This window comes from Priestia sp. GS2 (genome assembly GCF_036409025.1).
Classification (GTDB): domain Bacteria; phylum Bacillota; class Bacilli; order Bacillales; family Bacillaceae_H; genus Priestia; species Priestia aryabhattai_A.
In genome coordinates this window covers 2,318,752-2,434,094 of sequence record NZ_JAZGJX010000001.1, presented here as the reverse complement: position 1 = coordinate 2,434,094, position 115,343 = coordinate 2,318,752, and the positions used below count along the sequence as shown (strand labels likewise).

Here is a 115,343-nt window from a genome sequence, read left to right as displayed (position 1 = left end):
TTTCAGAATTAACACAAGCAGGGATTCCAGTTATTGCTCATCTTGGTTTAACACCACAGTCTGTCGGTGTTCTGGGGGGGTACAAGGTACAAGGTAAAGAAGCAAGTGAAGCGAAAAAGCTAATTGAAGATGCCGTGAAATGTGAGCAAGCGGGTGCAATAGCAGTAGTTTTAGAATGTGTACCGAAACAAGTAGCAGAAGATATTTCGAAGAAGCTAAGCATTCCAACCATTGGTATTGGAGCAGGAAAAGAAACGGATGGTCAGGTGCTTGTCTATCATGATGTGTTGACGTATGGGGTTGAGCGCTTTCCAAAATTCGTTAAGCCATTTGGTAACATTGGAGAGGTTGCAAAAAAAGGACTTTCTCAGTATGTACACGATGTTAAAGTTGGAAAATTTCCGGAAGAGAGCCATACATTTAGCATGAACGATGAACAGCTAACGGCTCTATATGGAGGGAAGTAAGATGAAAGTTATCTCTACTGCCAAGGATATGCAAGAGCTTTCGATTCAGCTTCAGCGTCAAGGGAAAACAATCGGATTTGTACCGACAATGGGATTTCTACATGAAGGTCACCTTGCGCTACTTAAACAGGCGCGTGCAGAGAACGATGTGGTCGTTTTAAGCATTTTTGTTAATCCAACTCAGTTCGGACCAAACGAGGACTTTGATACGTACCCACGAGACTTTAAACGTGATGAACGCTTAGCTAAAGCGGAAGAGGCTGATTATTTATTTTACCCAAGCGTGGATGAAATGTATCCTGGTCAAGATTCCATTTCTATATCGGTCACTAACCGTGTAGATGTGCTTTGTGGAGCCAAGCGTCCAGGTCATTTTGACGGTGTTGCAACAGTCCTAACAAAACTGTTTCATCTTGTACAGCCTAAGCGAGCATACTTTGGGAAAAAGGATGCTCAGCAAGTAGCCGTGGTGCATGGATTGATTACTGATTTTAAGTTCCCAATTGAGCTCGTAGCGGTTGATACGGTGCGAGAAGACGATGGCCTTGCTAAAAGTTCAAGAAATGTGAACTTGCTAGATGCTGAGCGTAACGAAGCGCCTGCTTTGTATCGAAGTCTACAAGAAGCGAAGCAATTAGTTGAAAGCGGTGAGCGTGACGTTGCGACAATTAAAGCGCAGATTGAAAGAACGATTAAAAATAATATGAGCGGTACAATAGATTACGTAGCGATTTATTCTTACCCTGAGCTAAAGCCTCTAAATAAGCTAGATGGACAGGTTATTATTGCGCTCGCTATACAATTCTCTAAAGCTCGATTAATTGATAATATTATTATGGCAATCTGACCATAGAAAGAGGGTTTCCTGATGTTTCGAACAATGATGAACGCAAAAATTCATAGAGCACATGTGACAGAAGCAAATTTAAACTATGTGGGAAGTATTACGATTGATGAAGATTTAATTGATGCTGTAGGTATCCAGCCAAATGAAAAAGTACAAATTGTGAACAATAACAATGGTGCTCGCCTAGAGACGTATGTTATACCGGGAGAGAGAGGCAGCGGAGTGGTTTGTTTAAACGGTGCGGCAGCACGTCTCGTACAGCCCGGAGATGTTGTTATTATTATCTCTTATGTACTAGTAGCAGAAGAAAAAGTAGCTGATCATCATCCAACAGTAGCCATCATGGATGAACAGAACAAAATTAAACAATTGCTTAAACAAGAGCCAGCTGGTACAATTTTATAATATTATCCCCCTTAATCGAGGGGGATTTTTTTGAGCGAATAGAAGCTCTACATAAGTAGTTTCGTATAGAAGCAGGTATTTTCTTTTATACTATAAGAACAGGCAGGTGAGGTCATGATGATGGATAAGCGCTTTGTTGTTGTTGATTTAGAGACGACAGGACATTCTCCAAAACAAGGAGATCAAATTATTCAATTTGCAGCCGTGGTTGTTGAAAACGGCCGAATAGTTGAGCGTTTCTCAACGTTTTTGAACCCCAATGTACCAATTCCTCCTTTTATTTCACAACTGACAAATATTCATCAAAACATGGTTGAAGGTGCCCCGACGTTTGAGGATATTTCCGAGAAAATTATTGAGCTGTTAGAAGATGCTTATTTTGTAGCACATAACGTTGCTTTTGACCTTAATTTCCTCCAGGAGTCATTAGCTCAAAATGGATACGATAAGCTGTATCCGTCCACGGTGGATACGGTGGAATTAGCGCGTATGCTTCTCCCTACAGTAGAGGGGTATAAGCTCAACCAGCTTGCTGAGTATTTAAATTTAAATCATGATCAGCCTCATCAAGCAGACAGTGATGCTGAAGTGACGGCGAAAATCTTACTATTATTAATGGAAAAGTTAAATGGTCTTCCACTTGCAACATTAAAGCAGCTATATACGCTGTCTTTGCATTTAAAAAGTGAGATTGGTGAGTTAATTCAAGGTATAATGAATCAAAAGAAAGATGATTATCATGAAGGATATGATTTTGTTCATGGCTTAGCGCTAAAAAAGCAAAAGCCTGTTGTGAAGCCATCGGAAGTTCTTGTTACATATGAGGAATTTCAAGAGCAAAAAGAAAATTTAGCGTCAGTGTTTAGCACATTTGAAAAGAGAACGGGTCAAGAGCAAATGATGAATGCTGTCCATGAAAGCTTAACGGATAACGAGCATGCGCTTATTGAAGCGGGAACTGGTATTGGAAAAACGATTGCTTATTTAATTCCGGCTGCTTTTTATGCTCAGCAGCATAAAAGGCCTATCGTTGTTTCAACGCATACCGTAACGTTACAGCAACAGCTAATGGAAAGAGATATACCTATGTTAAAAAAGCTTATGCCGTTTGAATTAAACGCAGCAGTTTTAAAGGGGCGTGAGCATTATCTTAGCATTCGAAAATTCAATCAGTTTTTAAAAGAGCGCAATCATAACTATGACGTTATTTTAACAAAAGCCAAACTATTGATTTGGCTTACGGAGACGGAGACAGGAGATGTTGATGAAATCAACTTGCCGTCCGGTGGAAAGCTATTTTGGGAACAGCTGAACGAAAGCAATCCTTCCCATTTAGACTTTAAGCATCCTTGGAATCAACATTCTTTTTATAATCGTGCACAGGCTCGTGCAGCACAAGCTCAGATTATCATTACAAATCACAGGCTTCTTTTATTAGATGTGGTTAGCAAGCGAAATTTACTTCCAAGCTATGAGCAAGTTGTAATTGATGAAGCTCATCACTTTGACACCATTGCAAGTGAAGAGCTTGGTGGAAGGCTTGATTATTTTTCTATTCATGCTCTATTAAGCAGAATAGGCTTGTTAGAAGATAAGGGGTTATTAAACAAAGTACATAAGCTTTGTCAGAAACATGATATAGGGCTAAATGCAAAAAAACTAGAAGAGCTGCTAGAGAAGCTTCGTATTGAATGTGATGACTTATTTCGTCTTGTCCATGCATATGTAATGAAAAAAAATAAGCAAACGGATAGTGAAATTGGACGAGTAAGCTATCGTTATAATGTTCAAGAAGAGAACAATCTTCATTGGCATACCATCCAGGAACAGGCATCTCGAGTGCGTTTTTTAATGAATGATATTTTATCTCTTTTACATGCTGATTTTCAGGTGGTGGATTCCTATCACGAGCAGCTTACAAAAAGAGAACAGTCTCATATTCACGAGTTGACAAGCGCAATTGAACAATTTCATCATCTGTCAAGCGAGCTTGCAGACTTTTTCTTTCAAACACATCTTGAAGAGGTGACATGGATTGAAATAGAGCCAAAAGGAGCAGCAAACGCTACTTTTTTATATCGTCAACCGCTTTCGGTGGCGGACACGTTAGCAGATACGTTTTTTGCGAAAAAGCAAAGCGTTATACTAACTTCTGCTACGCTAACAGTGAATCATTCTTTTTCTTATATTATTGAACAGCTTGGGTTGTATGATTTTCAACCACTGCAAATGACGATACCATCTCCTTTTGACTATCGAAAACAGGCAAAGGTATATATTCCAAAAGATATGCCAGCTGTAAATGATGTGACGCTTGAAGAGTATAGTGCGATTATGGCAGAAAGTATCTTAGATATTGCATCTGTCACAAAAGGGCGCATGCTTGTACTATTTACCTCTTATGAAATGTTAAAGATGACCTATCAGTATATGAAAGAATTAAATGATTTAGAGGAATTTGTTATCCTTGGTCAAGGAGTGACAACGCGTAATCGAAATCGATTACTAAAAGATTTTGCGCAGTTTTCACAATCTATTTTACTAGGAACGAACAGCTTGTGGGAAGGTATTGACCTCCCTGGTGAACTGGTATCTAGTCTCATCATTGTTCGCTTACCTTTTGCGTCACCACGACACCCATTTCTAAAAGCAAAATTTGAGCAGCTGCGAAAAGAAGGGAAAAATCCATTTATGGATTATTCGCTCCCTCAAGCTGTCATTCGTTTTAAGCAGGGATTCGGAAGACTAATTCGAACTAAGCAAGATAAAGGATCTATCTTTATTTTAGATAACCGCATGATTACAACGATGTATGGCTCTCATTTTCTTCATTCTTTGCCAGATGTAGATATCGTAAGTGAATCATTCTCAGTAGCGCTCCACGATTTTGAAACATGGTGGATGTCAAAGAGGCTTTAGCACGGAATGTGCTAAAGCTTTTTTTGCATAGCTTTTCTTGTAGATGTACACCCTAATAGTGGAAAACAAAGGAAGTGAGTGTGTTTAACATGATTAAACGAAATATGTTAATATGGGCAGTTTGCCTGTGCTTCTTCAGCAATGCTTGCATTGTTCAGGGAGCTAGTCAAGTAGACTTTAGCCTCAAAGAGGACGAAGCAGCAATTTCCTTTTTTCCTTTATTCGATGGAGAAGCCACACTTGTACAAGACGGGACGAATCGCGTTATTCTAATTAATACAGGCAGTAAACGATCGCGAAAAGAGCTAGCTTATTGGCTGGATTTTTACCATATTAAGCAAATTAACCAAGTGATTATTACAAAGCAAAGCGAGAAATACAACGGAAATGTTGATTGGGTTACAAAGCAATATCAGGTAGAAGAATTAATTGTGCCTAAAGGCTCAAAAGAATTACAAACTCAGCATACCACTATGTGGAAAACTAAGGATATGTATCAGCTATCAAAACATATTCATGTATCCGTTCTTTATCATGAAGAAGAAAATTTCCCTTCCATGGATTTTATAGTAGCATTTGGAGAACATCAAATGCTTTATATGAGTAGCCCTGCATCTACTATTGAGCAGCATTTGCTTATGAAGCCAGTAAGAAAAATAGACTTGATTAAACTCGCAAATTTTGGTGAAGGTGAGCCGTTATCAGAGCCGTTTTTAAAACAGCTAAACCCACAAATTGGTGTCTTATTCTCAAAAGAAAATCGCACCATTCATCCTGACCTTGCATCAAGGTTAACGGATGGCTGGATCGAGTTATACGATACAAATAAAAGGGAATCGCTTTCTATTAAAATGTCACCTACGATTTATGATGTTATGAAATTTAAGAAGACGACCTAAATTTCTTTTGCAAAAGAAAGAGAGATAATTATAATAAAAATAGAGAGGTTTTAGCTATAGCAGAGCGAGTTTTCCTAGCTTGATTTTATGTTTAGATAGGGAATACAATAGCCCAAAAGCTAAGCCGTGTGTTATGATAAACAGATAATCATTTATTTAGAGGTGTTTGGTAAGAGGAGGAACAACATGGAAAGCAAAATTGAAGTTTTATCAACCGTTCGCATTGAGCATTCTTCTGATTTATATAAAATAGTGGACAGCTTAAATCGAACGTTAAAAAAGAAAGATTTAATGTTTGGACTAGCATTAGACCAAGAAGATCAAAGTAAAGCAATTTTTACGATTTATCGTACATAAGTAGGGATAAGATGAAAAAGTGGTTTATTGGAATTGTTGTTATGGTATGTTTAGTAGCAGGGTGGCAAACCCATTCAATTTATAAAGCGGCTGTAAACGATGTACAAGTTGACGAGAAAAAGGCATCAGCCAAGGCAAAAGAAGATTTTAATCTAAAATCTGTGACGAGTACACAAGCATATTTTGGAGACCATACATTTTATGTAGTAGAAGGTATTAACGATAAAAATGAAGATGTTATCGCTTGGGTACCAAAAAGTCAAAAACAAAAAGCGGTGTTAAAAAAAGTAGCCGATGGAATTTCAAAAGAACAAGCTATAGAAATTGTTCAAAGAGATCGAAATCCGAAAGAAATTAAATCAGTCCGACTAGGAATTGAAAATGAAAAGCCGCTATGGGAAGTTACCTATATTGATCAAGAGGAAAAACATTTAACTTATTATTATATTGATTTTACAAGCGGGGAGTTTATGAAGCGATATAGCTTAACAAAACCTGAATGAGTTTATTTATAACGTATGTTTATGCATACGTGTTATAAAACGCTTTGCATCTTAGAGTAAAGCAAAATTGTTGCTATGATCAGCTTTACATAGCTGGTTATAGCCGTAGTTCATAGGGGGAGATTTTAGTGAAATTAGCAAAACGTGTATCAGCTTTAACACCATCATCGACATTGGCTATTACAGCCAAAGCAAAAGAGCTTAAAGCCGCAGGACATGATGTCATTGGCTTAGGTGCAGGTGAACCAGATTTTAATACGCCGCAGCATATACTAGAAGCATCTGTAAAAGCAATGAATGAGGGCCAAACAAAGTATACACCTGCAGGCGGACTTATGCCTTTAAAAGACGCAATTATTGAAAAGTTTAAGCGTGACCAGAACTTAACATACAAGTCATCTGAAGTTATCGTATGTTCAGGCGCAAAGCATGCTTTGTATACATTATTTCAAGTGATTTTAGATGAGGGAGATGAAGTTATCATTCCAACTCCTTACTGGGTAAGTTATCCTGAGCAAGTCAAGCTAGCAGAAGGTACACCGGTTTATGTCGAAGGTTCTGAAAATAATGAATTTAAAATTACGCCCGCACAGCTAGAGTCAGTTATTACTAGTAAAACAAAAGCCGTAATCTTAAACTCACCAAGTAATCCAACAGGTATGATTTATACGCGTGAAGAGCTAGAAGCACTCGGTGAGGTTTGCTTAAAGCATGATGTGCTAATCGTATCAGATGAAATCTATGAAAAATTAGTATATGGTGGTGCAGAGCACGTTTCGATTGCAGAATTATCACCAGCGCTCAAAGAGCAAACCGTTATTATCAATGGGGTATCTAAATCGCACTCAATGACAGGATGGCGTATTGGTTATGCAGCTGGTAACGAGACAATCATAAAGGCAATGACGAACCTAGCGAGTCACAGCACATCTAACCCAACTTCAATTGCTCAATATGCAACAATTGCAGCTTATAACGGAACGCAAGAGCCCGTGGAAATGATGCGCAAAGCCTTTGAAGAGCGTTTAAACGTAATTCATAAACAACTTAATGACATTCCTGGTTTCTCTTGTTTAAAGCCTCAAGGTGCATTCTATTTGTTCCCTAACGCTATTGAAGCTGCTAGACTAACAGGGTTTGAAACGGTAGATGCTTGGGTAGAAGCGATTTTAGAAGAAGAAAAAGTAGCACTTGTTCCAGGTTCAGGATTCGGTTCTCCTGAAAATGTTCGTTTATCCTACGCTACTTCGCTTGAACTATTGGAAAAAGCAGTGGCGCGAATTGCGTCATTTATGGCAAGACACATGAAATAAAGTAATGGAGAGCGGCTTCTGTAGAAGCCGCTCTTTTATTGACAATGTCATAAGTTTCCCGTGATTGTTACTTGTTATTGTGAGTGTCGAAATGTATAATAGGGTGGCATACATAATTAAAGGATGTAAGTTTTTTGGAGGGATTTTAATCGTGAAAATTACGATTTCTGAAGCAAGTAAGCACGTTGGAAAAGAAGTAACAATTGGTGCTTGGTTAGCAAATAAACGTTCAAGTGGTAAAATCGCATTCCTACAGCTTCGAGACGGCTCTGGATTTATTCAAGGGGTTGTTGTAAAGGCAGAAGTAGGGGAAGATGTTTTCAAAAAGGCAAAAGCATTAACGCAAGAATCTTCTTTATACGTAACAGGAACTGTTCAAGAAGATGAGCGTTCACCTTTTGGATATGAATTAACAGTAACGGATGTAGAAGTTATTCATGAAGCAGTTGACTATCCAATTACGCCAAAAGAACACGGAACAGAGTTTTTAATGGACAACCGTCACTTATGGTTACGCTCAAAGCGTCAACACGCTGTAATGAAAGTTCGTAACGAAATTATTCGTGCAACGTACGAATTCTTTAATGATAATGGGTTTACAAAAGTAGATCCTCCAATCTTAACGGGAAGTGCGCCAGAAGGTACAACAGAACTTTTCCATACGAAGTACTTCGATGAAGATGCATTCCTTTCACAAAGTGGCCAACTTTATATGGAAGCAGCTGCAATGGCACTTGGAAAAGTATTTTCATTTGGTCCAACATTCCGTGCAGAAAAGTCAAAAACGCGTCGTCATTTAATTGAATTCTGGATGATTGAGCCTGAAATGGCATTCTACCAGTTTGAAGATAGCTTAAAGGTACAAGAAGAATATGTATCACACGTGGTTCAATCAGTACTAGAAAATTGTAAGCTAGAATTAAATGTTCTAGGTCGAGATACGTCTAAATTAGAACAAATTAAAGCTCCGTTCCCACGTATTACGTATGATGATGCGTTGAAATTTTTACATGAAAAAGGATTCGATGATATTCAGTGGGGAGATGACTTTGGTTCACCACACGAAACGGCTATCGCAGAAAGCTATGATAAGCCAGTGTTTATCACGCATTATCCAACATCATTAAAACCATTCTACATGCAGCCAGACCCAACAAATGGAGATGTAGTATTATGTGCAGATTTAATTGCTCCTGAAGGTTATGGTGAAATTATTGGTGGATCAGAGCGTATCCACGATCAAGAATTACTAGCTCAGCGCGTAGCAGAACATGAGCTAGATACAGAAACGTATAAATGGTATTTAGAGCTTCGTAAGTACGGATCAGTTCCACACTCTGGGTTCGGGTTAGGACTTGAGCGTACGGTAGCATGGATTAGTGGCGTTGAGCACGTTCGTGAAACCATTCCATTCCCACGTCTATTAAACCGTCTGTATCCTTAATAGAAGCGAAGTGACTTTGTATACAAAATTGTTACACTAGAAAAAGGTGGCATGACGCCATCTTTTTCTAATCAATGTTGTTACGCATTAAATAAACGTCCACCCTTTCTAAAAAACGGTGGATTTTTATTTGTTTTATGGTGAAAGTTTTCCTAAACAGTTTTTCGTTTTCACCTATCCTTCGTGATATACTAACTTTAGAGGTGTTCCAAAATGAAAAAAGATGATATGATTGCATGGTTTGAGCAAGGCTCTATTTCTATTCCAAAGCTATTGTTTAATCACTATAGCGATCTAGGCTTAGATGAAACAGAATTTATGATGCTAATGCATCTTAATGTATTTATTGATAGTGGTGAATACTTTCCCACTCCACATGATCTCTCTGCAAAAATGAGTGTCTCCACGACAAAGTGTATGGAAGTACTTCGAAATCTTATTCAAAAAGGTGTTCTAACGATTGAACAGCTCGATGATTCCTCTTCGGTTATTTCCGAGCAATATTCTCTTAAACCACTTTGGGGAAAGCTAATTAATTTATTGATGAAGGAAAATCAAAATGAAGTGCAGCAAGTGCAGGAGCAGGAAGAGATAAATTTATATTCGATTTTTGAAAAAGAGTTTGGTCGTCCGCTTTCGCCGTTTGAATGCGAAACGTTAGCTATGTGGGTAGACCAAGATCATCATGATCCAATCATTATTAAAACAGCTCTTCGTGAATCAGTTATGTCCGGAAAATTAAATTTTCGATACATTGACCGCATCTTGTTTGAGTGGAAGAAGAATGGTATTAAAACCATCGACCAGGCACGAGCGCATAGTCAAAAATTTAGGCAACATCAACAACCTAAAAGTCAGAAGCCTTCCCAATCTCAAAATTCCTCAGCTGTTCCATTTTTCAACTGGCTTGAACAGTAATAAACTCCATTACTAAGAGTGGTTAACGGAAGAGGAAAGCTGATTTAATTTCAGGCGTGTCCTGATGTTAAATCAGCTTTTTTAGCATGATAATACATACTAAGATAAAGAGGGGTGAAAAGCTAAAACAAATTAAGGTTGTTTTAGCAAGCTATGTTAAATCTAACACAAATTCGTCACTGTTTAGACGTAATGGCAGAAATGTTTCCTGATGCACACTGTGAATTAAATCATAAAAATCCATTTGAGCTAGTGATTGCAGTTGCTCTATCCGCTCAGTGTACGGATGCGCTTGTAAATAGAGTGACAAAAGAACTGTTTCAAAAATATCAAACACCAGAAGATTATCTAGCTGTTTCATTAGAAGAGCTTCAGCAAGACATTCGTTCAATAGGACTTTATCGGAACAAAGCAAAAAATATTCGAAAGCTGTGTGAGCTTTTAATTCATGAGTACAACGGTGAAGTACCACAAGACAGAGATGAGCTTACTAAGCTTCCTGGAGTGGGCCGAAAGACAGCTAATGTCGTCGTTTCCGTTGCTTTTGGTATTCCTGCTATTGCCGTTGATACGCACGTGGAACGAGTTAGTAAAAGACTTGGTATTTGTCGCTGGAAGGATTCAGTATTAGAAGTAGAAAAAACGTTGATGCGAAAGGTGCCAAAAGAAGAGTGGGGAGTTACTCATCACCGCTTAATTTTCTTTGGCCGCTATCACTGTAAAGCGCAGGCTCCTCAATGTCCCACTTGTCCATTGCTGGAGCTGTGTCGAGAAGGAAAAAAACGAATGAAGGCGAGAGGTGAGCATGCTATCAAAGGTTAAAGTGCCACCTGAATTTAAGCGTGATCCATTTTTTTTCGCACAAGATGTTATTGTGTTTCAGTCGCCGTTGCTGAGGGGGGAGACACATCAGCAACCAGCCTTTATCTATGACATAGTAGCGAAAGAAGAAGAGCTTTTAGAAGCTCCATGGAATTCATTAGAAGATTGTATCCCATCGTTATTTATAGAATGGAAGAACCAAGAGAAAATACTACACGAACAATTTTCTATACGTAAAGTGACAAATGCAAAAGAGGTAATTACGGAATGGAGTGGGAGATTTTTAAGTGCGCTGTTTTGGATTAATGGGAGGTCTATTCAAGGTCTTACAGCACTGGAAGCTGATATTCAAAAGCTTACATACAAGCCAGTGAACACGTCTGAGCGTCTACTATTTCTGTTGAAAAAGCCTGGAATGTATCACTCATTCGTTCAGCTTAGTGAACTATATAAGGAATTACAAAAGCAGTATGCCATTAAGCGTATACGCTTAAAAAAATAAACCGCTCACGATGAGCGGTTTATTTTTATTCATTTTCAGTTTGTTGATCTGGAGTAGCAGGAGGCTGTTGGTTGTTTCCTTGGCCGTTACCGTTGCCGTTATTTCCATTATTGTCATTATTGCCGTTCCCATTACCATTCCCGTTGTTTCCATTATTAGCGTTTCCAGGTTGGCTAGGTGGTTGACTTGGATTTTCAGTTTCTGGCTGCTCACCTTGATCAGGGTTTTGTGAATTGTCATTGTCTGGCTGATCGGTGTCTTCACCATCATTTTCATCTTCAGGACGCGTTCCCTCATCAGGGTTTTGCCCTTCATCACCAGGCTGAGATTCGTCATTCTCTTCAGGCTCTTCTTCAGCAGATTGTGGTACCTTTACGGAAGCACTTGCACTGCCTGCATTATTTGTACTTAAACTGAAGCTATAGGTCGCACCTGGAGTAGGTGATGGGATAGATGTACTGCCAGCACTTCCTTTATCAGCTAATGTTTGGCTTGCACCATCAGAAGAAGTCATATTGACGGTAAACTCTGTTTCATCATCTCCACCTGACCAGTTAACGTTAATTGCATTAGAACCTTCGCTGAAGGAAGCCGAAAGTTTTGCTTTTTCTTCTTTCGCTTCTTTTTCTTTCTTTTCTTTCTCTTTTTCTACAAAGATTTGAGAAACTTTCGTTGGCTCTGTGCCTCGTACAAAGTATTCATACGTAATTGAATCTTTTGGAGTTGCACCACTTGGTTTCTTCACATCTTTACTTGAGACTTTTTCAACAGCACGTTTTACAACACTATCAGGCTGTTTAAAGCTACCTTTTTCTTCACCTTGAGATACGTGTGTAATAACCTGCTTGAAAATATTTTTTGCCATAGCTTTTTCATTTTCACTATAAATATAGCCGTCGGAATTCTTTTCGTATCCTGTCCAAACTGAAACCGTGTACTTTGGAGTAAAGCCTGAGAACCAAACGTCTTTTACGCCGCCTTCAGGAATATTAAAGCTTGCTTTTTCCTTTGCATCAAAGTTAGATGTTCCAGTTTTACCTGCGATTTCTAAGCCAGGTACACGAGCTGCGCGTGCCGTTCCGTACGGTGCTTCAACAACAGATTTCATCATGTCTGTTACCATAAACGCCGTGTAGTCTTGCATTGCACGTTTAGGCTTTGGTGATAGATCTAATTCTGTACCATCAGAGAACTTCACTTTTGTTACCGTATAAGGTTTTGTGAACATTCCTTCGTTAGCAAACGCACTGTAAGCACCTGCTAGTTCCATTGGCGTAACACCTTCAGTAAATCCACCGATAGAAAACGCTTCGGCAAACTTCTCACCGCTAGATTCGCCAAGCTCAAGTCCTAGGCCTTCTCCAAATTCTTGTGCTTTATCAGCTCCCACGGCTTGGAAGGCTTTTAAAGCAGGGATATTTAAAGAACGTCCTAGCGCTTCACGAGCAGATACCCAGCCCTTATAGTTGCGGCTGAAGTTTCGGATTTGTGTACCGTTTGAGTATTGATGAGGTTCATCTTTGATTGGTTCTGCGGTAGACCATTTTAAATACTCAACGGCAGGTCCGTAGTCAAGAACCGGTTTAATTGTTGAACCTGGTTGACGCTCGATGTCAGTAGCAAAGTTTAAACCTCCAGCTACACGATTACGACCTCCACCGATTGCTTCAACTGCACCTGTCTCATTGTCTAACACGACAAGACCGGCTTGGAACTTATCGTTAGGGAAGGTGACAATTTGATTATTCATTAATTGATCAACATAATCTTGTGCGTCCACGTCAAGCGTTGTGTAGATTTCTAATCCAGAAGAAGAGACGTTAGCATCTGTTTTTTCTTGTACTTCTTCAATGACCTGGTCGATGAACACATCATATTTTGACGTTTTTTCGTTTTGTTCAACTAAATTTGCCTGCACATCAACTTGCTTTGCTTGATCTGCTTCAGCTTGCGTAATAAATCCGTTTTTAGCCATTAAATTTAATACTGTGTTACGGCGTTTTGTAGCATTCTCTGGGTTTTTATACGGATTATATGTTGACGGTGCTTTTGGCAATCCAGCGAGCATAGCGGCTTGATCAACTGTTAAATCGTTTAAATCAGTCACGCCGTAGAACGTTTCTGCTGCTTTTGCGATACCGTATACTTCTCCAGTCGAGAAGTAAATTTTGTTTAAATACATTTCAAGAATTTGCTGTTTTGAATATTTGCGCTCTAGCTGATAAGAAAGCCACATTTCTTGCACTTTACGCTTTACAGTTTTTTCAGGTGATAAGAATGAATTTTTAACAACCTGCTGCGTAATGGTACTTGCGCCTTCTGAACCAAAGCCTTCTTTAAAGTTGGCTACTACAGCGCCACCAATTCGATAAAAGTCAATTCCATGGTGTTTATAAAAGCGAACATCTTCGGTTGCAATGAACGCATTTTTAACAGTCTGAGGAATTTCATCATATTGTACGTATGTACGCTTTTCGCCTCCGACTTCTTTAATGACTGTTTTTCCATCGTTTGCGTAAATTTTAGATGAAAACGAGTCTTTTAAAACAGAGTCGTCAACTTTAGGTGCATCGCTTATTAAAGCGAAAAATGTTCCAACACCAGCTATCAGTCCAATAATACCTAAAATGAAGACTGCAGCAACAATCTTGCGGAAAATGCCGCCTTTTTTCTTTTCCTTTTTCTTGTTTCCTTGTGGTTTGTTCGTTTGTTTGTTGTCATTCATTGCTCGTCTTCGTTCTTCACGCGAGCGATAATTATCTGACATAAAAGCTCCTACCTTTCAAACAATTGTAAGAGAATGATTTCCGTAAACATATATATCATACTCTTAAAAATACAATTTATCTATAGTTTTTATGTAATCGATTCTGGGATGGTAACCAAGTTCGATTAAATGTCCTTTTTTTTCAATATCGGCTTTTGGAATGGATTTTCGTCCATCTTTTTTCATATCTTGCCAATAGGGAAAAAGGGACGGTGCTTCAAAAAGGTATATTTCTTCCAAAGAAGTAAACATTAATATAACGAAAGAGATTCCATTTTGTTTCACGATTTGGTGCATATGTTGAATTTGATGTTCGTGAAAATTTCGTAAGGGAAAAGACGTTTTATTTTTTGTTTCCTTTGCTTCGAAATCAATATATTTCCCGTTATATACCCCGTTGTAATCCGTTGTAGAAGCTTGTTTAAAATAAGCCTCTTTAATAACGGCAGCACTTCGCTTAGGATAGTCAACGTTCACAATCTGAATCGGTGTGGGTTTCTTGTGAATCACTGCTATTCCTTGTGTCAAATAATACTCATTTGTTTCATTTAAATCCTCTTCCAAAGTCATACCTCGATTACTGTATACCGGCTCAACTTTGGCCCGGGAAGGACTGTTGGGATGTTTAGCAGGGTTATATGCTTTTCCGTTAGGATAACGAATCACACACCATCACTCCTTTGCTTAATTTCACACACGCACACTCTATTATACCAAATTTCACTTGAGATAGAATGAAAACATACTTAGTGTTCATACCAAATGTAAAGGAAGAAAGCAGCATGTTGACAAGCTTTGAACAGCAAGTAGTTGATATAATTAAGCGTAAAACAAAACAGCTGAACATTGATAATATATCAAGAACAGAAGCTTACGCAACTTTTTACAATAATCACCCTGAAATAAAGTGGTCGTTTCTAGCTAGCATGGTCTCACGAAACGCAGGCTGGAATATGTGTGATTTGCAGGGAAAGTGGTTTCCTGAGCTTCTATCTACGGAAACGCGAGATTTATTATTCTTAACGTACGAGCGAGCAAATTGGCTCATCTTTCAAGACGCTTTTCCGCAGCTTTTGTTATACGAAGTGTCAAAACAGCACGAGAAGCCTTATTTTCATCTTCTCCAATATTTTTATGTATCTCCATTCATGTACGAAAAATGGACTGCCTTTTGGGGAGAGAAAAGAGAAATTGAGCTCATGCATGCTCTCATTATTAATGAACAGCATATTATCGAGCCGGCAGTAGTAGAACATCCTTTCTATCAAAAGAAAGTGTTTCACCGCTTACTATTTCATTTTCAGGATTCTCTACATTTCAGCTCTGTTTTATTTCCTACAATAGAAGGTGAAATCTATGGGTGTTCTGTACATAGTTTCACCAAAGTAGATGAGCGAATTAAGCTTGGTAAAAAGCTTGGTGAACTGCTGTTTTCACAAGCTTTGTATCCAAAATTTCTTCAGTTTTCAATGTCCACTGTTCATACGGGATCACGTGTTGACTATGAACAGTACATATTTCATTCAAAAAAAAGAGATACACCTTATTTACGAACAACGTTTCCAATTGTTTCACATCATGAGAAAAAAAGAGCACAGTGGGAAATTTCAAAGCGTAAAGAGAAGAAACTGATGAAGGAGCTTAATTTATCTTTACCTACACCGATTACGGAGTGGTACCAAAATAAACAGAAGCAGCTGCATGTCTTGGTAGGAATAAAGAAGTTTTTTAGGTAGAAAAAGCTGTTTTGTATAAACAGCTTTTTCTATCTAGGTGGACATATTACGTAGACGGACGGTTTGGTCCGTTTAATTTTTTAGGGTCACCAAATGTTTTTGTTTCAGGTTTGTTTTTTGGTTGTTTTTGTTCATGCTTATTTGCCACTTCTTACACCTCCAACTGAATGTTGTAACAAAGTTGACTGCACATACAATACGTATTTCTTGCACAATCTAGTCATAGTGTTTTCACTCATCTCTGTTTCAATTCGTGCAAATTAAAACATTTTCTGCGTAAAACATCTTTCTTTGCCGAATGGAAACTAGTTTTGTCATGTATGAAGGTAGATTAAAAATAAAAAGAGAATAGGTAGTTAAACAAAAAGTTGGAGGGATGGCTATGAAGCTGAAAATGGTAAATACGAACGAAGTGTTAAGTTTATTCGATAATGTATTAGAGCAAATAGATGTTGTAGAAGATACATTATCTTCACAAGTTAATGAAGCGTTTACTGCTTGTGAAGAAGCGTATAGCAATCACGTTCAGCGTATTGACCAGTCGTTACGAGAAATTGAAGCTGCAGCCTATGAAATCCCACCTCAATCAGAATGGCGGAGAAGAGAAGTACTACTACGTACAGTGTAACGATAATTTATGGTACAATGTCATCGTTGAGGTGACAAATATGAATTCAATGATTGAAGCAACAAAAGTACTACATCACTATAACGAGTTAGCTCTTACTCGTTTATCTAATATTAAAAGTAAGTCAGAGTATGAGGTGAATTTCTTTGGAGAAGTCAAACCATATGTTGATCAGTTTTTTAATGAGTTAGACATGTGGACGGATCTTGTTACCAAGTGGCTTAAAGAAACAAAGCCTAAATATATTCACATTAATCAAGTGGATACTCTTCGTGAAAACTTGCAAAACGTAGTGCTCCAGTCTTTTTATCAAGAGACGCGAGACAAGCGCTTTAAGCAAATGTATCAGTCAAATAAGTACGTATTAGAGTCCATTCTAATGAATGATTAAACAGTAAAAGCCTAAAAGTGTATTTACACTTTTAGGCTTTTACTGTTTTGTAATTAAATTAATCGTTGTCTTTTTGCACGTGGATGCTAACGGCAGGATCGTCTTCCGTACCGACTGTATTAATTACATAATCGACTTTTTGAGTATGTTTTGGTGCAACGTGCTGTCCTGATTGCGAAACGGTTGGTTCATGGCCTTGCTTTTTATGATTAAAGTGTTTTCCTCGACTCATGGAAATTCCTCCTTGAAATGAAATGGACGATCTTTTTTAATATGCCTCACAGTAGAGAGGAGTATAAGTAGCTAAATATAGAAAAGCCCTCAGACAATCGGCTGAGGGCAATGTAGTACAGTTAATTCTCGTGTGCAAATTCGGGTTTTGAAGCTCCGATTTGTTCCAGCTCACGAACGGCGATTTTATAATCGGATAGTGTTAAACAACCTTTTAAATACTGCTGCTGCGCGAAGTCTAGCAGCTCATTACTTGAAGTTGGCTCATATTGTTTTTTAGCCATAAAAGCTTGTTGAAGCTCGTTCACATACATGTAAATTCACTCCTTATCCCCATTTTGTGTGCTTGTCTTGTTAGCATCACTTATAATTATCGTAACATAGATTGAAATTATCTCGTTTTTTTGAAAAATTTAAACTTTCGACAGAAACTAACATTTTTCACAACTTTCTTCTAAATATAAAGTGAAAAATAAAAGGCGTAGTGCGTCACCACAGATTGAGTACCCACATACCATATAATAAAATTTTTAAAAGGGGGCAGCGAGCCAGTATGTATAATCAACAGAATCCTTATCCATATTACATGCAGAATCAATGGGAAGAAGAACGGTTTGATTTAAGTCAGGTGTACCCATTTCCAGAATACCATCAGCAGCCATGGCATCATACACAGTTGCCGCAACAGCCTTATGCTCAAGTTCCACCTCAAATGCAATATGTAAACAATCAACAGCAATATCCTTTTTATCAAAATGGAATGCCTTTTCCAAATCCTTATCCAAAAGGTAATCAGCAAATGAAGCAGCAGCCTAACCAATTTCAGTCGTTAATGTCTCAATTTAAATCTTCAGACGGGAATTACGACGTCAATAAAATGATGAATACCGCGGGGCAAATGATGGGAGCAATGAATCAATTAACAACTTTAGTAAAAGGGTTTACTGGTATCTTTAAAATATAAAAAGTTGTACAGCATGTAAAAGGAATAAAAGAGCTCTACAAGAAGCGATAATGCCTTGTAGAGCATGTAATAGTTTATCTAAAGAAGCGGTTAAATGGGTGATTACAGAAGCAAGGAGAATGGTGACATTTTTTAACTGGTTTTTTGCCTGTGATTGGATGTTTCGTTAAGTTAGGTAAGTGTAAATGACCAGTTTTTTTCTTATGACCTGATTTTTTTGAAGAATGGTTCTCTTTTTTGTGAGAACGTTTAAATGTTTGAGTAGAACGGTGCTTTTTATGAGAGTGCTTTGTGGAGTGAGAATGTTTTTTGCAAGAACGGTGCTTTTTATGAGAGTGCTTTGTAGAGTGAGAATGCTTTTTACAAGAACGGTGCTTTTTATGAGAGTGCTTTGTGGAGTGAGAATGTTTTTTGCAAGAACGGTGCTTTTTATGAGAGTGCTTTGTGGAGTGAGAATGTTTTTTACAAGAACGGTGCTTTTTATGAGAGTGCTTTGTGGAGTGAGAATGTTTTTTACAAGAACGGTGCTTTTTATGAGAGTGCTTTGTGGAGTGAGAATGTTTTTTACAAGAACGGTGCTTTTTATGAGAGTGCTTTGTGGAGTGAGAATGTTTTTTGCAAGAACGCTTAGATGTGTGGGAGTGCTTTTCTTTACAGAAGCACGTTACTTTTCTGTAAGTACGTGATCTTTTTGTACAGTACTTGTTTTCCGTTCTTTTATTTGTTTTCTTTTCTGTTTTTTTCTCCGTCTTTTTATGAGAATGAGCTGTTTTTTCCTCCATCTTTTTATGAGAATGAGCTGTTTTTTTAGATGAACGTTTAGAGCAGTGACCTTTTGGTTCTTGATACATAAATTTGCCTAAATCTGATTTTTGTAAAGATTCAGCAGCTTTACGAATACGCTTAGATTGAATATACAATCTAAAAACCTCCTTATAGAAACCATTTTTTGCTTTCACCATAAGATACGCTTAAAGCACAGTACTTGCTATGAGGTAAACGTGGAATTTTAAGAAATAAGCAAGGAGTTTCTAGCATCTCATTAGGAGAGGAGCTCATATAATTTAAAATGTATCTAAAAGGAGGGAACGAGATGGGAATTGTCACCTATTCTGTTTTTGCTAATGTTCGGGATTTTAAAGAGTTAAAAGCTGATATTTGGTCTGAAGATGCAATACCTGCAGTGATGAAAGTCCATAAAAAAAGGTATGAAATTGGTTTAACCTTAAGGGGATCACACATTCGAGAAATGAGAAAGAAATCGTACTATGTGGAGTTTTATTCACCAAAGAAATTTGGGCAAACCAACGAAATTCATCTCAATGCAGAATACAAAGATCCCTCGTTAGTTCGAAATAAGCTATCGCTGGATTTCTTTTCAGATCTTGGCGTACTATCACCTAAATCACAGTTTGTTCATCTTACCATTAACGGGAAAAATGAAGGCGTGTATTTACAGTTAGAATCGGTAAATGAGTATTTCTTAACAAAGCGTAATTTGCCAAAAGGCTCTATTTTCTATGCTGTAGACGGAGATGCAAACTTCTCGTTAATGAGTGATTTGGATGAGAAGCCAAAAGAATCACTTCAATCAGGGTACGAAACAAAAGTAGCATATGGAGCAGATGAAGAAGCATTAGAATATTTTATTTACAATTTAAATACATGGACAAATCAAGAATTTGAAGATAACATTGAAAAGCACTTAGAAGTAGATCGCTATTTGGCTTGGTTAGTGGGAGTAATTTGCCTTCAAAATTTTGATGGTTTTGTTCATAACTATGCTTTGTACCGAAACAGTGATACGAAGTGCTTTGAACTTCTTCCTTGGGATTATGATGCTACATGGGGACGCGATGTTAATGGAGATGAAATGGAAAGTAACTATGTAAGAATGGAAGGGTTTAATACGTTAACAGCACGTTTATTGGCTATATCAAAATTTAAGAATCAGTATATTAAAAAAATGAATTCTGTGTTAGATCATCAGTTCACCGTTAATTATATGAAACCAAGAGTTGAAGACCTTCATCAATTAATTTTACCTTATGTAGAAAAAGATCCGTATCTACAGCACAAGTTAGCAACCTTTTATCAAGAGCCTGCGTTTATTTGTAATTTTATTAAAGAAAGAGAAGCCTATTTAAGAAAATCCATGAAGTCTTTTTGAATAAATAAGATAATTGAAATTGTTTTGAAAATTCTATTGACATTCTTTGTTATTTTTATTAAAGTATACACAATGAATAATTAACTTAATAAAACTCTTATCCAGAGTGGCGGAGGGACTGGCCCTGCGAAGCCCAGCAACCATCAAATCATACGTTATTCAGTAAGTTTGAACGGTGCTAATTCCTGTGGAATACGATTGTATTTTAACAGATGAGAGAAGTCGTGATTAAGCGAACGCTCTTCCATCTGTGAAGAGTTTTTTTTATTTACTGCAAAGAGGAGAGGACATTATGCATATTGAAACACTACTTGTTCGTTCAGGTGTCAATCGAGACCCTGCTACAGGCTCTATTACTACACCGATTTATCAAGCATCCACGTTTGCACATCCCCGTTTAGGAGAAAGCACAGGATATGACTATGCTCGAACGGCTAATCCAACAAGGACAGCGTTAGAAGAAGCGATTACAGCGTTAGAAGCAGGAGAAGTTGGAGCGGCATTTGCTTCAGGAATGGCAGGAGTTATGGCTGTACTTGCTTTGTTTAAAAACGGTGATCATTTAATCGTCTCTGAAGATTTATATGGTGGTACATACAGAGTTTTAAATGATATTTTTGCTGAGCAAGGTATAGAAGTAACGTATGTGAATACTGCTCATTTAGATCAAGTTAAGGCAGCAGTAAAGCAGAATACGAAAGCATTGTTCATTGAAACACCAACCAACCCAATGATGCACGTAACGGATTTAAAAGGAATTATTGAACTTGCTAAAGAAAGTGATTTGTTAACAATTGTTGATAATACGTTTATGTCACCATACTACCAAAGGCCACTTACTCTCGGAGCTGATATTGTAATTCATAGCGCTAGTAAATACATTGGTGGTCACAATGACGTAGTGGCTGGCTTAGTCGTTACGCGATGTTGCGAGTTAGGTGAAAAAATTCGCTTTTATCAAAATGCAGCTGGTGCAATCTTAGGTCCGCAAGATAGCTGGTTATTGTTACGAGGTATTAAAACGCTTGCTTTACGCATGGAGAAACATAACGAAAATGCACTGAAAATTTCGAATTGGCTGACTAAACATAAGTTAGTTGAGAAAGTTTATTACCCAGGTCTTGAATCACACCCAGGCTATCATGTAATGAAGCAACAAGCAGGAGGCTTTGGGGGGATGATTTCCTTTGCTGTAACGGACCCGAAAATTGTGCCAGTTTTACTTGAGAACATAAAAGTTATTACCTTTGCTGAAAGTCTAGGTGGTGTAGAGAGCTTAATGACGTTTCCAGCACGTCAAACTCATGCAGACATCCCAGAAGAAATTCGAAACCGAGTCGGCGTAACGAATTGTTTATTGCGCTTATCTGTTGGAATCGAACACGCAGATGATTTAATTCAAGACTTAAAGGAGGCATTTGATGCATACAAACAATAAACATTCATTCGGCACAAAGTTAATTCACGCAAAAACAGGTATTGATGGACATTTCGGAGCGGTAAATGTTCCAATTTATCAAGTGTCTACTTTTAATCTCGAAGACGAAACCAACGGTGGGCGTTATGATTATTCACGTTCAGGTAATCCAACACGAGAAGCTTTAGAAAATACGATTGCGCAGCTTGAAAACGGAGCTGCAGGATTTGCATTTTCATCAGGTATGGCCGCTGTATCATCTGTTCTTTGTTTATTTAAAGCAGGAGATGAAATTATCGTTTCAAATGATATTTATGGTGGCACTTATCGTGTGTTAACAAGATTGTTTTCCAAGTTTGGCATTAAAACCACTTTTGTTAACATGGCAAATGTAGACGAAGTAGAGAAAGTCATTTCAGGCCAAACAAAAGCAATTTACATTGAAAGTCCATCAAATCCTTTCCTACAGGTAACGGATATTAAAAGTGTTGCAGCACTAGCTAAACGTTATGGCCTGCTAACAATTGTTGATAATACGTTTATGACACCTTACTTGCAGCAGCCAATTAATTTAGGAGCAAATATTGTGATTCATAGTGCAACAAAGTATATTAGTGGTCATAGTGATGTGATTGGTGGATTAGTTGTTGTAAGTGATGAAAGACTTGCTGACGAAGTGAAGTTTGTTCAAAATGCATTTGGAGCTATTTTGGGGCCACAGGATTGCTTTTTATTTCTACGAGGTATTAAAACATTAAAAGTGAGATTAGATCAACAGCAACAAACAGCTTTAGAGTTAGCTAAATGGCTTGAAAAACAAGATGACATTGAAGCGGTTTATTATCCAGGGCTGAAGACACATCCTGATTATGAATTGATTACTGAACAAGCAAACGGATACGGAGCAATTATTTCATTTAAATTGAAAAGTAATGAACTCGCTCAGCATATATTAAAAAACGTGCGTTTATCTTCAATTGGTGTAAGCCTGGGCGCAGTTGAATCGATCTTAACACACCCAGCGACAATGTCTCACGCTAGCATTCCACAGGAAGTGAGAGAGCAAAAAGGCATCACAGAATCACTTTTACGCTTATCAGTTGGACTTGAAGAGTATGAAGATTTAAGGGAAGACTTTAACAATGCGCTAATTTCTTTTCAAGAAAAAGTCGTAACTAAATAATAATAGAAGAAAAGAGGTTGTTTCTATTTCTGAATAGAAACAACCTCTTTTTTAGCAATTCTTGAGTAGTTTTGTATAGAGATCAATTAAAGCCAGCTGTTCACTATGAATAAGATTACTATTTTGAATACGCTGAACGGCAAGTTCATATTTTACTTCAGGTGATTTTCGAACTCGAGGGTGCGTCATTTCATCTTGTAAATCTTTTTGAATGGCCTGGGTTAGCTTTTCTTTAATAGAAAGATGATCTTGATTGGAAAAAGAACGATTTATCCAAAGCTTTTGATAGGCGCTAAACAATTGTTCATCTGATAGCATGATGTATAAACTCCTTTGGTTAATATACGTATTAGTTTAGCACACATCTTCTAATATCTGTATGTCACTTCCACAGCTGATACAACTGTCAAAGACTGCGTTTGAATCGGAGGAGCAGACCCAAGTGTCTTAGCTGCCACTATGTAGCCACCAGGAGGCTGTTGCGTCCGCTCATTGACTTCCAGCGGAATAGGATTTAGGGGAACACCTAGTGTATCTGCAATAGCTGTTGCTTTTTCTCCAGCGTGCTGAACGGCTTGAGAGAGAGCTTGCTTTTCATAGGGTGTTGGATCTTTCACAAAAAAGCGAATATCTTCTGCTACGTTTCCACCGCTTGCAACAGAGATAGCGTACACTTCACCAGCTTGTTTAATATCTTCAACATGGACTTCAAATAAATGCTGTACCTCGTATCCAACTAATGTCGTTTTGCCATCAGTGTAGTCATATTTCGGATTAATAGTAAACGATGCTGTTTCAATATCACTTTGTTCAATTCCAGCATTTTGAAAGCCATCAATCATTGTATTTGAAACGGTAGTATTTTCTTTTAACGCTTGCTGTACGCTTAAGTTTTCTGTACGAACACCAATAATAATTGAAATTCCATCAGGAACAGCAGTAATTCGGCCTTCTCCTATTACTTTTAACTCACGCTCGTTTTCTTCACGTGATGGTGGGGGCTGGTGATTATATGGAAACATGGATGGATGCATATTATTAACCTCCTTATAGGCTCTTATCTATATACGTATGAAGAAAAAGCTTGGGCTACGTATAGAAAATAAAAAGCTCGCAAATATCTTTTTGCGAGCTTTCCTTTGAAATTATTTCGTTTCTTCTTCTAACGTTTCTTCCATTTCAACAAAAGTCCCTTGGACTCTTTTCGAAGGGTCTTTCGTTAATAAGCTAACAACAATGACTGCTAAAAAGCTTAGTACGAACCCAGGAATCATTTCATAAAGCGCATCGCTTAATCCAGGTACGTTTACCCAAATTAAGACCGTAGCAGCACCAACAATCATACCGGCAAGAGCACCCCAACGAGTCATCTTCTTCCAGTATAGGCTTAGTAAAACTGCAGGGCCAAACGCTGAACCGAATCCGGCCCATGCATAACCTACAAGACCTAAAATTGTATCATTTGGATTTAACGATAGGAGAATACCGATAATCGCAACACCGAGTACAGCTAGACGTCCTACTAGTACAAGTTCTTTGTCTGTCGCTTCACGGCGGAAAAATGCTTTATAAAAGTCTTCCGTAATAGCACTTGATGTTACAAGTAGCTGAGACGAAATTGTACTCATAATTGCAGCAAGAATCGCTGCAAGTAAAAATCCAGTAATAAATGGATGGAACAATACTTGTGCAAATTTAATAAAGATTGTTTCTGGATCTGCCAATGTTGTGGCAGTTTGGTCAACATAAGCAATACCAACTAATCCAGTAAACATTGCGCCAATGATGGAAATAATCATCCATCCCATCCCAATGCGTCGAGCTGGTTTTAACTCTTTAATGGACGAAATAGCCATGAATCGAACAATAATGTGAGGTTGCCCAAAATAACCAAGACCCCAAGCTAAGAATGAGATAATTCCAACAACGGTTGTGCCTCTAAAAAAGTCTAAATAGGCTGGGTTAATGTCACGAACGACATCAATTGTTGTACCAACGCCACCTAGTTCAGTAAACGCTACAATTGGCACAAGAACAAGAGCCACAAACATAATAATACCCTGTACAAAGTCAGTTAAGCTTACCGCTAAGAATCCGCCGAATAGTGTATAAGCAATAACAACACTTGCTGTTACAAATAGACCAATTCGATAGTCTAATCCAAATGCAGACTCGAATAATGTACCACCGGATACCATACCAGCTGAAGTATAAAGAGTGAAGAAGACAAAAATAACGATGGCTGATACTGTTCTAAGAATTTTAGATGTATCATTGAAGCGGTTTTCAAAATAATCTGGGATTGTAATGGAGTCGTTTGCTACTTCTGTATACGTGCGAAGACGTGGAGCAACAATTAAGTAATTTAGATATGCTCCGATTGTTAAACCAACAGCAATCCATAAACTAGATACTCCTGTAGCATACATAGCACCTGGTAAACCCATTAACATCCAACCACTCATGTCAGATGCACCAGCTGATAGGGCTGTTACAGCAGGACCAAGTCCACGACCGCCTAGCATGTAGCCTGAAATGTCATCAGTAGATTTTTTATAAGCATACCAACCGATAGCTAGCATCCCTATAAAATAAATGGCTAGTGAAATAAATAAACTAATATCCACAATATCTCTCCTTTTTCTGTTTCTCTATATGACGTGTGGAAAATCGTGTCATATAAACAGCTTACGGTTTTTTAAGCTAACAAACTTTTCCCAGAGTATCAAGTTGTTAAACATGAAATTTTTGTAATGAAACCCGCTTCATTGCATAAACAAAGCTAAAGAAAGCGCTTACCTAATAAAAATAAAGTAAAACTATTCGGAATATTTAAACATGAAAATAATCTTTGTTTATTGGAATAAATCACCTTATAAATTAATGCTTTCTATTATTTAATATGGAGTCTTTTAATTGAAAATATGTACGCGTTCTAAAACAAAAAAAGGCCGTTTGAGAACGACCTTTTTCAATTTAACGATTGTTTGGAAATACTCGGCGCACTACTTCATTAAATTCATCAATAATTCCTGTAATTGGGCGTCCATCTTCCAACTTATTTACATAACCATTCATGCGATCAACAAAATCTGGGTTTGTTGAAACATATACTTCTTGCACATTGTTGTTTGCTTTCTTAACTTCATCAGCAATTTTTGCTTCCATTTCTTTTGTAAGTTTGCCTTCTTTTTTATCTTCTAAAATTGCTGCAACATATGCATTACGATTCATCACAATAACGTTTGCATTTTTCACTTCGCTTAACGCATTTACGCGATCAGCTGCACCGTTTGCTACTTCCATGCGTGATTCAGCATATTGATCACGCTTCTTCTCTTGCGTTACGTCATTCATGTTGTTATCCATTTCGTTTTCATATGAAACGTTGCGAACCGTATCATCATTAATAAGACCATCTTTTCCTTGGTCTGTAGTGTTACATCCAAATAATGATAGGGTTGTGGCAAAGCTAGCTGCTACAAAAAGTGATTTTTTTATCATGTTCCATTCCTCCTTGTAAAAATAACTTTCGTTGGTTAGGCTTTGTTAAAAGAAGTAAAAACATACATAGAAATTTAGAATAGGTTTATACTAAGACAAAAAGGAGTGGTACGAATGAATCATGGAATTGAAGAAAGCTTGCTAATTATAAGAAGCGAAACAGGAGATAATCATAAGAAAACAACATTTGCTTTAACAGAAACAGAAGCACGATTGTTATTCGAAACGCTACAAAATCAACGTAAAGAAGTTATTGATGAAAATTTAGATAATATGCTTACATAATAGATAGATGACAGCCGAACCTGTTGCTTCGGCTTTTCATTCTTTACTGGAGCGCTTATAGAAAGAATGTAAAAAACTACCGTTAGCGCTTGCATTTTAAAGGAACTTATTGTAGAATGAAAACGTAAACATTTTTAATTTTTAAATAAAAGTTTAAGTGCTCTCACTCATTTTAGAATGAGAGGATTTATTACGAACTAGATGGTTGATACACAATTCACGTGTTATAAAGGAAGTCTACTTCGTAGTAGAAAGTCTTTATAATATGTGAATTTTTTATTTACGGTGTAAATATAGAGTAACATATTAAAATTTTTACATTTTTTTGGAGGTTTTTATGGCTACTAAAGGTACAGTAAAATGGTTTAATAGTGAAAAAGGATTTGGATTCATCGAAGTTCCAGGCGAAAATGACGTATTCGTTCATTTCTCAGCTATCCAAACAGACGGATTTAAAACATTAGAAGAAGGCCAAAGCGTAGAGTTTGAAATCGTTGAAGGTCAACGTGGTCCTCAAGCTGAAAACGTTGTAAAACTTTAATTTTAATTGTTAAAAGCTACCTTATTTCAGGTAGCTTTTTCTATTTTACAAAAATGTATTGACAGCTTCCCGATAAACAAGTACCTTATTTAAGCATGTGTATTTTAGGAGGTAAAAAATGAGTCAAGTTAAAGCACAAGAAGTAAAGATTACAACTGCTGATCCATCAGCTATTGGATTATTCGGTTTAGCAATGGTGACGCTAGTAGCATCATCACAAAAGTTAGGCTTAACAGATGGACTAGCTTTTATTTTGCCGTGGGCTATTTTTTTAGGTGGTCTTGCGCAACTTTTCGCAGCTGTTCAAGACGGCAAGCATAACAATACGTTTGGTATGACTGCATTTGGGGCTTTCGGATTATTTTGGTTCGGTGTAGCTGCTTCATGGTTAATGCAGCTAGGTGTTTTTGGGGAAGAACTCGCAGTAGTTGATGGGCGACAATTAGGTATGGCTTTTATCGGTTATTTAATTTTTAGCTTGTTTATGACAGTGGGGGCAATGGAAACGAATAAAGTTCTTTTCATTATTTTTGTTCTTATTGATTTCTTATTTATTGGATTATCATTGAGCTCATTTAATGTTATGTACCATTTCACACACTTATTAGCTGCTTTTTCAGAGCTTTTAATTGCAATTATGTCATTCTACGGGTCAGCTGCAGCGGTATTAAATACGCATTTTGGAAGAGAAGTGCTTCCAATTGGAAAACCGTTTGGGATTTTTAAAAAATGATTAAAAAGAGGAACTGTTATAACAGTTCCTCTTTTTGTTTAGACTACAACGCTCAATACAATCGGAAGAGTAATAAGACTCAAACAGGTGCTAATAAGCGTAGATGATGAAACAAACTCAGTGTCAGTGTTATACTCGAGCGCATACATTGTGGTATTAGCTGCCGTTGGCATGGCAGCCATAATAATGAGTATTTGCTTTGTCATTTGATCGATGGGTAAAAATTGAACAATGATAAAAGCAAGGATTGGTGAGACTAATAGTTTCAATGATAATGAAAAAGACAGCTTTCGAAACGCAATGTTTTTTAATTTGATATTAGCAAGCTGCATTCCTAGAACAATCATAACTGTTGGAATTGTCGCGCTTGCTACTAAGCTAACCGCTTCTTCAACGGGTGGACTTAACGTAATATGTAAAAGTTGAAAAGTCAGCCCTAAGATGGCTCCGTATACAATCGGCATCGTTACAACAGCACGCAAAGCAGATTTGATTCCATTAGCTTCGGGGCTTCCTTTTGCAGCATAATACACACCAACGGTACACATAATGAGCTGTTGAAGAACCATTAGTACAATTGCTATATCTAATCCCATTGCTCCGAATACTAATAAGACTACAGGAGTACCGTAGTTACCATTATTCATAAATGCAGAAGCGAGAATCATGCCACATGTCTCCGTTGTTGAATAGCTTCGAATAAACCCAATTAGTCTGACAACTGCAATGATTGACAAACAAAGGATGAGTAAAAAGACGCCTAGATACAAATATGTAACGGATAGTTGATTCGTATAAAATGTTTGAAAGACAAGAATCGGAGACATTAAATACAAAGACATTTTGGAGATATTTTTTGTATCAAAACCAATGGTCTTTTGGCCGATAAATCCAAGAATAAAAATCCCAAAAATAGGAAGTAGTACTTGTAAAAATTCCATGAAATTCTCCTTTCTATAAGAGGTAATCTAAGTATAAAGTGAGAAATTTTTGCAATCATGCTCTTAGAATCATATGTTAAAGAAAAGTAAAGTGATAGTATAATATACTTATTATACAAGAAAATATAAAAAGAAGGGGGAAGAACCGTGCGGAATTTCCACTGTTGTGCAACCTGTCAGCACTTTAAAAGTATCAAACTTGAAAGTGGGATGAGCTACTTTTGTTCCAGACTGGGGTACGAAACGAAGCCTGCGTATCAGTTTAACTGCTGGAAGCCTACAGAGATAGTAAAAAAGCTAATGGAACATGAAGGAAAAAAGAAATAAAAAGAGGCTGGAACATACCAAAACCTTTTCTTACTTTTTTATATTGTCAGAATACGTTAGGGCTATTCCGCTACGCTCCACTTCACCATGTTTTCAAAATTATTTTCATAATCAAAATAACCTGAACGATTAAAAGTGAGAAACTCTCAATCGTTCAGGTTTATCATTGGCTGAAATACTTATGTCCGAGCTTCTTTCTCCTTACTCTTCTGTACTTTCAGCTTCTAGGTGCTTGCTACAAAATGTTTGAACTTCATCGGCTTCATCATCTTCTAGCTCAAAATCTAACACCTTATTAGTAGAAATTTCATAAAAATAAGGTTGAGAAATAGAAGATTCGCCATCTTTAATAATATAAAGTGTTCGAAGGCCTAAGTCACTGCCTGTATATAACTCATCCTCTTCATCTACATCGATATAAAGATGAAATTCATAGCGTTCACCTGATAACATTCCAAATGGATCTTGCAATTTTTCTACTGTGTATTCACGAATTGAAAACATATGTTTTATCCTTTCTGTTTGAAACAAAAATTGCTCCTGGCTTAATAATATGTAAGAGAAAAGCAACTAAAGAGCTTCTTTATTATAGCCTAAATAATAAAAGAGAACAAAGGATGATTGTTTACTTAAGGATTTACAAGTTTTAATAAATGAACTGTTCGATTTAAAATGAGAGCTTCTGTTTGCTTTCGGTAATCCTTGTAGTGGGAACTTGATAAATGTTCATCTAAAGCATGTTTATCCCGCCATTGTTCGTAGAAAACAAAAATGGAAGGGACTTCGATGGAGCGATGCAAATCATATTGAATACATCCACTTTCACTCTTTGACGGTGCCAATACGCTTAGCAAGGCATCTTATAGTTTTTCCTCAGAACCTGGCTTTGCCTCGAGGAGGACGGTTACTATTATAACGGACATAAAAATCTCCTTTGGCTAATGAAATTTTATTATTATTCTTTCGAAATAAATGGAGGAATATACATTTTGGTATATTGTACATGGACATATGGATGAAGGTGCGATAAACTGAAACAAAAGGAGTGCACGGAAGTATGAACAAGGAAAGCTATAAATTAGATGATTCGCTAGGATATCGATTGTTTCACGCCTCACGCTTAATGATGAACCGTTTAAATCATCATTTTAAAAATAATGATTATCCTCTTACATACGAACAGTGGCAGATTATGAGTAGGTTATATGAAAAAGATGGCCAAACTCAAAATCAGCTAGCCATTCAAAATGAACGCGATCAAGCAAGCGTATCACGTTTAATTGATAATATGATTAAGCGTGAGTTAGTAAAGAGAGTTCCACATATAACGGATCGTCGAATTAACTTAATTTATTTGACAGAATATGGAAAAAGTATTCAGGTAGAATTAGAAAAACTGGCACAGCAAACAATTAGCGATGCATCAGAAGGTTTAACAGAAGAAGAGTTAGCAATCTGTTTGTCAACACTAAATAAAATCCGCTATAATTTAAGATAACAGGTAATCTCCGTTTGTCAGGTAAGTACAAATGGAGGCTATTTTTGAACAAAAACTTGTTTAAACAAGTTTTTATGTGGAAATGAAGAAAAAAATAGGGGAATCCTATTGACATATGATAATGATTTTCATTATCATATAGTGAGTGGTAAGATAACAAGACAAGTGATGGAGACATCATTTTATTTTTTATCAATCATTGATAATGATTATCGTTATTGTTGTTTTAAATTATACATAGTAAGGAAGAATAGCAGCGTGAAAATTAGGTATCTTATTATTCTACTATTTTTATTATCGCTTATTTCGTTATTTATCGGCGTATCACCAGTAAACATTCACGGAATTTTATCCTTTGATCAAGAGCAAATTCAAGTGCTATTAATTAGTCGTTTTCCACGATTAATTAGCATCATTATTGCTGGAGTAAGCTTAAGTATATGCGGGTTGATTATGCAGCAGCTTACAAGAAATAAATTTGTTTCTCCAACGACTGCTGGAACCATGGATTCTGCACGCTTAGGTGTTTTAGTAGCGCTGATGTTATTCACATCGGCTAGTCCAATTCAAAAAATGTTGGTTGCATTTGTTTTCGCTTTAGTTGGAACTTTCATTTTTATGAAGATTTTAGATTCTATTAAAGTAAAAGACCGAATCTTTATTCCTCTTGTGGGTTTAATGTTTGGGAATGTTATCGGTTCAATTACCACCTTTTTTGCGTATAAAAATGATTTAATTCAAAGCATTGGTTCTTGGCTACAAGGTGATTTCTCTACCATTATTTCAGGGCAATATGAGTTGATCTACTTAAGTGTCCCACTGATGGTTATTGCCTACTTGTACGCAAATAAATTTACGATTGCAGGAATGGGAGAAGACTTTGCTACAAATTTGGGCTTACCATTTAAGCAAATTGTGAACATTGGGTTAGTCATTGTAGCGCTTGTGTCATCCATTGTATTGTTAACGGTTGGAATGATTCCTTTTTTAGGACTAATCATTCCGAATATTGTCTCAATGTATGCTGGAGATCATTTGAAAAACAGTCTTCCGCAAACAGCTTTGCTTGGAGCAGTTTTTGTGTTAATTTGTGATATTTTAGGGCGAGTTATCATTTATCCATACGAAATTTCAATTGGTATGATGGTAGGCGTCATTGGCAGTGGCATATTCTTGTACATGTTGATTAGGAGAAAGGCTTATGAGTAATCGATTGAAATTAATAGTTTTAGCAATCTTGACAGTTGGCGTAACTTTATTATTTTTATTTTATCAATCAAATGGTAATTGGGACTATATTCTGCCAAGGCGTTTAGGAAAATTAGCAGCAATTCTTCTAACAGGGTTTTCAATTGCGGTTTCGACCGTCGTGTTTCAAACAATCACGAACAATCGGATTTTAACACCGAGTATTATCGGCTTAGATTCTTTATATATGCTTATTCAAACCCTTCTTATTTTCTTGTTTGGCTCAATGAATATCTTAACGATGAATAAAAATATAAACTTTATGCTTTCAATTGTAGCAATGGTGTTGTTTGCTATGCTTCTCTATAAAATGTTGTTTAAGAAAGAAGGAAAAAGTAATATCTATTTTTTACTGTTAGTGGGATTAATTTTTGGGACGTTTTTCCAAAGTATTTCTTCCTTCATGCAAGTATTAATTGATCCGAATGAATTTTTAATTGTACAAGATCGAATGTTTGCAAGCTTTAATAATGTGCAAACTGAACTACTTTTTCTATCCTTCTTACTAATTATCATACTAAGCGTATATGGATTTCGGTATGTTAAGTATTTAGACGTTTTATCACTGGGAAGAGAAGAAGCGATTAACCTTGGAATTGACTATGATGCAGTGACAAAGAAGCTTCTGGTATTAATTTCCATCTTTATTTCTATCGCAACAGCATTGGTTGGACCCATTACGTTTTTAGGCTTACTAGTTGTTAACGTAGCGCATGAAGTGTTTAAAACATATCGTCACACGTATCTACTAGGTGGTTCTATTATCATTAGTATTTTCTCTTTAGTAGGGGGCTTACTAGTAGTTGAACGTGTCTTCACATTTTCAACGACGCTCAGCGTCATTATTAACTTTATTGGGGGCGCATATTTTCTTTATCTTTTATTAAAGGGGAGTAGAACATGATTGCTGTTAATGGCGTAACAAAAAGGTATGGAAACAAAAAAGTAATAGATGATGTATCTGTCCAAATTCATAAGGGGAAAATTACATCATTCATCGGACCGAATGGAGCAGGGAAAAGTACGCTCCTATCTATGATTAGTCGCATCTTAAAAAGAGATGAAGGCGAAATTTTACTAGAAGGTCACGATGTAATGAATTCCAAAAGCAATGAGTTAGCAAAGAAAATTTCAATCTTGAAACAAACAAATCACTTAACAATGCGGCTTACAATTCGAGAGCTCGTATCATTTGGTAGATTCCCATATTCACAGGGAAAGCTGAAAAAAGAAGATATAGCGTATATAGACGAAGCGATTGCATATATGGAGCTTGAAGAAATGCAGCATAAGTACATTGATGAACTAAGTGGTGGACAGCGTCAACGAGCATACATTGCAATGGTTTTAGCTCAAAATACGGATTATATCTTGCTTGATGAACCTTTAAATAACTTAGATATGAAGCACTCTGTTCAAATCATGAAGGTTTTAAGAAGACTTGTGGATGAGTTAGGCAAAACGATTATTATCGTTATTCACGACATTAACTTTGCCTCATGCTATTCAGATTACATTGTTGCTTTAAAGAATGGACAACTTATTAAGCATGGAGCAACTGCTGAAATTATTAAAGAAGATGTGCTCTTAGACGTCTATGATATGCATATTCCTATTCAAACCATTAATGGAAACAAGATAGGCGTTTACTTTTCAGCTTAAAGGTAAGGTGATTATTGCTTTAATTAAGAGGTTATTTAGCACTGGGCCCTTTACATGAAGTGCAAAAATAGCACCCGGTGATTAGAGTAATTCACATATATTTTAAATACAATGAAAAAGGTGGAAGTTAGATGAAGAAGCTATATATGGTATTTCTAGCAGCATTGCTTGCAGTTGTAGTTGCAGCTTGCGGATCAAATGAAGCGAGCACGACTGCTGATAGTGAAAAGAAAGAAGCAAAAAAGGAAGAAACAATTACAGTTCAGCATGAATTAGGAGAAACAAAAGTAGAAAAAAATCCAGAAAAGGTAGTAGTCTTTGATTTTGGTACGTTAGATTCCATGGATAAATTGGGAATTAACGTAACGGGTGTGCCCCAAGACAGCATGCCTTCTTATCTATCAAAATATGAAGATAAGAAATATGAAAATGTAGGGGGATTAAAAGAACCTGATTTTGAGAAAATCAGCGAAATTAACCCAGATCTAATCGTTATCTCAGGGCGTCAAGCTGAGCAATACGACGAGTTTACTAAAATTGCACCAACAATTTATATGGGCTTAGATACAGAAAACTATATGGATTCATTTAAGAAAAATGCACAAACGTTAGGCGAAATCTTTGATAAAGAAGCAGAGGTAGAAAAAGAGGTAGCAGCTGTTGAAAAAACAATGGCAACTGTGAAAGAAGAAGCTCAAGCTTCAAAGAAAAATGGTTTAATTGTTCTTGTTAACGAAGGAAAAGTAAGCGCATATGGACCAGGTTCACGTTTTGGTATTATTCATGATGAGCTAGGAGTTACGCCAGTTGATGCTGGTATTGAAGCTTCTACGCATGGTCAAGGAGTGTCGTTTGAATACATCGTAGAAAAGAATCCTGATTACTTGTTTGTAGTGGACCGTAGCGCAGTTGTAGGTGGGGAATCTTCTGCTAAGCAAGCACTGGAAAATGAATTAATTAAAAAAACAAAAGCATATAAAGAAGGAAACATTGTTTATTTAAATCCGAACTACTGGTACTTATCAGGTGGGGGACTACTTTCAGTAGCTGAGATGGCGAACGAAATTGAAAAAGCAGTACAATGACGAAAAAGCGATGCGGTTTAAGCCGCATCGCTTTTTTATTCTTGATCTTTTATTTTAGCCATTTTATGAAGAGCTTCATGCATTTTAAATACAACAATCAAGGTTTCGCAGTAAATGCGCGTAAATAGTGGCCCTACCACAATTAATGCTAGGCCTAAAAAGACAAGGGAACCACCACCATACATGCTATTAATTCCACTTACAATAAATCCAAACCCTAATAAAATTGTTAAGACAGAGACAATAATGAAGACAATTTTAATGATAGAAGGTGTTAACATCTTGTCGAAGTTGAAAAAGCTACTATTCATTTAATTTCTCCCCTTTGGTGTGTAGACTAGTTGTGTTGTCCTTTTATACATATAAGCAAACTTCACTATTTAGAACAGAATCAACATATTTTTAATGTTATCAATCAAGTATATAATGATAGAAAAGTAGAAAATGCGAATAGACGGAGGAACTAATGATTAAAGAAAATGATGTTCTAAATAATCAACAAGCGAAAATTATTTTAGCTTTACAAAAACGGTCATACGAAGTCGAAGCATCAATTATTCATAATCGCGAAATTCCACCTTTACAAGAAACGCTCCTGCAACTACAACAATCCAAAGAAATATTTTTAGGTTACTACATAGAAGAAACGTTAGCTGGCGTTATTTCGTTTAAAGTGTTAGGAAAAGAGTTGGATATTTACCGACTGTTTATTGATCCTGTACACTTTAAAAAAGGAATTGCTCAAAAATTACTAGCCTTTGTAGAAATGAATTATTCAGTTACTAAGCTAGTTGTGTCTACAGCATCAAAGAATATACCAGCTATTCGCCTTTATCAAAAGGAAGGTTTTGTTGAGGTAAGAACCACAAAAATAAATGATGAGCTAACTCTAGTTCATTTGGAGAAAGTAATAGAAGACGGTACACTACCATTATAGAAAGAAGGGATAAAGATGAAAAAACATACTAACGCACTGATTCATGAGAAATCTCCTTACCTGCTCCAGCACGCACATAACCCAGTCAATTGGTATCCATGGGGAGATGAAGCCTTTGAAAAAGCTAAGTGTGAAAATAAACCTGTATTTGTATCAATTGGATATAGTACTTGTCATTGGTGTCACGTGATGGAAAAAGAAAGCTTTGAAGATGAAGAAGTCGCAGATTTATTAAATAGACACTTTATTGCCATTAAGGTAGACCGAGAAGAGCGTCCAGATATTGATTCTATTTACATGCGCGTGTGCCAAATGATGACCAATCATGGAGGTTGGCCTTTAAACGTCTTTTTAACACCTGACCAAAAACCGTTTTATGCGGGTACCTATTTTCCAAAGAATAGCGCTTACAATAGACCAGGTATGATGGATGCGCTGCCGCAGCTCGCTGAAAAGTTTCTGCATGAGCGGCCTTTTGTTGAAAAGGTAGGAGAGCAGGTTGTAAAAGGTTTAAAAGCTTCTGTACATATTCCTTCAGACAGCACAATTGATGAAGGTACTCTTCATCAAGCATTTCAGCAGCTCGTTGGTCAATTTGATCCAGTGTACGGAGGATTTGGGCAATCACCGAAATTTCCGATGCCGCATACGCTGACATTTTTGCTTCGCTATCATCGATTAACAAATAATGATACAGCGTTATTAATGGTTGAAAAAACGCTCGATTCGTTAGCTTCAAGCGGTCTCTATGATCAAATTGGTGGTGGGTTTGCGAGGTACTCAACAGATCAGCAATGGATGATTCCACACTTTGAAAAAATGCTCTATGATCAAGGGCTTTTGCTACATGCTTATATTGAAGCTTACCAAATGACAAAAAAGAAGCGCTATCGTGAAATAATTGAAGAGAGTATTGCATTTTTAATTCGTGAAATGAGAGATAGTCAAACAGGTGCATTCTATTCCGCAATTGATGCGGACTCAGAAGGAGCAGAAGGGACCTATTATGTATGGTCAAAAGAAGAAATAACAAACCTTTTTACTGAAGAGGAAGCTGAGTTTGTTTGTAGTGCATATAGCATTACGGAAGAAGGGAATTTTGAAGGCAAGAACCACCTTCATTTAATACCAACGGAAATAGAGGAGCTAGCTAAGCTCAGTAAACAATCCATTAAAGAAACGGAAGCTAAGCTGAAAACATGCAATGAAAAGCTGTTAAAAGAGCGCCAGAAACGCATATACCCTCATGTTGATGATAAGATCTTAACATCTTGGAACGGCTTGATTATAAGCGCATTAGCAAAGGCTGGACGGGCATTGCAAAATGAAACATTTACAGAGCTAGCTGAGCAGGCTGCGCTTTTTATTCACGAAAATATGTACAAAACGGAGCGCTTAATGGTTCGCTATCGTGAAGGAGAAGTAAAAGAAAAAGGTTTAATTGATGATTATGCGTTTTTATTGTGGGCTTATAACGACCTTTATGATGCAACGCTCAAAGTAGAGTATCTGACAAAAGCAAAAGCAATTGCTGAGAATATGACTTCATTATTTTGGGATAAAGACAAAGGTGGTTTTTTCTTTACTGGGAGTGATGCAGAGCAACTGCTTGTGCGTGAAAAAGAAGTGTACGATGGTGCTCTTCCTTCCGGTAATAGCGTCGCTGTTTGTCAGCTTTTGCGTTTAGGTCATCGAACAGGAAACGAGAAGTTATTACAAATGGTTGAAAAGATGGAGCGAACGTTTTATTCACTTATTCGAATGCAAGCCAGTAGCCACACGCAGTTTTTGCAAGCGAGGCTTGAACAGGCAATCGGGATAAAAGAAGTCATTGTGTTAGCTAAAGAGACATTAGAAGAAATACAGCTTTTGAAGACTTCATTTATACCAGAAGTTGTATGGTTAATTGGAAATAAAAACGAACTGATGCCACATGCTCATTTCATAGAGAGCTATGACCAAAGAAATGAGTCAATCATTTATGTGTGTAAAGATTTTGCGTGCGAGCGCCCGTCTATGGAAATAAAAAAGGCTATCGAAGCAGTTTTATAAAAGCAATAAAATACCGCCATTCCTCTATGGCGGTATTTTTTATGATAGTTGCTTGCTTTCAGCGTGTTTTACAAATGTATATTCATCTTCAATTAAACCACATGCTGCGCACTGAATGCGACGTTCTGGACCACGGTATGGGGCATGGAAAGCATCTAGTGAATCATTGGTATATTCTGTTACAACATCACCAGAGCGAGGATCTAATTTGACCGCCGTCGCTTTTTGCTCAATGATATTAAAGCGCGTTCGATTTGTTTTACAGCTTGGACATAAATACGGATTTCCCATGTTGTCCACCTCCTAGTTGTTACGATGTCCTTTTTTTGAAAAAACATACAAAAACTAATGATTTGAAACAGGCCTTAGATTCGTTAAAATAAAGCTAGGTGATGAAGATGAAAATACGTAAAAATTTACAAGAAGTAATGAACGTGTTGCAAACGAATAAACAGTTTAAATCCAACATCGTTCATTGGCATACAATTGAAGAAAAAGAAGCCCAAACAAACCCATTTCCTTCACAAATTCATGAGAAAATACGTGAGGGATTAGAAAAGCGAGGAATTCTATCTCTTTATACGCATCAAGCTACTGCTTTTACATATGCGTATGAGAAGAAAAATATAGTTGCCGTTACGCCTACTGCTTCCGGAAAGACGCTTTGTTACAACCTTCCTGTCCTTCAAAGTATTATGGAAAATGAGCAGTCGCGTGCGCTATATTTGTTCCCAACAAAAGCTCTTGCACAAGATCAAAAGACGGAGTTAAATGAGTTGATTGAAGAGATGGACGCTTCAATTAATAGCTACACATATGATGGAGACACGCCTGCTAATATTCGTCAAAAAGTGCGAAAAGCAGGTCATGTTGTTATTACAAACCCTGATATGCTTCACTCTGCTATTTTACCTCATCATACAAAATGGGTATCATTGTTCGAGAATTTAAAGTATATCGTTATTGATGAGCTTCATACGTATCGAGGCGTATTCGGAAGTCATGTAGCAAACGTTATTCGGCGTTTGAAACGAATTTGTCACTACTATGGAAGTAAGCCGGTATTTATATGTACTTCAGCTACCATTGCCAATCCGAAAGAGCTTGCTGAGCATCTTTTAGGAGAGCAGGTGGAGCTTGTCGATAATAACGGAGCACCGAGTGGAAAGAAACACTTTATCTTTTACAATCCACCTGTTGTAAATAAGCCGTTAAATATTAGAAGAAGCGCTACTCTTGAGGTGCGTAACATTGCAGGAGAGTTTCTGAAGAATAAAATTCAAACAATTGTTTTTGCTCGAAGTCGTGTTCGGGTTGAGATTATCCTTACGTACTTACAAGAGCTTGTGAAAAATCAGCTGAAAGGTAAAGCGATTCAAGGATACAGAGGAGGCTATTTACCTAAGCAGAGACGTGAAATTGAAAAGGGGCTGCGCAGTGGGGAGATTTATGGGGTAGTTAGCACAAATGCACTGGAGCTAGGGGTAGATATTGGACAGCTGCAAGTATGTGTGATGACAGGTTATCCTGGAACGGTTGCAAGTGCTTGGCAACAAGCTGGACGCGCAGGACGCAGGCATGGAGAAGCTGTTATTGTAATGGTTGCTAGTTCGAGTCCGCTGGATCAGTATATGATTCAAAATCCGGAATATTTCTTTAGTCGCAACCCTGAAACAGCACGCATTAATCCTGATAATTTAGTTATCTTAGTAGATCATTTAAAGTGTGCTTCGTATGAGCTTCCTTTTAAGCAAGGAGAAACATTTGACGGTGTAGATATTGAAGACGTATTGGAGTTTTTAGGAGAAGAGCGCGTAATTCACCTAAGCGGTGATAAGTGGTATTGGATGAATGATTCGTTTCCAGCTCACAATATCAGTTTACGATCTGCTTCTCAAGAAAATGTCGTTATTATTGATCAGTCAGATATCGCTAACGTAAAGGTCATCGGAGAGATGGATCGTTTCAGTGCAATGACGCTTTTACATGATGAAGCCATTTATTTGCATCAGGGTATTCAATATCAAGTTGAGTATTTAGATTGGGATGAGAAAAAAGCGTATGTACGTGAGGTCACCGCTGATTATTTCACAGATGCTAATTTGGCTGTTAACTTAAAAGTGTTGGAAGCCGATAAAGAAACGAAAGCATCTTCTTATACGATGGGGTACGGCGATGTAATGGTAAGCGCGATGGCTACCATATTTAAAAAGATTAAATTTGAGACCCATGAAAATATTGGATCAGGTCCAATTCATTTACCTGAGGAAGAACTGCATACAAATGCTGTTTGGCTTAGTTTTTCAAAAGAAGTATTTCAAGAGTCAGAAGAAAGGTTAGAGCAAGCTCTATTATCGGTTGCTACCACCATTCAGTCAATTGCACCGTTAATGGTTATGTGTGACCCTTCTGATTTACATGTTGTTCCGCAAGTGAAAGCCGTTCATAATGAAGAACCAACCATCTTTTTATATGATCGCTACCCCGGAGGCATTGGACTTAGTGATAAAGTGTATGAACAAATGAAAGAAGTGTTGGAAGAAGCGCAGCAACTTATTGCTACTTGTCACTGTGAAAGTGGCTGCCCATCCTGTATCGGATTAGAAGGACAAGGTGAACATGCTAAACAGGACGCGCTCTCATTGCTTCAGCTATTACTAGCAAGGTAGGTGCAAGAAATGTCGTTAAAAAATAAGCTTAATCGAATGAAAAAGCATTTACATGTGGAAGAAAAAGTGCCCGTTTTAAAAAGTGAGCCGCGTGATCATCAGCAAATAGCCTATGAACAGCAGTGGAATGAAAGGTTTGCTAAACCTTATTTTAGCGAGAATAACTACTGTATGATTCGGGAAGTACGCTATCCGATTGACCACAAGCACGGACATTATGCATTTTCAGAACTAAAAAAAGTGGTAGAAGCATGGAATAAGTCTCCGCTGTCACATCCACTTTCTGCAAAAGGGCATACAATGTCGGATTTATTTTTCTTTGATACAGAAACGACCGGGCTGAGTACGGGAACAGGCACAACCATCTTTTTACTGGGCTATGCACAGGTGTTAGAAAATGAAGTGGTATTTAGGCAGCATGTGTTAACGGAGCCAAGCGGTGAAGTTGCGTTTTACGAAAGTTTTTTAAGAGCCGTGGATTATACAACTCTTGTCACCTACAACGGGAAGTCTTTTGATTGGCCTCATGTAAAAACAAGGCACACCTTGTTGAGAGACCATTTACCGAACCTTCCTAAGTTTGGGCATTTTGATTTACTACACGCTTCAAGAAGGCTATGGAAACATAAAATGGATTCCGTTAAGCTTGCAAATGTTGAAAAAGAAGTACTAGGCGTTGACCGCGTTAACGATGTTCCAGGTTTTTTAGCACCAATGATCTATTTTGATTTCATAGAAAGCAAAAATCCTCAAGGGTTATTTGAAGTAATGGATCATAATGAGTCAGATATTCTTTCTTTAATTACGCTCTATATTCACCTTTCAAAGCAGCTTCTCTCTGAACATCAAGCTACTTTGAAAGAAAAGTTCGAAGTCGCTCGTTGGTACGAGCAGCTCGGTGAGAAGAAAGAAGCTCTCTCTTTGTATGAAGACGTAGCTAGTGCAAAAAGTGATGAAGAATACCAAGCGATTCGAGCTATTGCTTTTGAGCATAAGCGTAACAAGCAATTTGAAAAGGCAGAAGAGTTGTTTTTATATGTTGTGTCAAATGCACCAGTACTTCTTCAAATAGAAGCAGCTGTTGAGCTTGCTAAATTATATGAACATAAGTTTAAAAACTATGAGCGTGGGGTATTTTATGCAGAAAAAGCCTTAAAGCTGACAGAAGAAAAAGCGTTCATTGAAAATGATAAAATACAAGCCCTGTATAAGCGAGTTAATCGGGTTAAAGATAAGTATACTAAATATATTTCTAACTTATAATGATTGTCAATTTATTACTGAAAATTCCAAATTATTAAATTTTCGTTTTCTCTATTTTAAATATTGTTCTATTTTTCAGACGTTGATAAAATAAGACGTTGTATTGTTTTTTTAGCAATTTATATCAGAAATATAGAACTTTGGTGAGATGGAGAGAAGTAATATGAAAAATGTCATTTTAGTATCATTTTTCGCAGTTGTTTGTTTGACGGTAATTATTTTTAGTAGCATGAAAAACACGTACTTTTCTTTGATGTAGTTTTCGAAAAATAGGTGTTTACATTAGTACATGTACACCCCTTATCACATACTGTAGTAATGTAATAACTAAACAGTGAAAGGGGAAAACAGCATGTATCCAAGACCAGTAAAGTGCATGCCACCAATCGTGCATCCAACAAAATGTTGTACACAGTTTAACAATCAGGAGGTAGTTGTACCTCATATTCATCCAAGCCATAATACGCTAGTGAATCAAACGAACTTTAAACATGTACACTATTTTCCACAAACACAATCTGTTGTAAATCAACAAACAAGCCAACAGTTCTTTGGTGGGGCGCAACAATTTCCTACACAAGTAGGTGGGGCAATGTCTCCGGGAATGCCGAATCAAGTAGCTGGTGCTCAAATGCCAGGCATGATGCCAGGTATGATGCCAGGTCAAGGCAATCAAGTAGCGGGAGCAATGGAAAACGGCATGATGCCAGGATATCCAGGTGCAAAAAGAAGATTTTAATAAGAAATAAATGAATTGATAGGAACTGAACATTTCAGTTCCTATTCTTATGTTTAAAGGAGTGCTTACACGATGAAAGTGCTAACGATTTCAGGTTATAAACCATTTGAATTAGGGATTTTTAATGATCAGCACCCTGGTATTTCATACATAAAAAAAGCAATCATGAAGCGCTTAGTACCTCTTATCGAAGAAGGACTTGAATGGGTGTTAATCAGCGGTCAGCTCGGTGTAGAATTGTGGGCTGCGGAAGTAGTATTTGATTTACAGCTCGAATACCCTCAGTTACAGCTTGGTGTATTAACCCCTTTTTTAGATCAGGAAGAAAAGTGGAACGAAGCGAATAAAGAACTTTATGAATTTATTCTGAGTCAGGCTGATTTTGTGGATAGTATCACAAAAAAGAAGTATGAAAGTCCTAATCAGTTCCGCTTGAAAAATCAATTTTTAATTGAAAAAAGTGATGGCATTTGCATTGTATATGATGAAGAGCATGAGGGTAGTCCGAAATTCATGTTAAAGGTAGCACAAGATAAGGCTGAAAAGAGCGATTATCCAATCATCACAATTACATCCTATGATTTACAAGATATAGTTGAAGAGGAGAAGTTTTCATCTTTTTAAACAATATTGAAAAACATTTTACAAGATAAATTGACAAGTTGAGCTATTTCTGAAAAAATGGTTTATAATAAACAAGAGGTTTATTGTATTCGAGGTGATTGAAATGTTAGCTGATAAGATTCGTTTAACAGCAAAAGAAATTTTGGAAAAAGAGTTTAAAACAGGAATGAGAGGCTATAATCAAGAGGAAGTCGATAAATATTTAGACTCCATTATTAAAGATTATGAAGCGTTTCATGAAGAAATTGAGTTATTACAAGCAGAAAATTTACGCTTGAAAAAGCAAGTGGAAGAGTTATCAAAACGTCCACAATCCACAACGGCATCTTCGTACACGCCGCCACCAGCACAGCAGCAAGCTGGTACGACAAACTTTGATATTTTAAAACGTTTGTCTAATCTTGAGAAGCACGTATTTGGTAGCAAGTTATACGAATGATGAATAATAAAAATAGGAGTTGCAATTAACTCCTATTTTTATTATAATTAGAAAGGTCGTAATCAATAGCGTTTGGGTAATTGCTGCATCTCTTTGAAGATGTAGAGGAAAGTCCATGCTCGCACAGGCTGAGATGCTTGTAGTGTTCGTGCCTAGTGAAGTCATAAGCTAGGGTAGCGTAACTGCTAACGGCGAGGAAAAAGCCTAAGTCTTTATAAGATATGGCTTGAATACTCTGAAAGTGCCACAGTGACGAAGTCTCATTAGAAATAATGAGAGTGGAACGAGGTAAACCCCACGAGCGAGAAACCCAAATAATGGTAGGGGAACTTTCCTGAAGGAATTGAACAGAGGGAAGGACAAAATGCATGCATTTTGTAGATAGATAATTACCACCGGAGTACGAGGTAGCTAGCCGCTTGTAGTACAAAGGAACAAAACATGGCTTACAGAACGCTATTGAACAGCAGTCGACACTAGTTGTTAACCAAATATATTCGCACCAGCTCTTCATATCATGAAGAGCTTTTTTGTGTTCTTTTTTCTGTTCTAAGCCTCAGGTCTTAGATGAAAATCCAGCTTAAGCTCGTTTTGGAAAGAAAGAATTGTAGGTAAGATGAGAATAGAAAAAGAAAGGAGGCAACACGGTGAAAAAATTTGGATTATTTATTTTGGGCCTAACAGCAGCGGTTGTATTGATTGCTAACTTAGGACCGATGATGCTAATGCTGCTAGGGCTTGTCATTTTATATGGTGTATGGAAGCAGGTAGTAAAGGCAACATCTTCATTTAAGAAAGCAGCTTTTGCAGTGCTTGGTGTGATTGTTATCTTGAGCATGATTGCTAACGTGCCAGCATTGTTTGGTATATTAGCAGCGATTGCGCTTTACTTTGTATACACCAAGTGGAACGACAGTGAAGTAACAATAACTAAAACAGAGGATCCATTTCAAAACTTTGAAAACCAATGGACAGAGTTAAATAAACAGTCTTATTAAGGAGTGAACACTATGAAAAATATTTTTACACGCATGAAAGAATCAATTTCATCAGACTTACACAATATGCTTGATCAAAAACAGCAAAAAAACCCGATTGCCGCTTTGAATTATTATTTGCGTCAGTCCGAAGAAGAAACAGAGCGAGTTAGAAAGCTAGTAGAGCGTCAGCATCTATTAAAAGAGCAGCTTGTGCGTGAATATAAACTAGCAGAGTCAATGAAAGAAAAGCGCCAACAGCAAGCGGAAGTAGCTCTGCAAGCTCAAGAAAATGACCTGTATGAATTTGTTCAAAAAGAGCATGCTCAATATGAAGAGCGTACAGAACGTTTAAACGTATCCATTCAGCATGTGACTAAGCAGCTTGATGAACTAGAGCGCAAATACGAAGAGATGAAGCATAAACTGAAGGATATGCATATTCGTAGAATGGAACTGATGGGGCGCGAAAACGTTGCGCGAGCAAATCATCGAATGAACACAATTTTAAACAACGATGAACTAGCATCGGATGAATATTCTAAGTTTTCGGATATCGAACGCTATATTGATCAATTAGAAAATCAAATTAATACTGATTATTATCGTCAAACAATTGATAGCAAAATTGCAGCTTTACAAAAAGAAGCAAAATAAGTGTAATTAGGATAAAAAAATTTAATCTCATAGACAAAACGTGATATTCTAAAAAGGGCGTAGTAGTAGCTGCGCCTTTTTCATCAAAAGGAAACGCACTGCGAAGCGAAAGGAGGAGAACGGCATGAAAAGAATTGTAGACAATGGATACTTCAATCTCATAATCATTACAGCGATCTTTATTTTATTTGTTGAAGTTGTCTTTTTTCATAGCGGGTTTATTTTTGCACTCCTTGTTGCTGGTGCTTTTATCTATATAGGCCGAAAGCGTCTACCAAGGCGGTCAGGTAAAATCTTATTTTGGATAGGAATTATTGGTGCTATTTTAAACTTAATTAATACAGTCGCATTTCAGTTCTTGGTTATTGCAATCTTTTTCTATTATTTATTTCATTTTGTTAAATCTAAAAAAGAACCAGTATATATTACGCCTTTAACAGAAAGTCGAGAATCACTGCGAACACAAAGGCAGCTGTTGAAGAATTCATTTGTATCACGACAGCGCACAGACGAAAACGTTTATGAATGGAGCGACATTAATATTCAAAACGTATGGAGCGATGTGATAATTGACCTTAGCTTTACTGTACTTCCAAAAGGAGAATCGGTTATTTTTATCCGACAGTTAGCTGGGAATGTAACCATCTTCGTGCCATATGAAACAGAAATTTCAGTTAATCACTCTTCTATGGCTGGAGCAGTTGCCATTTTTGATCATGTCCAACCCTTCGCTCCACTTCAAAACGTATATATGAAAACCCCAGAATTTGATAAGGCATCACAAAAAATCAAAGTGATGGTTTCAATGGGGGTTGGAAGTTTAGAGGTGAAGCGGATATGAGCATTATTCAGCGCCAGTTACTATGGGGAATCATAGTCGCTTTCACAACGTTTATTACAATAACGATTAGCGTATTTATGGCATTTCCAATCCAACAGTTTACAGAGCTATGGGAACGAGAAGTATTTGACGTTCCGTTTATTCTTTTTTCCATAACGAGTAGCCTAACAGTGGGAGCAGTTTTCGGTGGCGCTTCTGGCTTGTTTTGGAGACAGCAGCTTGAAGTGGTTGAGAATCGATTACGTGAGATGAAAAATCGGCAATATCAAGACCGGAATGATAAAACAACGGTTCAAGAGGTAGAAAGTATTTTATCTAATGCAAAAGAAATTCAGCGCTTAATGAGTGAACAGGTGGAACAGTCGCAAAAAATGGCTAATGAAAAAGTTGAAGATCAGCAAAAGCGAGTTCAAGAAGTCATTATTCAAGAACGAAATCGATTAGCTCGTGAGCTTCATGATTCTGTGAGTCAACAGCTTTTTGCCGCATCTATGCTCATGTCAGCTTTAACAGAATCAACGAATGAAGATTCTCCCCAGAGCAAGCAGTTGAAAATGGTAGAAGGAATGATCAATCAGTCTCAGCTAGAAATGAGGGCACTACTATTACATTTGCGTCCGGCTGCATTGAAAGGCAAGTCGTTACAAGAAGGAATTGCAGAGCTTTTATTAGAATTAGCCCAAAAAGTTCCGATGGAGCTGAAGTGGAATGTGGAAGAATTTTTGTTAGATAAAGGAGTAGAAGACCATCTATTTCGAATTGCTCAAGAATCTGTCTCCAATGCGTTGAGGCATTCTAAAGCATCAATGTTGAAGGTATTGCTCGTTCAGCGTGATAGCTTGGTTATTCTACGCATTGAAGACGATGGGATTGGCTTTGATGTGGAAATGGAAAAGGTAGGCTCTTATGGATTGCAAAATATGCATGAACGAGCCGTTGAAGTAGGGGCTACCTTGAAAATTGTTAGTTTACCAAATCAAGGAACGAAATTAGAAGTAAAGGTTCCGCTTATCCAAAACGAATAGACAAAAGAAAGGAGAGCTGTTTTTGATTAACGTATTGTTAGTTGATGATCATGAAATGGTACGAATAGGCGTCTCAGCGTATTTGTCTGCTCAGACAGATATTCACGTTGTCGACGAAGCTGCTAACGGTGAGCAAGCGGTAGAGAAAGCACTAAAGCATCGTCCAGATATCATTTTAATGGATTTGGTGATGGATGGTATGGATGGCATTGAAGCAACAAAGCTCATTGTTGATCAGTGGAGTGAAGCTAAAATCATCATTGTAACGAGCTTTTTAGATGATGAGAAAGTGTATCCAGCACTTGAAGCAGGGGCATCTAGTTACCTGTTAAAAACGTCTAAAGCGAGCAAAATTGCGGAAGCTATTCGCGCTACATATGCAGGAGAGACTGTGCTTGAGCCAGAGGTAACCGGAAAAATGATGACGAGAATGCGTCGTCCCTCTTCTCCGCACGAGTTGTTAACTGGACGTGAAATGGAAATCTTGTTGCTTATGGCACAGGGGAAAACAAATCAAGAAATTGCCGATGAGCTATTTATTGCTTTAAAAACGGTCAAAACTCATGTGAGCAATTTACTAAGTAAGCTCGATGTACAAGATCGTACGCAAGCGGTTATCTATGCCTTTCAACATAAGTTAATTAAATAAAAGCGAAGGTCTCCTTGAAACCTTCGCTTCTTTTTTTATAAAATAGCTGTTTTTTTATTGCATTTCAGTATAAAATGATGGTAGCGCTTTATATGCTAGCGCTTACTTGTATGGAATGTTGTGAGGAGTTGAACAAATGGAAAAGAAATGGTGGAAGGAAGCCGTAGCGTATCAAATCTATCCGCGTAGCTTTAAAGATTCAAACGGAGATGGAATTGGTGATATTCAGGGCGTCATTTCAAAGCTTGATTATTTAAAAGATCTCGGGATTGATGTTATTTGGATTTGTCCGATTTATCAATCACCAAATGACGATAATGGTTATGATATTAGTGACTATCAAGATATTATGAGTGATTTTGGTACCATGGCAGATTTTGATGAGCTGTTAGAGGAAGTTCATAAACGAGATATGAAATTAATTATGGACTTAGTTATTAATCATACATCTGATGAGCACCCTTGGTTTGTTGAAGCGCGTTCTTCAAAAGATAATCCTTATCGTGATTATTACATTTGGCATGAAGGTAATGATGGCAATGAACCAAACAACTGGGAGTCCATTTTCAATGGTTCTGCTTGGGAGTTTGATGACGAGACGAAAGAATATTATCTGCACGTATTTTCAAAGAAACAGCCCGACCTAAATTGGGAAAACAAAGCGGTTCGACAAGAGCTATATAATATGGTGAATTGGTGGCTGGATAAAGGAATTGATGGGTTCCGAGTAGATGCTATTTCGCATATTAAAAAAGTACCTGGTTTTCCAGACTTACCAAATCCAGAAGGTTTAGATTATGTACCTTCGTTTGAAGGCCACATGAATCGTCCTGGTATTCAAGAACATTTAACAGAATTAAAAGAAGAGACATTTGCTAAGTATGATATTATGACAGTTGGTGAAGCAAATGGCGTTACGTGGGACGATGCTGACGAATGGGTAGGCGCTGAGAGCGGTAAGTTTGATATGATTTTTCAATTTGAACACATGGGACTTTGGGATAAAGGAGAAAGTGAACCTCTAGATTTAATTGAGTTCAAAACAATCTTAACAAATTGGCAAAAAGGTTTAGCACAAATTGGTGGTTGGAATGCACTTTATCTTGAGAATCACGATCACATTCGTTCAATCAATAAGTTCGGTAGCATGAAATACCGTGAAGAAAGTGCAAAATGCTTAGCTGCACTCTATTTCTTAATGCAGGGTACACCTTTTATCTATCAAGGCCAAGAGTTAGGAATGACAAACGTAAAGTTTGATCGCATCGAAGATTATAATGATGTAGGTATGATAAATTACTATCGTATTCAACGTGCAAAAGGTCAGGATCATGAAGAAATCATGAAAGTGATTTGGGAAACAGGTCGTGATAATTCACGTACACCAATGCAGTGGGATCGTACGAAAAATGCTGGTTTTTCAACAGGAACACCTTGGATGAAAGTAAATCCAAACTATGTTGATATTAATGTAGAGAAGCAGATTTCAGACGAAGAATCGATTTTAAATTTCTATAAAAAGCTTGTGGCGTTACGTAAACAGCATGAAGTATTTGTCTACGGAACGTATGATTTATTGCTAGAAAATCATCCTGCAATTTATGCATATACGCGTACGCTAGATGACAAAAAAGCAATTGTTATATGTAACGTATCTTCTAAGCAGCAAGAATTTAAGTTGCCAAAAGAAGTGAAGGTTAAAGAAGAAGAACTGCTTATTCACAATTATCAAGTAGCAACCGATGAGATGGTTCAAGAGTTTACATTACAACCATACGAAACACGTGTTTATTTTGTATAATAATAAAGGTTAGTGCAAACGATTGCGCTTATTTTGAGGCTCACATATGTGGGCCTTTTCTAATTAGTTTAAGCGTTTTCTTTTTGAAAGCTTTTGACTACCGCAAGTGGATATGGTACTTTTACACGTAGTATTCATTATTAGAGAGTAAAATGAGGTTGAAAAATGACAAAGTATAAAATTATTGCAACCGCTGCAATGGGAATTGAATCACTTGTAGCAAAAGAAGTTCGTGCATTAGGCTACGAATGTGAAGTAGATAATGGAAAAGTCATCTTTGAAGGTGATGAATTAGCCATTGCGAGAGCAAATTTATGGCTGCGCACGGCAGATCGTGTGAAAATTGAAGTTGGTCAATTTAAAGCACGTACGTTTGATGAATTATTTGAAAAAACAAAAGCCCTTGATTGGGGCCGTTACTTACCGGTGGATGCGGAGTTTCCGGTGTCGGGTAAATCGGTAAAGTCAAAGCTTTTTAGCGTGTCTGATTGCCAAAGTATCGTAAAAAAAGCAATCGTTGATAAAATGAAAAAGCATTATAGTATCACAACAGGTTGGCTTGAAGAAAAAGGGGCTACGTTTAAAATTGAAGTAGCACTGCTAAAAGACATTGCAACAATCACAATTGATACAAGTGGAGCAGGTTTGCACAAGCGTGGCTATCGCGTTGGACAAGGTGATGCACCGTTAAAAGAGACGCTAGCTGCAGCATTGGTTATGCTGACGCCTTGGAATCCCGATCGTCCATTTGTTGACGCATTCTGTGGTTCGGGAACGATTGCGATAGAGGCAGCGTTAATTGGTCAAAACATTGCACCTGGCTTTAATCGTGACTTTATTTCAGAAGAGTGGCCTTGGATGTCTCAAGAAATTTGGGATAAAGCACGCGATGAGGCAGAAGAATTAGCAAACTATGATCAAGAGCTAGATATTGCTGGGCATGATATTGATCATCGTATGATAAAAGTAGCGCAGCAAAACGCATTTGAAGCTGGCCTAGGAGACTTAATTCAATTTAAGCAAATGCAGGTGCGTGACTTCACGACTCCAAAAGAATATGGAATTATTGTTGGAAACCCACCTTACGGGGAGCGTCTAAGCGATCGCCCTTCTGTCGAAACGATGTACGCAGAGATGGGTGATGCGTTTGCAAAACTTGATACATGGTCTGTTTTCATGCTGACGTCTCATGAGCAGTTTGAACAGTATTACGGCAAGCCCGCGACTAAAAAACGTAAACTTTTTAACGGATTTATTAAAACTGACTATTACCAGTATTGGGGACCTCGTCCACCTCGTAAAACAAATTAATCTAACTGGAATACACATGCTTACTTCTTAGCATGTGTATTTTTTATGGGAAATCTTCAATAATCCAAATTATTCTGTACATACTACTAAAAGAGGTGGGAGCAGTTGAAGATATTTAAAGAAGCAAAAATATTCTTTGGTAGTATGATTGTTTTATCTTGGTTAACAGTTCCTTTTTTAGGTGCAAAATACATTAAAAAATATAAATACGCAGTTGGATTCATTTCTGTATTTATTTTTATAGAAAGCTTCGTGGCTAAAAAATTTAAATGGTGGTCGTTTCCAAGGCCTCCTTTACGCTATCTTACGGGAGAAATGGCGCTAGTTTTGGGACCTTTCATTCCAGGATCTTTGTGGATTATGAGACTTACATATGGAAGATTTGGCCTATATATGCTGTTGAACTTAATCGCTGATTGGCTTTTTATTTATCCATTTCAGGCCATGACAAAGAAACTTAAGATGTTTCAATTTGGAACGGTTGAAAAGCCGCAACTTCTTGGCATTTTTCTTTTTAAAGCTGTATTGATGTATGGATTTCAGTATTTTATCGTTGAAAAGTCTAATAAAGAGGGTCCATCATGATGATGGACCCTCTTTACTTTACTGCACCAGCCGTCATGCCAGCGATGAACAAGCGCTGCAAGAATAAGTACGCAATAATTAAAGGAATAGATGATAGCACTACCGCTGTAAAGAGCATGGGATAGTTTGTCAAGAATTCCCCTTGGAAGTCTAGCAGTGCTATTGGTAAGGTTTTTACTTCTTTTGATTTCAATAATAGAAGAGGGAAGAGTAAATCGTTCCAAACAATAACAAAAGAAAAAATTCCTATCGTTGCGAGAGACGGAATAGAAAGCGGTATGGCAACCTTGCTATAAATTTTCCATTCCGAAGCTCCGTCTATACGAGCGGCTTCAAACAGTTCTTTCGGAAGAGTCTTCATAAAGCCCGTTATGATAAAAACACCAATTGGTAATAAAAAGCTAATCGATACTAGAATGACCCCTGTTAACGTATTTAACAAATTTAGCGTGTTCATTAGCAAAAAGACAGGGATCATAATTACTTGTGTTGGAACAATCATGCCAACAATAAAGAAACTATAAACAATCCATCCAGATTTTTTAGGAAGTTGCACAATAGCGTAAGCAATTAGACTCGCCAGTAGCAAGATGAAAAATGTACTAATTACAGTAACAATTGTACTGTTTTTCATATAGCCAAATAGAGGTTCTGAAATAAGCAGATGTTTATAGTTCTCAAGCCTCCAACTAGTTGGAAGACCGATGGGACTATTGTATAACTCTGGCGTCGTTTTAAAGGTTGTAAAAAGAACAAGCGTTAATGGAGTAATAATGATAACGCTATAAGCTAAGAGCGTGAGTTGTTTAAATACTTTAGAAAACATAAAAATCTCCTTTTATATTTTTGTCAGCTTCAAAATTTTAAACTGTAAAAACGTTAATAGCCCGATAATCAGCATGAAAATAACTGATACCGCTGAAGCATAGCCAAATCTGAAATTAATAAAGGCTTCGTGATATAAAAAGGTAGATAGAATTTCAGTTGCGTTTGAAGGTCCACCGTTGGTCATAGCCAAGATTAAATCAAACGCTTTAAAACTTTGAATAGTTGTATAAGCCACAACCATAATGGTCGCTGGTGCTAGAAGTGGCCACGTAATACGTATAAAAACCTGCCATTTTGAAGCACCATCAATACTCGCTGCTTCAAATAACTCTTTAGGAATAGCTTGAATCCCTGCCACAAAGATGATGAGCATTTGCCCGGTATGTGCCCAAAACTGCACAAATGCCAAGCTGAAAATGGCTATTTTTCCGTTACCTAACCATGACTGTGTTAAATTTTCTAAGCCAATTTTAGTCAAGAATAAATTAAGGCCACCTATGTTGGGATCGTACATAAAATTCCATGTGAATGCGATTGAAACAGACGAAATAATAGTAGGTACAAAAAATAGAGCACGATAGAATGTGTTTAAGCGTGACTTTTTATAAAGAAGTAAAGCTAGACATAGGCTTAAAACCGTTTGGAAAATAAGCACAGTAAGCGTGAATTTTAAGTTTGTTGAAATGGATTGTTTAAAAATAGCATCACGCGAAAATAGTTCAATGAAATGATCAATTCCTATAAATGAAAATGAAGTAGACAAGCCGTTCCAGTCCGTTGTACTTAAGAACAAAGCGGCTATTGTTGGAAAAACAAAAAATATGCTATAAAGAGCGGCACCTGGAAGAATAAATAACCAAATACCTAGTTTGGAAATACGAAAATAAGAAAGAACAGAAGCAGAGAAAGAGGGTGCTTTCTCTGTTTCTGTCGCCAATGATGTGTTATTGTGCAACGACACGATCAACCTCTCCTTGTGCTTTTTTAGCTGCTTCTGTAGGGCTAACTCCCGATAAAACATCCTGTACAGACGTTTCTACAGCCTTAGTAACTCGTTCATTTAAAATGGTAAAGCGAGGCTGGAATACAGTTTTCTTTTCAGTCCACTTTGCGCTTTCTTCTAGCTCAGGAGACTTATAGCTTACATCCTTTGTAGTTAAAAGCTGTCCAGTTGCGTTAGCGTATTCTGATGCAATCTCAGGTTCAGCTAGAAAAGCTAGAAATGTTTCTGCAGCTTCTTTGTGTTTTGATTTTTCAGCAATTCCAAGCAAAAATGTAGTGGTATGAACACCTTCATAAACTGCATCTTTTTCATCAACAGTAATTGGAGCGAGTAATCCTTGATTAATTTTAGGGTTTTGCTGTTTGACAGTGGCCATCATGTAAGATCCTTGTGCAAGCATCGCACCTTTTTCTTGAGCAAAAAGCGCCGCAGCACTTTCTTTTTTTGTACCTAGAGCATCTCTTTGGAAATACCCTTTATCGTTTAGTTCTTTAATCTGAGAAAGTGTTTTTACGTACCAATCATCCGTTAGCTTGCGCTTACCTAGTTCAACTTCATGAAGCGCATTTTCAGTCGGTTGGTTGTTCATAATCATCGGATTAATAAATTGAGATGGACTCACATCACCAGAGAATAAAATCGGCGTATAGCCATTTTTCTTTAGCGTTTCTGAAACCGTTAAAAATTCATCCCAGCTTTTAGGGACCTCTAAGTTTAATTTGTTGAAAATATCTTTATTGTACACAGGAATATTGTAAACAAGTTGATAAGGAAGGGCATATTGGTCGTTTGCTACTTTTCCAACTTGAATTAACTTTTCATCAAAAGATGACAATAGCTTTTCATCTGTTAGCTTTGAAAACCCTGAAGCTTTTTGGATGGTATTAAATTGGCTACCTGGAAAGCTTGCGAAAACATCAATTCCTTCTCCAGATAATAAAGAGCCCTGAATTTGTGACTGATAAGAGTCAGAAGGGAATATAGTCATATCTACTTTTATAGTTGGATTTTCCTTTTCAAACTTTGCAATAATTTCATCAAACGCTTTTGTATCTTCTCCACGCCAGTGAGTAAAGTTAATAGTAACTTGATCGGCTTTTCCTGATGATTCACTGCTTTTACTGCACCCTGCAATTAAGATAGAGAGTGTTAAAAATAGCATTAATAGTTTTTTCATAAAATAAGTCTCCTTTTTATAAGGTTAATTTTCAGTTATCTCAATTCGGACACTTGAGTCTGAATCAAAAAAGTGCGCGTGAGTAAGTAATAAGGTAATGTGAATACGTTGGCCTGTCTGCAGCGTATAATCTGCAGGAACTTTCACAGTTAATTGCTGCTCATTTACCTCGGTATATACAATGTAATCAGCTCCTAAAAGCTCAGCTACTGCAATCTGTGTATGGATAGAATGAGCTTCTGCTTTCATGCTGATTGTTACATGTTCAGGACGGATACCGAGGATTACTGTTTGATTGTTGTAGCCTTGCTTATGTAGCTGAGCAGCTTGATAAGGTAAAAGTGGGAGAACATATTCACCAAACACAAACTGTTTATTTTTTATAATTCCTTTAATAAAGTTCATGCCAGGAGTTCCAATGAAGCTTGCTACAAATAGGTTAGCTGGTTGTGTATAGACTTGCTTAGGCGTACCCACTTGCTGGATTTTTCCATCTTTCATTACGACTAGACGAGTTCCCATTGTCATGGCTTCTGTTTGGTCGTGAGTGACGTAAATAACGGTTGCCTTTAGGGCCTTGTGAAGCTTGGTTATTTCCGCTCTCATTTGTACACGAAGCTTAGCATCCAAGTTTGATAATGGTTCGTCCATCAAAAATAACTGAGGCTGACGAACAATCGCTCTGCCTAGAGCGACACGTTGGCGTTGACCACCAGACAGCGCTCGAGGTTTTCGATTTAAATAATCTTCTAAGCCTAATATTTTAGCTGCGTGCACCACCCGCTCATGAATGTCCCCTTTTGGAAACTTTCTAATTTGCAGGCTGAACGCGATGTTATCATACACTGTCATATGCGGATATAAAGCATAGTTTTGAAACACCATTGCAATATCCCGTTCTTTTGAAGGTAGGTCATTTGCTTGCTTGCCACCAATGAAAAGAACGCCTTCAGATATGGATTCAAGGCCAGCAATCATACGAAGGGTTGTCGATTTTCCACAGCCTGAGGGTCCGACAAACACGATAAACTCTTCATCTTCCACTTTAAGATTAAAATCTTCAACAGCATTTAATGATGGAGAATAGCGTTTGTAAATATGTTCGAGTTGTAAAGTAGTCATCTGCATCTCCTTTTCAGAAGCTTTTATTTTGAAAAAAATAAAAGCTTCTAACAGTCCATTAAGAAAAAGGTTTCCTAAGGACTATTAGAAGCTTTCGGTTGACCGGTAAGCATTCTTAATAAGTTTTAATTTTCAAATTTATATGTATTTTAAAGTCTATTATTCTTATCTGTCAAGTGTGTTTTTGAAATAACCTTTTTCTATGAATAAACGAACAGAGTTCTGTATAAAATAATCTTATAACTGTTTTTATAGAGAGAAGGAGAGTGTTTGAGATGGTCCGACCAAACGAGCATTTTTTAATAATTCGTCAAGCATTAGAAAATAGCTATCAGCATATGCAGCAAGGAGGAGAACTTTCTCCAGACCTTATGAATCAATTTGAACAGGCTAAAGCTGAATATGAAGCTGCTTTAAACTTTATTTCATCCACGGACTCGTGTTTTCGCCCACTTTCTTAATGCAAGTAGCTCTTATATATGATATTAATACCTTAAGCTCTGCTTTTGCAGAGCTTTTTATTGTTTACGTTCCTATAATAATAGATATTGACAATCCTTTCTCAATACTAGATAATTAAGTTTTGCTTGAGTTAGTTATTTACGGTTGAAAAATGAATAAATTTACCTTTTGAAAGGTTTATATTTACATAGTTAAAGGAGTCATTAATCAATGATGAGAGAGCGATTGCCTTTTACAATTGGACGAGATGAGAATTTTTTTGATAAGTTGAATGAATGGATTGGAGACGTGTTTTACGATCACCTTCCAGATGCAGGTTTAGAGCTTCGAGATGAGCAAATCTTTATGGCCTTTCAAATTGAACGAGCGTTTAAAGAAAAAAATGTTATCTTTGCAGAAGCTGGGGTAGGTACGGGGAAGACGATTGTTTATCTTTTATATGCAATTTGCTATGCGCGCTATGTTGGCAAGCCTGCTATCATTGCCTGTGCAGATGAAACATTAATTGAACAGCTTGTAAAGGCAGAGGGAGATATTGCAAAGCTATCAAAGATCCTGGATATTAACATGGATGTTCGCCTTGCAAAATCGCAAGATCAGTACCTGTGCTTAAAGAAGCTAGATGCAGTTACAAGCCGAACAGATAATGAAAACATTGAAGAAATCTACGACACATTACCTGATTTTGTACATGACCATAGCGGCATGCAGTCGTTTTATCATTATGGAGATCGTAAAGAGTATCCGCACCTAACGGATGAAGAATGGCAGCAGATTAACTGGGATTCTTTCCAAGATTGCTCATCCTGTGATCAGCGTCACCGATGTGGTTTAACTTTATCACGTGAACATTATCGCAAAGCTACGGATTTAATTATTTGCTCTCATGACTTTTATATGGAGCATATTTGGACAGTTGAAGCTCGTAAACGTGAAGGTCAGCTACCGCTCTTACCAGAAAGTAGCTGCGTTGTGTTTGACGAAGGACACCTGCTTGAATTTGCAGCGCAAAAAGCTTTAACGTACCGAATTAAAGAAGATACGCTTGAGAACTTGTTAACGCGTTTATTAGAAAATGATGTGCGTGAAGAATTAGCACTGAAAATTGAGCATACAATCGATGTGTATTCACTATTTTTCGATGCGCTTAGTGAGGCAAGTCAAGATATTGTTGGATCTAATCGTAAGCAAATTGAGCGTACAAGCCGTGTGCAAAAGGTTGGAAAAGAACTACTTGGCCTTTTAGAACATATTGGAAACGAACTTGTTTTTGAAAGTGAAACCTATACGGTTGATGAATATACGCTTCGCATTGTCGATGAGTATTTAGATCAAATTGACTATTCAATGCGTCTATTTATGGAGAATGAAAATGCAATTTACTGGCTTGAAGAAAAAGATTGGCAGCTAACGCTTGTTATTATGCCACAGGCTGTTAAAGACGTATTAAAAGAGCGCGTGTTCTCTAAGAAGATTCCATATATCTTTACGTCAGCCACGCTTTCAGATAACTCATCATTTGACTATTTAGCATATAGTTTAGGAATTGGAAAACCTTTATCGTTTTCAGTAGAGTCTCCGTTTGATTATGAAGAAAAGATGGAGATTACCTGCAAAACAGTAGCAGCCGGAAGCGAAGCGTTTGCTGAAAAATATGCTTATGCATTGAAACAGCTTAAAAGAACAAATGGACGAGCGCTGCTACTATTTAATACACGTGAAGAGTTAGCACTATTTAAAGAAGCATCTAAAGAGCTAAGCGAATATACGTTTTTATTTGAAGGAGATCAAGAAATTAGTAAGTTAGTTTCTCAATTTCAGCGTGAAGAAGAAACAATCTTATGTGCGGTTCATCTTTGGGAAGGTCTTGATATTCCAGGTCCGTCACTTTCAAATGTTATTTTATGGTCACTTCCATATCCGCCAAATGATCCGGTATTTGAAGCTAAGCGAAAACAGGTTGCTGATGCATTTTGGGATGCAGATATGCCTTATATGCTGCTTCGTTTAAAGCAAGGTGTGGGACGATTAATTCGTTCGCATGAAGATGAAGGCTTGATTACTATTTTCATGCCGGAGAATACGGATGATAAAGTGCAAGCGATTATTGAAAAGAATTTACCTACAGCGATAAAAGTTCGCGCTTAATGATATGAGGATAGTTTGTCTTATACAGACGGCTATCCTTTTTTGTTTAAAACCTTTAAACTAAAAGCAGAGAATCAAATGATTCTCGACTATATGAAACAAGTGTATAGTAGGTTAGTAAGTAAAAAGGGGAGGGTTTTTGATGAACGAAAATATTCAGCTTGTAGAGCAAAATTTTCATGAATTCATGAAAAAAATTAAAAGTTATCATGAAGCGATGGGTGTGATGTATTGGGATTTACGTACAGGTGCACCGAAAAAAGGAGTGGAGCAGCGTTCTGAAGTAATTGGCATGCTGTCTTCAGAAGCGTTTAAGCTATCTGTTTCTAATGAAATGGCTTCATTCATTCAGCAGTTGACTGCTGATACCGCTCAACATTACATATCTGATACGACAAAGAAAGCGGTAAAAGAGTGTCAAAAAGAATACGAGCTTAATAAAAAAATTCCGGCTGACGAGTATAAAGAATACGTTGTTTTAACTTCTAAAGCTGAATCTGTGTGGGAAGAAGCAAAAGATAAAGCAGATTTTCAAATGTTTCAACCGTATTTAGAGAAAATCGTAGCGTTTAACCAAAAATTTGTAGAATATTGGGGATACGAAGGTAATAAATATAACCGCTTATTGGACCTTTTTGAACCAGGAATGACGGTGGAAATCTTAAATGATGTGTTTGGTCAGCTCCGCAATCGAATTGTTCCACTTGTCCAAAAGATTGCAGATTCATCTAATAAGCCAGAAACAGCCTTTTTATTTAAGTCTTTTCCAAAAGATAAGCAGCGTGAATTCAGCTTAGCGATTTTAAAAGAGCTTGGCTATGATTTTGAAGCTGGTCGTTTAGACGAAACGGTTCATCCATTTGCAACGGGCTTAAATCCAGGAGATGTAAGAATTACAACTAAATATGACGAAAAGGATTTTCGAACAGCAATCTTTGGTACCATTCATGAATGCGGCCATGCTTTATACGAACAAAACATTTCAGAAGATCTAGTTGGCACAGTGCTTTGTGAAGGTACATCAATGGGCATTCATGAGTCCCAATCGCTCTTTTATGAGAAGTTTGTGGGCAAAAACTTTTCATTTTGGAAGCGCAACTACGATGTAATTAAAAAGTATTCAAGCGGTCAGTTTGAGAACGTATCATTAGAGGATTTCTATCGAGCAATTAATCAGTCACAGCCTTCATTGATTCGTATTGAAGCGGACGAATTAACGTACCCACTTCACATTATGATTCGCTATGAAATTGAAAAAGGCTTAATAAACGGTGACATTGAAGTAAAGGACCTTCCTGAGATTTGGAATGATAAATATGAAGAATATTTAGGTGTTCGCCCAAATCACGATGGAGAAGGTGTGCTTCAAGATGTACACTGGGCAGGTGGAAGCTTTGGGTATTTCCCTTCTTATGCGCTTGGTTATATGTATGCTGCTCAGTTTAAAAACGCTATGCTAAAAGACTTACCAGATTATGATGAGCTGTTAGAGACCGGTGATGTTAAAGCAATTACAAACTGGTTAACGTATCACATTCATCAGTATGGAAAAGCGAAAAAGCCGTTAGAAATCTTGCATGATGTAACGGGAGAAGGTTTAAACGTCAATTATTTAATTGATTATTTAGAAAAAAAATACACAAAAGTATACTCTCTTTAATAGAAAAGACGAAGAAGATAAGAGTGATCTTATCTTCTTTTGTGATTTTCACGAACGTTTTTAGAAATTTTAATATAAAATGTTCGATAAAAGGTTTTCAAACATGCAGAATATTGGTATACTAAACACAACTCAATAACGCACTCATATAATGACGAGAATATGGCTCGTAAGTTTCTACCAAACCACCGTAAATGGTTTGACTATGAGTGAGCGGTGAAACTTTTGACTTTCGTCTGATAGGTTAGCTCAAAAACATTGCTCTACTCATACGTGGGTGTAGCTTTGTTTTTGAGCTTTTTATTGTGAAAAAGAAGTTGGAGGAATTATAAGATGAAAGCATTACAAGAAAAGATTTTAACAGACGGTATCGTATTATCAGATACGGTCTTAAAAGTTGATACGTTTTTAAATCACCAGATGGATCCAATTCTTATGAAAGAAATTGGAGAAGAGTTTGGACAGCGATTTGAACAAGAAGGTATTACAAAGATTTTAACCATTGAATCATCTGGTATTGCTCCAGCAATTATGGCAGCACTGAAGCTTAATGTAGAAATGGTATTTGCTCGCAAGCGTAAATCACTAACGCTACAAGAAGGGTTAATTACATCAAAAGTATATTCCTTTACTAAAAAAGAAGAAAACGAAATTTCCGTTGCTGAAAAGTTTATTTTACCAACTGATCGCGTATTAATTATTGACGATTTTTTGGCAAATGGACAGGCTGCACTTGGCTTAATGGATATTGTTAAAAAAGCTGGTGCTGATGTAGGAGGCGTAGGGATCGTTATTGAAAAAGCTTTTCAAGATGGCGGTCGCTTAGTTCGTGAAACAGGTGTGAAGGTTGAATCACTGGCACGCATCGAATCACTAAAAGGCGGACAGGTTACGTTTGTTCCTACGAAGCAAGGAGTGACATCTTAAAATGAAAAATGGAAAAGTTTTGTCATTAGGGTTACAGCATGTTCTAGCGATGTATGGTGGAGCAATTGTCGTGCCTTTAATCGTGGGCGGTGCAATTGGATTAACGCAGCAGCAGCTGACTTATTTGGTCGCAATTGACTTGTTCATGTGTGGAATTGCTACGCTTCTACAGGTTTGGAAAAATCGCTTCTTCGGTATTGGCTTGCCCGTTGTACTGGGATGCACATTTACTGCTGTAGGCCCAATGATTCAAATAGGAAGTTCATATGGTGTTTCGAGTATATATGGTTCAATAATTGTGGCAGGACTTATGGTTGTTATTTTATCAAAATACCTTGGTAAGCTTGTTCGTTTTTTCCCGCCGCTTGTCACTGGTTCTGTTGTTACAATTATTGGAATAACGCTTATTCCTGTAGCAATGAAGGACTTGGCTGGTGGAGAAGGAAGCGCAGATTTCGGAAGCTTAAGTAACTTAACACTTGGGTTTGGGGTACTGTTACTTATTATTTTATTATATCGTTTTACAAAAGGCTTTATGAGATCAGTGTCTGTATTGGCAGGTTTGATTGCTGGAACCATTGCGGCATCGTTTATGGGGAAAGTAGACTTTTCAGGTGTTCGTGATGAAGCATGGGTTCACGTTCCACACTTTTTTTATTTTGGAATGCCTACGTTTGACGTGACGGCTATTTTAACAATGTTTTTAGTGCTATTAGTGGGGATTGTTGAATCGACAGGTGTGTACTTTGCGGTTAGTGATATTTGCAAAGAAAAAGTAACAGAAAAAGATTTAGCTGGCGGATATCGTGCAGAAGGATTAGCTATTACCCTGGGGGGCTTATTTAATGCATTTCCTTATACGGCTTATTCTCAAAATGTAGGGTTACTTCAGCTTTCGGGTGTTCGTACTAAAAACGTAGTGTTTGCAGCGAGCGGTATCCTAATTGTTCTTGGACTTATCCCGAAAATTGCTGCGATTACAACCGTAATCCCAAGCCCTGTATTAGGGGGCGCAATGGTGGCGATGTTCGGAATGGTTATCTCATCGGGTATTAAAATTTTAAGCGAAGTGGATTTACAAAAGCAAGAAAATCTGCTGATTATTGCATGTTCTATTGGAATGGGACTTGGTGTAACGGTCGTACCAGACTTATTTGCACAGCTTCCAGAAGGAATTCAAATCTTAACTGGAAATGGAATTGTAGCAGGTAGCTTTACGGCTATTATTTTAAATATTGTCTTCAACGTACTGGCGGTTTCAAAAGTAAGAAATGGAGAAGTATCCGTACAAAAAGAAATGTTAACAAAATAAAAGTAGAAAGCTCTTAATGCTTGTCTAACACAAGCATTAAGAGCTTTTTTGTTTAATAATTTGAATATTTCTATTTATTTTACTTTATGTAAACCATTTGCAAAGTGCAAGAGGATGTGCAAAAATAAATTTTCCTAAAAGGGTTTAAAGGTATAAACGCTCTGGGTATATCAAAAAAGCAGTGGTCTGCTTATTGGACAACATGCGAAAATAAACATTTCCAATGGTAAAGTAGCAAATTAAACAAACAATAAGAAAAAGTGATTATTGAATGGTTAGAGGAGTTGATATAGATGATTACAGCAGAAAAAGATACGGTAACATTTGTAGCAAAGGATGGACGTGAAGTCACAATACGTCCAGCAGAACCCCGTGATGCAAGAGAGATTACAACAGCTGTGGAAGAAATTATTAAAGCAGGAGAGTTTATTCAAAAAGACGCGCCAAAAACAGTAGAAGAAGAACAGCAGTTTATTGAGAGTGTATCAAAGCAAGGGCATATGTATGTTGTGGCGGAAGTGGAAGGTGAAGTTGTTGGGATTGCGCGCGTTCTTCGCGGTGAAATTCGAATGAAACGTCATAGTGGGCTTTTCCGTACATGGCTAGTTTCAAAAGTACAAGGTATGGGAATTGGCAAGCAGTTAATGGACTATACGTTAAATTGGTGCAAAGAAAATGACATGCACAAGCTATCGTTAACGGTATTTGCCTCTAATGAAGTGGCGTATAAATTGTACGAAAAAGTCGGCTTTAAGACAGAAGGGGTTATGAAAGAACAAGCTTATATTAATGAGGAGTACGTGGACGAAATATATATGTCTGTATTCTTTTAAATAAATAGACAAAAACCAAAAATTTCATGTTCAATACTAAGGAAAATACGTTATACTAAACGTGTGCGCAACAAATAAAACTTCTTCAAAACGAGGCTTTTCCATATCTTATGGAAAAGCTTTTTTATTTTTTATTGAGAATAAATTTCTAAAAAATTACAAATGGTATACATAACGAATTAAAGAGGTGAGACCCATGCCTAAAATTATGTCAACTGGATTTTGTATACCTCCATATGAGCTGAAGCAATCGGATACTGCACAGTTTGCAAAGGATCTATTTGCCGAATCATTTCGAGACATTAATCGCTTGTTAACGGTATTTGAAAATGGTCAAATTGAAACCAGGCACTTTGCTAAAGGGATGAAGTGGTTTCAAGAAGACCACACGTTTGAAGAGAAAAATAATGCATTTATTGAGTGTGCAATTGAACTTGGCGTAAAAGCTGTTGAAAATTGCTTGACGAATTCAGCTTACCTTTCTGGGAATGTCCCCTATGAAGAAATTGATGCAATCTTTTACATTTCTACTAGCGGGCTTGCAACACCGAGTATTGAAGCCAGGATTATGAACGAGCTTCCCTTTTCACCTCACACGAAGCGTATTCCAATTTGGGGCCTTGGCTGTGCAGGAGGAGCTTCAGGTGTATCAAGAGCACATGAGTATTGCTTAGCGTTTCCAAAAGCAAAGGTACTTGTGCTTTCAATTGAACTTTGTAGCCTGACATTTCAGCGTAATGATCGTTCAAAAAGCAATCTGATTGGTACATCTTTGTTTGCTGACGGAGTAGCAGCTGCTTTAATTGCAGGAGATGAATCGGATATGACCGCTTCAAAATTAGACACGCTGCCAGCAACATTACATACTCAGTCTACTCTAATGCCAGATTCTAAGGATGTTATGGGCTGGGATATTCGAAACGACGGTTTATATGTTATTTTTTCAAAAGACATTCCAACGATTATTGATTCTTGGCTGGGGGATCAAGTCCAAACATTTCTAGCGAGTCATAATTTAACGACGCAAGACTTGCGACATTTCGTAGCACATCCTGGTGGGAAGAAGGTATTAGAAGCTTATCTATCTACGCTTTCACTTGAAGACTCAATGATTGACCACTCTCTTCATGTGTTAAAACATCATGGGAACATGTCATCAGCAACCGTTTTGTACGTATTGGATCGATTCATGAAAGAAAAAATTCCAAGCGGAGAATACGGCGTCTTAACAGCGCTTGGACCAGGTTTTAGCTCGGAGCTCGTTTTACTTCAGTGGAGGGAATAACATGTTTATTTATACCATTTTTGCATTGATTATTTTACAACGTTTAGGAGAACTTATAATTGCAAAGCGTAACGAGGCCTGGATGAAGCAAAATGGTGGATATGAAGCAGGAAGCAACCATTATAAATGGATGGTATCCATGCATGCTGCTTTTTTTGTAGCGTTGCTTGTAGAAATGCAGCTTGTAGACTATTCTTTTTCATCTTCTTTTTGGGTATTTGCGACTTTATTTCTAATGGTGCAACTGGGAAGAGTATGGGCTATCGCCTCATTAGGGAAGTATTGGAATACTAAAATTATTGTAATGCCCAAAGCTCCCGTTGTATTAAAGGGACCTTACAGATACATCAAGCATCCAAACTATACGATTGTCACGCTGGAATTTCTTTTAATTCCGCTTTTATTTCAAGCGTATCTAACGCTTATTGTATTTAGTTTATTAAACATGTGGATGCTTTCGGTTCGTATTCCAAAAGAAGAAGAAGCGCTGAAGCTCTATACAGACTACGAGGTAGCCATGGATGGAAAGCTACGTTTTATGCCACAGTTAAAAAAATCAGAAAACTAATTGAAAATGATTATCTTTCGTGATAGACTGTAAGTAGCTGATAAAGATTATCAATTTCATCAATAAGAAACGGTGGTGGACATAATGGTTAGTCTTTTTGTAATTGGAACGTTCGTAACGTGTACGGGTATGGCAACGTATGTCATGAAAAATATTGAAAAAGCACAGCGTGTATAAAATTGCTGTTGTGCAGGCATAGATAAAAACTGCCAAGTATTTGGCAGTTTTTTTGGTTTGAAAAAACGAAAAATAAATTCCTACTTGACATATAGGGTAACTGCAAATAATATATAATATAAATTGTTTCAAAATTCAAACGAGTATCTATCAGTCTACTGAAGAAACTTGTCTGCTGCACGAGTACATTCAATTGTGGTGATATAAATAGCTTAGAGTGCGTGTGCGATCTATCTTTTACATGCGAATAGGTCTACAAAATTTGTGTGCCGATCAGACACCTGAAGGCTGCTTTCCTTTTTAGTTTAAAAAGGGAGCAGTCTTTTTGTATTTTTAAAAAAAGGGGAGTAAAACATGAGAAAAAAATTTTTGAAATCTTTAATGGCGGTAACAGCACTTTCGGTGATGCTAGCAGGGTGTGGAAATCAGACTTCTAGTAATTCGGAAGAAAGAGATAAGAAAACTGGAAGCAATGAGTCAAAGCAACCTGTGGAACTGTTAAACGTTTCGTATGACCCAACACGTGAGTTATATCAAGAGTTCAATGAAAAATTCGCTTCTCACTGGAAGAATAAAACAGGTCAAGACGTAACGATTCAGCAATCACATGGTGGATCAGGTAAGCAAGGTAGAGCAGTTATTGATGGCTTAGAAGCTGATGTTGTGACGCTTGCACTTGCATACGATATTGACGAAATTGCTGCTGCTCGTCAGCTGTTAAACGATGATTGGGAAAAGGAATTAGATGACAATTCTACACCATACACTTCAACTATTGTTCTCTTAGTTCGTAAAGGAAATCCAAAAGGAATTAAGGACTGGAGTGACTTAACGAAAAAAGGTACCTCTGTTATTACACCAAATCCCAAAACATCTGGGGGGGCAAGATGGAACTACCTCGCAGCTTGGGCGTATGCTAAGGAAAAATACAATGGCGATGAAAAGAAAATTGAATCATTTATGAGCGATTTGTACAAAAACGTTGAAGTATTAGATTCAGGTGCTCGAGGAGCTACTACAACCTTTGTTGAACGAGGTATAGGAGATGTTCTAATCGCGTGGGAAAATGAGGCTTATCTATCATTAAATGAACTTGGAGAAGATGAGTTTGAAATTGTTACGCCGTCTTTAAGTATTTTAGCAGAACCACCAGTAGCAGTTGTAGACAAAATTGCTGAGAAAAAAGGAACAACAGAAGTCGCAACGGAGTATTTAAATTATTTATATAGTGATGAAGGTCAAGAGATTGCAGCGAAGAATTATTATCGTCCAAGAAATGAAGAAGTACTAAAAAAACATAAAGATCAATTTCCGTCCTTAAACCTTGTGACAATTCAAGACTTTGGCGGGTGGAAGAAAGCACAAGAAACACATTTTAATGATGGAGGAACGTTTGATAAAATTTATCAACCAAAATAATAAATCGTAGCTGAGAAGATACATGTTTATTTGTATCTTCTCTCTATTTCTAAGAGCAGTTTCAGCAGAGAAAGCAGAGGTGTAGAGGGTGTTACAGGTTCAAAAAAAGAAAAATGTTATACCAGGATTCGGAATATCGCTAGGGTTCACAATGTTGTATGCCAGTATTTTGGTGTTATTTCCACTAGCGATGGTTTTTTTTAATACAGCTTCAATGGGGTGGGACGATTTTGTTCAAACAGTGACGGAAGCAAGAGTAGTAGCTTCGTATAAGCTTAGTTTCGGTGCTGCTCTGATAGCAGGGATTATCAATGTTATTTTTGGAACTATCATTGCATGGGTATTAGTGCGCTATCAGTTCCCAGGAAAACGAATAGTTGATGGATTAGTAGATTTGCCATTCGCATTACCAACGGCAGTAGCCGGCATAGCATTAACGACTCTTTATGTGCCAAGTGGTTTCATAGGACAGCTGTTTGACTTCAAAATTGCATTTACACCACTTGGGATTATCATTGCATTAACATTTATCGGTTTACCGTTTGTTGTTCGAATGGTCCAGCCTGTTTTAGAAAACTTTAATGGAGAAGTGGAAGAGGCTTCAGCTAGCTTAGGAGCAAGTCGTTTACACACATTTTCTAAAGTTATTTTCCCTGAACTCGTTCCAGCTATTTTAACAGGCTTTTCACTATCATTTGCAAGAGCGCTAGGAGAATATGGGTCGGTTGTTTTTATTGCTGGTAACATGCCAATGAAAACAGAAATTACACCTTTAATCATTATGACAAAGCTTGAGCAGTATGATTATGCAGGTGCGACGGCTATTGCAAGCGTAATGCTTGTTAGTTCATTTTTAATTTTATTCAGCATAAACGTTATTCAATGGATTACTCATCGGAAATTTTTGCATAACTAGGAGGTAGTAAAGGTGGGAGGACAGGTTTCAATTCAAATATCTAAAGGGATAGCTAATCAATCACAAACAAGCTTGCAAGAGCCTAAAGCGGTTCGGTGGATACTAATATGTCTTGCTTTAACGTTTCTAGCATTGTTTTTAATACTACCGCTTATTACAATTTTTATCACAGCATTTCAAAAAGGGTGGCAGGTCTATGTAGCCGCTATTACACATCCAGATGCATTAGCTGCAATTAAATTGACGCTCATTGTTGTACTTATTACGGTCCCAATTAACGCAGTCTTTGGGGTGATAGCAGCATGGGCTATTACAAAGTTTAATTTTCGAGGAAAAAATATCTTAATTACAATCATTGATTTACCTTTTGCCGTATCTCCAGTTATTGCTGGACTCATCTTTATTTTATTATTTGGTGCGCAGGGGTTATTTGGTGAATGGTTATTTTATCATGACATAAAGGTTGTATTTGCGCTTCCAGGTATCATTTTAGCTACTCTATTTGTTACGTTCCCGTTTATCGCTAAAGAGCTAATTCCGCTTATGCAAGCACAAGGAACAGCGGAAGAAGAAGCATCTTTAACTTTGGGAGCGGGTGGGTTTAAGACATTTTATCTTGTTACGTTACCCAACATTAAATGGGGATTACTGTATGGCATTATTTTATGTAATGCTCGAGCGATTGGAGAGTTTGGAGCGGTGTCGGTTGTATCTGGTCATATCAGGGGGATGACAAACACAATGCCTCTTCATATTGAAATTCTATACAATGAATATCAATTTTCAGCTGCATTTGCAGTAGCATCGCTCATGTCTATACTCGCAATTATTACACTAGTTGTGAAAAATATTATTGAATGGAAAGCAAGTCATGCCTAATAACAAAAGGAGTTTAGATAATGGGAATTGAGATTAAAAATGTATCTAAATCATTTGGGACATTTAAAGCCCTTGAAGATATCAGTATCAACATCAAAACAGGAGAACTAATTGCACTGCTCGGACCATCAGGTTCTGGAAAGACCTCGTTACTTCGTATCATAGCGGGCCTTGAAAACTTAGATGAAGGAGCAATTTTATTTGATGGAAATCATATTACGCATATTAATCCTAAAGAGCGAAATGTTGGATTTGTATTTCAACACTATGCGTTATTTCGACACATGACAGTTGCTGAAAATGTGGCATACGGCTTAAAGGTACGCCCTAAAAAAGTAAGACCTTCAAAGCAAATAATTAACGAAAAGGTAAGAGAACTTTTGCAACTTGTCAAATTAGAAGGTTTTGGAGACAGGTATCCATCTCAACTATCAGGCGGGCAGAGGCAGCGTGTAGCATTAGCTCGTGCTTTGGCAGTAGAACCAAAAGTTCTGCTTCTTGACGAACCTTTTGGAGCGCTGGATGCTAAAGTACGAAAAGACTTAAGGCGATGGCTCCGCAAGCTGCACGATAACTTCCATGTAACGAGTATTTTTGTTACTCACGACCAAGAGGAGGCTCTAGATGTAGCGGATCGCGTGGTGGTGATGAATAACGGGAAAATCGAGCAAATTGGCAGCCCCGAAGAAGTTTATGATTATCCAAACAGTCCGTTTGTTTATAACTTTTTAGGCAGCGTTAACTTGTTTAGAGGACGTATTAATAGAGGTAAATTAATACAAGGTGATTTCGAATTGGAAGTCCCAGAATATATGAACTGTGATGCAAAGCAAGCGGTAGGATATGTACGTCCTCATGATCTTGAAATTGAAAACGAAAAGGTCAGTGAAGATACGGTTTTAGCAACTATTAGTCATATTCACATGGTAGGGCCGATTGTTCAAGTTGAATTAAAACGTGAAGGGTTTGACGAATTTTTAGAAGCTGAAATTTCGAAAGAACGCTTTAGGTTCTTACAACTTAGTATAGGTAAACAGGTTTATATTCGTCCCAAACAGCTCAAAGTCTTTATACCAGAAGATTATTCAATTTGAGTTATAGTTTATTTGTCACTAGCCATCTTTCAAGTTTAATTTGAGAGGTGGCTAGTGTTCTTTTAGTCGCATAGTACGTAGCTTACTAATGAGCAAGCGGAAAATTCAGTTTTTTATAGGAAAACGCTTTAAAATCAAGTAAAATGAAAAGAGGAATAAGTAGCAGAAATGGAGTATGTGCACGATTGTAAGTGCCTAACAAAAGGAGTCGAAAGGGATGTCTCAAGTAAGCGTTCAGCATCAAAAGTATAAAACTCTACAATCCTCTCTTTATTATTTACATGAGGCTTTTATAAATGCTGGAGATGAAAAGCAAGCAGAAAAAGTTATTCAGTTGTTAAGAAAACAAGAAAAAGAAGAATTTGTTATTGCATTTTGCGGTCATTTTTCAGCAGGGAAGTCGAGTATGATTAATGAGCTCATGGGGCAAACAATTTTGCCTGCAAGCCCAATTCCGACAAGTGCTAACTTGGTGTCTGTTAAGGCTGGTGAAGAGCATGCAACCGTTTATTACCGAAAAGAAAAGCCAGTACGTTATGAAGCACCATACGAGTATGAACAAATTAAATCATTTTGTGTTGATGGTGACGAGGTAGAGTCTATCCATCTCTCGATTGAAACGAAAGCAATTCCAAAAGGAATCGTTGTTATGGATACACCTGGAATTGATTCGACCGATGATGCTCATCGTGTATCAACCGAGTCTGCTCTTCATCTTGCGGACGTTATTTTTTACGTAATGGATTATAACCACGTACAGGCAGAGCTCAATTTCCACTTTACAAAAGAGTTACAGGATGCCAATAAAGATTTGTTCTTAATTATTAACCAAGTTGATAAGCACCGAGACGATCAGCTTACTTTCCAAGAATTTAAAGAGTCTGTAGAAGAGGCGTTTTTAAAATGGAATGTACGGCCAAAAGGGATTTTCTATACGTCTTTAAAAGATAAGCAATCCTCTTATAATGAATTAGCTGTTTTAAAGAAGCATCTGCACACAATGATGGAGAAAAAAGAAAATCGAGATCAACATATTATGGATTCCATGAAAATGGTAGTAGAAGATCACATGCAGTTTGCAGAAAGCAGTGAAGAAGAAAGTCTTCTTGAATATGATGATATTCGTTCACAGCTTCGTCCAAATGAATATCAAATTGCAAAGGAAGAAGCAACCGAGCTTATAGCGAAGAAAGAACTGATCTTACATAAACGCACAGCTTTTTATACGACGTATCAAAATGAAACAGCTAAAATTATGAACAATGCGAATTTAGCTCCTTATGAGATGCGAGAGAAAGCAAAGGCATTTTTAGAAACAACCAAGCCAGACTTTAAAGTAGGGGTATGGTTTACAAAAAAGAAAACAGAAGAAGAAAAAAAAGAACGGCTAACAGCTTTTTATGAAGATGTGAAAGAGCGTGTTCAAACAGAGCTGCAGTGGCACTTGCAGCAGTATATGCAGCAGCTCATTCAAGATGAAGAGCTAGTAGATTCTTCTCTATTGGCTAGCATTCAACAGTTTGAAGTACCGTTTGAGCCACATGACTTAGTGGATGCTGTGAAGACAGGGGCAACTATTAACGGTGAGTACGTCCTTACTTATACAAAAGATGTAGTAGATGCGATTAAGAAAAATACCAATCGTATTCTGTCTGAACTGTATACAGAAATTGAACAAGTAAAGAAAGAAGAAGAAGAACGACTTCTGCAAAATATTGAACAGTCGTTAGTGAAAGAACAACGAATTATTGAGGGCTACGAGCAAGTTCAAAGATCTGCGCAGCATCTTCAAGCCTTGCGACAAGATTTAACACACAAGCTAAATATCTTAAGACCTCTTGAACCATTGGAAATGGTAAAACTGTTAGACTTATTACAAGAAGAAATCGAAGTAGGAACAATGGTTGAGGTAAAAGCACCTCCAGCTACAGGCAAATCAGAACAAGTTGTTGCTGTAGAGGAAGACATTCAGTCAAAAACCAAAGTCGATGCAGTTATTCGAGATATTGATGAGTCGACAAAGGTGCTTTCTACATTTAAACAGCTTGAAAAGTTTATTGGCCGCTTGAAGGAAAAACGTCATAAGCTTGCAAACCAAACGTTCACAGTAGCACTATTTGGAGCTTTTAGCGCTGGAAAGTCGTCTTTTGCTAATGCGTTAATTGGTGAAAAAGTATTGCCTGTGTCACCGAACCCTACAACGGCAACAATTAACAAAATTATGCCTCCTACAAAGGACTATCCTCATAGGACAGTGGTAGTTCTTATGAAAACGATGGATCAACTGGTAGCTGATATTAACAGTTCTCTAGAGTTGTTTAAACATACTATTTCAGACGTAGAAGAGCTAAGTGAATTATTGCCAAAATTAACTGTGAAAGAAGAAAACCAGCTGCATTTCTCATTTCTACAAGCGGTGATAAAAGGCTATGAGGATGTTAAGAACGTAATGGGTTCTGAAGTGACGGTTACGATTAAAGAATTTGAGGCATACGTAGCTAAAGAAGAGAAAGCTTGTTTCGTACAGCATATTAACCTGTACTATGATTGTGAGCTGACGCAGCTGGGAATTACGCTTGTTGATACACCAGGTGCTGATTCCATTAATGCTCGCCATACGGGCGTTGCGTTTGAATATATTAAAAATGCTGATGCTATCTTGTTCGTTACGTACTATAACCATGCGTTTTCAAAAGCAGACCGCGAATTTTTAATTCAGCTTGGTCGTGTAAAAGATGTATTTACACTAGATAAGATGTTCTTTTTACTCAATGCAGCAGATCTAGCTCAGTCTGATGAAGAGCTAACCCTTGTACAAAATTATGTAAAAACACAGCTTGAAGAGTATGGTATTCGCTTTCCACGTCTCTATCCAATTTCAAGCTTACAGGCGTTAACAAATCGTAATGATACGATGTTTAAAGCTTTTCAAAAGCCATTTTATCATTTCATTACAGATGAGCTAACTCAGCTAGCAGTTGCATCCGTTTATGAAGAATTCAATCAAGCACTTGCCGTGATGAATGAAATTAAAGGTGTTCAAACAAAATCTGCGGTTGAAAAACAGCGCTATTTGCAATCTCTTCACATTAAAGATCAACAAATTTCTGCCAAGGTTTCAGAAATGACATTTACGTATGAAGAACAGCAGCTAGAAAGGGAAAGCGATGAGCTTCTCTTCTATGTCAAGAAGCGTGTTTTACAGCGCTATGATGATTTCTTTAAGGAGTCGTTTAACCCAGCAACGCTTAGAGACGATAAAGGAAATAAGAAAGAACAGTTGGCGGCATGTCTTAATCAGCTTTTACAAGCAGTTGCATTTGATGTTACCCAAGAAATTCAAGCGACAACGCTACGTTTAGAAACGTATATCCAACGCTTAACAAAAGAGTGGAATCAAACGAATATGAGGCAGCTACAACGCTATGAACCAACGTTTCACCCTGCCCTTCCAGATATTCCTGTAGAAAGTGGCAGTGCGATGGTTAGTCGCTGTTTGTTTGAAAATCTCGAACTATTTCAGAAGGACTTAGCTCTTTATAAAAACAGCAAAAGCTTTTTTGAAAAAAATGAAAAAGCTAAAATGCATGAAGCTTTAAAAGCTAAAATTGAGCCGCTGCTTGATGATTATGTGCGCAGCGAACAAGTAAAGCTCCAAAATCATTACAGTGAACAAATTCATGCATTTGTTTTAATGTATAAGCCGGCGCTTTTAGAAGAATGGTATGATTATTATAAACAGCTTCAAACAGTGGTTAATGCAGATTTTCCAATTGAAGCGCTAAATCATACAATTGGTACACTCAATGATATCGTGGTAGCTCATCAAACTGAAAGGACATAAGATGAACGATCATATAGAAGAGATACTGAATTCAATTGAAAAACAACATAATGTCACGATTTTGTTTGCGTGTGAAGCAGGGAGCAGGGCGTATGAGCTGCATACGCCTTCTAGTGATTATGATGTACGATTTATTTATAAATACGAATACCCACGCTACCTTGAGCTATATCGACCTAAAGACGTCATTATAAGCATAGATAAACATTATGATATTCAAGGGTGGGACGTGTATAAAGCACTGCATCTTTTTACAAAATCAAATCCTTCTCTTTATGAATGGATACATTCATCAATTTACTATCGCAATGTGAAAGAGTTTCGCGAAAAGGTATGTCTTATGATGGAGAAACAGTATTCGCTAAAAGCGCTTGGATTTCATTATTTTAAACTTTTGCATCAAAATAGTAAAAGAAATCTGAAATCTTCTGTTACAATAGAGGATATAAAAGTTGTTCTTCATATGGCTAGAGCATATATGGCACTAACGCTTTTAATTCAAGATAAGAAATTACCGCCTACGTCGTTTTTTGAGCTTGTTAACGGCTTCAAAGATGATTCTTTAGTGTCGATAATGACAAAGCTTAGCGATGCTAAAAAACAGCTTGTACACTTAACAAGTAGTGAGGTAAAAGGAATAAAAGCCTTGCTTGAAACAAAGCTCCCTCATTTTAAAAGGGAGCTAAGTAACTTGCCCGATAAAGACCCTAGCCTCGAAGATATTAACTTATTCTTAGCACAACAGCTTACTACATAATGGAGGAACAAAAATGAGCGTACACAAAGCAATATCAGAGCATTCAAAGAAACAGCATGAACTTGTTAAAGCATTTGTCAGACTAGATACAATGCGTGAGCAAGCAATCGAAGCAGCGGTGCTTCTCTGTAAAGAAGGCAAAGAATTTTCAACGGATACAATTAATGCGGTGACGGCTCAAATTAATGAGCTTGCAAAAAATAATGGAATCGTACCAACACGTCAGTCTGTAACAAAAGAAATGGTTGCAGAATACGTTCAGCGTTTAAATAATTAAAAAAATGAGAGCTGCTTTCTAATGGCAGCTCTCATTTTTTATTGAATTGAAACAAGAGGGAAATTGCCCATTAGCTCCCGGTGTTACCTTATTTTTCGAAGTATTTGATTTCAAAACAGATCCATACTAATGAATGTACCAACAAGGTACAAACAAAGGAGGAGATTGTAATGGGACGTACAAAATCAGGTAATGCAAATGCGCAGCGTAATAACAATGCAAAACAAAAGCATAACACAGAATTTGCTTCTGAGTTTAAATCAAACCAAGCTCAAAAAGCGAAAGCTGCAAAGAAAGCAAACAGTGCACATGCTGAAGAATTTGCATCTGAATTCAATGTACAACAAAATCAAAACAATTCTTCTAACCAAAAGCTTAAAGCTTCTAAAAGTGCTAAAAACAACCAATATAACCAAGAATTTGGTTCTTATGCTGAGGTAGAATCAGCAAAGATGAATAATAAAGCACAAAAGAAAGCTTCTAAAAAAGCTTCTAAGAAAAACAATCACTAAGTCATAGTGAGCGTCGAAAATGCCAGAAACATTCATGATGCGAGTGAATGTTTCCGGCATTTTCTTTTTTACACAATAGTAAAAGAGGTGAGAATGTTGAACAAAGGTATTGGCTTGTCACTTTCTTCAATATTGTTAGCACAGGCATTAAAAATTCCTATTAAGAAATATCAAACAGGTGTATGGGACATATCGATGATAGGGGCATCGGGTGGAATGCCAAGTTCTCACTCTGCAGGGGTTTCTTCTCTGGCTACCTACGTCGGGTTAACCAAAGGTATTTCTAGCATTGAATTCGGAATTGCGACTGTGTTTGGAATTATTGTTATGTATGATGCACAAGGGATTCGAAGACAAACTGGTGAAATTACCATTAAGGTAAATACGTTAGATGAAGAAATTGAAAAATTAGCCGGTCTTCCCGATAAAGGCTTTCATGACTTAACTGAACAGAAGCTTAAAGAGATGCTTGGACATCAGCCGGCAGAAGTGCTTGCAGGTGCCCTCCTAGGTGTCACTATAGGATTAGTTGGCTATTTGCTTGGTGAAAAGTAATGGTCAAATTTTTATAAATACGCTAAGATAAAGAGGGAACCTTTATAAAGGATGGGATCGGATCGTGACAAAATTGGTAAACTCCTTAGAAGAATACCTTCTTTATCTTGAGGAAAAAGGCTTTTCTTTAAAAGAAGATGCAAAGGGTTTTATTGCGTTTGGTCAGCAATATACAAAAATGCCGGATGAAATGGTTATTTTTTCGATTGAATGGACCTTAAAAATGCAAAAAGAATTCGATGGTAGCTTTTTTGTTGCGCTGCTAGAGCAACTTGCAGCACAAAAGGTAAAGACGAGAAAACAGGCGATGCAAGTGCTAAAACAGACCGGAATGATTTGAAGCAGGAGCTTATAGTCCTGCTTCTTTTTGATGAATAGCTTCTCTAGCAAGCTGGTCAGCTCCGCTATTTTCGCTGCTTGGAACCCACTTAATAAAAAATAAATCAATTTGTTTGGAGAGAGTTAACGCTTTTTCGAGGAGAGGAAGAAAAGCTTTATTTTTTACATATTCTCTGTTCATAGCTGTATCTACAATCTGCGAATCGGTTCGGAAAGAAACCATCGTATACTGCTTTTCTAAACAAAGCTCTAATGCTTTTATTAAAGCATGAAATTCAGCTTCATGATTATTCATCGCTTGCAAGGGAATAGAGTAACGGTGGTGTTCCCCGTTACCTTTTATAATAATTCCCGCGCCAGATGGACCGGGATTTCCCGCAGAGGCACCGTCAATGTATACTTCTATCATAGTGATCACTCCAATATAGCTTAGTTAATCAGATAAGTTGCAATTAAATCAACTCTATTGTACCATAAAAAAATTTAGTGCTAACTACAGTAAAATCGCGATAATAATTGTCATGAAAAGACAAGATGAGTGATAAAATACAAAAAAGTAGAAAAGTTTACGTGCGGTATTCAAAAATTGCCCATGAAAGGAACTGGAAAGATGAAATTTCAAATTGAATGGCACTACAAATCATCCAAACAAAAGCAACTGACGTTTTACTCTGATTTCACAGATGCAAACGAAGCGTTTATTATCATAGGCGACTTGGAAAGAACTGGGCGTACAAAGGAAATTTATTTGATTAGTGAAGATGGACAACGTTGGACTGTAAAAGAAGCCAAGAAGCTGTTTGAAGAAGTTCAAACGGAGCCTCATGACATCACAGTGTATTTTGATGGGGGCTTTCATCATGACCTGCAAGCCGCAGGTCTCGGTGCTGTTATTTACTTTACGCAAAACGGTTTCTCACAGCGCATTCGAGTTAATACGCAGCTTGAGCAAATTGAATCAAATAATGAATCGGAATATGCGGCTTTTTATTTTGCAGTACAGCAGCTAGAAGAAATGGGAGTTCATCATATTCAAGTGACCTTTAAAGGAGATTCACAAGTTGTGTTAAACCAGTTAGCAGGTGAATGGCCTTGCTTTGAAGAAATCTTTAATAAATATTTAGACCGCATTGAAGATAAGCTACAAGAATTAGGAATTAAACCAATTTATGAACCGATTTCACGTAAGGATAATGAAGAAGCCGACCAGCTTGCAACACAAGCCTTACAAGGAATTGCCATATCTAGTCGAAAACGAATATAGGTATTAATTGAAATGGAGAGATGCAGCATGGAAAGAAAGCAAGTGTTAGAAGAAGTAACAGAGCTTCTAGATTACTATTGCAATGACTGCTTTGTAAAAAAAACGTTTAATAAAGAGCGGGGCAAAACCTATGCGCAATCGTTTTGTATTAATGAGTGTACGGTAGGAGAGAAAATTAAAAAGTACGGAGAACTATTAACGAAAAAGTAGTTCTGTATAATTTTTTTCGTCTTGTTTTATCCTATCCATAGGAGGTGTTTTATGAATGGATAACTTTTTAAATCAAGACGTAACGACAGGTTATAATGATTTACAACAAGCTCAAGTTTCTATTCAATCAGCGCAAAAAATGATTGGAACTGCAACAATGAGCATGAGTCCGCAACAGCTTAGTGAAGCAACAGAAGCTCTAGCGAACGCACGCACAGAGTTAGAAGCAGCACAAGCAAATGCAACAGGTGTAGATGAGGAGTTTCTTCAAAAGTGCATGGCGGATTTAAAAGCTTGTGAACAGCAGTTAACTGAGGCAAAGCAATAAGGTTGTAACAGGAGAAGAGCACTCTTTTCATCGCAAAGTAAACGCGATACAAAGAGTGCTTTTTTACTAATATACATAAGGGTTTTAGGTTTCTGTAATATTATGGATGTATTTACTAATCTTTGTTTTAGAGGTATAATGAAAATAGATATCGAAAAATTCTGTTTATTATTAAGTAGATTGTCGATAAGGAGTGAGAGCTGTGTACCGTACACAAGTGAGAGGAAATGAAATTATCGTCTTGTTTTCAACGACAGAAGCATCCAAAAAGAGGACTGATATTGAAAGAGAAAAAATCTATAAGCGCGTTCTTCATCTGGATGAAAAACTGCTTACATTTCATAATGGTACGAGCTTTACAATTGGAGATCCGTTAGGTTTGATTGTTGCTCATGTTAAGAAAAGTGACTTAACGACAATTTACATTGAACATATTATTGATAAACAATTTATGTATCATGATGATGTAATTTAAGGTTGGAAAATAAAAAGTAGTTTTTTCTCTAAAGAAGAATTACAACGTTACTACGTTCTAACTGTTTTAGTAAGTTCGTTCCATTCCGTTATTTCTTTGAAAATTATTTTCCAAATCAACAAAAAATATCCGAATTATCGAAGTATCTCACTTACGATAGCTCGGATATTTTATTGACTAAAATAGTATGTCTTAGCTTCTTTTTTATTAAATAAACATACCTGCAATTGCTGCGCTTAATAGGTTAGCTAACGTTCCGGCAAGAATAGCACGGAAACCTAAACGTGCTATTTCTGGACGACGGCTTGGCGCCATATTGCCTAATCCACCTAATAAAATAGCAAGTGAAGATAAGTTAGCAAATCCACATAGTGCGAAGCTGATAACAGCAACTGTTTTATCAGAAAGCTGATCAATTTGTGGAGCGAAAGAAGAGTAAGCTACAAACTCGTTTAATACAAACTTTTGTCCAATGAAACCAGCTGCTTGTACTGCTTCGCTCCAAGGAACACCAATGACAAACGCAACTGGTGCAAAAACAAATCCTAAAATCGTGTCAAGTGTAAAGTTTTCAAGGTTGAAAAGGCTTCCAATTCCAGACAAAATTCCATTTAACAATGCAATTAGTGCGATGAATGCAAGTAGCATTGCTCCTACGTTTAGTGCAAGCTTTAACCCGTCAGATGCTCCGCGAGCTGCTGCATCAATTACGTTAACTGTATCTTTATCTTTCTCCATCGCAACGCCTTCAGCTGTTGACGTCTTTTCCGTCTCTGGAATAATCATTTTAGCCATAATTAATCCGGCTGGAGCGGCCATAAAGCTTGCTGCTAATAAATATTCGATTGGTACACCTAAAGCTGCATACCCAAATAGTACTGAACCAGCTACAGATGCTAATCCACCTGTCATAACAGCAAAAAGCTCTGATCTTGTCATTTTCGGTAAGTATGGTCGAATAACTAACGGTGCTTCGGTTTGACCAACAAAAATATTTGCTGCAGCAGATAATGATTCTGTTTGGCTTGTTCCAAGTAATTTTGATAATCCGCCACCAAGGAACTTAATGATAATCTGCATAATTCCTAAATGGTATAGAACCGCAATTAAAGAAGAGAAGAAAATAATTAATGTTAGTACATTAAATGCAAAGATAAACCCAGTAGGCTGAGTTGCATCCGATAGTGCACCAAATAAGAAAGAAATCCCTTCATTTGCGTAATTTACAACATTTTGTACAGCAGTTGTTACTTTTTCTAAAGCTGCTCGACCAACGTTCCATTTTAAGACGATAAATCCAAATAGAACTTGAATGGCTAAGCCGACTAATATAGTACGAGGTTTGATTGCTTTTTTATTACTGGATAATAAAAACGCTACCAAAAAGATAAACGCAATACCTAATAGACCCCAAAGGAAATTCATAGTCTCCACCTTTTCTTTATGTTTTTAGCGAAACGTCGTCAGACTTCTAACGTCTTACGACAACTTAAATATAATAGTTTTTGTCGAAAATTGAAAGAGGTTTTTGAGTTTTTCCTCTTTTATCTTGTCCCAACTTTAATAATTTATGAATAAAAAATGAGTGACTAATCTTTTAGAAAGGTTTGATACACAAGGGATGGTTAAATAATAGGATTGTAATTTATGCATGAATAGGAAATGATAAAATAGCAAAAAAATATAGATATGCATTGCTTGTAAAATGCTTAAATTGTTTAGCATTACGCTATCTGGAGGCTGCTATGGAAAGTAGAAAAAAAATGGACTTGCTTGCGCTTGCATCCGTTCCGCTTATTATGACATTGGGGAACTCCATGCTAATACCTGTTTTACCAGTCATTGAAAAGCAATTGAAAATTAGCTCTATGCAGGTCTCGATGATTATTACCGTGTACTCGATATTTGCTATTTTTTTAATTCCCATTGCTGGCTATTTATCAGATCGCTTTGGACGAAAAAAAGTCATCATTCCCAGTCTGATTTTAGCTGGAATAGGTGGAGCAATTACGGGATGGGCTTCATGGCAAATGAGTAGCCCGTTTTGGATTATTTTAATTGGAAGGGCCATTCAGGGAATTGGTTCTGCCGGTGCTATGCCAGTGGTTATTCCATGTGTAGGAGACATGTTTGAAGATGAACAGGAAGTAACGAAAGGGTTAGGGTTAATTGAAACTGCTAATACGTTTGGTAAAGTATTAAGCCCAATTTTAGGTGCATTTTTAGCCTCTTTTATTTGGTTTTTGCCGTTTTGGTTTATTCCGATTCTTTGTCTGTTGTCCATTTTACTTGTTCTCTTTTTGGTGAAAACCCCTAAATCAGGGTCATCTGATACAAAGAAACAAGACATTAAAGATTTCATTAAAAATGTGAAGAGCACTCTTCATAAAAATATTCGCTGGTTGTTAGCCATTTTCATTTTAGGTGCTATTATTATGCTTGTTTTATTTGGAATGCTCTTTTATTTATCAACAATTCTAGAAGAGAGATATGACATTATCAATACAAAAAAAGGCTTTGTAATGGCCATTCCATTGCTTGCACTATCCATTGCCTCGTATGTTGCTGGGAAGAAAATTGGTAAGAATAAAGTGGTGATGAAATGGTGTTCATTCTTTGGTTTTCTTCTATTAGCCTGTTCTTTTCCTATCTTATTTTTTAATACTTCAATTGTCATGATTATCATCACGCTTGTAATTGGCGGTATCGGAATAGGTGTTGCACTTCCAAGTCTTGATGCTTTAATTACCGAAGGCATTGAGAAAGAAGAGCGAGGGACAATTACGTCAATTTACAGTTCCATGCGCTTCGTCGGAGTCGCTGCCGGTCCCCCATTGTATACTTTGCTAATGAAATGGTCTGATATGGCTGTTTTCCAAACGTCTTTATTTGTTAGTGCAATCGGGGCTATTATCGTTCTTAAAGCAATCAAACCAACAGATGAAGCCATGAAGGTTAAAAAAGCTGAGGTTTAATTTTATTTCTTAGAGATAGATGTTTGTCCCTCACAACTTGTACCACTGTGCCATACACTATGAGTGAAAAGATGAATGAGTGAAATGAGGGACAAAGAAGATGGCATTGCAAATTATGAAAATTTTAGCTTCCGCTACAACGGTTACAACCATAAGCCCTGTTAATACAAAATTATTTTATGTTACGACTGCACAAACGAATGGAGGAGCTACGCTAACCATCGATGCAGCTGACTTTTTTTTAGATGATGGCTCAGCAGCAACGACACTTCCTGTACTAGAAAGTAGCAATAGCTATTACCAAGTGTATATCAATGGTTTATTGCAGATGGAAGGGTTATCGACTTACACACCTGGTGCTACGGGCGTAGGCTCAGTGGCAGTTGATGTACCAGTAGGCGGCTCTATCTTAGCAGGAACTCCTATTATTGTAGAGGTTGTTAACTTTACACCGGCTTCGGCAACAACTGTTACAACATAATGAAGTGATAAGAAAGAAGCAAAGCTACATGTTTGCTTCTTTTTATTATTGAATTTAAACTAAATAAATTGTAATAAACTGCAGTAAAATTAATGTATTCTCGGAAGGAACATCTGTGGATAAAAGCTCAAGTTTACCTTCATCCACTTTATAAATTGCAGGAGGCTGAAGCATGCCATTTACAAATAAATTAGTGTAGGAAACTGAATCAGGATTTAATATGCCGCTGTTTCCGTATCCTGTTAGCTGGTCTTTGTTTGTGAAAATGCGCTGTTGCCCATCTGCTCTAGCATAGTAGTAAGCAATATTTGTTTTGGCAATTTTTAAGGGTGGCAAAGAAAGTTTGGTTGAAATCTGTATTGAACGCTTGGTCCAGTCCGTAACTTGTTTAGCTCGTATTGAATGAGAGTTTTTATTGCACTTTTTCACATTGATACACCTCGATTTTTCCTCTTTCTTCTTACTAATCTAAATCTTCTTTTTATACAATATTAATTTTTCAATAAAAAGTCCCTAATGTTGGGTATAGTATGGAATTAATTACCTTATTAATAAATAATTGTCTAACATTAAAAACGTTGATATGATAAGAGTTAAGTGACCATTAGAGCGGTTAAAAGATTTGGTTACGGAATAGATGAGGTGGCTAGAATGATGGAGATTACGGTAAAAGAGTTGAAAAATTATATAGAAGAGCATCGGATTATTGATGGACTTCAATCTGTGCGCTTAGAATTAGAACAGCTTGAAAAGGCACCCTCACATCATACCTTAAAGCAAAAACTTGCTAAGTTTCAATCGAGTGATGATTTATATGAGCTTATTCGCCTATTGGACGATAGCTTAATGTATCGATATAGTACCGTAGTTACTCGATACGGTTATCGCCGTTTTGGCACATTTCAAATGGCTATCTTTTTATATGATGAACTTGTTCGTGAAGGAAAGACGTTACAAGCAAAGCGAGAACTGGATTTATTGTTAAAAACTACAGATTTAAATACAGTCACATCAAAACAAATTGAAACGGCTTACTTCCTAATGGTACGTATTTTGTTAGAAATTAAGCGGGTTGATGAAGCGAAAGAATGGATGCAGAAAGTTGAGCAATACAATAAAACTGGAATGTTTGATAAATGGGGCTATTTTTACATTCAAACTGGCGAATGGGAAAAAGCAGAATACTATTTAAGTGAAGGCATTAGTAAAAATGAAAAAACGGACATGTGTTTTTTATTTTTAGCTGATTTATATGCTGCGAAAGGTGAACATGAAAAAGCTTTACATACCATTGATGAAGCTTTAGGCATGTATCCCCAGCTCCCTGCGTTATATATGGAGAAAGTTAGAAAGCTAAAAGACTTACATTACTATGAGGAGCTTCTTGAGGCTGTTAGTGAATTAGAACAAATACTTATTACAAAAGAGTATCATTCTTATTTTACACAGCTTAAAGCAGAAGCCTTTTTTTATTTGAAAAATGCAAGCCAACTACAAGCATTAGTGGAACAAGAAGAGAGCTTAAAAAATACACCGTACGCAAAATTAATGAGTGATGGACAAGCTGTGAAGTTACCAATTAAGCCTATTATTCAAAAAGATAACTACTGTGTTCCAGCAAGTCTAAGCATGATTCTTAGCTTATTTAACCAACCTAAGACACAAGATGAAATTGCGGAACATATTTATAGCCAGCTGGGGTCAAAACTCTCAAGCGCGGTGGAATATACGGAAAGTCTTGGCTATAGCTGTCGTTTTTTTACAGGGACTATAGATATTTATAAACAACTGCTTCAAAGCGGTATACCGATACTTGTTAGTGTAGAATTTGAGCATGCTTCTCATGTTCAAGTGGTCTATGGTTATAATGATCAGCTACAGGCTTTCTATGTGCAGGATCCTAATTTTCTAAATCCCCAGTTGGTTGAGTATAGTGAGTTCGACCGACTTTACGTAAACTCAGGTTATTTATCCATTGCTATTTGTAAAGAAGAAGCAAGACTTACGTTTCTTTCAGAGCGTGAGCACTACTTTTTCAAGGAATTATATCGCATAACAGATCTAGTCGAGCAAGATGAAGAGCGCTATATTCAGCAGTTAATAGCGCTTCTAGAGTCGAATGGAGATATTCCATTTTCTCCGTTGTTTGGTATTAAACACATCTTTCGAGAGGATAGTCGTCAAGTTACGTTGGAGTGGTTACATAAACTACTTACTACGTATCCAAATAATGATTACATTAGGTTGCATGCAGCTTATGCGTTTTTTCGAACAGATGAAAAGCAAAAAGCAGCCGAGCTCTTACAACAGGTTAAAGAAAAACGAACGAGCTCACTTTATTATTATTTAAAAGGCAGGCTTTATTTTGAAGATGATCAGTATACACAGGCGATTACGTATTTTCATCGATCATTGCAGCTAGATATTGAGCAGCATCTTGTACTTAGCTATTTAGCACTTGCTTATTTCTATAAAGATGATGTTGATTACGCTTATGAATTGTCTCATACTTCACTAAGCTTTTATGATGAAGAACCATTTTCAAAAGTCAATCATGCACTAATTTTAAATGATCTTGGAAAGACTCAAGAAGCTCGAACTATTTTCGATGATTTATTGCGCCATGATCGCACAGACGCATTTCTATGGTATGAACGTGCTAAGTGTGATCAACGCTTAGAGAAAGGACAAAAAGCGTATCGAGGTTTTATGGTAGCAAAGCACCTGCAGTCTGATATGCCATATCCTTACATTTCCTTAGCAGACTGGTATCAGCATGAAAAAGAAGATTCATTAAAAGCTGAAGCTATTTTATGTGAAGGAATTAAGCAAGTTGAAAGTAACGAAACGCTTTCCCGCTTGCTTGGAGACCTTTATATTGAAAACAAAGAATATGAAAAAGCAATTCAACTCTTTGCAAATGCGCGTGTACCAATGCTTCAAAATGGCCTTGCTTATGCTTATTTGCAAGCTGATCGCTTATCAGAAGCATTGAATCTGTACGAAAAAGCTTTAATAGCTGAAGAGTATAATCAAGATGCTTGGTTAGACGCAGGGAATGCGCTGTTGTATTTTTGCAAAGAACGTGACCTTCAAGAAGGAATAGAAGTTGGAATCTCTCTCATCGAAAAAGGCCTTTCTGGTCTAGAGTCAGACTTAGATCAAGCTTTAGAATCTTATGTAGGGTTTATAAATGACTTTGGTCGCCAGGAACAAGGGGTTTCTTTCTTGAAACAAGAATGGAAAAGCCGTCCAAAAGAAATTCTTTATGGATGCTATGCCGGTGTACTGTTAGAGGAAGAGAAGCGGTATGATGAAGCGATGGCTCTTTATGAAGAGGCACTGAGAGTTGAACCAAATGCTTTTTCATATTATCGCTTAGGCGAAGTTTACAAAGAGATGGATTTAGTTGAAAAAGCTAAAGAAGCCTATGAGCTATGCGTGTATTATGATCACCGAAACAGCGGGGCATATGAGAACTTAGCGCTAATTGCTCGAATGGAAGAAGATGAAGAATCAGAAAAAAAATACTTATATACCATGCTACAATTCGATCCATTGGATGTAAATATAGAGCGTTTATCACAATTGTGTAAGACAGAATCTGATTATACAGAACTCATTCATTATTTAGAGACCATGGAAACATCGTCTCTTCAAGGGTGGATCATGGATAGCTTAGCTTATGTGTACGGTGCCAAAGGTGATGAGAATCAAGAAGAAAAGTACTTGTTAAAAGCCTTAGAGATGAATCCTGATCAACAAGCCGTACAGCATCACTATGCAAATTGGTGCATACAAAAAGGAAATCTTAAAGAAGCAAAGTCAATTATGCTAAAGCTTATTAAAGAAAATGTAGAAGAAGAGCTCTTTTATGCAACATGGTTGGAGTGTTTCCCATCTCGAAAAGACCTTTTGACCCTTTCTACGCATTTAAAGAAACTAAATGTAACAAATGAAGAAAAAGCATTTATCTATACGAATACGGCAGTTGCACTTCAAGCAGTAGTCGAAGAGTTCAGTGAAGTAGAAGAAGAAAGGACTTTTCTAAAGCGTACGTTTAAAAAGTTTAAAGAAAAAGCAACAATGATTGCGCTTTTTGGTATGATTATTGAGCTACATGAAACAGCTATGAAATTAGATCGCACAAATGTACAAGCCGTGCATGCGTTAGCGAGTTTTTATGAGGAAAGGCAGATGGAAGATGAAGCTATTTCTTTGCTGGAGAGGAAGCTAAAAGAAACGGAAGATGTTAGTATTGGCCATCATTTAATGCATATTATCATTAATGTTGATCATGATGATGAGAGTATTAAAAAGGGCTTATCTTTTGTAGAGTTTTTATTAAGTATAGACCCTCACAACTTTGAGTTCTTATTATACGAAGCGATTTTACTTGGTGAGCAAGGAAGTGTAGTAGAGGCAGAACAAAAGTTTAAAATGCTCTTAAAGCAGCAAAAATATGACCCAAACGTTTATGCTGGATTAGGAAAGCTGTATAATCGAATGGAACGATATGATGAAGCTATTGGCATCTTCAATGCAGGAATTGAAAGTGGTCAATCGAACACCTTGCTGTATATAGAGCTTGGTATTGCCTATCATTTAACTGGGCAAACACAGGTTGCAGCGGAGCTTATGGCAAAGCGGTTAGAAGAAGAGGATGACTTGTTTATTCGTTATAATTTAGCTTGTTACCTAGCGAGTATAGGAGATATAAAACAAGCAGAACAAGAGCTTCACCTTGTATTGGAACAGGATGAAAGCGGCCAGTTTTATGAGATGGCAAAAGAAGACGAAGATCTTCGTTTACTACGCATTCAGTAAATAAAAAAGTGCTTTGCAGTTATAACTGCAAAGCACTTTTTTATTTGCTACTTTCCTTGGCAAAGCGGCGTTCTTGGAAAGATGAGTATACTTCGATAATAAGAATAATGAGCGTACCTAACACCAAACCGTTGCTTAAGAATGTTGTTACCAACGGGGGAAGTGTAGAAAAAGCATCCGTTGGTAAGAACATAACTCCAATTCCTGCGAATAAAGGAATTCCAGCTTTTTTCATAGCCTGATAAGGGGCAGGTGTATTGGAAAACTCATGTATACCTAATGCAATCATGCTCGCAAAGACAGGGAAAATAGCAGCATAGCCTACGGCTGTGGGTAAGCTAGACATAATGGAAGTGAGCGGAGTAAAAATGCTCACAAACAATAATAAACAAGACGCTACAATAAACGGTAAGCGACTGTATATGCCAGTTGCTGAAATAAAGCCTCCAGATCCTGAGATCGGAACTGCACCGACACCAGAGAAGACACCTCCAAGCAGTTGACTAATTCCGGAAGCAATGCCTGATTGTTTAATATAGCTCCTTTTTGCTTTCGTACCGTTGCGTTCATAAACGGATTCCACAACGCGTATGGAAGCGAGCATGTTTGTAATTAAGATAAGCGTGACAAAAAAAGCAGTTGTTACCATGCTCCATTCCAATCTAGGAGCTCCGAAAGCAAATGGTTCAGGGATATAAAAAAGATTCGATTGAAACGTAATTTGATCTGTTAAGTTTAAAATAGCGAACAGTCCCCAACCAATACCAATGCTTACAATAATACTGAACTTATTAAATACAGGATGTGAGAGCATATAAAAAGCTAATAGTAAAATAGCAGCTGAAGCTAACGCGACTGGAAGTTTGATAGCAGGGTTATCGCTTGTTACCCCAAGCATACCTTTTAAGAATGAACCGCTTAGCTGTGCTACTAGTAAAATTAAATAAGTACCGGTTACAGTTGGGGTAAAATATTTTGCTAGCTTATCGATAAGGCCAAAGGCACTCATCAATAAAGCAATAATTCCACTTGTAATCATTGTGAATTGTAAAACCTGAAGCGTTTCCGTTCCTGAACCAAATAAAACCGTTCCTAAGCCGGCATAGAGGGAAAATACGCCCCACCAAACACCAGCTGGGCCTTCCATAATCGGTAATCGATGTCCAATGAAGATTTGAAGTAAGCCGGATGCTCCAAGAATGAAAAGGGTACGCTGTAAAAATTCAATGGATTCTGTTGGTGAAAGGCTGAATTGAGAAGCGATAACAATTGGAACGATAATGCTATTAGAAATCATAAATAAAAACCATTGTAACGAAGCAATGGACGTACGAATCATAGTATGCACCTCATGTTTAATCTGTCTAATCTAGTTTGTTTTATCTAGTAACTTTTTACATTTTACCATGAAATCGAGGTTTTGAAAGCGATATCTCTTATATTAATCTAGAAAAGAAATATTGCAGCTATATCCATTCAGAAGAAGAGCTGTCGCAAAAATTGACGAAATATGTAGGAATGATGGTGAGGTAGACAAGAATAAACATTTTATGCCAAAAATAATTAATATTATATTGAAAAAATGGAGTAAATATTTTATAATTTTCTTAATATTTAATACAATTAACCTCTTAAACTTAAAGAAGGGAGTGGAAAAATGAAGCTATACGTATCTATCGATATGGAAGGAATTACTGGCCTTGTAGATCAAAGTAACGTCTTTTTACAAGAAGCAAACTATGAGCGCAGCAGGCGAATTATGACACAAGAAGCCAATGCTGTAATTGAAGCTGCGTTAAAGAACCGCTGTACAGAAGTAGTTGTAAATGATAGCCATTCAAGTATGAATAACCTGTTAGTTGAAGATTTGCACTCTGAAGCCGTTTTAATTTCAGGTAGCGTTAAGCCATATTCAATGGTTCAAGGCCTGGATAGTTCATTTGCTGGGGCAATGTTTATTGGATACCATTCACGTGCTGGAATGCCTGGCGTTATGTCACACGCTATGACTTTCGGAGTGCGAAATATGTATATAAACGACGTAGCCGTTGGTGAGCTAGGGTTTAATGCTTATGTCGCAGGGCATTATGAAGTGCCTGTTTTACTTGTCGCAGGGGATGATTATACAGCCATCGAAGCGACATCACTCATTCCAAACGTCACGACAGCAATTGTTAAAAAATCCATTTCTCGTTCTGCAGCACAAACACTAACTCCTAAGAAAGCAGAACAATTACTTCAAGAAAAAGTTGAAATTGCCATTCAAAACAAACACTTAATAAATCCCTTATTACCACCAAACCAACCAACTTTAAGAATCGAATTTAATAATTACGGTCAAGCAGAATGGGCTAATTTAATGCCAGGTACAAAAATTGAACCTAATTCAACAATCGTTAGCTTTCAAGCGAAAGATATTTTAGAAGCATATCAAGCAATGCTTGTTATGACAGAACTTGCGATGCGAACTACATTTTGTTAGAAAGTGTGATTAAAAATGAAGACATACATATTGAAGCGCTTTATTTCAATGATTATCACATTGTGGGTCATTGTAACATTAACATTCTTTTTAATGAATGCTATACCAGGTTCACCTTTTAATGAAGAGCGAGCTACGAGTGAAGCTGTACAAGAAAATTTAGAGTCGTACTATCACTTAAATGAGCCATTAATTGTTCAGTACTTTATGTACATAAAATCAATTGTTACGTTTGATTTTGGACCATCAATTAAGCAGCCTTCTCAAACAGTAAATGATTTGCTGGGACGAGGCTTTCCAGTTTCTTTTGAGCTTGGGATGGTTACTTTACTTGTCGCTGTGTTTTCAGGTATCGCACTTGGAATTGTAGCCGCACTACGCCGCAACGGAATTGTAGATTATTTAGCGATGACAATTGCTGTTATCGGAATTTCTATTCCTAACTTTGTTATGGCAACGCTGCTTATTCAAAAGCTAGCCGTTGATTGGGCGATTTTACCAGCAGCTACATGGACAAGTCCAAAGCATATGATTTTACCAACACTTGCTCTTGCGACGGGGCCGATGGCTATCATTGCGCGCTTAACCCGTGCAAGTATGATTGAAGTGTTAACTCAAGACTATATTCGAACGGCAAGAGCTAAAGGGCTTTCTCCTTATAAGATTGTATTTAAGCATGCCTTGCGAAACGCGCTGCTTCCAGTGGTAACGGTGTTGGGAACAATTGCTGCTAGCGTACTGACTGGGACGTTTGTTATTGAACAGATTTTTGCTATACCTGGTATGGGAAAATACTTTGTTGACAGTATAAACACGCGTGATTATCCGGTTATTATGGGAACCACAGTATTTTATAGTGCCATTTTAATCTTTATGCTGTTTTTAGTAGACATTGCTTATGGTATTTTGGATCCAAGAATTAAACTACATCGAAAGGAAGGATGAGCATGAGTGATCTGAAATCAGAAAAGTCAGTAAGCATTCCTGATGAATGGTTTGTACCAAAGCAAAAAGATCGCACCGAGGCGGAAGCTGTTGTGCGTCCCAGCTTGTCTTATTGGCATGATGCATGGCTACGGTTATTGAAAAACAAGCTGGCAATGCTAGGATTAATCTTTTTGGTTTTGCTAGTCATCATGGCTATCGTGGGACCGATGATTTCTCCCCACAGCGTTACGCAAACGTCATTTGCGAATCAAAATCAGCCACCTTCAAAAGAACACTGGTTTGGAACGGATGATTTAGGAAGGGATGTATTTACTCGAACGTGGTATGGAGCAAGAATTTCACTATTCGTTGGGGTCATGGCTGCTTTAATTGATTTTATAATCGGAGTTATTTATGGAGGCGTTGCCGGCTATAAAGGCGGTCGCACAGATAACGTGATGATGCGTATTGTTGAAGTTCTATATGGCCTTCCTTATCTATTGGTTGTCATCCTGTTAATGGTGGTAATGGGACCTGGTTTATCAACGATTATCCTCGCACTTTCCGTGACAGGCTGGATTGGAATGGCCCGAATTGTCCGAGGACAAGTTCTACAAATAAAAAACTATGAATTTGTGCTTGCATCCAAAACATTTGGGACCAAAACGGCAAGGATTATTAAGAAAAATTTATTGCCTAACACAATGGGGCCGATTATTGTTCAAATGACGTTAACGGTTCCGACAGCTATATTTGCCGAAGCGTTTTTAAGCTTTTTAGGATTAGGTGTTCAAGCACCATTTGCCAGCTGGGGTGTAATGGCAAATGACGGTTTATCTTCGATTCTATCTGGCTATTGGTGGCGCTTATTTTTCCCGGCTTTCTTTATTTCTATCACCATGTTTGCATTTAACGTGCTAGGGGACGGTTTACAAGATGCCCTTGATCCAAAGTTAAGGAGGTAGAAGCGCAGTGGAAAAAGTTTTAGAAGTTCAAGATTTAACGGTGAAATTTGCTACATATGGCGGTGAGGTGCAAGCGGTTAGAGGCGTATCGTTTGATTTATATAAAGGTGAAACACTTGCGATTGTAGGGGAGTCGGGATGTGGGAAAAGCGTAACTTCTCAAAGCATTATGAGATTAATTCCAAATCCTCCAGGAAAGATTACAAAAGGGTCAATTTTATTTAAGGGAAAGGATTTAGCAAAGCTCTCTGAAAAAGCCATGAGAAAGATACGCGGCGCAGATATCTCAATGATTTTCCAAGATCCAATGACTGCATTGAATCCAACAATTACGGTAGGACAGCAAATTGCAGAGAGCATGATGCAACATGAAAACATTACGAAAGATGTAGCGAACAAAAAAGCACTAGACATGCTCAATTTGGTTGGAATTCCAAATCCGAAAGAGCGCTTGAAACAGTACCCTCATGAATTTAGCGGGGGGATGAGGCAGCGGATTGTCATTGCTATGGCTCTTGTATGTGAACCGGAAGTGCTCATTGCCGACGAGCCGACGACGGCTTTAGACGTAACGATCCAAGCTCAGATTTTAGAGCTTTTTAAAGAAATTCAAGCAAAAACAGGCGTATCCATTATTTTGATTACGCATGATTTAGGAGTCGTCGCCCAAGTGGCAGACCGAATAGCCGTCATGTATGCAGGTAAAATCGTTGAAGCAGGAAAGCGAAGAGATATTTTTTATCAACCACAGCATCCATATACAAAGGGGCTCTTACAGTCTGTTCCGCGTCTTGATTTGGATGGTGGAGACCTTGTGCCAATTGCAGGTTCGCCTCCAGACTTATTTGCACCTCCTATCGGGTGTTCCTTTGCTGCTCGGTGTCCTTATGCGATGGAAGTGTGTGATCGCGTGTATCCTGGTGAAATTTTGTTTCGAAATGAGCATTCAGTCAGCTGTTGGCTCCAAGATGAAAGAGCTAAAAAACTAGTATCTACTATAAGCTAGCCTTATAGATACATAAATAGGTAAAGGAAAAGGGGGAACAGAATGAAGCGAATTATGTCTGTAGTAATGATGTCTATTTTAGTATTTACCCTTGCTGCCTGTACGGCGACAAGTGACTCAGGTGCAGAACCTGAAGGTGGTAGCAAGAAGGAAGATGGTAAAGTATTGTATATGAATAACGGTGCAGAGCCAACTTCTTTTGATCCACCAATTGGTTTTGATTCGTACTCTTGGCAAATGTTAAACAACTTAATGGAAGGCTTAACAAGATTAGGACAAGAACATGAACCAGAAGCAGCAATTGCTGAGAAATGGGACGTATCACAAGATGGCAAAGTTTATACATTTCATATTCGTGAAGATGCAAAATGGTCGAATGGGGATGACGTAACCGCAGGAGACTTTGAATTTGCTTGGAAACGGTTGTTAAACCCTGAAACAGGATCTCCAGCTGCTTTCTTAGGTTATTTTATTGAAGGTGGAGAGGAATTTAATACAGGAAAAGGAAAAGCGGAGGACGTAAAAGTAAAAGCGGTAGACGATAAGACGTTTGAAGTAACGTTGAATAGTCCACAAGCTTACTTCCTAAGCGTCATTGCAAATCCTGCATTTTTCCCAATTAATGAAAAAGTAGCAACTGAAAACCCTAAGTGGTTTGCTGAAGCGAAAAGTTTTGTTGGAAATGGTCCATTTAAGCTAACGAAGTGGAAGCATAACAGCAATATTGTTATGGAGCGCAACGATCAGTATTGGGATGCAAAAAATGTAAAGCTAGATAAAGTTAACTGGGCAATGGTGGAAAATACAAATACAGAATATCAAATGTACCAAAACGGCGAGCTTGATGTATCTGAGATCCCAGCTGATTTAAGCGACCAGTTATTAAAAGACGATAGCCTAGATATTAAAGATCAAGCAGGAGTTTATTTCTATCGTCTTAATTTAGATCAAGAACCGTTCCAAAATGTCAATATTCGTAAAGCGTTTGCTTTAGCTGTAGACCAAGATCAAATTGTTAACTATGTAACGAAGAACAAAGAAGAGCCGGCATATGGCTTTGTATCAAAAGGGTTTAAGGATGCCAACGGTTCTGATTTCCGAGAAAAGAGTGGAGATCTTGTCAAAACAGATGTGAAACAAGCAAAAGAGCTTTTAGAAAAGGGAATGAAAGAAGAGGGCTATGAGAAGCTACCCCAAGTTACGTTAACGTATAGCACAGATGATACGCATAAGAAGATTGCAGAAGCACTGCAACAGATGTTTAAAGAAAACCTAGGCGTTGATGTGAAGCTGGCGAACATGGAGTGGAACGTATTCCAAGAAGAGCAAAAAGCGCTGAAATTCCAGTTATCTCGTAGTTCGTTCTTAGCTGATTACGCCGATCCAATCAATTTCTTAGAAAACTTCCAAACGGGGCATTCAATGAACCGTACGGCTTGGAGTAATGAAAAATATGATCAATTAATTCAGGAAGCAAAGAATGAAGCGGATGAAAAGAAACGATTTGAGTTAATGTATGAAGCTGAAAAACTATTATTTGATGAAATGCCAATTATCCCAATTCACTTCTATAACTACGTATTTTTGACAAATGAAAACGTATCTGGAATTGTTCGTCACCCGGTTGGTTACTTAGAGTTAAAATGGGCGGATAAAAAATAAACATCGTTCATAAAGTAGTGAATAAGCAGGCTGTGCAAAATGGGAGCAACTTCTCTATTTCGCACAGCCTCTTCATTACATAAAGGGAAAGGGTGTTTCTAAATGATAAAACCTTCTGCTTTGAAAAAAGGAGATATCGTGGGCGTTGTATCACCAGCTAGCCCGCCAAAAGAACAGCAGCTAAAAAAGGGAATTGCATATCTAGAAAGCTTAGGCCTTCAGGTCCAAGTTGGAAAATCAGTTTATGAAAAAAACGGCTACCTTGCAGGAACAGATGAACAGCGCGCAGAGGATATTAATGCTTTTTTTGCTAATCCAAGCGTCAAGGGAATTATTTGTGCTTGCGGTGGTTACGGAACGGCTAGAATGGCGAATTTACTAGATTATGAGCTCATTAAAGATAATCCAAAGATATTCTGGGGCTATAGCGATATTACATTTTTACATACGGCTATTTCTCAAAAAACAGGACTTATTACGTTTCACGGGCCAATGCTGTCATCGGATATTGGAAAAGATGATGTCAAAGAACAAACAAAGCAGTCTTTTCAACAACTTTTTACTCCTCAGTCAACATATTATACTGATCAAATTACTCCCCTTCAAATTATCGAACAGGGAGAGGTCAGCGGACAGCTAATTGGTGGTAACCTCACATTATTAGCAAGTTCGCTTGGTACAGATTTTGAAGTGGAGACAAAGGGGAAGATTTTATTTATTGAAGATATTGAAGAAGAACCCTACAGCATTGATAGAATGATGACACAGTTAAAGCTGGCTGGGAAATTTGAAGATGCAGCAGGCATTATGCTTTGTGATTTTCATAAGTGTGAACCGTTAAAAAGAGAGAATTCTTTATCATTAGAAGAAGCTTTATTACAGCCGTTAAAAGGGTTAAAAAAGCCAATTATGAAAGGGTTTTTAATTGGACACTGCTCGCCACAAGTCGCAGTGCCTGTTGGGGCGTATGCAACCATGTCAACCTATGAACGAATGGTAGAGTTAGAAGCCGGAGTGAAAGTAGATTAATAGAGGGAGAAGATAAAATGAATGCTAAGAGATACGTTGTCACAGTGTCAGTTGCAACGGTGTGGACATCTGCAGAATCACCTCGTAGCCTCGATCAGGTGGCACTAGAATCACCTGTTGATATAAAAGAGTGGCTCCGTCGTTTAACGTATGAAAACCGACTCGCTTTATGCAACGAAAACCTCGTTCAAACCCAACTTTTATTTGGTGAAGAAGTCGAGATGATTAAGCAGGAAGGAAATTGGTGCTACGTTCTTATTCCAAGTCAGCCTTCTAAAAAAAATAATGTCGGATATCCCGGTTGGGTTCCAGCAAGTCAGTTAAAGGCAGTAGAGCTGCAAAAACAAGATGCATCTGCCCAAGTAATCGCCCGAAAAACGCTTTTAGTAATTGATAACCAAACGGAGCTGATGCTTAGCTATCGAACGACTTTACCTGTAGTTCAATACCTAAACGAACATGTTGAAGTGGAAACACCGCTTGGAAGAGGCCTAATGTTGGCTAAAGATGTGAATGTAGTTCAATCTGATGCAGAACTACATCCAAAAACAGGAGCTCATCTCGTGTCGGAAGGAAAGCGATTTCTAGATCTTCCTTACTTATGGGGAGGAATGAGCTCATATGGCTTTGACTGTTCAGGTTTTACCTACTCACTTCATAAAGCAAATGGATATACGATTCCTCGCGATGCAAGCGACCAAGCTACAAGCGGTAAAGTGGTTTCATATGAAGAAATGGAGCCAGGAGATTTATTATTCTTTGCTTACGAACAAGGTAAGGGTTTTGTACACCACGTCGCTATGTACTATGGAAATGGTCAAATCATTCATTCGCCGAAAACGGGTAAGGCAGTTGAGGTTATTCCCATCAAAGGAATGGAGTACGAAGATGAAATTTGCGCAATACGTCGCTACTGGACATAAGGAGGAAATGACATGACAAAGAAACAGCCTATTCTCGAAGTGAAAAATATGACGAAATACTTCCCTGTTGCTAAAAATAAAGAATTAAAGGCTGTAGATAATGTTTCATTTTCCATTTACAAAGGTGAAACGTTTGGATTAGTAGGAGAGTCTGGGTGTGGAAAGTCAACGACGGGACGAACCATTATTGGTCTGTACCAGAGAACGAGCGGTAAAGTACTTTATAAAGGGAAAGATGTCCACAAACTATCTGAAAAAGAGAAATTTACGTTTCAGCGTAATATGCAAATGATTTTTCAAGATCCGTATGCGTCCTTAAACCCAAGGTCTACAGTAAGGGAAATCATTTCGGAGCCAATGGAAGTTCACGGGTTATATCCCAACAAAAAAGAACGCTTAGAACGCGTTTATGAGCTGTTAGAAGATGTTGGTTTGAATCGTGAACATGCCAATCGTTACCCTCATGAATTTAGCGGGGGGCAACGTCAAAGGATTGGGATTGCGCGCGCCTTAGCGTTAAATCCCGAATGTATTATTGCGGACGAGCCTATTTCTGCTTTGGACGTATCGGTTCAGGCTCAGGTTGTTAATTTGCTAAAAAAATTGCAGGAAGAAAAAGGCCTTACGTATTTGTTTATTGCTCATGACTTGTCAATGGTCAAGCATATTAGCAGCCGTATTGGAGTTATGTATCTAGGACACCTTGTTGAGCTGACAACAAGCGATTCATTATATACCAAGCCACTGCACCCTTATACAAAAGCCCTTTTATCAGCAATTCCAATACCAGACCCTGATATTGAAGATGCACGCGAACGTATTGTCTTACAAGGAGAGCTACCAAGCCCGATTGACCCACCGTCGGGATGCGTATTTAGAACACGATGTCAGTTTGCGATGGACGCATGTGCAAGCGTGAAACCCGAGTGGCAGGAAGTTGAAGAAAATCATTTTGTTGCGTGTCACCTTTATAACGAAGGGATTGTAAATTCAACCTCTGAAATTGCGGCAAGTAAACTATGAGTATAGTAGAAGAAAAAGTTCGCTTGATTGTTCAGCAATGGTCGTCCATGTACAGAGGGAGAGTAAGCTATCTCTTTGAAACTCCTGAAGAAACAATTGAACAAGGAGCTACAAATGTGTATCCATCTGCTAGTACTATCAAGCTGCTTGTTGCAATTGAAGCGTGTCGTCAGATTGATTCCGGCGTTATTTTAGCGCACCAGACCATTGCTGTTAAACAATCAGATATTGTGGGGGGAGATGGACTATTAAGCGTTTATCCGTATTCTCCTACTGCTACGGTTAAAGAACTACTTATTTTAATGCTCATTCTTTCTGATAATACGGCTACAAACCTGTTAATTAAACTTCTAGGACAAGAGTGCATACAGGGGTGTATCAAGGATTTAGGGTTAAAAAATACCCAGCTCAATCGTCAGATGATGGATATTCAAGCTTCCGCGGAAGGAAGAGATAACGTCACAACAGCAGCAGACTTACTTACATGCCTGAAAGTGCTTTATAGAAAAGATGTTCTCTCGGAACCTTCACGTAAGCTTTTAAAAGAAAGCTTATTTAATCAGCGACTGCGGGATAAACTACCTTCTATGCTGAATGAAAAGTGTTTTATTTTAAATAAACCTGGACATTTGCACGGAATAACGCACGATTGCGGTGTGCTGTTTACACATCATAAAAGGTGCTATGCTGTGGTATTAATTGATGGGCTTAAACATAATGAGTATGGACGGAGGCTAATTGCAGACCTCGGTCAGGTTATTAGCGAAGCGCTTACTCAACAAATTGTATAATCAATCATTCATCCTATACAAACTTTCACATATTTTTTATATAATAGATTTGTATAATTAATTTTTGGTTGAATTTACTAACAAAAGTATTTAACCATAATGGTGGTGTAGGTATGACAAACGAGTCGGCAATGGTTGACATTATAAAAGCGTTTAAGCGCAATTCAACAGAGTCAATTGCAATGGATTTAATAAAAGAAGTAAGGGGAACGTTTTGTCCGCTTCCAAAGTATGTGGCGGACTTAATTGATGAATTAAGAAAGCTAAAATTAAAAGATGAAGTGATTAGCGTCATCTTATATCAATCTGTATATGTGAACAATCATCAGTTTAATATTAAAGATACGCCTACTAATCGGCAATTTGTTCAGGACACTGTTTTTATGGGGCGCAAGTGGGTGCAGCAGTATGGGAAAATTGAAAATGTCGAACAAGCTATTCAAATTGCTGAACATGCGTCCTTAGATGCAGAAGAGCCAGAAGTGCCAAATCATTTTGATTCAAAGAAGGTTACGCTTGAAGTGAACTTAGATCCACAAACGTATGAAATGTTAAAAAATATTGCTGTCTATTATGATCATGTGGGATATGATGACTCCATTTCAACTGCAGTACAGCACTTATACACGCAGCTGCTCGAAGCTCAGCAAAAAAGTCGATAAGAAAAAATCACGTAACATAGAAAACGTTACGTGATTTTTTTATCATTGATTGTTTCGATAAACGTAAGGATCATCAGGTTCCTGTTCTTTCTTAACGTTCGTGACTTTAATCATTGGTAATGTTTTTTTAAACGGCTGATAATACATCGTATCAATTTTACCTGTTACTGTTACCCAATCATCATTTTGAAACGATACGTCATCTGGAAATTCAATAAGCATTCCGAAGGCTCCAGAGTCAGCAATGCAATGAATAATTCCAAAGCGAAAAAGAAAATATTGATTTTTTGGCAGCTCATCATTATGGTATAAAAATCCTTTTAAGCGAATGGTTTTACCCGTAAATTCACCAGGGTAATTATAAATGGTTTCCATTGCGTTTAAAAACTCAGTATCTTCTAAATTAAGCTTTTCACTCTTTCCAAACTGCTTCAAATCTTTGCGTATCATTTTGTCATAAGCTTCCTCTCCGTAAAAGCTACTTGTATCGGGCTCTAGGAATTGGTGCTGATCATAGGGGCTATTTTTTTCGTAGATTGGAAAATTGAACCCCTTCGCTTCAACAATTTTAGAATCTAATTTGGAAATTGGTAAAAATAAAGCAGTGATAATAGGTACGATATAGATGAGATAAAGGAATTTATCTCGCTTGCGCGGAGCGTGTGAATGACTGTGGCAATCACAGCCATCTTCATGATTATGGTCATGCTCATCGCCTTTCATATAAAAAATAAAAGCAGCAATGGTAATAAACCATAGGAGAAAAATTGTACTGTATGAAATCCATGCATATTTCATATTAATGTACTTTGAAATATCTCCTGTAGCATGCAGATGCATGAAGACAAACGTAAAGCCAATCAAAATTAAAATTCGAATCATCGCGCTTCCTCCTTATCTGACCAGTAGCATTGAAAAAACAAAGACAGCTATAAAGGTATAAATAAATAAAATGCCCACAAATTTGGCTTTAAATTGACTCAACATCATTAACGTATTTTTAATATCAAACATTGGTCCAAAAACTAAAAAGGCAACGATGGCGCTATCTTGAAATGTGCTTTGAAAGGATGCTCCAATAAACGCATCGGCTGACGAACAAAGGGATAAAAGGTAGGCTAGTCCCATCATTACGAAATGAGCTGACCAATCCTGCTGCCCAAGATCTAACAGGATGGATGTTTTCATAAACGTTTGCATACTTGCTGCAATAAGCGCTCCAATGATTAAATATTTACCGACTGAAAAAAACTCATCGATAGAATGCTGGATAGTCCCTACTAGCTTTTGGCCAAATGTCTTTTTCTGAACGTTAACGCACACGCTATGTTTTGTTTGATCTGTTTTAAACTGAAACGTCAACAGCATGCCAACTGAAATTGCTACGACGAGCGCTACAGAGCTACGTTCCCATACAACGGCCCAGTCATTTCCAAACGCTACATATGTAGAAAACAAAACAACTGGGTTAATGATAGGACCTGTAAACATAAAGGGAATAGCAGCGTATAGCGGTACGCCTTTTGCCATTAATCGCCTTGTAATAGGTACAATTCCACATTCACAAGCTGGAAATAAAGCGCCTATAAAAGTTGCTAAAAAAACAGCGCCTACTTTATTTTTTGGTATGGCTTTTGCCATCATTTCTTCTGTAATAAACATTTGAATAATTCCAGAAATAAATACACCCAATAACACAAAAGGAAGGGCTTCAATTAGGATACTGATAAAAATTGTGTTTAGCTGCAACAAGGATGAACTCATACTACCACTCCAATTTTGTCTTAAGAAAATAAATTTGCATGCATTCAACTTTTACAGAAAATAGTTTAATATAAAAATAGTTAAATGTAAAAGAATTTATAAATTTCCATTTCATTGTCTAGTTTGAATAGTTAAGGTAGCTATATAACGGGTAGTATTGTAAGAAGTAGAAAGCTTTGCTAAGATACGATTTCAGGAGAAGAATGGGAGGAACGAAACATGTACATTGTGGACTATCATCATCATACGAATCATTCATTCGATTCAAAAGCGGTTATGAACGAGGTATGCACAGAAGCTATCCATCGTAATATTAACGAAATTTGCTTTACAGAACATTACTCACTTAATCCACTTGCTCCTACATATGGACATATTAATTTAAAACATTATATAGAAGATATTGAAGAGTGTCGTGCGCAGTTTGACGGAAAGTTAGTTATCAAAGCAGGGATTGAAATTTGTGAGCCGCATTTATTAAAAAGTGAGTATCAAAAGGTATTAGAGCCGCTTCAATTAGATTTTATCCTAGGATCTGTTCATAACATCAATGACAAAAAGCTCCGCTTATATTTACAACATAAAACAGTAGAAGAAGTATACGGTGGTTATTTTGAAGAACTCTACAATCTAGTGAAGCATGCTGATATCGATGTGCTTGCTCATATTGATTTAATGAAGCGCTATGCAATAAAAGTGCACGGAAATTATGATTTTGACCAGTTTAAGCCGCAGCTAACAGAAATTTTAACAAAAGCAATTGAGCGCAATATCGGCATTGAAATTAACACCTCAGGAATGCGAAGCAGCTTAGGTGAACCGCTACCTTCTCAAGCGGTATTAAAATTATATAAAGAGCTTGGAGGAGAACTGCTAACGGTAGGTTCTGACTCTCATAAAGTTGAAACGGTTGGCGACCATATTTCCGAAGCAATAGCGCTTGCGAAAGAATGCGGATTCCGCTATGTCTTTACGTATGACAAACGCCAGCCAAGTGCCATTTCGATTTAAAAGGTTAGTTGAATGTAGAAGAGAATATTTGTCAATGAGTGTCCGCAGAAGTCTTTATGTAGAAGGCTTGCGGGCTTTTTTTTTGACCACTACTTTGTGAATGTTGTTTTGATTTTATTCAAGAAACAAGCAAGAGTAAGTGGATTAAGCAGTTAGTAATAATATGCAAGGAATTCGGGGTGGGGGTAATTAGCAATAACCGCACAGAAATGTTGTTAAATAAACAATGTATATAAACACTTATAAGTGATAGTTTCGCAAACGTTGCTATTGTGTGGGGGAGTTGTTGTTTAACTTCCTGTAGGGATTAAAATGAGGGAATGAGGGTAGATGAACACACGACGATTGAATGCAAAGGGGGGCAGAAAAAACAATTACCGATGTACATGGTGATATTTACTTAAACTGAGATTTGTACGAAAGCATCATGTAGCAATACTCTGAAGAGGGGATAAAGGCAGACTCAGCCGAATCCAAGGTTATCAAGTTTTTTAAACAGCAAGGTTTTCGAATGGAGTTAGCTAAGAAGTTTCAAGGATCTAGGTTGCAATGCACAAAGAAGGTCAAGCGTTTCAAGAAAATCATTTGTTCAGATGCTTGTGTGAATGTAATCGATGAACTACAAGACCTAACATACAAAGTGAACAAGCAAGGAGAAATCATTGAAGATGACTTTACAATAGACCCTCATACATTTTCAGCAATCTGGTATGCGTTAGATGCTTATGAGGTATCAGACCTTAAAGGAGGAGCAAGAGTGAGTGGTTCAAATGCTTGGTAAGAGCATGGGGAAAACTAAAAGGATAATCAACGTGAGTTATATAAAAGACCCTTGGTATATTCCAACCAACGGTCTTTTAATTTCTAACAGGAACGTTATGCTAACTAAGTTTATTAGAATAGATAAAACTTACTAGTCATCTATTTTAATAACCTTTAGATTAGGTTCAAGTAATTGTACGGAACCTTCAACCGATGAAACAGCAATTGAAAGTTGATCACCAGCAGCTAGATTGAGTAATACGGATCGACTCATAACCATTTCAATGAGAGAGGGGCTTTCTGGGGAGAAAAATGTGTAATTTGCAGCTCGAGTTCTAGATTGGTTAACTATAAACCCTCCATTTACTGCTATTTCTAATATGATTGCTGATCCTCTTTCGTATAGTTGGACATTGGTTGTATATTCTACTTCGTAAATACCTGATGTAGGAATAACTATTCGGTTTGCTACCAAGGTAGTATTTGAAGAAACAAACATGGTGGTTAATGGTAAATCTTGATTAGAAACAGGAATAGCACCACCTATTGTTCCAGCATCACCATAAGTGGTTAAAGAATTTTCACCCGGAGGTCCTTGAGGCCCTGGAGGTCCTTGAGGTCCTGGGAACCCCCGTGGACCTTTAATTACACAGCAGCAAAGATAAGAACAACAATAAGAACAACAATAAGAACAACAATAAGAACAAGAACAACGACTTTTTTTATAATAAGCAGACAATATTTCACCTCCTTTCTAAGAAATCTACTATATTTATATTCCTGCTAAACTATTATGCTTGTACTACTGGGATATATCGATTTGAAAAACTTTGTATAGCTTTAATGATGAAAGGTTTTATTTTTGAAAATAGTTGTTGGGGGGGGGTTAATGCAACTGATTCAATAGTATGTTCTGGTAGAAAAACATTAACAACTGCATATGAGGGTATCTCAGAAGCATTTACATTTACAGGTTCAGATTATAATGTGCCAAAAGGTGATGGTTTCCTGATTTACACTGTTTTCGTAAGAAATATCACAGGTAGCAGTGAATCAGATGTAGTGCGTGTAGAACTTGAAGGTTTTAATGTTATTGGGGCAGGGAACTAAATAGTAGTGCAAATCTAAATAATATTCACTTTCCATACAAACCAAGACTATCAATTTTGATTTTGCTCTATCTAATTAAGCTCTGTAAATTCATGTTGAAGAATTGTTTCACCTTCTAAACTCTCAGAAGATCCTGTTCTTCCATATGCATTGAAAATAACTTTCTTGCTTCCAGAATAATAGATACGAACTTCATAGAAGGTTACATATTCTGGTGCGAGAAATGTGAAGAATACAGCTAGATTGTTTGGAGCAAGAGTATAAGGGAATGTAGCGGAGGAAATTTGACCGATTTTTACAGACAATTTTTTGGGGGTATGATAAGAACTCCAATCCCAAACTTCAATTATAAACTTCTCTGGTATTTCGCTTAAATTTACAACATTAACTACAGATGAATGAGTGGACCGGTTTCTTACTAACACTCCTGTTGATAAAACCTTAGTTGCATTCTCTTGTTTACAGCACAAATTACCATATTGAGTGGCAGAGAATTTTTTTGCTTTATGGTAACTCATATTGATTACCTCCTTTCTTTATATATATATTCATTGTTTCAAAAAACTTTTGTATGCTTGTCCTTGCTTCGAACCTATTTTAAAGTCTCTTAAAATAGAGTTGAGCATTGCTAAAAAGAATTCATAGTCCTGTTCTTAATAATTATAGAAAACTCCTTGAACTAATAAAATTTAGTTGCACAATGCGTTCGTCATATAATTTGCAGTGTGGATAATGATGTTTTAAACATTCTATCTTACACAAAAGATTAATAGAAGTAGGCGGAAGTGTACTAAACACGAGTAACTTGAAGGTATGACGGTGGATGAAAATGCTCATACGGGTTTAATCAAACAATCACAAAATGCTCACATGATTAAAAGATGTTAAGAATAAAACACAGGAAACATCAAGCTTCAAGAGGGATTGGTGGATTTATAGACAAGCAATAAAAGAATATACCAACACAACGGATGATAATGATATGAAAGGGTTTTTGAGCGTCGATATGACATTTGTCATATTTGTCATGTGACATGTACTACTACACATGGTTTCTTTTTATATTTATAATTTTAAATAAATTATGAATGTGAAAGGGAAATCCAAATGATTAAACAAAAACAAAAACAAAAAATGTTGAGACAATCAATGGCACCTTATGAAAAGCCAAATGAGAAAAGCAGTATCGTTCAACTGATTAATACTATTGTTCCGTTTTTTGCTTTATGGTTTCTTGCTTATCAAAGCTTAGCGATTTCATATGTATTAACCTTAGCAATCGGAGTGGTTGCCGCTGGCTTTTTAGTTCGAATTTTTATCATTTTCCATGATTGCTGCCACAACTCTTTCTTTAAAAATCGACGCTACAACAAAATTCTCGGTACCATTACAGGAGTATTAACTTTGTTCCCATACAACCAATGGGCACACAGCCATTCCATCCACCATGCTACGAGCGGAAATTTAGATAAGCGTGGAATCGGTGACCTGTGGATTTTAACAGTAGACGAATACTTGGAAGCACCTCGCTCACGTCGCATTGCTTATCGTTTATACCGCAATCCATTTGTGATGTTTGTGATAGGTCCTATCTATGTGTTCTTGATTACAAATCGTTTTAATCGTAAAGGAGCTAAGCGAGCTGAGCGTATCAATACGTATGTTACAAACATTGCGATTGCGCTTATTGTGACAGTTGGATGTTTCACACTAGGATGGCAGTCATTCTTAATGGTTCAAGGTCCGATTTTCTTAATTTCAGGTTCACTGGGCGTTTGGTTATTTTACGTACAGCATCAGTTTGAAGACTCTTATTTTGAAGCAGATGAAGAGTGGGAGTACGTACAGGCAGCAGTTGAAGGAAGCTCTTTTTACAAACTTCCAAAAGTACTACAGTGGTTAACGGGTAACATTGGCTATCATCATGTTCATCACTTGAGCCCTCGTGTTCCCAATTATAACTTAGAAGCTGCTCATAATAATACCGAGCCTCTTCAAAACGTACCGACAATTACACTTCGCACTAGCTTAGAGTCTCTACGCTTTCACTTATGGGACGAAGACCAAAAGAAATTTGTTGGCTTTAACCATTTAAAAACATTTAGCCGTGAAGAACGACAAAAAAGAGTAGCTGTATATTCTAGAGCAAATGTAAAATAATACCCAATGCCATATGTGATTATGATACGATAATCACGTATGGCATTAATTATGAAAGTAAAAGAGGGTTTTACGTCATGAAGAAAAAGGATACGATCTTTCAAAAAATAACGGGAATGTCTCCTTACATATGGACAGTTTTTAGCTTACTGCCTTTTTATTTTGTTTTTCAGTCTTCTTCAATGAATGACATTTTGTTAGGTATTTTGTTAACGATTCTCTTCTTTATTTTTTACCGGTTTGCTTTTATATCAAAAGGCTGGCCGATTTATGTATGGACGGTCCTCCTCATTAGTATATCCATCGCGATGACGACGCTTTTTAGCTACGTTTATTTTTCTTTTTACTTTGCTTTTTTTCTCGCTTATTTCATAGGAAATGTTCAAAAATGGCTTACGTTCATTACGCTTTATATTATTCATTTAGTGAGTACAGCAATTTCACTAAACTATAATATGGTGGCTCAAGAAGAACTGTTTGTTCGCCAACTTCCGGTTATGATTATCATTTATATGAGCGTCATCATCTTCCCTTTTACAATCTATAACCGTAAAAAAAGAGAGCGCTTAGAGGAGCAGTTAGAAGATGCGAATAAGCGAATCTCAGAGCTGGTCAAACAGGAGGAAAGGCAGAGGATTGCTCGTGACCTTCACGATACGCTTGGACAAAAGCTATCTCTAATTGGATTAAAAAGCGACTTGGCACGTAAGCTGATTAATAAAGATCCAGAGCAGGCAAGAGTAGAATTGAAAGACGTTCAGCAAACCGCAAGAACAGCACTAAATGAAGTTCGTAAACTAGTGTCTCAGATGAGGGGCATTCGATTAAAAGAAGAACTAGTACGCGTAGAACAAATACTTAGCGTAGCTGAAATAGAATTTATTCATAATGAATTGGCTCTATCAAACGTTTCGCCGCTGACGGAAAATATTTTAAGCATGTGCTTAAAAGAAGCAGTAACAAACGTTGTAAAGCATAGCAGAGCCTCTTACTGTGAAGTCAATATTGTACAATCTAAAGATGAAATTATGATTACCATTCAAGATAATGGACAAGGCATTGCAAGTAAAGATGCTTTGCAACATGGTAACGGACTTATTGGTATGAGAGAAAGGTTAGAGTTTGTCAATGGAACGCTAGATATTCAATCAGATGAAGGAACAAAAGTAATTGTGAAAGTTCCGAGCGTGCGTAAGCAAGTGGAAAAGGAGGAAGAGAGATGATTCGAATCGTTATAGCTGAGGATCAGCGGATGTTGTTAGGTGCTTTAGGGTCTTTGTTAAGCTTAGAAGATGATATGGAAGTCGTTGGGAAAGCATCGAATGGAGAAGAAGCAGTAGCTCTTGCGCGTCAGCATCATCCCGATATTTGCATCATGGATATTGAAATGCCTCTTAAAACAGGGTTAGAAGCAGCAGAAGAGCTGGAAGACCTCGATTGCAAAGTGATTATTTTAACGACTTTTGCACGCTCTGGTTATTTTCAACGAGCGTTAAAAGCAAAAGTTAGCGGCTACTTGTTGAAGGATAGCCCAAGCGAAGAGCTAGCAAGCTCCATTCGCAGTATTATGCAAGGGAGACGCATTTATGCTCCTGAGCTTGTGGATGACGTATACGGGGAAGAAAACCCGCTAACGGAACGCGAAAAAGAAGTACTTCAGCTTGTAGCTGATGGCAAAAATACAAAAGAAATTGCAGAAGAGCTGTCTTTAAAAACAGGTACCGTACGAAACTATATCTCCACAATTTTGGATAAGCTTGAAGTGAAAAATCGTATTGAAGCTATTACGCGCTTTAAAGAAAAGGGTTGGTTTAAATAAATGGAAAAAAGGGGACATGTTACTATGTTCTCTTTTTTGTGTTTATTCTAAATTTTCTGATATCATTATTTTACATTGTAAGCGATTTCGTTTATAATGAAAGCAGAAGAGATGATTACTCTCATTACATTATTTAATTGAAAAAGAATGGCTAATAAAATAAACATAATGATTGGGAAATTTAATGGTTAATTGAACTAGTAGAGGAGATGAAACAGAAATGGTAAAACAGGAAAAGTTAATGTTTGGTGACTTCATTCAAGGTGATCGCTTCGAATTACATTCTTACCTTGTTTATTTGTTTCAGCAGTCTCAAAGAAAGATTAGACAGATTAAACAGTAAGCAAATTGACATGATTTCAACATTCCATTATACATAAGCGGTAGCGCTTCGTTTTTTAACGACGCTACCGCTTATTATATGAAAAAAAAGAATAGATTATCTAATTGACAACAGCATGTCTAGCAGTATAAGTTATACTACGTGTAGAAAAAAATGAACATGAAGTATACTGATGTAGCATGCTATTTTTGTGTTCCAATAGGAGGAGAGACAGCTCGAATGTCTGGAGAACAAAGAAAAAAGATCATTATTTTAATGATTAATATGTTTATTGCAGTTGGAAGCTTTGGAATTATTATTCCAATCCTGCCTGCATATTTACAGTCAATTAATCAAGGAGGAACTGCAGCAGGGTTAATGATTGCTATTTTTGCAGGTGCACAGCTTATTTTTTCACCAATTGCAGGAAAGTGGTCCGATCAATATGGTCGACGAAAAATGATTATATATGGACTCGCTGGGTTAACGCTATCCATGTTTATCTTTTACGCAGTCAATTCAATTTGGTTGCTTTATGCATCGCGCGTCATTGGTGGAGTGGGTGCCGCTTTACTTATTCCTGCAATCTTTGCATATGTTGCAGATATTACAACGATGGAGCAGCGTGCAAAAGGAAACAGTCTCGTCTCAGCAGCTATGTCACTAGGGATTGTAATTGGACCTGGAATTGGTGGCTTTTTAGCTGATTTTGGCTTGAAGGTTCCGTTTTTAGTCTCAGCACTTGTATCTCTTGTAGCTGTTTTATTTTCAATGATGTTATTAGAAAATAGTGAAACAGAAGAAGCTACAGCAGCACGAGCGGCTATTCAAGATAATGAGTCTATGGTTTTGAAACTAGCACGCTCTGTTAAGATGCCTTATTTTATACCGCTTGTTATTACTCTTGTGATGAGCTTTGGGCTCATGGCGTATGAGTCAGTGCTGGGTCTATTTTTGGATAATCAGTTTGGAGCTACCCCGCAGCAAATTGCTTTAATGGTTACAGCAACAGGAATTGTTAGCGTTATTGTGCAGTTGTTTCTAGTAGATCGTATTGTTCGCACATTTGGTGAAGTTGCGGTATTGAACATTTTTATCGGCGTGGCAGCACTTGGGTTTTTATTATCATTGTTCACAAGGAGCTATAGCTTATTCTTTGTCATTTCGCTGATTATTTTCCTTGCAACGTCTATTCTTCGTCCAGTCTTAAACACGCTTATTTCGAAGATGGCCGGTAATGAACAAGGGTTTGCTATGGGAATGAACAACGCTTATATGAGTATCGGAAATGTATTAGGTCCAACTCTTGCTGGCGTTTTATTTGATGTACAAATTATGTATCCGTTTGTACTAGGTCTGGTTTTATTACTTGTAACGCTCGGTATTACGATAGTGTGGCAAAAGCGTACGCTAAAACAAAGCGCACTTGTGAATAAATAAAAAGAAAGAGAGAAGTCTCGCTCTTTCTTTTTATTTACATATTTTAATAGTTTGTGGTAATATATAGAAAAAATAAACACGGTGAAGAGAAGAGTAAATAAATAAGCTTTGCACAGAGAGCCCGGTAGCTGAAAACGGGTCAAAGTGAATTTGTTGAACCAAGTCTCAGAGAGGCATATCGGAACATTTAAGGGATGATATGACGGGTGCTCCTGTTACAGAGCTAAGGTATGATTGTACCTGATGAGATTGATGTGGTGACATGTCAATAAACTGGGGTGGCAGCGCGATAAAAACTCGCCCCCAAGACAGTATTTTTGTCTTGGGGGCGAGTTTTTTTATGCCCTAAAGGGGGAGAGAGTAATGAAGAAGACAGGATTATATGGGAGAGGGTTACTTTTAGCAAGTATTGGCATATCGGGGATTGGTAGCTGGATTTATTTCATTGCGCTGAATTTACTTGTTCTGGATGTGACGAACTCACCCCTAGCTGTTTCTGGTCTTTATATGGTAAGAGCAGCAGCATCTATGTTAACCAATATATGGGCGGGGAGTCTAATTGATCGTTTAAACAAAAAGTATTTGATGATTGGATTAAACCTTATGCAAACTGTTTTTATTTTGTGGTTAGCCTCGTCAACGTCCATTTTAGCTATGTATGTACTCGTTGGAATTATAACAGCCGTAGGTGCAGCATATGAGCCAACATCAATGGCATATATGACGAAACTTTTACCTGAAGAAAAGCGGAAGAGGTTTAACTCTATGCGTAGCCTTTTGGATGCAGGAGCGTTTTTTACCGGTCCGGCAGTTGCGGGTGTATTAGTGATGATTGGTACACCAGCATTAGCTATTTACATTAACAGCGTCGCGCTGTTGATTTCGGTATTCCTGCTGTGGTATGTGCCAAACTTAGAAAGAAACGATTTTACCACACAAAAGGTTCAAACGTTCTTTTTCCATATGGTTAAAGCGGATTGGCATTTGGTATTTTCTTTTAGTCGACATGCAGTAGGAATTATGTGTATTTATCTATTCTTTAGTTTCATGAACGTTTTAATGACGGCAACAGATTCATTAGAAGCAGCTTTTTCACTAAAAGAGCTAGGGCTAACAGAGGGAGAGTATGGACTATTGGTTAGTATAGCTGGTGGAGGTGTACTTATCGGTGCCCTTCTTAACACCATAATAGTTGAAAAAATTCCTACACCTTGGCTCCTTGGCATGGGGAGCATACTAACAGCTGGAGGATATATGTTATTTACAAATTCGACTACATTTTTTATAGCAGCCTGCGGATGCGCCTTGATATCGTTTTCTATGGCATTTGCGAACACGGCATTCTATACATTTTATCAAACGTATATTCCAGTTGAAATGATGGGGCGGGTTGGAAGCTTATATGGAGTGATAGAAAGTCTATGTATTATAATCGTAACGGCTTTGTTTGGAGTTGCAACAGAGGTACTATCCATTCGATTGGTCGTTATAGTGGGAGCAACTTTAATGGTTATTGTAGCTTTAGCATTATGGACTTGTAGTTTACGGGTGCTTGCTCAAAGAGAAAACGCTAGTACATAAATTGGCAACAATATGAGCCTTCAAACGTTTTATTAATAGTTAAATCGTAGGAGGGCTTATATGTTAAAAAAAATAATAAAAAGAGTAAACATATCTTTAGCTATAGTATGTGTAACATGGATAACCTTGCATCAAATATTAACTGTTGTGGAAGAAAATCGCTACCCACCCTTAGGAGATCTTGTAGAAGTAAAAGGAAAGCAGATGCATATCTATCAAAAAGGTAAAGGGAAACAAACAATTGTATTATTAGCGGGCCTTGGAACACCTGCTCCAGTTGTTGATTTTTCTCCTCTTATGAACGAGTTATCACATACCTATAAAGTCGTAGTTGTGGAGCCTTTTGGTTATGGTTGGAGTGATTTTACAGAGGATGAACGATCGGCTGAAAATATTATTGGAGAAGTAAGAAGTGCATTGAAAAAAGCAGACATACAAGGTCCATATATTCTTATGCCTCATTCGGTGTCAGGCATTTATGCAATGTATTATGCCAATCACTACCCTGATGAAGTGGAAGCCATTGTTGGCATTGATCCAACGTTCCCAAAGATGCTAAGGTATTTTGGTGAAGCGGCCCCAACGATGCCAATTATTTTTCGATTTGCTGCTCCAACAGGAGTGGCTCGTCTAGTAGTTGAACGTGATGATGAGTCTTATTTACCTATAACTCAACCAGGAACTTATTCTAGCAAAGAGTTAAAAATGATAAAGGTAAAGACTAGCATAAAAGGATACAACAAAAACATCATTATGGAAATGAATGAGATAGAAAGAAATATAAATAAAACGGAATCCTTGAATATTCCAAATAAAGTACCAGTCTTAATTTTTGCTAAGAACTTTCAGAAAGAAAAAAACGGCAAATCAATACAATCATTTTATGAGCAGGAAATTGCAAATCAGCATCATCATAAAGTGGTGATGTTAAACGGACATCATTACCTTCATTGGACACATTCTCATGAAATAGTTGAAGAGCTAAACCTCTTTTTAAAGCAAACCAATTAATGAAAGTGAGTTGTATCTTGCTAGTAGTTATTTAATAAAACGCTTGCAATTTTCTGAATTATCATTCTAAAATAAACTCAGCGTGAACATTCATGCGTACAGAGGGTGTATTTACACTTTTATTAGTGAAAGGGGAATTTATTTTATGGGAGAACCAATTTTTTTTAAACCAGTTTTTCATGATCGCATTTGGGGAGGAACAGCATTAAAGGATGTATTTAATTATGAAATTTCTTCAGAATTAGTTGGTGAGTGTTGGGGAATATCAGCTCATCCTCATGGACCTTCGGCGATAGAAAAAGGTTCCTTTTCGACAAAAACGTTAGATGAACTATGGAAACAATATCCTGAGATTTTCAATTATTTAGAAAGAGATCAATTTCCTTTACTAGTGAAAATTTTAGATGCGAATGAAGATTTGTCCGTTCAAGTTCATCCAGGAAACGAATATGCATCAACTTTTGAGCAAGGAGAAATGGGCAAGACAGAATGTTGGTACATCCTTGACTGCAAAGAAGGAGCAGAAATCATTTATGGTCATCATGCAGCTACAAAAGAAGAATTTGCAGAAATGATTACCAAAGGTCAATGGGATCAGCTCTTAAAAAAAGTTAAAGTTAAGCCAGGAGACTTCTTTTATGTACCAAGCGGCACCATTCATGCTTTAGGCAAAGGAACTCTCGTATTAGAAATTCAGCAAAACTCTGACACTACTTATCGAATTTATGATTATGATCGCGTTGATAAAAATGGAAACAAAAGAGAATTACATTTAGAGAAAGCACTTGACGTTACAAACGTTCCTCATACCGATTTTAACCATTCGATATCTGTAACTAGAGATAAAAACATTACAATCACAACGTTTATTCAAAGCCAATATTTTTCTGTACATAAATGGGCAGTTAATGGAGAAGTCTCGCGTTTGATAACCGACCCATTTTTGCTATGTAGTATTATTAATGGAGAAGGAAAGTTAGTCTATCGTGATAGAGAATATCTATTCCAAAAAGGGAGTCATTTTATGTTACCGGCGTTAATCCATGAAGTTGACATTATAGGAAAATGTGAAATCATGGTTTGTCACCCGTAAAATTAGGTAGAAGTACCTGTTTTTTCTAAAAAATATTTTTTTTGGTTTAAAAAGAAAATAAATTTCATTAAAATAAAAACTATCAAAATAATTTTATAAATATTTTGATAGTCTTGTAATTTGTAAGCGTTATCAAATCAGGGAGGGATAAGCCATGAGTTCAAAGTCTAAGCTATTAGTAAATTCTGCTCTTGTTTCAACCATTGTTCTATCTTCGTTAGGGATGTCTTCGTCTGTATCAGCTGAAAACCAAGTCACGCCTGTTAATGTTTTAACCATTCAAGATGAATCTGGGGAGCGCATAGCTATTAATCAAGTAAATCAGCTAGGCAATGAAAATAAGCTAGTTTTGTTTAATGATGCGTTTAGCTACTATACCGAAACAAGTATGGGAAGCAAAGAAGTAGTCTTAAAAAAAGTAGGGCTAAACACGTATGAAGTAATTAAAAAAACAAATGGAGATAGTGAAATACCTGAAGGTGGTCTAGTTTTATCAACTGGAGCAAAAACATTAGCCGAGATTGAGGGCTTTTTGAACCAACTTCAAAATGGTGAAACAGTTACGCTTCTTGAACCGGTTGCAAAAATTGAGCATAAAAAGTCTAACTCTGTTGATCCGACAAAAGCGTCTAATCCAGATGGTGCAATATATGATGGGTTTAGAGGACCGGATCAATTAATTGTATATACTTCTAAGTTTGGTGATACAACAAAAACGAATCAATATGGCTATGAAATCACAGTAGAAAATGGTTTTGTCACAAAGTTAGGGGGAGGAAACTCTAAAATTCCTCAAAACGGCTTTGTGGTGAGCGGACACGGCATAGGAGCTAATTGGCTTTCATCTCATTCAATCATAGGGGCTAAAGTAGAGGTTAATGAAGCGGGTGAAGTGACCATCACTCAAAATGTTGAAAGCTTTGCATATCAAAGTCAAAAAGCAATTGAACAAGCTCATGCTTCAATTAAAAAAGCAGGTGAAGAATTTCTAGACGTTGAAATGAAAGAAGCGAAAGAAGCTGCTGGCAAAGCCGAATCTTTGCTGAAAGAAGCCAAAGCGATACAGGAAGAAAACCCGCTGAAAGCATTGGATTTAACTAGACAAGCTACCCAATTAGCATATGACGCTTATTACTATTCACTTCCTTCTCATGTAGCAGAGCAACGTGCTATTTGGTATCGTCCAGAAGAAACTACTTTGGCTGGTGTAAAGCAAGTGCTCGATCGCATGGAGAAAGCGGGGTTTAACTCCGTTTATCTTGAAACAACATTTCATGGCTATACTATTTACCCTAGTGACACAATGAAGGAATATGGACTTCCTGCACAGCATCCTCGCTTTCAAAACGGAGACTATGAAAAGTATGGAAAGGACTTGTTAGCGGCTTATATAGAAGAAGGGAAAAAGCGTGGTCTCACTATTCAAGCTTGGACAGATGGATTTATGGTTGGTGAGTCTAGTTTGGGAGTTCCTTCCCAGTTTAGCAAATATCCTGAATGGGCAGCTATTCAGCGTGACAATAAATCAGGAAAGCCAGCACCAGATACGGCAAGTAAGTATTATTGGTTAGATATTGCACAGCCTGATGTTCAAACGTTCATGCTAGATGTTTATAAAGAAATGCAAACGAAATATGATATTAAAGGGTTAAACATTGATTACATGCGTTATCCACACCACGCTCCTAATCAAAGCTACGGGTTTAGCACAGCAGTACGTGAATTATATAAAGAAAAGTTTGGGGTTGATCCTTATGAGATTGACTCAGTAACGGATAAGGAAGAATGGAATAAGTGGCAGGAATGGCTGAGAGAAAAAGAAAATTTGTTTGTAGACAAGCTACACACTCAATCGAAAAAGATAGACAAGAAATTTATGATGACAGCTACGCCTGAACCTGGACCAGAAGCTGTGCTGATTAGCGATTGGAAAGACGATATTGACGGAGTCATACCGCAGGCTTATGGGCATGATTTCAACAGTATTCAAAAAACAGTAACAGATAGTAAAAAGCTGATGCCTGAAGGAACAATGTACTATACTGGAATTTATTCTTTCTATCACCATTTAAGCGAAATGGCTGCCGTAGATGATGTATTATCCGCTAAGCATGGTACATCAGGTGTCAATATGTTTGCATTTGGACAAGCAAGTGCTCCGTCTGTAGATGCTCTTGGCAAAGGGCCTTGGCGAGAAAAGGCAGTAAATCCTGGAGAAGAGCCTCTGGTGGCATCTCAAGTTCTGTTAGAAGAAATGATGAGTTCTCTTCACGAGATTTATATAAAAGAAGGAGCAGTAAATCGTAAGGACGGAAAGAATTTAGAGAAGCAGGTTAAACAGATTATAAAATTGTTGAAGAAAAACCCGAAAGCAGTAGACTCTGCTGTTCGAGATGGCTTAGACAAAATAAATGAACTTGTCAGCCAAGGAAAAATAAATGAAACAGTTGGAAAGCGTATGAAAGAAGATCTAGAGCAAGTGAACATGTGGGTAAGCTATTCACTGAATCATCAGCAGTAAGCAAAGGGAGCGGGCCTTGATTTAAAAGGTCCACTCTTTTTATTCTATGACATATATACCGAAAAGAAATTAATTTTCAAAAAAATATAAAAAAGTAAAATAATTTTGAAAACGTATTGATATTCTACAATTCACCTTGTATTATAAAGAAAGAAAACGCTTTCTATCAGATTCATAGGGGGAATGGATAATGAGAAAGAAAAAAAACAAATTATTAGTTGGGACGATTGTGGTAGCGCTGTCTACAGGCATGGTTGCCTGTGGAAAAGAAGATGCTAGCAGTAAAGCACCTTCAGGAGGTGAACTATCTGGAGAAGTCACGCTTTGGACAGCGTCTTTATCTGGGGATCCATTTGATACATACTTTGATAACATCGAGAAAAATTTTGAAAAACTTCATCCAGAAGTCGATGTCATTATTGAAGATGTTCCACAAAATGAAATGGAACAAAAGGTATTAACATCTTTAACCGGAAATGATGTTCCAGACGTTGTAAATTTAAACCCACATTATATGTCTAACATAGCGGCACAAGGCGGGTTGTTAGAGTTAGATGATATGGTAAGTGATCAAGCCAAAGATTCATTTGTCGAAGGGCCACTCCAATCTGGGATTTATGATAAAAAACTTTATGCTTTGCCTTGGTATTTAACAACGACAGTATCTTGGTATAACGCCGATCATTTTGAAAAAGCTGGAGTAAAGGAGCTGCCAACTACAGTTAAAGGTATTTATGATACAGCCAAGTCTATTACTGAAGCTACTGGAAAACCTTCTTACTATCCAGTTATCAATGATGGTAATACTATCATGGAAAAGATGGTATCGATAGCAAACGGAACACCTATTGTAGAAAACGGCAAAGCGACGTTTGAAGATAATAAAGATTTAGTAGAATTCTTCACGGTAACACAGAAGATGTACAAAGAAGGAATTATTCCACAAGAAACGGCTGAAGGTTCATTGAAAACAGGTCAAGAACTATACATGGCAGGTAACATTTCCTTTTTGGAGGGTGGGGTAACCTTTTTAGGCCCTGTTGAATCAGGAGCTCCTGAAGTATATAGTGCATCAAAAGCAGGTCAACCATTAGAAAACGAAAAAGCACCGATTAATGTAGCTGTTATGAACTTTGCCGTACCGGCGAAAACGCAAAATAAAGAGGCTGCAGTAGCATTAGCTGAGTTTGTAACAAACGCAGAAAATCAGTTGGAATTTGCAAAAACAGCTGGAACCGTTCTTCCATCAACAAAAGAATCTTTAGAAGATGACTATTTTAAAAAACCTGGTGATTCGCCAAAAGGATTTGGAATGCTTCAAGCTTCTGAAGCATTAAATCGTTCTAAAG

The 115,343-nt window shown here is 37.3% G+C and carries 115 protein-coding genes, 1 other RNA gene, 1 pseudogene, 2 riboswitches and 1 other annotated feature (2 of these 120 only partly in view); of the genes and pseudogenes, 91 read left to right on the top strand and 26 right to left on the bottom strand.

All coding sequences use genetic code 11. The annotated features are described in order from the left end of the window. From panB to V2145_RS12495, 12 genes are all read left to right on the top strand, one after another. A protein-coding gene (gene panB / locus V2145_RS12550) for a 3-methyl-2-oxobutanoate hydroxymethyltransferase (protein ID WP_094911505.1) crosses the window boundary here: on the top strand, positions 1 to 467 show its 3' portion. It extends 367 nt beyond the left edge of the window; 467 of the gene's 834 nt are visible here — the last part of the coding sequence; the start codon falls outside the window, past its left edge; it ends in the stop codon at positions 465 to 467. Between the two features lies 1 nt (position 468). Continuing rightward, positions 469 to 1,314 (top strand): pantoate--beta-alanine ligase, encoded by an 846-nt coding sequence (gene panC / locus V2145_RS12545; RefSeq protein ID WP_330987807.1) that lies wholly within the window; start codon positions 469 to 471, stop codon positions 1,312 to 1,314. A 21-nt stretch (positions 1,315 to 1,335) separates the two neighbouring features. Further along, positions 1,336 to 1,719: an aspartate 1-decarboxylase gene (gene panD, locus V2145_RS12540; protein WP_131886954.1), complete on the top strand. Its 384-nt coding sequence runs from the start codon at positions 1,336 to 1,338 to the stop codon at positions 1,717 to 1,719. A gap of 117 nt (positions 1,720 to 1,836) precedes the next feature. Next, positions 1,837 to 4,638: an ATP-dependent DNA helicase DinG gene (gene dinG, locus V2145_RS12535; RefSeq protein WP_330987806.1), complete on the top strand. Its 2,802-nt coding sequence runs from the start codon at positions 1,837 to 1,839 to the stop codon at positions 4,636 to 4,638. Between the two features lie 89 nt (positions 4,639 to 4,727). Continuing rightward, entirely contained in the window at positions 4,728 to 5,537 is an 810-nt protein-coding gene (locus V2145_RS12530; protein ID WP_330987805.1) for a hydrolase, read from the top strand. Between the two features lie 186 nt (positions 5,538 to 5,723). Further along, positions 5,724 to 5,894: a YpmA family protein gene (locus tag V2145_RS12525; RefSeq protein WP_064484047.1), complete on the top strand. Its 171-nt coding sequence runs from the start codon at positions 5,724 to 5,726 to the stop codon at positions 5,892 to 5,894. An 11-nt stretch (positions 5,895 to 5,905) separates the two neighbouring features. After that, a complete protein-coding gene (locus V2145_RS12520) occupies positions 5,906 to 6,397 on the top strand; it encodes a cell wall elongation regulator TseB-like domain-containing protein (protein ID WP_094911501.1) in 492 nt (163 codons plus the stop codon). A gap of 128 nt (positions 6,398 to 6,525) precedes the next feature. Next, positions 6,526 to 7,710 carry a pyridoxal phosphate-dependent aminotransferase gene (locus V2145_RS12515; RefSeq protein ID WP_311858631.1) on the top strand — a complete coding sequence of 395 codons (1,185 nt, stop codon included), beginning with the start codon at positions 6,526 to 6,528 and terminating at the stop codon, positions 7,708 to 7,710. 151 nt (positions 7,711 to 7,861) lie between these two features. Beyond that, positions 7,862 to 9,154, top strand: a complete 1,293-nt coding sequence (gene asnS / locus V2145_RS12510; RefSeq protein ID WP_311858630.1) for an asparagine--tRNA ligase — start codon at positions 7,862 to 7,864, stop codon at positions 9,152 to 9,154. Positions 9,155 to 9,367: 213 nt separating this feature from the next. Further along, the gene (locus V2145_RS12505; protein ID WP_094911498.1) at positions 9,368 to 10,072 is read left to right on the top strand and encodes a DnaD domain-containing protein; all 705 of its coding nucleotides are present in this window, start codon (positions 9,368 to 9,370) and stop codon (positions 10,070 to 10,072) included. 153 nt (positions 10,073 to 10,225) lie between these two features. After that, positions 10,226 to 10,894, top strand: a complete 669-nt coding sequence (nth, locus tag V2145_RS12500; RefSeq protein ID WP_330987804.1) for an endonuclease III — start codon at positions 10,226 to 10,228, stop codon at positions 10,892 to 10,894. After that, positions 10,878 to 11,396: a YpoC family protein gene (locus tag V2145_RS12495; RefSeq protein WP_311858627.1), complete on the top strand. Its 519-nt coding sequence runs from the start codon at positions 10,878 to 10,880 to the stop codon at positions 11,394 to 11,396. Before nth ends, V2145_RS12495 begins: the two co-directional genes overlap by 17 nt. A 25-nt stretch (positions 11,397 to 11,421) precedes the next feature. Here V2145_RS12495 and V2145_RS12490 read toward each other — a convergent pair whose 3' ends face one another. Continuing rightward, positions 11,422 to 14,163 carry a transglycosylase domain-containing protein gene (locus V2145_RS12490; RefSeq protein WP_330987803.1) on the bottom strand — a complete coding sequence of 914 codons (2,742 nt, stop codon included), beginning with the start codon at positions 14,161 to 14,163 and terminating at the stop codon, positions 11,422 to 11,424. Positions 14,164 to 14,226: 63 nt separating this feature from the next. After that, the gene (recU, locus tag V2145_RS12485; RefSeq protein WP_311858626.1) at positions 14,227 to 14,829 is read right to left on the bottom strand and encodes a Holliday junction resolvase RecU; all 603 of its coding nucleotides are present in this window, start codon (positions 14,827 to 14,829) and stop codon (positions 14,227 to 14,229) included. 116 nt (positions 14,830 to 14,945) lie between these two features. Between recU and V2145_RS12480 the strand changes: the two genes are divergently transcribed. The 3 genes from V2145_RS12480 (at position 14,946) to V2145_RS12470 (ending at position 16,918) form a co-directional block, all read left to right on the top strand. Beyond that, entirely contained in the window at positions 14,946 to 15,899 is a 954-nt protein-coding gene (locus V2145_RS12480) for a DUF2515 family protein (protein WP_330987802.1), read from the top strand. Positions 15,900 to 16,281: 382 nt separating this feature from the next. Beyond that, positions 16,282 to 16,527, top strand: a complete 246-nt coding sequence (locus V2145_RS12475; RefSeq protein WP_094911492.1) for a hypothetical protein — start codon at positions 16,282 to 16,284, stop codon at positions 16,525 to 16,527. Between the two features lie 40 nt (positions 16,528 to 16,567). After that, positions 16,568 to 16,918 (top strand): YppE family protein, encoded by a 351-nt coding sequence (locus tag V2145_RS12470; RefSeq protein ID WP_094911491.1) that lies wholly within the window; start codon positions 16,568 to 16,570, stop codon positions 16,916 to 16,918. 58 nt (positions 16,919 to 16,976) lie between these two features. Here V2145_RS12470 and V2145_RS12465 read toward each other — a convergent pair whose 3' ends face one another. Then, positions 16,977 to 17,150: a hypothetical protein gene (locus V2145_RS12465; RefSeq protein ID WP_165932503.1), complete on the bottom strand. Its 174-nt coding sequence runs from the start codon at positions 17,148 to 17,150 to the stop codon at positions 16,977 to 16,979. A 121-nt stretch (positions 17,151 to 17,271) separates the two neighbouring features. Then, the gene (locus V2145_RS12460) at positions 17,272 to 17,463 is read right to left on the bottom strand and encodes a YppF family protein (RefSeq protein WP_025907386.1); all 192 of its coding nucleotides are present in this window, start codon (positions 17,461 to 17,463) and stop codon (positions 17,272 to 17,274) included. Positions 17,464 to 17,702: 239 nt separating this feature from the next. Here V2145_RS12460 and V2145_RS12455 point away from each other — a divergent pair, with 239 nt between their 5' ends. Continuing rightward, a complete protein-coding gene (locus tag V2145_RS12455) occupies positions 17,703 to 18,113 on the top strand; it encodes a YppG family protein (protein WP_094911490.1) in 411 nt (136 codons plus the stop codon). 74 nt (positions 18,114 to 18,187) lie between these two features. Here the strand turns inward: V2145_RS12455 and V2145_RS21465 are convergent, their stop codons facing one another. Further along, complete coding sequence (locus tag V2145_RS21465; protein WP_442956783.1) at positions 18,188 to 19,075, bottom strand: CotG/ExsB N-terminal domain-containing protein; 888 nt, start codon at positions 19,073 to 19,075, stop codon at positions 18,188 to 18,190. Between the two features lie 131 nt (positions 19,076 to 19,206). Between V2145_RS21465 and V2145_RS12450 the strand changes: the two genes are divergently transcribed. The 3 genes from V2145_RS12450 to V2145_RS12440 all read left to right on the top strand — a co-directional run bounded on the left by V2145_RS12450 (position 19,207) and on the right by V2145_RS12440 (position 22,883). Beyond that, positions 19,207 to 20,283, top strand: a complete 1,077-nt coding sequence (locus tag V2145_RS12450; protein ID WP_094909584.1) for a CotH kinase family protein — start codon at positions 19,207 to 19,209, stop codon at positions 20,281 to 20,283. A 94-nt stretch (positions 20,284 to 20,377) separates the two neighbouring features. Next, positions 20,378 to 20,502, top strand: a riboswitch (SAM riboswitch). Positions 20,503 to 20,575: 73 nt separating this feature from the next. Next, positions 20,576 to 21,721, top strand: a complete 1,146-nt coding sequence (locus V2145_RS12445; protein ID WP_311858621.1) for a trans-sulfuration enzyme family protein — start codon at positions 20,576 to 20,578, stop codon at positions 21,719 to 21,721. Then, a complete protein-coding gene (locus tag V2145_RS12440; RefSeq protein WP_311858619.1) occupies positions 21,705 to 22,883 on the top strand; it encodes a trans-sulfuration enzyme family protein in 1,179 nt (392 codons plus the stop codon). Before V2145_RS12445 ends, V2145_RS12440 begins: the two co-directional genes overlap by 17 nt. A 51-nt stretch (positions 22,884 to 22,934) precedes the next feature. Here the strand turns inward: V2145_RS12440 and V2145_RS12435 are convergent, their stop codons facing one another. The 4 genes from V2145_RS12435 to V2145_RS12420 all read right to left on the bottom strand — a co-directional run bounded on the left by V2145_RS12435 (position 22,935) and on the right by V2145_RS12420 (position 26,387). Continuing rightward, positions 22,935 to 23,201: a hypothetical protein gene (locus V2145_RS12435; RefSeq protein WP_094909587.1), complete on the bottom strand. Its 267-nt coding sequence runs from the start codon at positions 23,199 to 23,201 to the stop codon at positions 22,935 to 22,937. A gap of 50 nt (positions 23,202 to 23,251) precedes the next feature. Next, positions 23,252 to 23,917 (bottom strand): SIMPL domain-containing protein, encoded by a 666-nt coding sequence (locus V2145_RS12430; RefSeq protein ID WP_311858617.1) that lies wholly within the window; start codon positions 23,915 to 23,917, stop codon positions 23,252 to 23,254. A 111-nt stretch (positions 23,918 to 24,028) separates the two neighbouring features. Further along, entirely contained in the window at positions 24,029 to 25,510 is a 1,482-nt protein-coding gene (gene putP, locus V2145_RS12425; RefSeq protein WP_311858615.1) for a sodium/proline symporter PutP, read from the bottom strand. A 349-nt stretch (positions 25,511 to 25,859) separates the two neighbouring features. Then, positions 25,860 to 26,387, bottom strand: a complete 528-nt coding sequence (locus V2145_RS12420; protein WP_311858614.1) for a YhcN/YlaJ family sporulation lipoprotein — start codon at positions 26,385 to 26,387, stop codon at positions 25,860 to 25,862. A 114-nt stretch (positions 26,388 to 26,501) separates the two neighbouring features. On the opposite strand from V2145_RS12420, the gene V2145_RS12415 reads away from it, so the two are divergent. The 3 genes from V2145_RS12415 (at position 26,502) to V2145_RS12405 (ending at position 27,946) form a co-directional block, all read left to right on the top strand. Further along, the gene (locus V2145_RS12415; protein WP_311858612.1) at positions 26,502 to 26,672 is read left to right on the top strand and encodes a hypothetical protein; all 171 of its coding nucleotides are present in this window, start codon (positions 26,502 to 26,504) and stop codon (positions 26,670 to 26,672) included. A 337-nt stretch (positions 26,673 to 27,009) separates the two neighbouring features. Then, complete coding sequence (locus V2145_RS12410; RefSeq protein WP_025907130.1) at positions 27,010 to 27,213, top strand: cold-shock protein; 204 nt, start codon at positions 27,010 to 27,012, stop codon at positions 27,211 to 27,213. 118 nt (positions 27,214 to 27,331) lie between these two features. Then, a complete protein-coding gene (locus tag V2145_RS12405; protein WP_311858608.1) occupies positions 27,332 to 27,946 on the top strand; it encodes an acetate uptake transporter in 615 nt (204 codons plus the stop codon). A 38-nt stretch (positions 27,947 to 27,984) separates the two neighbouring features. On the opposite strand, the gene V2145_RS12400 is transcribed toward V2145_RS12405, so the two are convergent. The 3 genes from V2145_RS12400 to V2145_RS12385 form a co-directional block, all read right to left on the bottom strand. Further along, a complete protein-coding gene (locus V2145_RS12400) occupies positions 27,985 to 28,887 on the bottom strand; it encodes an AEC family transporter (RefSeq protein ID WP_311858606.1) in 903 nt (300 codons plus the stop codon). Positions 28,888 to 29,415: 528 nt separating this feature from the next. Beyond that, positions 29,416 to 29,718 carry a DUF6509 family protein gene (locus V2145_RS12390; protein WP_094909594.1) on the bottom strand — a complete coding sequence of 101 codons (303 nt, stop codon included), beginning with the start codon at positions 29,716 to 29,718 and terminating at the stop codon, positions 29,416 to 29,418. A 125-nt stretch (positions 29,719 to 29,843) separates the two neighbouring features. Further along, positions 29,844 to 30,068 carry a putative quinol monooxygenase gene (locus V2145_RS12385; RefSeq protein ID WP_311858602.1) on the bottom strand — a complete coding sequence of 75 codons (225 nt, stop codon included), beginning with the start codon at positions 30,066 to 30,068 and terminating at the stop codon, positions 29,844 to 29,846. 203 nt (positions 30,069 to 30,271) lie between these two features. On the opposite strand from V2145_RS12385, the gene V2145_RS12380 reads away from it, so the two are divergent. The 5 genes from V2145_RS12380 (at position 30,272) to V2145_RS12360 (ending at position 34,707) form a co-directional block, all read left to right on the top strand. After that, positions 30,272 to 30,712, top strand: a complete 441-nt coding sequence (locus V2145_RS12380; protein ID WP_094909596.1) for a MarR family winged helix-turn-helix transcriptional regulator — start codon at positions 30,272 to 30,274, stop codon at positions 30,710 to 30,712. Between the two features lie 258 nt (positions 30,713 to 30,970). After that, positions 30,971 to 31,921, top strand: a complete 951-nt coding sequence (locus V2145_RS12375) for an ABC transporter permease (RefSeq protein WP_311858600.1) — start codon at positions 30,971 to 30,973, stop codon at positions 31,919 to 31,921. Continuing rightward, the gene (locus V2145_RS12370) at positions 31,914 to 32,864 is read left to right on the top strand and encodes an iron chelate uptake ABC transporter family permease subunit (protein ID WP_311858599.1); all 951 of its coding nucleotides are present in this window, start codon (positions 31,914 to 31,916) and stop codon (positions 32,862 to 32,864) included. The genes V2145_RS12375 and V2145_RS12370 overlap by 8 nt, the downstream gene beginning before the upstream one ends. Continuing rightward, the gene (locus V2145_RS12365; RefSeq protein WP_311858597.1) at positions 32,861 to 33,622 is read left to right on the top strand and encodes an iron ABC transporter ATP-binding protein; all 762 of its coding nucleotides are present in this window, start codon (positions 32,861 to 32,863) and stop codon (positions 33,620 to 33,622) included. The genes V2145_RS12370 and V2145_RS12365 overlap by 4 nt, the downstream gene beginning before the upstream one ends. Before the next feature lie 131 nt (positions 33,623 to 33,753). Continuing rightward, positions 33,754 to 34,707 carry a siderophore ABC transporter substrate-binding protein gene (locus V2145_RS12360; RefSeq protein ID WP_330987800.1) on the top strand — a complete coding sequence of 318 codons (954 nt, stop codon included), beginning with the start codon at positions 33,754 to 33,756 and terminating at the stop codon, positions 34,705 to 34,707. 35 nt (positions 34,708 to 34,742) lie between these two features. Here V2145_RS12360 and V2145_RS12355 read toward each other — a convergent pair whose 3' ends face one another. Then, the gene (locus V2145_RS12355) at positions 34,743 to 35,018 is read right to left on the bottom strand and encodes a DUF4282 domain-containing protein (RefSeq protein ID WP_311858593.1); all 276 of its coding nucleotides are present in this window, start codon (positions 35,016 to 35,018) and stop codon (positions 34,743 to 34,745) included. A gap of 155 nt (positions 35,019 to 35,173) precedes the next feature. Between V2145_RS12355 and V2145_RS12350 the strand changes: the two genes are divergently transcribed. Then, a complete protein-coding gene (locus tag V2145_RS12350; RefSeq protein WP_094909602.1) occupies positions 35,174 to 35,644 on the top strand; it encodes a GNAT family N-acetyltransferase in 471 nt (156 codons plus the stop codon). Positions 35,645 to 35,653: 9 nt separating this feature from the next. After that, positions 35,654 to 37,696 (top strand): thioredoxin domain-containing protein, encoded by a 2,043-nt coding sequence (locus V2145_RS12345; RefSeq protein WP_397428365.1) that lies wholly within the window; start codon positions 35,654 to 35,656, stop codon positions 37,694 to 37,696. 39 nt (positions 37,697 to 37,735) lie between these two features. On the opposite strand, the gene V2145_RS12340 is transcribed toward V2145_RS12345, so the two are convergent. Beyond that, a complete protein-coding gene (locus V2145_RS12340; protein ID WP_025909359.1) occupies positions 37,736 to 37,987 on the bottom strand; it encodes a hypothetical protein in 252 nt (83 codons plus the stop codon). Positions 37,988 to 38,094: 107 nt separating this feature from the next. Here V2145_RS12340 and V2145_RS12335 point away from each other — a divergent pair, with 107 nt between their 5' ends. The 14 genes from V2145_RS12335 to V2145_RS12270 all read left to right on the top strand — a co-directional run bounded on the left by V2145_RS12335 (position 38,095) and on the right by V2145_RS12270 (position 51,276). Beyond that, positions 38,095 to 40,365 carry a DEAD/DEAH box helicase gene (locus V2145_RS12335; protein WP_311858589.1) on the top strand — a complete coding sequence of 757 codons (2,271 nt, stop codon included), beginning with the start codon at positions 38,095 to 38,097 and terminating at the stop codon, positions 40,363 to 40,365. A 9-nt stretch (positions 40,366 to 40,374) separates the two neighbouring features. Then, entirely contained in the window at positions 40,375 to 41,628 is a 1,254-nt protein-coding gene (locus tag V2145_RS12330) for a ribonuclease H-like domain-containing protein (protein WP_311858587.1), read from the top strand. A gap of 352 nt (positions 41,629 to 41,980) precedes the next feature. Further along, positions 41,981 to 42,367: a spore coat protein gene (locus V2145_RS12325; protein WP_061785359.1), complete on the top strand. Its 387-nt coding sequence runs from the start codon at positions 41,981 to 41,983 to the stop codon at positions 42,365 to 42,367. Between the two features lie 72 nt (positions 42,368 to 42,439). Continuing rightward, positions 42,440 to 42,991 carry a DUF1273 domain-containing protein gene (locus tag V2145_RS12320; RefSeq protein WP_094909605.1) on the top strand — a complete coding sequence of 184 codons (552 nt, stop codon included), beginning with the start codon at positions 42,440 to 42,442 and terminating at the stop codon, positions 42,989 to 42,991. A gap of 103 nt (positions 42,992 to 43,094) precedes the next feature. Beyond that, positions 43,095 to 43,430, top strand: a complete 336-nt coding sequence (gpsB, locus tag V2145_RS12315) for a cell division regulator GpsB (protein ID WP_094909606.1) — start codon at positions 43,095 to 43,097, stop codon at positions 43,428 to 43,430. Positions 43,431 to 43,498: 68 nt separating this feature from the next. Beyond that, positions 43,499 to 43,884, top strand: an RNA gene (gene rnpB, locus V2145_RS12310) — RNase P RNA component class B. A 193-nt stretch (positions 43,885 to 44,077) separates the two neighbouring features. Continuing rightward, the gene (locus tag V2145_RS12305) at positions 44,078 to 44,428 is read left to right on the top strand and encodes a lmo0954 family membrane protein (protein ID WP_311858584.1); all 351 of its coding nucleotides are present in this window, start codon (positions 44,078 to 44,080) and stop codon (positions 44,426 to 44,428) included. Between the two features lie 12 nt (positions 44,429 to 44,440). Then, complete coding sequence (locus V2145_RS12300; protein WP_094909608.1) at positions 44,441 to 45,064, top strand: PspA/IM30 family protein; 624 nt, start codon at positions 44,441 to 44,443, stop codon at positions 45,062 to 45,064. A 124-nt stretch (positions 45,065 to 45,188) separates the two neighbouring features. Beyond that, the gene (gene liaF, locus V2145_RS12295) at positions 45,189 to 45,905 is read left to right on the top strand and encodes a cell wall-active antibiotics response protein LiaF (RefSeq protein ID WP_094909609.1); all 717 of its coding nucleotides are present in this window, start codon (positions 45,189 to 45,191) and stop codon (positions 45,903 to 45,905) included. Continuing rightward, complete coding sequence (locus V2145_RS12290; RefSeq protein WP_330987799.1) at positions 45,902 to 46,930, top strand: sensor histidine kinase; 1,029 nt, start codon at positions 45,902 to 45,904, stop codon at positions 46,928 to 46,930. Before liaF ends, V2145_RS12290 begins: the two co-directional genes overlap by 4 nt. A gap of 22 nt (positions 46,931 to 46,952) precedes the next feature. Beyond that, complete coding sequence (locus V2145_RS12285; protein WP_094909611.1) at positions 46,953 to 47,579, top strand: response regulator; 627 nt, start codon at positions 46,953 to 46,955, stop codon at positions 47,577 to 47,579. Positions 47,580 to 47,715: 136 nt separating this feature from the next. Then, positions 47,716 to 49,380 carry a glycoside hydrolase family 13 protein gene (locus V2145_RS12280; protein ID WP_311858578.1) on the top strand — a complete coding sequence of 555 codons (1,665 nt, stop codon included), beginning with the start codon at positions 47,716 to 47,718 and terminating at the stop codon, positions 49,378 to 49,380. Between the two features lie 165 nt (positions 49,381 to 49,545). Further along, the gene (locus V2145_RS12275) at positions 49,546 to 50,691 is read left to right on the top strand and encodes a THUMP domain-containing class I SAM-dependent RNA methyltransferase (protein WP_311858577.1); all 1,146 of its coding nucleotides are present in this window, start codon (positions 49,546 to 49,548) and stop codon (positions 50,689 to 50,691) included. 105 nt (positions 50,692 to 50,796) lie between these two features. After that, entirely contained in the window at positions 50,797 to 51,276 is a 480-nt protein-coding gene (locus V2145_RS12270) for a hypothetical protein (protein ID WP_094909614.1), read from the top strand. A gap of 13 nt (positions 51,277 to 51,289) precedes the next feature. Here the strand turns inward: V2145_RS12270 and V2145_RS12265 are convergent, their stop codons facing one another. Genes V2145_RS12265 through V2145_RS12250 form a run of 4 tightly spaced genes read right to left on the bottom strand, consistent with a single transcriptional unit; the run spans position 51,290 to position 55,406 of the window. Continuing rightward, a complete protein-coding gene (locus tag V2145_RS12265) occupies positions 51,290 to 52,102 on the bottom strand; it encodes a carbohydrate ABC transporter permease (protein WP_330987798.1) in 813 nt (270 codons plus the stop codon). Between the two features lie 12 nt (positions 52,103 to 52,114). After that, positions 52,115 to 53,065 carry a carbohydrate ABC transporter permease gene (locus V2145_RS12260; protein ID WP_311858574.1) on the bottom strand — a complete coding sequence of 317 codons (951 nt, stop codon included), beginning with the start codon at positions 53,063 to 53,065 and terminating at the stop codon, positions 52,115 to 52,117. Further along, positions 53,049 to 54,284, bottom strand: coding sequence for an ABC transporter substrate-binding protein (locus V2145_RS12255; RefSeq protein WP_311858573.1), 1,236 nt, complete (start codon positions 54,282 to 54,284; stop codon positions 53,049 to 53,051). The genes V2145_RS12260 and V2145_RS12255 overlap by 17 nt, the downstream gene beginning before the upstream one ends. 24 nt (positions 54,285 to 54,308) lie before the next feature. Beyond that, positions 54,309 to 55,406 (bottom strand): ABC transporter ATP-binding protein, encoded by a 1,098-nt coding sequence (locus V2145_RS12250; RefSeq protein WP_311858572.1) that lies wholly within the window; start codon positions 55,404 to 55,406, stop codon positions 54,309 to 54,311. Between the two features lie 275 nt (positions 55,407 to 55,681). Between V2145_RS12250 and V2145_RS12245 the strand changes: the two genes are divergently transcribed. From V2145_RS12245 to V2145_RS12160, 18 genes are all read left to right on the top strand, one after another. Next, the gene (locus V2145_RS12245) at positions 55,682 to 55,867 is read left to right on the top strand and encodes a hypothetical protein (RefSeq protein ID WP_094909619.1); all 186 of its coding nucleotides are present in this window, start codon (positions 55,682 to 55,684) and stop codon (positions 55,865 to 55,867) included. A gap of 211 nt (positions 55,868 to 56,078) precedes the next feature. Then, positions 56,079 to 58,016 carry an ATP-dependent DNA helicase gene (locus tag V2145_RS12240; RefSeq protein WP_094909620.1) on the top strand — a complete coding sequence of 646 codons (1,938 nt, stop codon included), beginning with the start codon at positions 56,079 to 56,081 and terminating at the stop codon, positions 58,014 to 58,016. A gap of 142 nt (positions 58,017 to 58,158) precedes the next feature. Further along, the gene (locus tag V2145_RS12235) at positions 58,159 to 59,676 is read left to right on the top strand and encodes a carboxypeptidase M32 (RefSeq protein WP_330987797.1); all 1,518 of its coding nucleotides are present in this window, start codon (positions 58,159 to 58,161) and stop codon (positions 59,674 to 59,676) included. A gap of 124 nt (positions 59,677 to 59,800) precedes the next feature. Beyond that, positions 59,801 to 59,902, top strand: a riboswitch (purine riboswitch). 107 nt (positions 59,903 to 60,009) lie between these two features. Then, on the top strand, positions 60,010 to 60,603 hold the full coding sequence (locus V2145_RS12230) for a xanthine phosphoribosyltransferase (protein ID WP_094909622.1): 594 nt from the start codon (positions 60,010 to 60,012) through the stop codon (positions 60,601 to 60,603). 1 nt (position 60,604) lies between these two features. Next, positions 60,605 to 61,915, top strand: coding sequence for a nucleobase:cation symporter-2 family protein (locus V2145_RS12225; protein ID WP_311858568.1), 1,311 nt, complete (start codon positions 60,605 to 60,607; stop codon positions 61,913 to 61,915). Between the two features lie 293 nt (positions 61,916 to 62,208). Further along, positions 62,209 to 62,748 (top strand): GNAT family N-acetyltransferase, encoded by a 540-nt coding sequence (locus V2145_RS12220; protein WP_330987796.1) that lies wholly within the window; start codon positions 62,209 to 62,211, stop codon positions 62,746 to 62,748. A gap of 196 nt (positions 62,749 to 62,944) precedes the next feature. Beyond that, entirely contained in the window at positions 62,945 to 64,033 is a 1,089-nt protein-coding gene (locus V2145_RS12215) for a type III polyketide synthase (RefSeq protein WP_311858564.1), read from the top strand. A gap of 1 nt (position 64,034) precedes the next feature. Further along, positions 64,035 to 64,601, top strand: a complete 567-nt coding sequence (locus V2145_RS12210) for an isoprenylcysteine carboxyl methyltransferase family protein (RefSeq protein ID WP_094909626.1) — start codon at positions 64,035 to 64,037, stop codon at positions 64,599 to 64,601. Between the two features lie 531 nt (positions 64,602 to 65,132). Continuing rightward, a complete protein-coding gene (locus V2145_RS12205) occupies positions 65,133 to 66,197 on the top strand; it encodes a sulfate ABC transporter substrate-binding protein (protein WP_330987795.1) in 1,065 nt (354 codons plus the stop codon). Positions 66,198 to 66,285: 88 nt separating this feature from the next. Beyond that, positions 66,286 to 67,113: a sulfate ABC transporter permease subunit CysT gene (cysT, locus tag V2145_RS12200; protein WP_131886940.1), complete on the top strand. Its 828-nt coding sequence runs from the start codon at positions 66,286 to 66,288 to the stop codon at positions 67,111 to 67,113. A 12-nt stretch (positions 67,114 to 67,125) separates the two neighbouring features. Beyond that, entirely contained in the window at positions 67,126 to 67,992 is an 867-nt protein-coding gene (cysW, locus tag V2145_RS12195; RefSeq protein ID WP_131886939.1) for a sulfate ABC transporter permease subunit CysW, read from the top strand. A gap of 20 nt (positions 67,993 to 68,012) precedes the next feature. After that, positions 68,013 to 69,086, top strand: coding sequence for a sulfate/molybdate ABC transporter ATP-binding protein (locus tag V2145_RS12190; protein ID WP_131886938.1), 1,074 nt, complete (start codon positions 68,013 to 68,015; stop codon positions 69,084 to 69,086). Positions 69,087 to 69,303: 217 nt separating this feature from the next. After that, entirely contained in the window at positions 69,304 to 72,930 is a 3,627-nt protein-coding gene (locus V2145_RS12185; RefSeq protein ID WP_330987794.1) for a dynamin family protein, read from the top strand. A 1-nt stretch (position 72,931) separates the two neighbouring features. Beyond that, entirely contained in the window at positions 72,932 to 73,687 is a 756-nt protein-coding gene (locus tag V2145_RS12180) for a DNA polymerase beta superfamily protein (RefSeq protein ID WP_330987793.1), read from the top strand. Positions 73,688 to 73,700: 13 nt separating this feature from the next. Then, positions 73,701 to 73,964, top strand: coding sequence for a YpbS family protein (locus V2145_RS12175; protein ID WP_094909629.1), 264 nt, complete (start codon positions 73,701 to 73,703; stop codon positions 73,962 to 73,964). 170 nt (positions 73,965 to 74,134) lie between these two features. Beyond that, entirely contained in the window at positions 74,135 to 74,476 is a 342-nt protein-coding gene (locus V2145_RS12170; RefSeq protein WP_094909630.1) for a hypothetical protein, read from the top strand. Between the two features lie 96 nt (positions 74,477 to 74,572). Continuing rightward, positions 74,573 to 75,031, top strand: a complete 459-nt coding sequence (locus V2145_RS12165; RefSeq protein WP_094910143.1) for a divergent PAP2 family protein — start codon at positions 74,573 to 74,575, stop codon at positions 75,029 to 75,031. A 64-nt stretch (positions 75,032 to 75,095) separates the two neighbouring features. After that, on the top strand, positions 75,096 to 75,371 hold the full coding sequence (locus V2145_RS12160; RefSeq protein ID WP_094909631.1) for a DUF6123 family protein: 276 nt from the start codon (positions 75,096 to 75,098) through the stop codon (positions 75,369 to 75,371). A gap of 9 nt (positions 75,372 to 75,380) precedes the next feature. Here V2145_RS12160 and V2145_RS12155 read toward each other — a convergent pair whose 3' ends face one another. Next, positions 75,381 to 75,779 carry an RNase H family protein gene (locus V2145_RS12155; RefSeq protein WP_094909632.1) on the bottom strand — a complete coding sequence of 133 codons (399 nt, stop codon included), beginning with the start codon at positions 75,777 to 75,779 and terminating at the stop codon, positions 75,381 to 75,383. 201 nt (positions 75,780 to 75,980) lie between these two features. Here V2145_RS12155 and V2145_RS12150 point away from each other — a divergent pair, with 201 nt between their 5' ends. From V2145_RS12150 to V2145_RS12135, 4 genes are all read left to right on the top strand, one after another. Beyond that, positions 75,981 to 76,634: a ribonuclease H family protein gene (locus tag V2145_RS12150; protein WP_330987792.1), complete on the top strand. Its 654-nt coding sequence runs from the start codon at positions 75,981 to 75,983 to the stop codon at positions 76,632 to 76,634. Positions 76,635 to 76,661: 27 nt separating this feature from the next. Then, positions 76,662 to 76,844: a zinc-finger domain-containing protein gene (locus V2145_RS12145; RefSeq protein WP_094909634.1), complete on the top strand. Its 183-nt coding sequence runs from the start codon at positions 76,662 to 76,664 to the stop codon at positions 76,842 to 76,844. 55 nt (positions 76,845 to 76,899) lie between these two features. Continuing rightward, positions 76,900 to 77,172: a DUF2564 family protein gene (locus V2145_RS12140; protein WP_094909635.1), complete on the top strand. Its 273-nt coding sequence runs from the start codon at positions 76,900 to 76,902 to the stop codon at positions 77,170 to 77,172. 202 nt (positions 77,173 to 77,374) lie between these two features. After that, a complete protein-coding gene (locus tag V2145_RS12135) occupies positions 77,375 to 77,647 on the top strand; it encodes a hypothetical protein (RefSeq protein ID WP_094909636.1) in 273 nt (90 codons plus the stop codon). Positions 77,648 to 77,854: 207 nt separating this feature from the next. On the opposite strand, the gene V2145_RS12130 is transcribed toward V2145_RS12135, so the two are convergent. Continuing rightward, the gene (locus tag V2145_RS12130) at positions 77,855 to 79,072 is read right to left on the bottom strand and encodes a NupC/NupG family nucleoside CNT transporter (protein ID WP_210608509.1); all 1,218 of its coding nucleotides are present in this window, start codon (positions 79,070 to 79,072) and stop codon (positions 77,855 to 77,857) included. Between the two features lie 320 nt (positions 79,073 to 79,392). On the opposite strand from V2145_RS12130, the gene V2145_RS12125 reads away from it, so the two are divergent. Both V2145_RS12125 and V2145_RS12120 read left to right on the top strand, forming a co-directional pair. Next, on the top strand, positions 79,393 to 80,622 hold the full coding sequence (locus V2145_RS12125; protein ID WP_094909638.1) for an MFS transporter: 1,230 nt from the start codon (positions 79,393 to 79,395) through the stop codon (positions 80,620 to 80,622). A gap of 100 nt (positions 80,623 to 80,722) precedes the next feature. Then, positions 80,723 to 81,103, top strand: coding sequence for a DUF4183 domain-containing protein (locus tag V2145_RS12120; protein WP_094909639.1), 381 nt, complete (start codon positions 80,723 to 80,725; stop codon positions 81,101 to 81,103). 54 nt (positions 81,104 to 81,157) lie between these two features. Here V2145_RS12120 and V2145_RS12115 read toward each other — a convergent pair whose 3' ends face one another. Then, positions 81,158 to 81,532 carry a DUF4183 domain-containing protein gene (locus V2145_RS12115; RefSeq protein ID WP_165932501.1) on the bottom strand — a complete coding sequence of 125 codons (375 nt, stop codon included), beginning with the start codon at positions 81,530 to 81,532 and terminating at the stop codon, positions 81,158 to 81,160. Between the two features lie 222 nt (positions 81,533 to 81,754). Here V2145_RS12115 and V2145_RS12110 point away from each other — a divergent pair, with 222 nt between their 5' ends. Further along, entirely contained in the window at positions 81,755 to 85,930 is a 4,176-nt protein-coding gene (locus V2145_RS12110; RefSeq protein WP_330987791.1) for a C39 family peptidase, read from the top strand. 40 nt (positions 85,931 to 85,970) lie between these two features. Here V2145_RS12110 and V2145_RS12105 read toward each other — a convergent pair whose 3' ends face one another. Further along, positions 85,971 to 87,269, bottom strand: coding sequence for a purine/pyrimidine permease (locus tag V2145_RS12105; RefSeq protein ID WP_094909642.1), 1,299 nt, complete (start codon positions 87,267 to 87,269; stop codon positions 85,971 to 85,973). Between the two features lie 318 nt (positions 87,270 to 87,587). Between V2145_RS12105 and V2145_RS12100 the strand changes: the two genes are divergently transcribed. The 10 genes from V2145_RS12100 to V2145_RS12055 all read left to right on the top strand — a co-directional run bounded on the left by V2145_RS12100 (position 87,588) and on the right by V2145_RS12055 (position 97,400). Next, on the top strand, positions 87,588 to 88,412 hold the full coding sequence (locus tag V2145_RS12100) for a M55 family metallopeptidase (protein ID WP_094909644.1): 825 nt from the start codon (positions 87,588 to 87,590) through the stop codon (positions 88,410 to 88,412). A 15-nt stretch (positions 88,413 to 88,427) separates the two neighbouring features. Then, positions 88,428 to 89,357 (top strand): ABC transporter permease, encoded by a 930-nt coding sequence (locus tag V2145_RS12095; protein ID WP_094909645.1) that lies wholly within the window; start codon positions 88,428 to 88,430, stop codon positions 89,355 to 89,357. A gap of 2 nt (positions 89,358 to 89,359) precedes the next feature. Continuing rightward, a complete protein-coding gene (locus V2145_RS12090) occupies positions 89,360 to 90,304 on the top strand; it encodes an ABC transporter permease (protein ID WP_094909646.1) in 945 nt (314 codons plus the stop codon). Between the two features lie 7 nt (positions 90,305 to 90,311). Next, complete coding sequence (locus tag V2145_RS12085; RefSeq protein WP_094909647.1) at positions 90,312 to 91,310, top strand: ABC transporter ATP-binding protein; 999 nt, start codon at positions 90,312 to 90,314, stop codon at positions 91,308 to 91,310. A 42-nt stretch (positions 91,311 to 91,352) separates the two neighbouring features. Then, positions 91,353 to 92,972, top strand: coding sequence for a peptide ABC transporter substrate-binding protein (locus V2145_RS12080; RefSeq protein WP_330987790.1), 1,620 nt, complete (start codon positions 91,353 to 91,355; stop codon positions 92,970 to 92,972). A 102-nt stretch (positions 92,973 to 93,074) separates the two neighbouring features. Next, positions 93,075 to 94,001: a S66 peptidase family protein gene (locus V2145_RS12075; RefSeq protein WP_094909649.1), complete on the top strand. Its 927-nt coding sequence runs from the start codon at positions 93,075 to 93,077 to the stop codon at positions 93,999 to 94,001. Between the two features lie 17 nt (positions 94,002 to 94,018). Next, positions 94,019 to 94,924, top strand: coding sequence for a C40 family peptidase (locus tag V2145_RS12070; protein ID WP_094909650.1), 906 nt, complete (start codon positions 94,019 to 94,021; stop codon positions 94,922 to 94,924). 12 nt (positions 94,925 to 94,936) lie between these two features. Next, positions 94,937 to 95,947: an ABC transporter ATP-binding protein gene (locus V2145_RS12065; protein ID WP_094909651.1), complete on the top strand. Its 1,011-nt coding sequence runs from the start codon at positions 94,937 to 94,939 to the stop codon at positions 95,945 to 95,947. Next, entirely contained in the window at positions 95,944 to 96,738 is a 795-nt protein-coding gene (locus tag V2145_RS12060) for a serine hydrolase (RefSeq protein WP_094909652.1), read from the top strand. The genes V2145_RS12065 and V2145_RS12060 overlap by 4 nt, the downstream gene beginning before the upstream one ends. Before the next feature lie 113 nt (positions 96,739 to 96,851). Further along, positions 96,852 to 97,400 (top strand): hypothetical protein, encoded by a 549-nt coding sequence (locus tag V2145_RS12055; protein WP_094909653.1) that lies wholly within the window; start codon positions 96,852 to 96,854, stop codon positions 97,398 to 97,400. Between the two features lie 42 nt (positions 97,401 to 97,442). Here V2145_RS12055 and V2145_RS12050 read toward each other — a convergent pair whose 3' ends face one another. Together V2145_RS12050 and V2145_RS12045 are read right to left on the bottom strand one after the other, a co-directional pair. Further along, a complete protein-coding gene (locus V2145_RS12050; protein ID WP_025910308.1) occupies positions 97,443 to 98,282 on the bottom strand; it encodes a TIGR03943 family putative permease subunit in 840 nt (279 codons plus the stop codon). Between the two features lie 12 nt (positions 98,283 to 98,294). Beyond that, entirely contained in the window at positions 98,295 to 99,164 is an 870-nt protein-coding gene (locus tag V2145_RS12045; RefSeq protein WP_025910310.1) for a permease, read from the bottom strand. Between the two features lie 219 nt (positions 99,165 to 99,383). On the opposite strand from V2145_RS12045, the gene V2145_RS12040 reads away from it, so the two are divergent. Next, positions 99,384 to 100,175 carry a histidinol-phosphatase HisJ family protein gene (locus V2145_RS12040; RefSeq protein ID WP_094909654.1) on the top strand — a complete coding sequence of 264 codons (792 nt, stop codon included), beginning with the start codon at positions 99,384 to 99,386 and terminating at the stop codon, positions 100,173 to 100,175. Between the two features lie 439 nt (positions 100,176 to 100,614). Beyond that, positions 100,615 to 100,956: pseudogene (locus V2145_RS12035) on the top strand (terminase large subunit); the annotation flags it as partial. A gap of 132 nt (positions 100,957 to 101,088) precedes the next feature. Here the strand turns inward: V2145_RS12035 and V2145_RS12030 are convergent. Continuing rightward, positions 101,089 to 101,676 carry a hypothetical protein gene (locus V2145_RS12030; RefSeq protein WP_330987789.1) on the bottom strand — a complete coding sequence of 196 codons (588 nt, stop codon included), beginning with the start codon at positions 101,674 to 101,676 and terminating at the stop codon, positions 101,089 to 101,091. A 104-nt stretch (positions 101,677 to 101,780) separates the two neighbouring features. Here V2145_RS12030 and V2145_RS12025 point away from each other — a divergent pair, with 104 nt between their 5' ends. Further along, a complete protein-coding gene (locus V2145_RS12025; RefSeq protein ID WP_330987788.1) occupies positions 101,781 to 102,047 on the top strand; it encodes a hypothetical protein in 267 nt (88 codons plus the stop codon). 71 nt (positions 102,048 to 102,118) lie between these two features. On the opposite strand, the gene V2145_RS12020 is transcribed toward V2145_RS12025, so the two are convergent. Further along, entirely contained in the window at positions 102,119 to 102,565 is a 447-nt protein-coding gene (locus V2145_RS12020; RefSeq protein ID WP_094909658.1) for a hypothetical protein, read from the bottom strand. Positions 102,566 to 103,154: 589 nt separating this feature from the next. Here V2145_RS12020 and V2145_RS12015 point away from each other — a divergent pair. The 10 genes from V2145_RS12015 to V2145_RS11970 all read left to right on the top strand — a co-directional run. Then, entirely contained in the window at positions 103,155 to 104,207 is a 1,053-nt protein-coding gene (locus V2145_RS12015) for a fatty acid desaturase (RefSeq protein ID WP_094909659.1), read from the top strand. A gap of 77 nt (positions 104,208 to 104,284) precedes the next feature. Beyond that, the gene (locus V2145_RS12010) at positions 104,285 to 105,430 is read left to right on the top strand and encodes a sensor histidine kinase (protein ID WP_094909660.1); all 1,146 of its coding nucleotides are present in this window, start codon (positions 104,285 to 104,287) and stop codon (positions 105,428 to 105,430) included. Then, positions 105,427 to 106,026, top strand: coding sequence for a response regulator transcription factor (locus V2145_RS12005; RefSeq protein WP_094909661.1), 600 nt, complete (start codon positions 105,427 to 105,429; stop codon positions 106,024 to 106,026). Before V2145_RS12010 ends, V2145_RS12005 begins: the two co-directional genes overlap by 4 nt. Positions 106,027 to 106,246: 220 nt before the next feature. Continuing rightward, entirely contained in the window at positions 106,247 to 106,369 is a 123-nt protein-coding gene (locus V2145_RS12000; protein WP_256993222.1) for a hypothetical protein, read from the top strand. A 219-nt stretch (positions 106,370 to 106,588) separates the two neighbouring features. Then, complete coding sequence (locus V2145_RS11995; RefSeq protein WP_094909662.1) at positions 106,589 to 107,788, top strand: MFS transporter; 1,200 nt, start codon at positions 106,589 to 106,591, stop codon at positions 107,786 to 107,788. Positions 107,789 to 107,860: 72 nt separating this feature from the next. Next, positions 107,861 to 108,096: a binding site (T-box leader), on the top strand. Between the two features lie 55 nt (positions 108,097 to 108,151). Continuing rightward, positions 108,152 to 109,369, top strand: a complete 1,218-nt coding sequence (locus V2145_RS11990) for an MFS transporter (protein ID WP_330987787.1) — start codon at positions 108,152 to 108,154, stop codon at positions 109,367 to 109,369. Positions 109,370 to 109,429: 60 nt separating this feature from the next. Continuing rightward, positions 109,430 to 110,380, top strand: coding sequence for an alpha/beta fold hydrolase (locus tag V2145_RS11985; protein WP_311858527.1), 951 nt, complete (start codon positions 109,430 to 109,432; stop codon positions 110,378 to 110,380). Positions 110,381 to 110,525: 145 nt separating this feature from the next. Beyond that, positions 110,526 to 111,473 (top strand): mannose-6-phosphate isomerase, class I, encoded by a 948-nt coding sequence (manA, locus tag V2145_RS11980; protein ID WP_330987786.1) that lies wholly within the window; start codon positions 110,526 to 110,528, stop codon positions 111,471 to 111,473. Between the two features lie 154 nt (positions 111,474 to 111,627). Further along, entirely contained in the window at positions 111,628 to 113,994 is a 2,367-nt protein-coding gene (locus tag V2145_RS11975) for a glycoside hydrolase family 10 protein (protein ID WP_311858524.1), read from the top strand. A 190-nt stretch (positions 113,995 to 114,184) separates the two neighbouring features. Continuing rightward, positions 114,185 to 115,343, top strand: the 5' portion of a protein-coding gene (locus tag V2145_RS11970) for an ABC transporter substrate-binding protein (protein ID WP_330987785.1). Its footprint extends 164 nt past the window's final position; 1,159 of the gene's 1,323 nt are visible here — the first part of the coding sequence; its start codon is at positions 114,185 to 114,187; the stop codon falls past the right edge of the window.

Excerpts from the sequence above, each read along its gene's own strand:
- V2145_RS12440 (WP_311858619.1), top strand. The coding sequence starts at position 21,705 with ATGCATACAAACAATAAACATTCATTCGGCACAAAGTTAATTCACGCA.
- gpsB (WP_094909606.1), top strand. The coding sequence starts at position 43,095 with ATGTTAGCTGATAAGATTCGTTTAACAGCAAAAGAAATTTTGGAAAAA.
- V2145_RS12470 (WP_094911491.1), top strand. The coding sequence starts at position 16,568 with ATGAATTCAATGATTGAAGCAACAAAAGTACTACATCACTATAACGAG.
- V2145_RS12320 (WP_094909605.1), top strand. The coding sequence starts at position 42,440 with ATGAAAGTGCTAACGATTTCAGGTTATAAACCATTTGAATTAGGGATT.
- V2145_RS12520 (WP_094911501.1), top strand. The coding sequence starts at position 5,906 with ATGAAAAAGTGGTTTATTGGAATTGTTGTTATGGTATGTTTAGTAGCA.
- V2145_RS12370 (WP_311858599.1), top strand. The coding sequence starts at position 31,914 with ATGAGTAATCGATTGAAATTAATAGTTTTAGCAATCTTGACAGTTGGC.
- V2145_RS12150 (WP_330987792.1), top strand. The coding sequence starts at position 75,981 with ATGAAATTTCAAATTGAATGGCACTACAAATCATCCAAACAAAAGCAA.
- nth (WP_330987804.1), top strand. The coding sequence starts at position 10,226 with ATGTTAAATCTAACACAAATTCGTCACTGTTTAGACGTAATGGCAGAA.
- V2145_RS12170 (WP_094909630.1), top strand. The coding sequence starts at position 74,135 with ATGGGACGTACAAAATCAGGTAATGCAAATGCGCAGCGTAATAACAAT.
- V2145_RS12390 (WP_094909594.1), bottom strand. The coding sequence starts at position 29,718 with ATGTTTTCAATTCGTGAATACACAGTAGAAAAATTGCAAGATCCATTT.
- V2145_RS12450 (WP_094909584.1), top strand. The coding sequence starts at position 19,207 with ATGGGAATTGTCACCTATTCTGTTTTTGCTAATGTTCGGGATTTTAAA.
- V2145_RS12175 (WP_094909629.1), top strand. The coding sequence starts at position 73,701 with ATGAGCGTACACAAAGCAATATCAGAGCATTCAAAGAAACAGCATGAA.
- V2145_RS12190 (WP_131886938.1), top strand. The coding sequence starts at position 68,013 with ATGGGAATTGAGATTAAAAATGTATCTAAATCATTTGGGACATTTAAA.
- V2145_RS12410 (WP_025907130.1), top strand. The coding sequence starts at position 27,010 with ATGGCTACTAAAGGTACAGTAAAATGGTTTAATAGTGAAAAAGGATTT.
- V2145_RS12325 (WP_061785359.1), top strand. The coding sequence starts at position 41,981 with ATGTATCCAAGACCAGTAAAGTGCATGCCACCAATCGTGCATCCAACA.
- V2145_RS12235 (WP_330987797.1), top strand. The coding sequence starts at position 58,159 with ATGAACGAAAATATTCAGCTTGTAGAGCAAAATTTTCATGAATTCATG.
- V2145_RS12050 (WP_025910308.1), bottom strand. The coding sequence starts at position 98,282 with ATGATTCGAATTTTAATTTTGATTGGCTTTACGTTTGTCTTCATGCAT.
- V2145_RS12455 (WP_094911490.1), top strand. The coding sequence starts at position 17,703 with ATGTATAATCAACAGAATCCTTATCCATATTACATGCAGAATCAATGG.
- V2145_RS12350 (WP_094909602.1), top strand. The coding sequence starts at position 35,174 with ATGATTAAAGAAAATGATGTTCTAAATAATCAACAAGCGAAAATTATT.
- V2145_RS11990 (WP_330987787.1), top strand. The coding sequence starts at position 108,152 with ATGAAGAAGACAGGATTATATGGGAGAGGGTTACTTTTAGCAAGTATT.
- V2145_RS12240 (WP_094909620.1), top strand. The coding sequence starts at position 56,079 with ATGATGAGAGAGCGATTGCCTTTTACAATTGGACGAGATGAGAATTTT.
- V2145_RS12465 (WP_165932503.1), bottom strand. The coding sequence starts at position 17,150 with ATGAGTCGAGGAAAACACTTTAATCATAAAAAGCAAGGCCATGAACCA.
- V2145_RS12075 (WP_094909649.1), top strand. The coding sequence starts at position 93,075 with ATGATAAAACCTTCTGCTTTGAAAAAAGGAGATATCGTGGGCGTTGTA.
- dinG (WP_330987806.1), top strand. The coding sequence starts at position 1,837 with ATGATGGATAAGCGCTTTGTTGTTGTTGATTTAGAGACGACAGGACAT.
- V2145_RS12290 (WP_330987799.1), top strand. The coding sequence starts at position 45,902 with ATGAGCATTATTCAGCGCCAGTTACTATGGGGAATCATAGTCGCTTTC.
- V2145_RS12530 (WP_330987805.1), top strand. The coding sequence starts at position 4,728 with ATGATTAAACGAAATATGTTAATATGGGCAGTTTGCCTGTGCTTCTTC.
- V2145_RS12145 (WP_094909634.1), top strand. The coding sequence starts at position 76,662 with ATGGAAAGAAAGCAAGTGTTAGAAGAAGTAACAGAGCTTCTAGATTAC.
- V2145_RS12365 (WP_311858597.1), top strand. The coding sequence starts at position 32,861 with ATGATTGCTGTTAATGGCGTAACAAAAAGGTATGGAAACAAAAAAGTA.
- V2145_RS12330 (WP_311858587.1), top strand. The coding sequence starts at position 40,375 with ATGTCGTTAAAAAATAAGCTTAATCGAATGAAAAAGCATTTACATGTG.
- V2145_RS12100 (WP_094909644.1), top strand. The coding sequence starts at position 87,588 with ATGAAGCTATACGTATCTATCGATATGGAAGGAATTACTGGCCTTGTA.
- V2145_RS12070 (WP_094909650.1), top strand. The coding sequence starts at position 94,019 with ATGAATGCTAAGAGATACGTTGTCACAGTGTCAGTTGCAACGGTGTGG.
- V2145_RS12015 (WP_094909659.1), top strand. The coding sequence starts at position 103,155 with ATGATTAAACAAAAACAAAAACAAAAAATGTTGAGACAATCAATGGCA.
- V2145_RS12230 (WP_094909622.1), top strand. The coding sequence starts at position 60,010 with ATGAAAGCATTACAAGAAAAGATTTTAACAGACGGTATCGTATTATCA.
- panD (WP_131886954.1), top strand. The coding sequence starts at position 1,336 with ATGTTTCGAACAATGATGAACGCAAAAATTCATAGAGCACATGTGACA.
- V2145_RS12280 (WP_311858578.1), top strand. The coding sequence starts at position 47,716 with ATGGAAAAGAAATGGTGGAAGGAAGCCGTAGCGTATCAAATCTATCCG.
- V2145_RS12495 (WP_311858627.1), top strand. The coding sequence starts at position 10,878 with ATGCTATCAAAGGTTAAAGTGCCACCTGAATTTAAGCGTGATCCATTT.
- V2145_RS12180 (WP_330987793.1), top strand. The coding sequence starts at position 72,932 with ATGAACGATCATATAGAAGAGATACTGAATTCAATTGAAAAACAACAT.
- V2145_RS12185 (WP_330987794.1), top strand. The coding sequence starts at position 69,304 with ATGTCTCAAGTAAGCGTTCAGCATCAAAAGTATAAAACTCTACAATCC.
- V2145_RS11985 (WP_311858527.1), top strand. The coding sequence starts at position 109,430 with ATGTTAAAAAAAATAATAAAAAGAGTAAACATATCTTTAGCTATAGTA.
- V2145_RS12090 (WP_094909646.1), top strand. The coding sequence starts at position 89,360 with ATGAGTGATCTGAAATCAGAAAAGTCAGTAAGCATTCCTGATGAATGG.
- V2145_RS12360 (WP_330987800.1), top strand. The coding sequence starts at position 33,754 with ATGAAGAAGCTATATATGGTATTTCTAGCAGCATTGCTTGCAGTTGTA.
- V2145_RS12525 (WP_064484047.1), top strand. The coding sequence starts at position 5,724 with ATGGAAAGCAAAATTGAAGTTTTATCAACCGTTCGCATTGAGCATTCT.
- V2145_RS12010 (WP_094909660.1), top strand. The coding sequence starts at position 104,285 with ATGAAGAAAAAGGATACGATCTTTCAAAAAATAACGGGAATGTCTCCT.
- V2145_RS12400 (WP_311858606.1), bottom strand. The coding sequence starts at position 28,887 with ATGGAATTTTTACAAGTACTACTTCCTATTTTTGGGATTTTTATTCTT.
- V2145_RS12205 (WP_330987795.1), top strand. The coding sequence starts at position 65,133 with ATGAGAAAAAAATTTTTGAAATCTTTAATGGCGGTAACAGCACTTTCG.
- manA (WP_330987786.1), top strand. The coding sequence starts at position 110,526 with ATGGGAGAACCAATTTTTTTTAAACCAGTTTTTCATGATCGCATTTGG.
- V2145_RS12245 (WP_094909619.1), top strand. The coding sequence starts at position 55,682 with ATGGTCCGACCAAACGAGCATTTTTTAATAATTCGTCAAGCATTAGAA.
- V2145_RS12420 (WP_311858614.1), bottom strand. The coding sequence starts at position 26,387 with ATGATAAAAAAATCACTTTTTGTAGCAGCTAGCTTTGCCACAACCCTA.
- V2145_RS12060 (WP_094909652.1), top strand. The coding sequence starts at position 95,944 with ATGAGTATAGTAGAAGAAAAAGTTCGCTTGATTGTTCAGCAATGGTCG.
- V2145_RS12445 (WP_311858621.1), top strand. The coding sequence starts at position 20,576 with ATGCATATTGAAACACTACTTGTTCGTTCAGGTGTCAATCGAGACCCT.
- V2145_RS12045 (WP_025910310.1), bottom strand. The coding sequence starts at position 99,164 with ATGAGTTCATCCTTGTTGCAGCTAAACACAATTTTTATCAGTATCCTA.
- V2145_RS12300 (WP_094909608.1), top strand. The coding sequence starts at position 44,441 with ATGAAAAATATTTTTACACGCATGAAAGAATCAATTTCATCAGACTTA.
- V2145_RS12110 (WP_330987791.1), top strand. The coding sequence starts at position 81,755 with ATGATGGAGATTACGGTAAAAGAGTTGAAAAATTATATAGAAGAGCAT.
- V2145_RS12080 (WP_330987790.1), top strand. The coding sequence starts at position 91,353 with ATGAAGCGAATTATGTCTGTAGTAATGATGTCTATTTTAGTATTTACC.
- V2145_RS12210 (WP_094909626.1), top strand. The coding sequence starts at position 64,035 with ATGTTTATTTATACCATTTTTGCATTGATTATTTTACAACGTTTAGGA.
- V2145_RS12380 (WP_094909596.1), top strand. The coding sequence starts at position 30,272 with ATGAACAAGGAAAGCTATAAATTAGATGATTCGCTAGGATATCGATTG.
- V2145_RS12155 (WP_094909632.1), bottom strand. The coding sequence starts at position 75,779 with ATGATAGAAGTATACATTGACGGTGCCTCTGCGGGAAATCCCGGTCCA.
- V2145_RS12355 (WP_311858593.1), bottom strand. The coding sequence starts at position 35,018 with ATGAATAGTAGCTTTTTCAACTTCGACAAGATGTTAACACCTTCTATC.
- V2145_RS12225 (WP_311858568.1), top strand. The coding sequence starts at position 60,605 with ATGAAAAATGGAAAAGTTTTGTCATTAGGGTTACAGCATGTTCTAGCG.
- V2145_RS12025 (WP_330987788.1), top strand. The coding sequence starts at position 101,781 with ATGATGAAAGGTTTTATTTTTGAAAATAGTTGTTGGGGGGGGGTTAAT.
- V2145_RS12125 (WP_094909638.1), top strand. The coding sequence starts at position 79,393 with ATGGAAAGTAGAAAAAAAATGGACTTGCTTGCGCTTGCATCCGTTCCG.
- V2145_RS12415 (WP_311858612.1), top strand. The coding sequence starts at position 26,502 with ATGAATCATGGAATTGAAGAAAGCTTGCTAATTATAAGAAGCGAAACA.
- V2145_RS12505 (WP_094911498.1), top strand. The coding sequence starts at position 9,368 with ATGAAAAAAGATGATATGATTGCATGGTTTGAGCAAGGCTCTATTTCT.
- V2145_RS12250 (WP_311858572.1), bottom strand. The coding sequence starts at position 55,406 with ATGACTACTTTACAACTCGAACATATTTACAAACGCTATTCTCCATCA.
- panC (WP_330987807.1), top strand. The coding sequence starts at position 469 with ATGAAAGTTATCTCTACTGCCAAGGATATGCAAGAGCTTTCGATTCAG.
- V2145_RS12000 (WP_256993222.1), top strand. The coding sequence starts at position 106,247 with ATGGTAAAACAGGAAAAGTTAATGTTTGGTGACTTCATTCAAGGTGAT.
- liaF (WP_094909609.1), top strand. The coding sequence starts at position 45,189 with ATGAAAAGAATTGTAGACAATGGATACTTCAATCTCATAATCATTACA.
- V2145_RS12040 (WP_094909654.1), top strand. The coding sequence starts at position 99,384 with ATGTACATTGTGGACTATCATCATCATACGAATCATTCATTCGATTCA.
- V2145_RS12120 (WP_094909639.1), top strand. The coding sequence starts at position 80,723 with ATGGCATTGCAAATTATGAAAATTTTAGCTTCCGCTACAACGGTTACA.
- V2145_RS12435 (WP_094909587.1), bottom strand. The coding sequence starts at position 23,201 with ATGCTATCAGATGAACAATTGTTTAGCGCCTATCAAAAGCTTTGGATA.
- V2145_RS12215 (WP_311858564.1), top strand. The coding sequence starts at position 62,945 with ATGCCTAAAATTATGTCAACTGGATTTTGTATACCTCCATATGAGCTG.
- V2145_RS12480 (WP_330987802.1), top strand. The coding sequence starts at position 14,946 with ATGTTGACAAGCTTTGAACAGCAAGTAGTTGATATAATTAAGCGTAAA.
- V2145_RS12335 (WP_311858589.1), top strand. The coding sequence starts at position 38,095 with ATGAAAATACGTAAAAATTTACAAGAAGTAATGAACGTGTTGCAAACG.
- V2145_RS12265 (WP_330987798.1), bottom strand. The coding sequence starts at position 52,102 with ATGTTTTCTAAAGTATTTAAACAACTCACGCTCTTAGCTTATAGCGTT.
- V2145_RS12405 (WP_311858608.1), top strand. The coding sequence starts at position 27,332 with ATGAGTCAAGTTAAAGCACAAGAAGTAAAGATTACAACTGCTGATCCA.
- V2145_RS12490 (WP_330987803.1), bottom strand. The coding sequence starts at position 14,163 with ATGTCAGATAATTATCGCTCGCGTGAAGAACGAAGACGAGCAATGAAT.
- V2145_RS12020 (WP_094909658.1), bottom strand. The coding sequence starts at position 102,565 with ATGAGTTACCATAAAGCAAAAAAATTCTCTGCCACTCAATATGGTAAT.
- V2145_RS12055 (WP_094909653.1), top strand. The coding sequence starts at position 96,852 with ATGACAAACGAGTCGGCAATGGTTGACATTATAAAAGCGTTTAAGCGC.
- V2145_RS11995 (WP_094909662.1), top strand. The coding sequence starts at position 106,589 with ATGTCTGGAGAACAAAGAAAAAAGATCATTATTTTAATGATTAATATG.
- V2145_RS12130 (WP_210608509.1), bottom strand. The coding sequence starts at position 79,072 with ATGAATTTCCTTTGGGGTCTATTAGGTATTGCGTTTATCTTTTTGGTA.
- V2145_RS12460 (WP_025907386.1), bottom strand. The coding sequence starts at position 17,463 with ATGTATGTGAACGAGCTTCAACAAGCTTTTATGGCTAAAAAACAATAT.
- V2145_RS12105 (WP_094909642.1), bottom strand. The coding sequence starts at position 87,269 with ATGATTCGTACGTCCATTGCTTCGTTACAATGGTTTTTATTTATGATT.
- V2145_RS12005 (WP_094909661.1), top strand. The coding sequence starts at position 105,427 with ATGATTCGAATCGTTATAGCTGAGGATCAGCGGATGTTGTTAGGTGCT.
- V2145_RS12255 (WP_311858573.1), bottom strand. The coding sequence starts at position 54,284 with ATGAAAAAACTATTAATGCTATTTTTAACACTCTCTATCTTAATTGCA.
- V2145_RS12220 (WP_330987796.1), top strand. The coding sequence starts at position 62,209 with ATGATTACAGCAGAAAAAGATACGGTAACATTTGTAGCAAAGGATGGA.
- V2145_RS12140 (WP_094909635.1), top strand. The coding sequence starts at position 76,900 with ATGGATAACTTTTTAAATCAAGACGTAACGACAGGTTATAATGATTTA.
- V2145_RS21465 (WP_442956783.1), bottom strand. The coding sequence starts at position 19,075 with ATGGTGAAAGCAAAAAATGGTTTCTATAAGGAGGTTTTTAGATTGTAT.
- V2145_RS12275 (WP_311858577.1), top strand. The coding sequence starts at position 49,546 with ATGACAAAGTATAAAATTATTGCAACCGCTGCAATGGGAATTGAATCA.
- V2145_RS12340 (WP_025909359.1), bottom strand. The coding sequence starts at position 37,987 with ATGGGAAATCCGTATTTATGTCCAAGCTGTAAAACAAATCGAACGCGC.
- V2145_RS12095 (WP_094909645.1), top strand. The coding sequence starts at position 88,428 with ATGAAGACATACATATTGAAGCGCTTTATTTCAATGATTATCACATTG.
- V2145_RS12065 (WP_094909651.1), top strand. The coding sequence starts at position 94,937 with ATGACAAAGAAACAGCCTATTCTCGAAGTGAAAAATATGACGAAATAC.
- V2145_RS12430 (WP_311858617.1), bottom strand. The coding sequence starts at position 23,917 with ATGCATCCATCCATGTTTCCATATAATCACCAGCCCCCACCATCACGT.
- V2145_RS12475 (WP_094911492.1), top strand. The coding sequence starts at position 16,282 with ATGAAGCTGAAAATGGTAAATACGAACGAAGTGTTAAGTTTATTCGAT.
- V2145_RS11975 (WP_311858524.1), top strand. The coding sequence starts at position 111,628 with ATGAGTTCAAAGTCTAAGCTATTAGTAAATTCTGCTCTTGTTTCAACC.